Source organism: Gemmatimonadaceae bacterium (genome assembly GCA_036003045.1).
Lineage (GTDB): Bacteria > Gemmatimonadota > Gemmatimonadetes > Gemmatimonadales > Gemmatimonadaceae > JAQBQB01.
Genome location: DASYSS010000104.1, coordinates 57,672 through 173,014, shown reverse-complemented (window position 1 = coordinate 173,014; position 115,343 = coordinate 57,672). Strand labels below are relative to the sequence as shown.

The following is a 115,343-nucleotide window of genomic DNA, read 5'->3' as shown; positions in this document are numbered from 1 at the left end:
AGCGGGCGAGGTCGCTCGCTTTCATGACATTCCCGTGCGCGCGCAGATCGGCGATTATTTTCGCCGCTACTTCTCCTCGATAGAACGCATCCGCCCCGCCTTTCGCGATCTGCTCGAGCGTCCAGGCGAGGTCGGGATTCTTGAGCGTGTCGCCGGCGTGCAGCGGCTCGCCGTCGCGGAAGAACAGCGCCTTGCTGCCGTCGTATTTGAGAAATTGCTCGCGCTCGGTGGCGAGCGTCGTCGCGAGCCCTTCGCTCACGACGTAGCCGTCGCGCGCGGCGCGGATCGCCGGCTGAAGCAGGTCTGCCCACGGAATCTTCTTGCTGCCGAACTTCTGCCAGGCGAGATGCATCGCGGCCACGGTCCCCGGCACGTTCGCCAACACGGGCCCGCCGTCCGGCAACCGCCCATTCGTGAGCAACGACGTGTTGGTGAGGCCCGCGTCCTCGGGCACGCGCGACATGAACTCGATCAGTTGCGGGCGCTCGAGTCCTTGCGTGAACACCAGCATCTGTCCGTATCCGCCCGGGCCGCTCGCGTCAGGCTCGACGACGCCGAGCGCGAACGAGACCGCGACCGCGGCGTCGACGACGTTGCCTCCCTTCGCCAACATCTCGAGACCGGCCGCCGTCGCCACGGGATGCGCACTCGACACCGCGGCGCGTCCGGTGGCTGACTGCTTGTACGGCGGGTGCTCGCGAAGCATGTCGTGGAGCACCGACGCGAGCTCGTCGTCCGTCTTGGCCGCGACGGCGCGCGGACGGTACTTCGTCTTCAGTGATTCCCATTGAGCGCGCCGCGGAGCGGCGTCTGGCTTCGAGTAATACAGCGCGGCCGTGCGATCCCAGAGCTGATCGAACGCATCGGCGTTGTGGATCGCGCGGTCCAACGCCGGCGATCCTTGCTGCTCCGCCAATTGAAGATCCGGCGAGACGGGCGCGGCGATCGTCCACATCCGTCCTCCGACCGACGCGAGCAGGTTTGCGTGGCGATCGCCCGTTCGATCCGGATCGCCGTTGTACCCGACCGGCGCGATTGGCTCCGCCGGTGGGAGATCGACGAGCGTGACCGTCTTTCCGTCCGGATTCCACGCCGACTCGGCGTGCCGAGCGCTCGCGACGTTCACGTAGCGCCCGTCGAGCGGTGACACGTACACGGCGCCGCGCGGGCCGGCCGCCGTCCAGGCGAGCCGGTCGCCGGCAGGCGACCACGTCGGATGTTCGATTCTCGGGTCGGTCAGCACCGTGCTGTCCTGCCCGTTGTCCACCGTGAACACATGAAGCTTTCGCGACGCGGCGCCGATGGAGACGTAAGCGATGCGGGCGCCATCCGGCGACGCGGCAGGCCACTCTTCGATGGCTGAATCTTTCGTGAGGCGGGACTCGGCGCCGCCGGTGGAGCGCACCCAGAGTCGAGCCGCGCCCAGCCGCCCGCGAACGAACACGATGCGACCGTCGCGCAGCACGGTCGGCTCCCCGTCGGGAAGCATCGACGACGTCACGCGCTCCGGCGCGGTCTCGGCGCCCGGTTCGGAGTGCACCGCGACGCGCCAGAGATCGAACTTCCCGGATCGATCGGACGAGAACACGATCGCCGCGCCGTCCGGCGTCCAAGCGGGCTCGCGGTCCCACGCCGGGCCCGACGTCACGCGCGTCCACGCGCCCGACTTCGACACGATCCAGATGTCGCCGTCCACGCTCACGGCGAGACGGCCGTCGCGCGAAAAGGTCGGGTTGCGGGCGCCGGCGGAATCGATGGCGGGCGTCGTGCCCTGCAGCAGAGCGGCGGCGAAGATCAAAAACAACATCGACTGCTCTCCGTTTCACGTTGATGAGGCCCGATGAACCTCCGTACTGCGCCGTGCATCGTCAATGGCCGAGGATGATCGCCGTGCTGTGGCACGGGCGGCACGACGCGTGCGAGTGCAGGACCCTCGATCACCGATCGCCAAAAAATCTCGGACGGAATTTCAGGAGGATAGGATGCCACGAGGCGACAAGAGCTCGTACACGAACAAGCAGAAGCGCCAGGCCTCGCACATCGAGCGCGGCTACGAGGGACGCGGCGTGTCGTCGAAGGAATCCGCGCGTCGCGCGTGGGCGACCGTGAATGCCGAAACCGCCGGCGGCAAGAAGTCGGGCTCGGGCCGCGGCAAGGCCGAGAATCACGAGCCGTCGCGCAAGGGCGGCCGCAGCGCCAGCTCGAACGCGTCGACGACCGAACGCAGCCGCGCCGCCAAGAAGGGTTGGGAAGCGCGCCGTTAGCAATTCAAGCGTCGAGAGCGGGCTCGGACTAGTCCGCTCTCAACGCTTCGTTCGGATCGACGCGAGCCGCGCGTCGCGCCGGTAGCCAGCTCGCGACCGTCGCCACCGCGACGAGAATCGTCACCACGCCGACGAGCACCGGCGGATCCTTCGGCGAAACCTGGAACAGCAGCGGAGCGATCCACCTTCCGGCGACCAGGGCCAGCACCGCTCCGAGGGCGACCCCGGGCAGTACGATGCGAAGCCCCTCGTTGACGATCAAACGGATCACGTCGCGCGGCTGCGCGCCGAGCGCGACACGCACACCCATCTCGTGGGTGCGCTGCGTGACGTTGTACGCGATCACGCTGTAGAGACCGATCGCCGCGAGCACGAGGGCCAGCGCGCCGAACACGGAGAACATCAGCGCGCCGAGCTTCCACGAGCGAATCTGGCTGGCGATGATGGTCGTCATCGGTGTCACGGTCACGTACGAGCCGCCGTCCATGAGCGACTGAAGCGCGCGCCGGACCTCCTCACCCTTGTCAGCCGCGAGTCCGCGCGTACGAACGAAGAGTCCCCCGATGTTCGGGTTGAACTGGTCGGCGGGCATGTAGTAGTGCATCTGCGTTTCCGCCATGCTCTGCCGCCGGACGTCTTCGGCGATTCCGACTACGGTGGTGCAGGGCGCCGTGTCCGCGTTGATGCGCACGCACTTGCCGATCGCGTCTTGGTTCGGCCAGAGCGCTTTCACCATCGACTCGCTCGCGACCATCACGAGCGGCGCGTGCTCGCCGTCGGTCGAGTTGAACGAGCGGCCGCGCAGAATGCGCGTCCCCATCGTCGCGAAGAAATCCTGCGAGCCCGCCTGCAACGTGAAGCTGCCCAGTCGCTGGGTCGAATCGATGCCGGCCACGTAGATGGAAAAGTCCCACGATGAGCGGAAGGGAACGGTGAGCGCCAACGTCGCGTGCTCGACGCCGGGGAGCGATTGCGCCTTGGCGAGCAGTGCGCGGCGCAGCGCGCTGTTCTGCAGCGAGTCGCGCTTCACGCCGCGCGCGTTCATGCCGACGTACAGCAGCCGGTCGGCGTCGTACCCCATGTGCACGTTCTCGACGTTCGAGAGGCTGCGCAGAAAAAGGCCGGCACCGATCAGCAGCATGACGGAGAGCGCCGCTTGCACGATCAACAGCCCAACACGGAGACGTGATCGATGCACGACGCCCTCTCTCGAACCGGCCTTGAGCGCGGAAGCGACGTCTCCCCTGCCGGTTTGAAAGGCGGGCACGAGGCCGGTCAGGATTCCCGCCATGAGTGCAAGGGCGATGGCGAAGAGAAGAAGCCGAGAGTCGGCGAATGCCGAGGGCCCCGAATCGTCCTGCCCAAGCAACAGCCGCCTCATCGCGATACCACCCCACTGCGCGATCGCGATTCCCAAGCCGCCGCCGAGAATCGCCAACAGCAAACTCTCGGTGAGCAGTTGCATCAAGAGTCGTCCGCGGCTGACACCGAGCGCGATGCGCACCGCGATCTCGCGGCGACGTTTGAGCGCGCGGGCGAGCAGAAGATTCGCGACGTTGGCGCAGGCGATGAGTAGCACCATTCCCGCGACGCCGATCAGCCAGCTCGCGACTTTCGCGTCGCTTCGCTCGTTGGGTCCGCGGTCTCGCAACACGGGTCCCACCATCGCGTGCGGCTTGGTGAGCGCGTACGGTTGGTTCTTCGGGTTCGCCTCGGTCTGTTTCCGATAGCTCTGGCGGTACGCGTTCGTGAGATCCGTAGTGGCGGCGGCTTCGGTCACTCCGGGTCTCCGGCGCGCGAAAACCTCGAACCACGTCATGTTGTACGTGCTGTACCACGGATTCTCCGGACCGCCGCGTCCCACCGCGGCGTTCTCGGCGGAGATGGGGATGAACGCGACGACGGGGTCGAGCTCGAATCCATTGAACCCGTCAGGCGCGACGCCGACGATCGTGTACTTCGCCGGACCGATGTCCATCAACGTGCCGAGCGCCTCTTTCCGGCCGCCGAACTCCGTTTGCCAGTACGAGTAGGAAAGCACGGCGACTCGGGTGCCCGCCGGCGGAACATCCTCCTCGGCAGTGAAGAACCTGCCGATCGCCGGCTTGATCGCGAACATCTTCCACAGATCCGAACCGCTTATCGCGACATTCATTTCCAAAGTCGCTTCGCCGGTACCGATCGCCGCCTTGTTCACGTAGTACGGCGTCATCGCATCGAACGACGTCGTGGTTTCGCGCAGGTCGAGATAACGGCGGTAGCCCGTGAAGCTTTGGGACGTTTCGGTCCCCCGGATGGACCGCATGAGATAGATCCGCGATTCGCGCGCGGGCGCGTCCAAGAATGGCGGCGGTCGGAAAAGCAAACGGTCGACGATACCGAACATCGCCGCGTTCGCGCCGATGCCCAGCCCGAGCGTCAAGATCACGGCGACGGCGAACCACGGTTTGAGGCGAAGCCCGCGCAGCGCGTACCGAAGGTCCTGCGCGAACGCGCTCCACCACTCGGCGCGCTGTTCCTGTCCGACGCGCGAGCGGTCGATGGTCGTCAGGCGCTCGCGCGTGCGTTGCACGTCGCCGAAGCGCCGTTGCGTCTCGCGGCGCGCCTCCTCGGGGTTCATTCCGCCTGCCATGAGCTCCCTCATCGTCATGTCGAAGTGAAAGCGCAGCTCGTCGTCGACGGCGCGATCCACCGTCGCGCGTCCGCGCTCGATGTGCAGCAGCCGTCTCAAGCCGGGAAATCGGCGAATCATCGGCGTCAGTCCGTCTTGAGGACTTGGAAGACCGCCGCGGCGTACTCGGTCCACACGGCCGTCTTCGCGCGGAGTTGCCGGCGTCCTTTCGACGTCAGCTGGTAGTACTTCGCCTTGCGGTTGTTGTCCGAAACCCCCCACTCGGCCTCGATCCAGCCGCGTTTTTCCATGCGGTGGAGCGCCGTGTAGAGCGCGCCGTCCTCGATCTGGAGCCGCTGTTGGGTGGTATCCCGGATCCACGACGCGATCGCGTAGCCGTGCCGGGCTCCCCACGTCAGCGTCTTGAGGATCAGCAGGTCGAGCGTGCCTTGGAGCAGCTCGAGGTCGTTGTTGGCCACGGGTCCCCGGGTCGATGGCTTGTCGCTCCCCTGAGTCGTTCAGGGAGCCGTCAGTGGGTAAGACACCGAGGCAGGAAAAACGGTTGGCTCCGGCGGCGGGCCGCCTTCGCGGACAGATTTCCTGACATGCCCGAGCTGCCGGACATCACGGTCTACATCGAGGCGATCCGCGCGCGGGTCGTCGATAAGCCGCTGGAAACGGTCCTCATCCAGACCCCTTTTCTGCTGCGGACCGTCGAGCCGAAGCTCGACGCCTTCATCGGGAAACCGGTGCGCACCGTCGACCGGCTGGGCAAGCGCATCGTGCTCGGGTTCGACGACGAGCTGTTCATCGTCCTTCACCTGATGATCGCCGGCCGCCTTCACTGGATCCCGGCTGGAAAAAAAGGACTGAAGAAGAGCGACCTCGCCGCGTTCGGATTTCCGAACGGATGGCTCACGCTCACCGAGGCGGGCTCGAAGCGACGCGCGTCGCTGTCGCTCGTGCACGGCCGTGACGCGATTGCGACGATCGATCGCGGCGGGCTCGAGGTTCTCGACGCGACGCCAGAACAATTCGCGGCGCGTCTGCGATCCGAGAACCACACCCTCAAGCGGTCGCTCACCGATCCGCGCCTGTTCAGCGGCATCGGCAACGCCTATTCAGACGAGATTCTCCATCGCGCGCGCATGTCGCCAGTCAAGCTCACGAGCCGGCTGACCGACGACGAGGTCGCCGTCCTCTTCGCGGCGACCGTCGCGACGCTCCGCGAATGGACCGACCGTTTGCGGACCGATGCACGCGGCGAGTTTCCCGAAAAGGTGACGGCGTTTCGTCCGGAGATGGCCGTGCACGGCAAATATCGACAGCCGTGCCCCGTCTGCGGCTCACCGGTTCAGCGCATCCGGTACGCCGACAACGAGACCAACTACTGCGCGACCTGCCAAACCGAGGGCAAGCTCCTCGCGGACCGCGCGCTGTCTCGGCTACTCGGGCAAGACTGGCCGAAGAGCCTCGACGAGATGGACGAGCGGCTTCAGGCCTGAGCGAGTCTACGCGGCGAGCGTCAAAACTTCGGCGCCGCGTTCCCTGATCACGATCGTGTGTTCGTGGTGCGCGGCGAGGCAGCCGTTCGCGGTGCGAATCGTCCACCCATCGTCGTTCTCGACCAGCGCGGTCGGACGCTCGCTGATGATGGGCTCGAGAGCGATCACCATTCCTTCCTCCAGCCGGCCGGGGATGAACGGGCTGTAGAAGTTCGGAACGGCCGGCTCTTCGTGCAGCGCGCGACCCACGCCGTGCCCGGTCATGTCGCGCACGACCGAGTGTCCCCAGCGGTTCACTTCGTTCTCGACCGTTCGACCGAGTTCGGCGATGCGCAACCGCGCCGTGGCGCGTAACAGCGCGCGGTCGAACGCCGAACGCGCGCATCGAACCAGACTCAGTCCGCGCGGCGACATCGGTGGAACCAACACGGTGATCGCGGAATCGGCGATCAGCCCATCGAGCTCGGCCGTGACGTCGATCTTCACCACGTCGCCAGCCTGGATGCGTCGTTGGCCCGGCACTCCGTGCACGATCTCGTCGTTCACGCTGATGCAGTTGAAGCCGGGGAAGTCGTACGTCAGCTGGGGCGCCGACCGCGCGCCGTGCTTCCGCAGAAATGCCGCACCGACGTCGTCGAGTTGAGCCGTCGTCATGCCGGGGCGAACCGCGTTCTTCATCTCCAACAGGGCTCGGCCGACCAGCCGACCCACCGCTCGCATCCCCGCGAGGTCACCCTTCGACTCGATCGTCACAACTCCATCACTCCGTCGCAGACGAGCACCGTTTCTCCGCCGACGCGCGCCGCCGTCGTGCGTCCGGCCTTCTTGTCGACCTCGACCTCGAGAATGCTCGGCCGGCCCATCTCGAACCCCTGCTCGACGACCCAGCGCAGCGTGCCGTCGGTTCTGGGATCTCGCGCCGCAAGATACCCGCCGAGTGCGACGCAGGCGCTTCCTGTGGCGGGGTCCTCGGGTACGCCGATGCCCGGAGCGTACATCCGCGCCCGAACGTGATGATCGGGGTGCTCCGGATCCATGGCGAACAGGAATACCATGTTGGTCACGTAGCCGGAAAGCGCGGCTTCCCACCGATCGCCGCGGATTCGAGCCCTACCCACCGCGCTCCGGTCTCGCAGCGGAACGAACAGAAACGGCGTACCGCATGAGACCGACTCGGGAGGCGTGGCGCCGTCGAGGAGGTCCGCCGGGACCAACGACAGCATTTCGGCGAGTGTTTCTCTGGATGGGGGGGGCGGCCCGACCTCGGGCAACTTGGCCGCGGAGAGCTGTGCAAACTCCGGCTGGCCGTTCGTCGCACGTATAGTGACGGGAACGGGGCCTACACCCTCCTCGAAAACGATCCGCGTCTCGGGTCCCTTCAACGGAATAACGCCGGTCGCGGCGAGCACGTGGGCCGTGCCGACGGTGGGATGGCCGGCAAACTGCAACTCGCCGCCCGGGGTGAAGATGCGCACCTTGGCCGTATGGCTCGGGTCGTCGGGCGGGAGCACGAACGTCGTTTCGGAGTAGTTGAACTCCCGGGCGATCTTTTGCAGGAGACCCGGATCGATGTCTCGGGCGTCGGGAAAGACCGCGAGCTGGTTACCGCCAAAGCGGCGTCCGGTGAAGACGTCCGCCGTGAGATATCGGGCGCGCATGTAGGGAAAATGTAGTTGCACGGGCAAAGGAACTGGCGATTGTCCGCGCGTGTCTCAACCTTCTTAGCATCACCCGTTTCGTCCATTGTTCGAATCCCTCTTCCATTTCCTCTTCAAGTACCGGCCGAACGAGTTCGCCAACGGCAATTTGGCCCTTGGCGTTCCGTTCTCCGTGATGCTTTTGTTGCTCGCGGCGGCCGCCATCGGCGTGCCCGCCGTTTTGAGCTACGCCGGCGTCCGGGCCAAAAGCACGCGCCGAGATCGTTGGGTACTGGGTGCGCTGAGAGTATCCGCGTTGGTCGTGCTGCTGGCGTGTCTGATGCGGCCGATGCTTCTGCTCTCGGCGGCCGTCCCGCAGCGCAACTACGTGGGTGTCCTGATCGACGACTCGCGCAGCATGCGCATCGCCGACAAGAACGGGCAACCGAGGAGCACGTGGGCCGAGCACGCGTTCGGCGGCCCGGATAGCACGCTGCTGGCGGCGCTGCGGAAGAAGTTCCAGGTCCGGGTTTTCCGCTTTTCATCGGGAGCTCAACGCGTCGACAGCGCGTCGGCGCTGACGTTCGACGCCGGCGAGACGCATCTCGGCGACGCCGTCGAGCAGGCGCGTCAGGAATTGGACGCGGTGCCGTTGTCCGGACTCGTCGTCGTGAGCGACGGGGCCGACAACTCGCGCGCGCCGATGGGTGACGAGCTTTTGGCGCTGCGCGCGAAGTCGGTTCCGATCTTTACGATCGGGCTCGGCGCCGATCGTTTCGACAAAGACATCGAGATTCAGCGCGTCGAGACCTCTCCATCGGTGCTTCGAGGCGGGACGCTCGTCGCCGACGTCATGGTTCGGCAGCGCGGATACTCCGGACAGAAAGTGCCGCTCGTCGTGGAAGACGGCGGACGCATCGTGTCGCGTGATTCGATCACGCTGCCGTCCGACGGCGACGTCGCGCCTGTGCGCGTCAGCGTCGCGGCGAACGACGCCGGCGCCCGGTCGCTCACGTTCCGAATCCCGACGCAGCCGGGCGAACAGGTCACGCAGAACAACGCGCAGCTGGCGCTCGTCGACGTGCGAAACGACCGCGAGCGCGTGCTCTACTTCGAGGGCACGCCGCGTCCGGAGATGCGATTCATCCGCGCGGCCGTCGAAGCCGACTCGAATCTCCAGATCGTCACGCTGCAGCGGACGGCGGAGAACAAGTTCTACCGGCTGAACGTGGACAGCGCGAACGACCTCGTGAGCGGCTTTCCGAAGACTCGCGCCGAGTTGTTCCGCTATCGCGCGATCATTCTCGGAGACGTCGAAGCCAGCTTCTTCACGCACGATCAGCTCGCGATGCTCGCCGACTTCGTCAACGTACGCGGCGGCGGACTCTTGCTGCTCGGCGGACGCCGCGCGTTCGCCGAGGGTGGATACGCCGGGACGCCGCTCGCCGACGTGATGCCGGTCGTGCTCACGGGGGACGCTGTTCCGGATTCGCTGACCTTCTTCGCCGACCTCAAGGTCGCGCTGACTCCGGCCGGCGAGAGCCACGCGGTGGCGCAGATCGCATCGACTCCGTCGCGTTCGGCGGAGCGCTGGAAGTCGTTGCCCGCGGTGACGACGGTGAATCGCATCCGCGAGGTCAAACCGGGCGCGATCACGTTGGTCACGGGATCGGTCCCGTCCGGCGGACGCGCGGGGGTGCCGGGTGCGCCGGTGCGCAGCTACGACCAACCGGTGCTCGTCTACCAGCGGTACGGCCGAGGATTGTCGGTCGCGTTCCCGATTCAAGACTCGTGGGCGTGGCAGATGGATCCCAACACGTCCGTGGACGACGATACCTATTCGCGATTCTGGCGGCAGATGCTGCGATGGATCACGAGCGATTCGCCGGATCGCGTCGTCGTGTCGCTGCCGACGGACAAGGCGAATCCGCGTTCACCGATTCCGATCCGCGCGACGGTGATGGACAGCATCTTCATCGCGCGCAACGACGCGAAGGTCGTCGCGCACATCACGAGCGACAGCGGCGTGTCGCGCGATCTACCGCTCGACTGGGCGATCGACCGCGACGGCGAGTATCGCGGCACGTTCACGCCGGACCAGGGCGGGATCTACTCGATCCACGTGACGGCGACGCTTCCGAACGGCGTGACGTCGGGCGACACGACGTATCTGCGCGTCGCTGACCTCAACACGGAGTACTTCGACGCCGAGATGCGCGCGCCACTCCTCAAGCGCATCGCGTCGGAGACGGGCGGCCGATTCTACACGCCCGAAACGGCGTCGACGCTCGCCGAGGACGTCGCGATGAGCAAGCGCGGCGTCACCGTCGTAAACCAGATGGATCTGTGGGACATGCCGGCGACGTTCCTGCTGCTCGTGGCGCTCGTCAGCGCGGAGTGGGCGTATCGGAAGACGCGGGGGTTGGCGTGAGAGCGGGGGGGCCGGAACGGCGGTGGACCGGTGGACCGGTGGACCGGTGGACCGGAAAAAGCCGTCTGCATCGAACCATCGCGCTCGCTATCGCCACAGTGGCGTTGCCGCTTGCGGCCGCGTTCGGCCAAACCCATCTCGTAATCGTGAGTGGATTGGGCGGGGAGGCAAAGTACGTGGCCTCGTTCGCCAATCTCTCGCAGTCGCTGGCCGACGCGGCGAACAAGCGGTTCGGGATTCCGCCGGCGGAGATTCAGTGGTTCAGCGAGGACAGCGTTTCCAAGAAGCCGTTTTTCCGCGGGCAGTCGACGAAGACGAACGTCGAGCGGGCGATGTCGCAGCTCGCGGCGCGCGCGGGCGCTGGTGATCAAGTCGTCCTCGTGCTCATCGGCCACGGAAGTGGAGACGGACCCGATTCCAAAATCAGCATTCCCGGTCCCGACCTGAGCGCGTCGGACTTCGCGCAGATGCTCGGCAAGTTCAAGACGCAGAAGGTCGCGTTCATCGACATGACGAGCGCGAGCGGCGACATGCTGCCGGTCGTGTCCGCGCCGAACCGCGTCGTCATCACCGCGACGAAGAGCAGCTTCGAGCGGAACGAGTCGCACTTCGCGCAGTATTTCATCGACGCGCTGAGCAAGGACGTGGCCGACGTCGACAAGGACGGACGCGTCTCGCTGCTCGAGGCGTTTCGCTACGCCGTCGCCGAGACGAAACGGCTCTACGAGACGGACACGCGGCTACAAACCGAGCACGCGCAGCTCGACGACGTCGGCGCGAAGACCGGCGTGACCGACCCCGACGGACGCACCGCGCAGGGGCTGCTGGCGCGCCGATTCTTCCTCGACGGCGGGATCAGCACGACGGCGGCGAACGATCCGCAGCTCGCCTCGCTCTACAAGGACAAGTTCGCGCTCGAGGATCAGATCGATCAGTTGCGAGCCAAGAAGTCCTCGATGACGCCGGATGCCTACGACGACGCGCTCGAGAACCTGCTGGTCCAACTCGCGCGGAAGTCGAAGTCGATCCGCGAAATCGAGGGGAGGAAAGCCGGATGACGCGCTTCACCCTTCGCGGGGCGGTCTCGCTCGCGTTCGCCGCGGCGCTCTGCGCGCCACAGGCAACTCGGGCGCAGACGCCGAAGCCGGTCTTCGGCGGCACGCGAGACGGTCACGACTTGCTGCAGAGCGGCAAGTACCAGGAAGCCATCGCAGCCCTCAAGAAAGTGCCGGCGAGCGACAGCGACTGGGCGGCGTCGCAGCGCGATCTCGTCCGCGCGTACGCCGCCATCGGCAAGTACGACGAAGCGGAAGCGGCGGGGCGGCTCGCGGCGGCGTCTACCAAGGGCGCGATCGTCTGGAACCCGCTCGGCGAAGTGCTGATCACGCGCGGCAAGCGGGCGGCGGCCGAGAGCGCGTTCATCCGCGCCCGCTCGACGCCGGACAGTTTGATGGCCGCGCTCAATCTCGCCGTGCTGCATTACGATCGCGGCGATCGCGACCAGGCGATGAAAGAGTTCGACAAGTTCATCGACGTCTACAACAAGTCGCTCGGCAACGATCTCACCAGCGACGACCTCATGGCCGTCGCGATCGCGTGCGAGTATCTCGGCGAGAACGACCCGCAGCTCTTCCACGACGCGCAGAAGGCCTACGACCGCGCGACGACCGTCGATCCATCGAATGATGCGGCAAAGATCCGCGTGGGCGAACTGTTTCTTCGAAAGTACAACTTCGACGAGGCGCAGAAGGCATTCGAAGACATTCTACAGACGAACCCGAACAACCCGCGCGCGCTGCTCGGCGCCGCTCGCCGGCTTCAAGCGGATGGCCAGGCTGGCGCCGACTCGTTGCTGCGCGCCGCGCTCAACGTGAATCCGGAGTATCCGGACGCGCACGTGCTCCACGCCGAGGTGCTGATAGGACTCGAGGACTACGCGGCGGCGCAGCTCGACATCGACCGCGCGCTCAAGGTGGATCCGGTCAACGAGCGCGGGCTCGCCGTCGCGGCGGCGATCAAGTATCTCAGCCACGACCAAGCCGGCTTCGAGACGCTCAAGCAGCGCGCGCTCGCCGCCGATCCGCACGATTCCGAGTTTTACGCGACGCTCGCCGAGCTGGCCGAAGATGTACGTCTCTACAAACAGGCCGCCGACTTCGCGAAGCAAGGCGTCGCGCTCGACGCGAAGGATTGGCACGCCTGGAGCGCGCTCGGCATGAACCAGCTGCGGCTCGGGCAGATCGACACCGGCCGTGCGAGCCTCGAGACGTCCTTCAAGGGCGACCCGTACAACGTGTGGGTCAAGAACACGCTCGACCTGCTCGACACGTACAAGAACTACGACATCACGACGAGCCCGCACTTCCGCTTCATGGTGGAGAAGGACGAGTCGGCGATTCTGTCCGTCTATCTGCGTGATCTCGCCGAGCAGGCGTACACGACGTTCGAGAGGAAATACGCGTACACGCCTCCGCCGCCGATCCGCATCGAGGTCTATAGAAGCCACGCCGATTTCTCGGTGCGCACGGTGGGTCTCGCCGGGCTCGGCGCGCTGGGCGTGAGCTTCGGGACGACGTTGGCGTTCGACTCGCCGGCGGCGAAGGACGCGGGTCCGTTCAACTGGGGCTCGACCGTGTGGCACGAGCTGGCGCACACGTTCACGCTCGGCAGCACGGACAACCGCATTCCGCGGTGGCTGAGCGAAGGGTTGTCGGTGTACGAGGAGCACCACGCGCGTCCCGGCTGGGGCTTCGGCGTGACGCCGGATTTCCTCGCGGCGTACAAGGCGGGCAAGCTCGTGCCGGTGAGCCGGATGAACGACGGCTTCATGCATCCGGCGTATCCGGAGCAGGTGCAGTTCTCGTATTACCAGGCGTCGCTCGTGTGCGAGCTGATCGCGCGCGACTTCGGCGAGCCGGCGATTCTGAAGATGTTGCAGGCGTACAAGGAGGGTCAGACGACGGATCAGGTATTTCAGAAAGTTCTCAACACCGACCTCAAGTCGTTCGACAAGCGCTTCGACACCTATCTGACCACGCGCTTCGGCGCGGTGCTCGCGTCGCTCACGAAGAAGCCGCCGAAGATCGGGCCCAACACGCCGGTGGACTCGGCGATCGCGCTCGCGGCGAAGTCGCCGAACGATTTCGGCGTGCAGTTGTTCACGGGTGAGGTCCTCGTCACGCACAACGACCTCGACCGGGCCATTCCTTATTTAGAGCGCGCGCGGGACATTTTCCCCGAGTATGGCGGCGAGGACAGTCCCTACGCGGTGCTCGCGATGCTCTATCAGAAGAAGGGTGACCAGCGCAAGGAAGCCGACGCGCTCGCCAAGTGGTCGTCGCTCACCGAGACGAACCTGACCGCGCTCGAGCGGCTCGCGACCTTGCTCGAGCAGCAAGGCGACGCGAAGGGCGCGGCGGAAGCGCTCGACCGCGCGATGTTCGTGAATCCATTCGAGGTCGGCATGCACCAGAAGCTGGCCGAGTTGTCACGGGCGGCGGGAGACAAGCAGCGCACGGTGCGAGAGCGGGCGGCGATTGTCGCGCTCGGACCGGTGGACAAAGCGGACGCGTTGTATCAGTTGGCGCTGGCGCAGCACGAGGCCGGCGACGACGTGCACGCGCGCACGAGCGTGTTGCGCTCGCTGGAGGAAGCGCCGAATTACGAAAAGGCGCAGACGTTGCTGCTCACGCTGTACGATGCCCGGACGAAGCAAGCCGGAGAAAAGCGACCATGAACTCCATCCGAATCGCGGCACTCGTCTGCGCGGTGAGCGCCGTCGCCGTCAGCGCGGGGTCGGCGCAGCGTCGGCCGACACGAGGCGGTGGGGGATTCGGTCAGTACTTCGGCGGTCCCGATGAGATGTACCAGCCGCCGGAATTCGCCGGGAACGTTCCGTACGACGGCCGCTTCACGTTCGCGCGCATTCGATACAAAGGCTTCGACCATTGGGCCGGGCGGGAAGGGCCCGGGTGGTCGCACGACTATCCGGACGCCGAAGAGAACTTCGCGAAGATCCTGCGCGACATCACGAACGTGCATCCGTTCGTGGTGCAGGGCCCGATGGTGGGGAGCGTTCTCGTCGCGGTGGACGACCCGCTGCTCTTCAAGTATCCCGTGAGCTACATGTCGGAGCCGGGCGGTTGGCATCCGTCGGAGAAGGAGGTCGCCGCGTTCCGTTCGTATCTGTTGAAGGGCGGCTTCATGATCTTCGACGATTTCCGTGAAGGGTGGGGCGGCAACTACGACTGGACCAATCTGCGCCAGATCATGGCGGCCGCGATCCCCAGCGCGAAATGGGTGCAGCTCACCGGCAACGAGCAGATCTTTCACTCGTTCTTCGACATCGACATGAAGTCGGCGGTCGTCTGGCCGTCGCGGTCGGCGTACGGCAATCAGCCGCCGACGTACTGGACGGTGTACCAGGACAACGACCCGAAGAAGCGTATGATCGTGCTCGCCAACGTCGACAACGACATCGGCGAGTCGTGGCAGTGGTCCTCGTCGGGCTTTGTACCCATTGCCCAAGCGAACGAGATCTACAAGCTAGGCATCAACTACGTGATCTACGCTTTGACTCACTAGGCAAAACGAAACTGCCTCACCGCAGAGACGCAGAGACGCAGAGACGCAGAGAAACAACGTGGACTGACCAACACAAGATCGATGCAGTCCTCTGCGGACCTCCGCGTTCCCTGCGTCCTCTGCGGTTCAAGGCTGTTGATTTGTTCGTACCGGGAATCACCTCAACCGAGATTTTCTCTTGGCCTCGACGATTACGCCTCAAACGAAGGCACCGGCGCTCGAATCCCACGACGACATCGCGCTCGCGGACCGGCTCAAAGCCGGACATGACCAGATCATCTCCGAGCTGCACAAGTTGATCGTCGGCCAAGAGGACGTGATCGAGCTCGTGCTGCTGTCGCTCTTCACCGGCGGCAACAGTCTGATCGTCGGCGTGCCCGGCCTGGCCAAGACGCTGTTGATCAACACCGTCTCGCAGGTGCTCGACCTCAAGTTTTCGCGCATCCAGTTCACGCCCGACCTGATGCCGAGCGATATCACCGGTACGGACATCATTCAGGACGATCCGGAGACGGGCGGTCGGCGGCTCGTGTTCACGCCGGGACCGATCTTCGCCAACATCGTCCTCGCCGACGAAATCAACCGTACGCCGCCCAAAACCCAGGCGGCGCTGCTCGAGGCGATGCAAGAGCATCGCGTCACGGTGCAAGGCAAGACGTACACGCTCAAGGAGCCGTTCCACGTCTTCGCCACGCAGAACCCGATCGAGCTCGAGGGCACGTATCCATTGCCTGAAGCGCAGCTCGACCGGTTCATGTTCCACATCATCATGGACTATCTGCCGGAAGACGACGAGGTCCGTGTGGCGACGCAGACGACCGCCGTGCAGAACTACCGCTTTCAACACGCTGTCACCGGCGCCGACATCGTCGCCTTCCAGCAGCTCATCCGTCGCGTGCCGATCGCCGAGCCGGTTGCGCGGTACGCGGTGGCCCTCGCGCGCACGAGCCGCCCGGGACCGAACGCGCCCGACTTCATCAAGCAGTGGGTGTCGTACGGCGCCAGCACGCGCGCGCCGCAGCACTTGATTCTTGGCGGCAAGGCACGCGCGCTCATGGATGGCCGCTACAACGTGAGCTTCGACGACATCCGCGCGCTGGCCAAACCGGTGATGCGTCACCGCGTACTGACGAACTTCCACGCGCAATCGGAGCACGTGACGGCAGATCAGATCATCGACAAGCTGCTGCGCGCCGTGCCGCTCCCGAAGTCGGGGATGTAGTCGACCATGGCAACCGCGGTCGCGACCCAGCCCACCAGCTTTCTCGATCCCGCCGTTCTGGCGCGGATCGGGAATCTCGAGCTGCTCGCGAAAGTCGTCGTCGAAGGGTTCATCAACGGCCTCCATCGTTCGCCGCATCTGGGGTCGTCGACAGACTTCGCCGAGCATCGCGCCTACATGCCGGGCGATGACATCCGCCGCATCGATTGGCGCCTCTACGCGCGCACGGACCGGCACTACGTGAAAGAATACGAGGCCGACACGAACACGAATTTCGTGGTGGTGCTCGACGTCTCGCCGTCGATGCGATACGGCGGCGACACGGGACAGGGCGAGTCAGGGCGAGTCTCGAAGCTGACGTACGGATGCTATCTCGCCGCGTGCCTCACATACTTCTCGAGCCTGCAGCGCGATCGCGTGGGCTTCGTCGCGATCGACCGCGACGTCGTGGACTACGTGCCGCCGTCGGCCAAACATCTCCAGCTCGTGCTGCACTCGCTCGAGCGAATCGAGGGCGGGTCGCGCGGCGCGAAGCCCGCGCCGGGCGCGACGCTCCTCCAGCCGCCGCTCAAGAAGCTCTCCGAGTCGCTGCGCCGCCGAAGCGTCGTCGTCCTCATCTCGGATCTGTACGAAGATCCGGACGACGTTCTGCGCGCGCTCACCCATCTACGCGGACGCGGCAACGACGTGATCGTGTTCCACCTGCTCGACCCCCGCGAGATCGATTTCTCGTTCTCCGACGCGAGCAACTTCATCGACATGGAAACGGGGACGAAGATGCCGATCATCCCCGAATACTTGCGCAAGCAGTATCGCGAGCTCGTGCAGCAGCACACCGACGCGCTCTCCAAGCGCATCGGGGAATCGCGCGCCGACTACGCGCTGTTCGACACCTCCAAGCCGCTCGACCGCGCGCTGTTCTCGTACCTGGCCTCGCGGCAGAACTTCAACCGGGTGCGATAGGGACCCCCCCAGGTGAATTTCCTCGCTCCCGCGTTCCTCGCCGGTCTCGCCGCCATCGCCGTTCCGGTGATCATCCATCTGATCCACCGCGAGCGACGAGTCGTCGTCGAGTTTCCGTCGCTGATGTTCCTGCAGCGCATTCCGTATCGCTCGGTGCGGCGGCAGAAGCTCCGGCATCTGTTGCTGCTCATGCTCCGATGCGCGGCGCTCGCGCTCCTCGTCGCCGCGTTCGCCCGGCCGTTCTTCTCGCGCCACGCGGCAGCGATCTCGACGAGCGGCGCGAAAGAGGTCGTCGTTCTCCTCGACCGGTCGGCGAGCATGGCGTACGGCGACCGGTGGTCGCGCGCGCAGGCCGCGGCGCGCAAGACCGTGCGCGCGCTGACCGGCACCGACCGCGCGACGCTCGTCTTGTTCGACGACGACGCCATCGTCGCCAGCGAGCCGATGGCGCCCGCGGACCGTGTCGCGGCCGCGATCGGCGCCGCGAAGCTCGGCGACGAAGCCACGAAATACGCCCCCGCGCTCAAGCTGGCGTCGCAGATCATCTCCGCGTCCACACTCCCGCAGCGCGAGGTGGTCGTCGTCTCGGACTTCCAGAAGAACGCGTGGGCGAACCACAACGAAATCGTCTTTCCCCGCGGTACGACCATCACACCCATAGATGTCGGCGGCGCGACGGCGGCGGATGTCGCGGTCACGCAGCCGGTGACCGACCGCGACAGCAACGGCGTACGCGATCACGTGAGCGTCGCGACGCGTCTCATCAACACGGGCAAGAACGCACGGCCGGTCTCGGCGACGCTCTCCGTCGGCGGACGCACGGTGCAGACGCAGCACGTCAACGTTCCGGCCAGCGGCGCCCTCCAGGTGGCGTTCACGTCGATCCCAGTGCCGAACGCGCCCACCAAAGCCTCGATCGCCATCACGCCGGATTCGCTGACGCTCGACGACGTGAGCAACTTCACGATCGCGCCCGACGCGTCCGTGCCCGTGCTGATCGTCGAGCCAAATTCCCCGCGCCCGAACCAAAGCCTCTACCTGAGCCGAGCGCTGTCGATCGGCGACCGGCCGAGCTTCCGGGTGGACGTGAAGTCGGTTGGTTCGCTCACGCCGCGAGATCTGGACGGCCGCTCGCTCGTCGTGCTCGACGAAGTCGCGCCGCCGTTACCAACCGGGGCGGTCGGCCAACAGTTGAAAGCGATTCTCGACGAGGGCGGCGGAATCGTCTTCGTGCCCGGCCCGGAGCGGAGCGAAACGTGGGCGCAGGCCTGGCGCGCGATGCTGCCCGCGACGATCGGCCCCGTCGTCGATCGGACATCGGACGCCGGCGGCACGCTGTCGTCGATCGACTACGCGAGCCCCGTGTTCGAGCTGTTCAACGCACCGCGCAGCGGCGACTTCACCACCGCCCGCTTTTATAGGTATCGAGCGTTGACGCCGTCCCCCGGGGCGCTGATCTCGGCGCGCTTCGACGATGGATCCCCGGCGCTCGTCGAGCGCGCGGTCGGAAGCGGACGCGTCGTGATCTGGTCGTCGACCATCGACTCGTACTGGACGAATCTTCCGCTCCAGCCGGTCTTCCTCCCGTTCGTGCACCAGTTCGGAAAGCACGTCGGCCGGTACATCGACCCGCGGCCGTCGTTCGTCACCGGGGAAGTGCTCGACCTCTCGAGGCACGGCGAGCTGACGGCGCCATTCCTCGGCGGGCGCACGGCCGATAGCCTCACCGAATTGACGCTCGAGTCGCCGTCCGGAGTTAAACAACGAGTGACCGCGACCGGTCCGAACCACCTCGTCACACTTCACGAGCGTGGGTTTTACGAGTTGCGCGGCCGGGACACACCGGTCGGCAGTGGCCGGCCGATCGCGGTCAACATCGATGCGTCGGAGTCGGACTTGTCGCATCTTGATCCGTTGGACCTCGTCGCCGCGGTGACGTCGGCGAGCGCGCAGCAGCAGGCCGGGAGTGACTTCAACGCCGCGACGCCGCAGGACCAGGAGCGTCGTCAGCGGCTGTGGTGGTATCTCTTGCTCGTCGCGGTGCTGGTGCTGGCCGGCGAGACGGCGGTCTCGAATCGCCTCTCGCGCGCGACGAGCTGACGAAGGAAGTGGGAAAGGGGGAGGGGACCATGGAAAGCGTTCACGGTTCGAGTCGCGAGCAGTCGCAGCTTCTCGGCGTCGTACGCGACGTACGCACGCGCTACCGCCTCAAGCTCGCCCTGCGCGGCGCGGCGATCACGATTGCCGCCGGCTGGGCGCTGATTGCGCTCGGCGGCGTGGTGATGAACGCGTTCCACTATGCCGACGCGGTCGTGATGGCCGTGCGAATCGTCGCCATCGCGTCGATCCTCGGATTGGCCGCGTGGTTCGTCATTCGGCCGCTCCTCCCTAAGCTGCACGACGAGCAGGTCGCGCTCTACCTCGAGGAGAACGAGCGATCGCTCAACGCGAGTGTGATCACCGCCGTCGAGATGCGGAACGGCGCGCGCGCCGCGGCTGTACCGTCGCGGTCGCCCGCGCTGATCGACCGTTTGACGCGCACGGCGCTGGAGCGCGTGCGTCTCGCCGGGGACGGGAAGGCGATCGATGCCGGCGAACTGAAGATGAACGGCGGCATCCTCGCGGCGGTGCTCGGCGCGGCGATGCTGCTCACGATGTTCGGTCCTCCCGCCCTGAGGAACGGCCTCAAGCTGGTCGCTGTTCCCTGGCGCACGGACGTCGCCTCGGCGCTGTTCAGCATTTCAGTCGAGCCGGGGAACGCGACGGTGGCCAAGGGTGGCGACCAGATGATCTCGGCCAACCTGCGCGGCTTCCAGTCCGATCACGTCGAGCTCCTGGTACGCGCGGCCGACTCGACGACGTGGACGCGACTCCCGATGACGGCCGACTCGAGCGGCGTGTTCGCGTTCCGCCTCTTCGACATCGGCTCCAAGACGCAGTACTCGGTCGAGGCGAATGGCATTCGCTCGAACACATACACGCTCGATGTGTCGAACCTGCCGTTCGTCCGGCAGATCGACCTTCAGTACAGATACCCGGCGTACACGCAGTTGCCGCCGAACGACGTCGACAGCACCGGCGACATCGCGGCGCTCAAGGGGACGCTGGTCCGTGTGCGCGTCGCGCCAACCGTGCCGACGAGCGGAGGCCGGCTCATCGTCGAGGGCGGCGACACGCTCAAGCTCGTGCCGACCGAAGACGGGGGGGGCAAGCTGATGGCGATGCTGCGCGTCAACCAGCCCGGCTTCTACAAGGTCGAGCTCCAGGGACCCGACGGGCGCATGGTCACCGGCTCGCTCAACTACACGATCGACGTGCTGCCCGACCGTCCGCCGACGGTGCAGTTCACGAAGCCCGGCCGCGACTCGAAGGTGCTCTCGGTCGACGAGGTCTACACCGAAGTTCGCGCTGAAGACGACTACGGCGTCGCGAAGGTCGATCTGCACTTCTCGGTGAACGGCGGACCCGACCAGACGATGTCGCTGCACGACGGCACGAAGGCGATCAAGGACATATCCGCCGGCTACACGTTCATGCTCGAGGGGCTCAAGCTCGAGCCGGGCGACGTGGTCTCGTATTACGCGCACGCCACGGACAACAACGCGGTGACCGGCGCGCAGGGCGCGTCGACCGACATCTACTTCTTGCAGGTTCGCCCCTATGAGAACGACTACCGCCAGCAGCAGGGCGGCGGTGGTGGCGGCGGCGGTGGCGGGCAACAGAACGACGCGAACCAACTCTCGCAGACGCAGCGCGAGATCATCGCGGCGACGTTCAAGAGCTCGCGCGACAGCGCGCAGACGGACAAGAAAGCGTTCGACGAAAACCTCGCCACGATCCGGCTGTCGCAGCAGCGACTGCGCGAGCAGACCAGCCAGCTGGCGAGCCGGCTCGTCGAGCGCGGCATCGCGCAGGGCGACAGCGCGTGGAACAAGATCGCGCAGATCTTGCCCAAGGCGGCGGCCGAGATGGACACGGCCGAAAAGAATCTGACCAAGGGATCGCCGACGTCCGCGTTGCCACCGGAACAGAAGGCGCTCGCGCAGCTCCAGCGCGCCGAGGCGGTGTTCCGTGAGATCCAGGTCTCTATGGGAGGCGGCGGCGGAGGTGGGGGTGGGGGCGGAAATCGTACCGACGCGCAGGACCTCGCCGACATCTTCGAGTTGCAGAAGGACAAGCTGCGCAACCAGTACGAGACTGTGCAGCGCGGCCAGCAGCAGCAACAACAGCAGACCGACAACCAGGTCGACGAGACGGCGGAGAAGCTGCGCCAACTCGCCGCACGCCAACAGCAGGAGAACGAGCGCGCGCGCGCCAAGGCCGACAGCCTGTCGCGCATGGGGCAGTCGGGTGCGTCCGGCGGTCAGAGCCAGCGCGATCTCGCGCAGCAGACCGAAGATCAGGCCCGCACGCTCGAGCGCCTCGCGCGCGAACAGCAGAATCAATCGCTCGCCGACGCCGCGCGCCGTCTGCAGGACGCCGCTGACGCGATGCGTCGCGCCGCCGCGAACGGCAGCAAGGGATCCGGTGACGCGGCCCAGGCAGACAAGGCCCTGAGCGACGCTCGCCGCCTACTCGACCAGGAACGCAACGGTCGAGGGACGCGCGACCTGAACGACGCGGTCAAACGGGCGCAACAGCTCGCCGATCAAGAAAAGAAAGTGCAGTCCGACGAGCAGAAGCTCACACAGGCACAGTCAGGGGCTGGTGGCTCCGGCTCGCAGCAGACGAAAGACCTGCAGCAGTCGATCGCCGATCAGAAGGCGTCGATGGCGGAGGGCGTGAAGGACCTCAAATCTCAGCTCGACCGTATGTCCAACGACAGCCGCCGCGACCAGAAAGATCTGTCCCGCGTGCTTGGCGGCGCCGCGGACACGCTGCGTGGACGCAAAACCGAAGAGAAGCTCCGCTATTCGAGCGGCGCGGCGCGGACGGCACCGGCCGAGTGGCTCAATTCGACGGAGCCGCAGATCGCGTCGGACATCGCCGATCTCGGTCAGCGAATGCAGCAGGCGCAGACCGCCGCGCAGAACGGCAATGGCCAGCGTCAGCAAGCGCAGGCCGCGGACAAGACGCGTGATCTGGTGCGCGGGCTCGAGTCGATGGACGAGCGCATGCGCCAACGCGCGGAACAGAATGGCGCGACCGGCCAGGGCGCCGATCAAGGCCGTCGTCTACAACAAGGTGGTCAGTCGGGTCAGCAAGGCCAGGGGCAATCGCAACAGGACCAGCGCGGCCAGGGTCAGCAAGGACAGCAGGGGCAGGGCCAGGCCCAGGGCCAGCAAGGCCAGCGTGGTCAGAGCCAAGGGCAACAAGGGCAACAAGGCCAAGGACAGGCGCAAGGTTCACCGGGCCAACAGGGCCAAGGCCAAGCGCAGGGTTCGCAGGGACAGCAGGGCCAGCAAGGCAAGGGGCAACAAGGCCAGCAGGGCCAAGGCCAGCAGGGCCAAGGCCAGGGCCAGGGCCAACAGGGACAGCAAGGGCAGGGTGGAAACGGCCAAGGTCAGAACGGTCGGCAGCAGCAGGCCAACGGCGGTGGGATTCCCGGTGGTCGTCCCGGCTCGCAGCAGCAGAACGGCATGGGCGGCCCGTTGAATCCGAACGGCGTGCCGGGCGGCGGAATTCCGAACGGACGGCTTTCGCCCGACGACGCGCAGCAGTTCAGCCGCGAAGCGCAGCAGCGTCTCGCCGACGCGCAGGCGCTCCGCACCGAGCTGCAGCGGCAAGGGCTGGCCACGAAGCAGCTCGATCAGGCGATCGACAATCTGAAGCAGCTCACCAACACGCGGGCGCTCGAGGATCCGCGCATCTCGTCGGACCTGCGCGCGAAGACCATCGAAGGCTTCAAAGATTTCGAATTCGGCCTTCGTCGGAAGCTCGGTGAATCCGACTCGACACGCGTTCTGCTGGAGCGGTCTGGCGACGTCCCGCCGGCGTACAAACAGAACGTCGAGGAGTACTACCGCTCGATCGGTAAGGGCAAGAAGCCGTAGCGGTTGCCGGTCATCCGGCGTGGTCGTCTTCGTCCGGAGGTGGCGCCTCGCAGCGCCTCCTCCGACGACCGATCCACGCTCCCACGATGGCCTCCGCTTCTTCGCTGCTCAACTGCCCCAACTGCGGCGCCGCCGCCGCGACTGACGCGACCCGCTGCGACTACTGCGGCTCGCGGCTCGCCGTGGTCGCGTGTCCGTCGTGCTTCGGCTCGATGTTCGTCGGCGCGCAGTTCTGTCCGCACTGCGGCACGAAGATCGAGGCGCCGGAGTCGGTCGACGGCAAGACGCTCAAATGCCCCGGCTGTAGCGGCGAGATGCATCCCGTGCGGCTCGGCGCCACGCCGCTCCACCAATGCGACCAGTGCGGCAGCGCGTGGCTCGCGCCGAATGACTTCGCGGCGCTCTGCAGCAATCGCGAGGAGCGCGGCACCGTCATGACCTCGCTCGGCGCCGGCGGTATGGCCGCACAGGCGCCGAACCAAGGCCGGGTGCGCTATGTCCACTGCGCGGTCTGCGACAAGGTCATGAACCGAGTGAATTTCGGAAAGATGTCGGGAATCATCGTCGACGTCTGCAAGAACCACGGGGTGTGGTTCGAGCGCGACGAGCTGCGCGGCGTCTTGCAGTTCGTGGCCAACGGCGGGCTCGATCGCATGCGCGCCACCGAGGCCGAGCGAAAGGCGTCGCAGGCTTCGGCGATCGGCCTCGATCCGAACATCGTTGTCACGAGAACGTTCACATCGACCGTCTCGTTTCCCACCACCGGCGGCTCGAGCGCGCACTCCATCGATCTGGGGTCGGCGACACTGGATTTCATTCTCAAGACTCTCTTCTCGTAACGAGATCTCCCCCTATGACGCTGCGCGAATTCATCTCCGGCGAACTGATCGACGTCATCGAGTGGATCGACGACACCGACGACACGATGGCGTGGCGTTTCTCGCGCCCGAACAACGAGATCAAGAACGGCGCGCAGCTCATCGTGCGGCAGTCGCAGGTCGCGATCCTCGTCGACCAAGGCCACATCGCCGACATGTTCATGCCCGGGCGCCACGAGCTCTCCACGGAAAACGTGCCCGTGTTGTCGCGTCTGCAGGGCTGGAAGTACGGATTTCACAGCCCGTTCAAGGCCGACGTCATCTACCTCAACACGCGCCAGTTCATCGGGCAGAAGTGGGGCACGTCGAATCCCGTGATCGTGCGCGATGCCGAGCTCGGACCGGTGCGCCTCCGCGCGTTCGGCACGTACGCCGTCCGCGTCACCGAGGCGGAGCGGTTCGTCCAAGAGCTCGTCGGGACGAACGCCACCTTCCACGTCGATCAGACCACGGAACAGCTCCGCGATCTCGTCGTCGCGAAGGTGAGCGTCGTGCTCGCGGGCGGCAGCGTGTCAGTCTACGAGCTCTCGTCCAAGTACGGCGAGATCGGCGCGCGCGTGCAGGAGCAAGTGGCGCCACAGTTCCAACAGTACGGCCTGGCGATAACGCAGCTCGTCATCGAGAACGTGTCGCTGCCGCCCGAAGTCGAAGCGACGCTCGATCAAAAGACGCGCATGAACATGCTCGGCGATCTCGACCGATACACGCGTCTCCAGAGCGCCGACGCGATCCGCGACGCGGCCCGCAATCCCAACGGCGCCGCCGGCGCGGGCATGGCGATCGGCGTTGGCGCAGTCGTCGGCCAACAGGTCGCCGCCGCCAACACACGGTCCGTATCGGAGCCGCCGCCGCTTCCCTCCGTTGTTTGGTACTACGCCGTCGGCAACGAGCGCCGCGGTCCGGTCGACGAGGCCGGGCTCAAGGCGTCGGGCGCGATCACGGCAGCGACCCTGGTCTGGAAAACCGGAATGCCAAACTGGGCGGCCGCGAGCAGCGTGCCCGAGCTGGCGAGCGTGCTACCAAAGCCCTAGTCGAGCCACTAGGTCCGGGACCGAAAAAGGGAACAACGGTTCCGCAGACTTGAACAGCGACCACGCAGACGGACAACCAACACCGTTCTCAGTCTGCGGGATTTTCAAAGTCTGCGTCATCTACGTTGAGTTTTTCCGTGTGATTACGATGGCGGCGTGGCCGTTGGTGCGTTGCGTTCGGTCTACGGGTCTCCCGGTCTCCCGGTCTACCGGTCTACCGGTCCACCGGTCCACCGTCATCCGGTTAGTATCTCGACGAGCGTTTGCGTATCGATGTTCCCGCCGGATACGACACACACGATTGTTCGAGAACCTGCGCGTCCTGCGAGAGCCGCGGCAACCGGCACCGCGCCCGCGCCTTCGGCGATGACGCGCGCGCGTTCGGCCATCAAACGAATCGCCGCTTTTGTCTCGGCCAGCGTTGCAACGAGTGCCCCGCTCACCAAGTCCGAGACGATCGGCCACATCTCCTCGAGCACGCCGCGCCCGCCGATGCCGTCCACGAAGCTCGGCGTTCGCTCGACGACGACGGGATGGCCGGCGGTGAGTGCGGCCGTCAGCGGTGTTGAGGTCTCGATTTCACATCCGTACACGCGGGCGTTCGGCTGCAGCGCCCGCACCGCGGTCGCGATTCCCGAGACGAGTCCGCCGCCGCCGAATGGCACGAGCACCGTATCGACGTCGGGTAAATCCTCGACGATCTCGAGACCAATCGTACCGTTGCCCGCCATCACGTCGCGGTCGGCGACAGGATGAATGAATCGCCCCGCCATTCCCGCGCGCCCGTGGTCGCGCAGCGTCTGCCACCAGTCGTCGTAGGGCAGTGGAACGATCGTAGCGCCAAGCCGCTTCACGGCATTCACCTTTGTCGACGGTGCGCTGTCGGGCATCACGACTGTGCACGGAACGCCGAGGTCGCGTGCGCCCCACGCGACGCCTTGCGCCATGTTTCCCGCGCTCGCCGTGTACACGCCGTCGCCGAGAGAGCCGGGCCGCGTCGAGCGAATGGCGTTCGTCGCACCCCGGAGCTTGAACGAGCCGATCGGTTGGAGGTTCTCGAGCTTCAGGTAGATCGTCGCCGGGCCGTCCACTTCGAGGCGAATGAGCGGCGTGCGATGTACGGTCGACGCTATCCGCTTCTGTGCCGCACGGACATCGTCGAGCGTGATCGGCTCAATGTGCCTCAAGCCGTGCCCCGCCGAGCTCCACTTCCACCCCCACCCCCACACGTCGCGCCGCGTTGTACACGTACGACGCGGCCGCGAGATCTTCAATGGCCAGCCCGAGCGATTTGAAGAGCGTGATCTCGCGCTCGTCGCGCCGTCCTTCACCTCGCCCGATCGCCAGCTCGCCGATCTCGGCGACGATGTGGTCGGGCGTGATCGCGCCCTCTTCGAGCGGAACGAGCGTGTCGCCGGGCTCCTTGAGCGCCGACTCGCGCCGGTCGACGTAGAGGCGTGAACGTACGACGCACTGGGTATCGAGCTCACGCGCCGTGCGCTGCGACGCGCCAATGGCGTTGATGTGCGTACCCGGCGTGAGCCACTCACCGAAGAGCACTGGGGCGCGAGCCGACGTCGTCGTGCAAATCACGTCGGCGTCGCGCACCGCGTCGGCGCACGACGCCGAGATGGTCGTCTCGAGGCTGAACTTGGTGCGCGCGACGTCGGCGAGGCGCTCGGCGTTGGAAGGCGTGCGGCTCCAGATACGCAGCGTCTTGATTGGGCGGACGGCGCACATCGACTCGAGATGCGCGTGCGCCTGGACGCCGGCCCCGACGATCGCGAGCGTCGACGCGTTCGGCCGCGCGAGGAGCCAAGTCGCCACCGCGGAAACCGCCGCCGTGCGGATCGTCGTCACGGCCGTCGCATCGAGCAGCGCGGCGAGGCTGCCGTTGTCCGGATCGAACAGCAGCACCGCACCTTGGTGCGAGTCGTACTGCGTGCCGTGATTGCCCGGATACACCGTGATGATCTTCGCGCCCATCGTCTTCGGCGAGCCGATGTAGGCCGGCATGACCGCGAACGCGTCGTTCGTGTCGGGAATCAAAACGACGGTGCGGAGCGGAAGAATCGTCTCACCGCGCGCCAATGCGGAAAGCGTCGACACCATCAAGTCGATGCATTCTCGAATGGGGAGCAGATCAGTGACAGCCTGCTGGTCGAGGATCAACATGGGTCAGAAGAATACGGCCTCAGCGGCAGCGAGGGCACTTGCCTTGCCCATTGATATGGCCGAGGCGGCACGTCAAACGGCCTCGACAACCGGAGGAAGTATGAACGAGAAACGAGACGACCTCAAAAAAGAAGGCTTCAAGGATTCGATCGAGGGCAAAGCCGACAAGCTCAAGGGTCACGTCAAGGACGCGGCCGGCGGCCTGAGCGGCGACAAAGATCTCCAGATCAAGGGCAAGATCGACGAAATGAAGGGCAAGGTGAAGGACGCGCTCGGCCGTGCCGAGCGCAAGGTCGACGAGTCGCGTGACAAGGTCGACGAATCGAGCAATCGTTTCGCCGACAGCGATCCGGATCGCTCGCGCGAGGACGATCTCTAAGATCCCCGCGCGACTTCGCGCAAAGAGCGCCGGCGTTTGCCGGCGCTCTTTTCTTCTCGGGTGGCTATTCCTCGCGCAACGTGGTCAGCGGATCGACGCCTGTCGCCCGCATCGCCGGACCAAATGTCGCAAGCAGCGCCACCACGGCCAGCAACGCGGCTGCACCCGCGAAGACCAGCGGATCTCTCGGGCTCACCGCGTACAGCATCGAAGCGACGAATCTCGACAACACGAACGCCGCGATGAGACCGATCAACGCTCCCACGCCCGCCAGCGCGACTCCCTGCCTCACCACCAATCGGATCACGTCACCCCGCTGCGCGCCGAGCGCGACGCGCACGCCAATCTCTCGGCGGCGTTGCTCGACGCCATACGAGAGCACCGCGAAAACTCCGACGGCGGCGAGGACGACGGCGAGCGAACCGAAGAGCGCCAGCAGCATCGTGTTCGTGCGCCGCGGCGCCACGGTCGTCTCGATGACGTCATTCATCGTGGCCATCGAGTATAGCGGCTCCATCGGATCGGTGGCGTGAACCGCCTCGCGCAGCGCCGCCAGCATCGCCGGCGGCTGGCCGGAGCCCTTCGCCACGATCGATGCGTACGCCTGGGGTTGCTCCGACATCGGCAGATACAGCTGACCGTCCGGCGTCTCGTCGAGTCGGCGGGTGCGTATGTCGCCGACGACTCCGATGACTGTGCGTCGCTCCTCGCCCAACAACAGTTGGCGTCCGACGGCTTCACGATCCGGCCACAACGCGTGCGCCAACGACTGATTGATGACGGCGGCGCGATGCGCGGTGTCCGACAACGCCGGAAGATCTTGCCCGCGCAACGGCACGCCCATCGTTGCGAAGTAGCCCGGCGTCGCCATGAGGTACAGTCCGAGCCCCATCCTCGTCGTGTCTTCCGGGGCGTCCGCCGGCGCGACGCGAAGACCGATGTTTCCCACGCCCTCCATCGGCAACGCGCTTACCGCGGCCGCCGAGGAGATTCCCGGCGTGGCTCGAAGCCGCTCCAGCACGCGGGTGAAGAACACCGCCTTGGCGGCCGGATTGGGATAGCGCGTTTCCGAAAAAACGAGACGCCCCGTCACGACCCGCTCCGGCCGAAAGCCGGAATCCGTGCGAAGCAGCGCGTCGAGACTCTCCAGCATCAATCCAGCGCCGACGAGCAACATCACGGCAAGCGACACTTCAGCCACAACGAGCGCCCCTCCCCCACGCGCGCCGGCCGCCCGACGGCGCGTGCCGCCGCCGCCGGCGCCAGCCGACTTCATCGCCTCACCGAGATCGGTTCGCGACGCGCCGAGCGCGGGCGCGACGCCGAAGACCAAACTGGTCGCCAGCGCGACGAGCATCGTGAACGCCAACACGCGCCCGTCGACGCCGGGCGGCGACACGTCGGCGAGATTCGGCGGCAGCGTCGCCGATAGAATGCGCACGGCGAACCGCGCGGCAACGACGGCGATCGCCGCGCCCGTGGCGGCGAGGAGCAGGCTTTCGACTACGAGCTGTCGAGTGATGCGGAGGCGCGTCGCGCCGAGTACGACACGGATCGCCAACTCCCGCCTGCGGGCCGCCGCGCGCGACAGAAGCAGATTCATGACGTTCGCGCAGGCGATGAGAAGGAGCAGCGCCGCGCTCGCGCCGAGCACGATCAAGCTGGTCTGCCGGTCACCGACGAGCGTCGCTTGCAGCGGACGCACCAACCGCGAGACTGGATCGTCCCCCGGCTTGATGGTGCGATATCGCTTTCTGATGACGTCGGCGTGCTGCGCCGCCTGCGCGACGGTGGCGGCGGGCGCGAGACGGCTGATGAAAACGGACGGCACGAAGTTCCGAAAGGCCGACATGATGTCGAGGCCGAACGGCAGCGCGAGCGGAATCCAGACCTCGGTGCGCCCCGGAAAGCCGAAGTCCGCGGGCATGACGCCGACGATGCGATAGCCCTTACCGTTCAGCTCCAGCGTGCGGTTCACGACGTTCCGCCCGCCGAACTCTCGCTGCCACACGCCGTGCGAGATCACCACGGTCGGCGGTCCGCCCTTGGCGTATTCGTCGGGCGCCGGGGTGCGTCCCACGGCCGCCTGTTTGCCGAGCGTCGCGAAGAATCGCGACGTCACGTACGCGATTTTCACGCGCTCCGGCTCAGCGCCGCCGGCGGTGAGATTGAGGCCGCCGCTCGCGTACGCGGCGACCTCGGCGAACACCGTCGAATCCGCCGTGAAATCGTCCATCGTCGCGAAGGACTTTGGTCGCGTCGCCAAGTCGAGCGGCAGCTCCAGGCCGGCGATCGAGACCAGACGGTCCGCCGACGCAAACGGAAGCGGCTTGAGGAACGCGGTGTCGATCGCGCTGAAGATCGCCGTGTTCGCGCCGATGCCGAGCGCCAACACCAGGATCACGAACGCCGAGAAGCGCGGCTCGGCGCGCAGGCGGCGCAACGCGTAGCGAAGATCCTGTGCGAGATCCTGCAGCATGTGTTGTCTCCTCGATCGGCTCAGCTTGCGGCGGTCGTGCGCGTGCAGCCGGGTGCGCACGTCTTTCACGTCGCCGAACGCCTTGGCCGCCGCTTGCCGCGCGTCCTCGGGCGACAATCCTCGCGACACGAAGAATTCGGTCAGTCGCTCGACGTGATACGACAGTTCGTCGTCGATGTCGCCGTCGACGTCCGGTCCCCAGAATCGGAGATAACGTCGCCAGCGCTCAGACAAGGGACGGCTCCGCGCGCAGCACGAGGGTCACGGCGCGCGAGAGCTGCATCCACGCCGTCGCCTCGGTCGAGAGCTCCGCTCGCCCGGTCCGCGACAGCGCATAAACGCGCACTCGGCGGCCGGTGTCGGACAGCGTCCATTTCGACGTGACGAGCCCGCGGTCCTCGAGCCGACGCAGCGCGGGATACAGCGAGCCTTCCTCGATGGCGAGGGCTTGCTTCGTGACGTCCTCGATCCAGCGGGCAATGCTATAGCCGTGCAGATCCTGGCCAACGAGTGCCTTCAGGATCAGCAGCGTCAGCGTGCCTTGCAGCAGATCACCCTTGTCACGCGCCATCATTCGCTCCAGGCGAGACCGGCCTCAGACGATACACGTCGAGGCATAGACGCGCAATGGGTGTGGGGAGGGTGCCGCCCTCGATGCCTTGACCTTCGACAACACGCGATGCATTCTGTTGTCGAAGGTTGAGGCAACTCCAACCAACCGCTTATGACCGAACGCGCCGACCTCCTGCAGGGCACACTCGACCTGCTCATCCTCAAGAGCCTGCTGTCCGGGCCGCTGCACGGCTGGGGAGTATCCAAGCGGATCCGCGACTGGTCGAAAGACGTCCTCCAGATCAACCAAGGCTCGCTCTATCCGGCGCTCTACCGCCTCGAGGAGCGCGGACTCATCCGCGCCGAGTGGGGCACGTCTGACGAGGGGCGTCGCGCGAAGTTCTACACGCTCACGGCCGCGGGCCGCAAAGAATTCGCGGGTGAGCGCGCCGATTGGCGCCGCTTTGCGCTGGCCATCGAACAGGTCCTCGAGGCGTCATGATTCTCTGGCGAAAGCTCCGGTCGTTCGTCCAGCGCTCCGCGCGCGAGCGTGACATGGATGACGAGATGCGCTTCCACATCGAGATGGAAGCCGCCGAGTTGAGTCGCCGCGGCGTACGCGCCGACGAAGCGCGACGCGTCGCCGCCGCGACGTTCGGCGGCATCGAGCGCCACAAGGACGACGCCCGCGACGCGGTCGGACTCCGCATCTTCGACGACCTCGGCCAAGACCTCCGCTATGCCGTTCGCCAGCTGCGGGCGAGCGCCGGCTTCACCGCGGCGACGATCGTGACCCTCGGCCTCGGCGTGGGCGCGACGACGACGATATTCGCCATCGAGCGCACGGTGACGCAGACAGACGTGTCGGTGGCCAGCCCCGAAGAGTTGGTGCACGTCGCGCAGGGCACCGGTGGCGACTGCAATGCGTGCTGGCGTCTGGCGAAAGGCAACTACATGACCGTGCGTGACGAGTCCAAGACGCTCACGGGAGTCACACTCGTCGCCGATTGGAGCGCCATCCTCCGCGGTCCGGAGCACACGGAAATCATCAACGGGGCGCTCGTCACGCCGGCGATGTTCCACGTGCTCGGTCTGCCCGCGATGCTCGGCCGAACGATCACCCCGGCGGATTCGTCGGCCGACGGTCGCAGAGTCGTCGTGCTTGCCGAAAACCTGTGGCGAAATCGTTTCGGCGGAGACTCTTCGATCATCGGTTCCACGATCGTGCTCGACGCGGTTCCAAGGACGGTCGTCGGCGTCGTCGCCGACCGTTTTGCGTTTCCGCGCGGAACCGTCGTGTGGGCGCCGCGGATTCTCGGACCCGCCGACGCCGGTGATCGGTCGTGGACGAACGACAACGCCATCGCGCGTCTCCGGCCTGGCGTGACGCTCGCGCAGGCGCGAGCCGAGCTGGCGGCGATCGGAGCGCGGCTGGCGGTCGAATATCCGGCGTCGATGAAAAACTGGACGCTCGATGCGATGTCGTTCCGCGATTGGTTGTCGCCGTCGCGCGGCGAGCTCAGAGAGGACCTCCTTCTCTTCGTCGCCGTCGGAATGGTGCTGCTCATCGCGTGCATCAATCTGGCGGGCCTACTGATCGCGCGGCTCACCGTTCGCCAAAGGGAGATCGCCGTGCGCGCCGCCATGGGAGCGAGCGGTGGCCGCATCGCCCGTCAGCTGCTCACCGAGACAGTCCTCGTCACCTTGACCAGCGGGGCCGTAGGTGCGGCGGTGGCCGCGGCGGCGGTGCGCGCCGTGCGCGACTCCATGCCTTCCTTCATCGTTGAGCTCCTTCCCAACTGGCCGTCGATGCGGATGGACGTCCCATCGTTGCTCATCGCACTCGGGACGGGCGCGATCACGGGGCTCGTCATTGGTCTTTGGCCGGCTTGGCGGTTTGGACGCCCCGCTTTGGTGGACGTACTCAAGGACGGCGCCCGAAACGCGACGTCGGCCGGCGGCGCTTCGCGCATGCGACGAGCGCTGGTCGTCGCGGAAGTCGCGTTCGCGATCGTGCTCCTCGCGGCCGCGGGTCTCCTCGCGCGAACGCTTCGCAACTTGCACTCGGTCGAGCCGGGCTTTCGCCGCGATCACGTGCTCACGTTTCGAGTGACCGGACCGCCTCATGCGCCCGGCGACGCATCTCCGCCGGATTCGCTCAAGTTCGAGCGCTTGGCGCGCCTTCTCGCCGCGTTACCGCGGGTCGTACGAGCAGCGCCGGTGTACGGTGCGCCGTACACGCACGCGGCCAGCACGAACGGCTTTGGCATTCGCGGCACCGAGTCGGAACGGCCGGGACACGGCTACAGCGTGCGCATGATTCCCGCCGGCGCCGACTATTTCTCGACGCTCGAGATTCCGATCAAGCGCGGACGCGCCTTCACCGAGGCTGATCGACCGGACGCCCAGCGAGTCGCTGTCATCGACGAGACGGTCGCCCGCCGCTTTTTTGAGCACGCGGACCCGATCGGACAGTACATCAAAATCGATTCGCTCTACTGGCAAATCGTCGGAATCGCGGGCGACACTCGGTACGGCGCGCGGAATCGCACGGTCGCGATGTATCCCGGCGAGGTCTACCGGCCAATCGCGCAGTGGCCCTGGCGACAAGCGCAGTTCGTCATCCGGACCCGCGGAAATCCGCTCGACGTCGCTCCAGCGGCCCAGCGTGTCATTCGCGATTTCGATCGCGACCTCGCCGTCACGCGCGTCGCGACGATGGAGGCAGTGATCGCGGAGGACGTTGCGCCCGACCGGCTGATCTCCGGATTGATGCTCGGATTCGCCGGCGCCGCGGTGCTAATCGCCGCGATCGGCTTGTACGGTGTGATCAGCTACGGTGTCGCCCAACGCGTCCGCGAGTTCGGGATTCGGCGCGCGCTCGGCGCCGAATCGAGCGCGCTGGTGTCGCTCGTGTTGGTGCAGGGCCTTCGCCTAGCAGGCCTTGGAGCACTGCTCGGCGTCGTGGGCGCCGTCGCCGCGACACGCGTCATGCGCTCCATCCTCTACGGTGTTTCGCCCGGCGACCCGCTCACGCTCGGCGGAGTCGTCGTCGCGATGTGCGTGATCGGCCTGGCCGCATCGTACATCCCCGCGCGCCGCGCGAGCCTCGCCGACCCGATGGTCTCGTTGCGCGAGGAGTAGGCGATCCTCCGCGTCTACCGATCCACCGGTCTACCGGTCCACCGGCCGCCTACTTGTCTGCCATGAACGGGTACGTGTAGTCGAGCGGCGGCGAGAAGGTCTCTTTGATCGCCCGCGCGCTCACCCAGCGCACGAGGTTGAGCTTCGACCCTGCCTTGTCGTTGGTGCCAGACGCGCGCGCGCCGCCGAAGGGCTGCTGTCCCACCACCGCGCCCGTCGGCTTGTCGTTCACGTAGAAGTTTCCGGCGGCGTTGCGCAGCGCCATCGACGCTTCACGCACCGCCGCGCGGTCGTTCGCGAACACGGCGCCCGTGAGCGCGTATGGCGACGTACGGTCGATGACTTCGAGCGTCTCGTTCCACTTCGCGTCGTCATAGACGTATGCCGTCACGACCGGGCCGAAGATCTCTTCGCACATCAGCCGGTATTCGGGGGACTTCGCCTGAACCAGGGTGGGCGAGATGAAGTAGCCCTCGGTGCCGTCCGTCTTGCCGCCGGCGATGATCGTCGCGTTGGCGCGCGCGTCTTCGACGTACTCGCTGATCTTCTTGAACGCCTTCTCGTCGATCACCGCGCCGACGAAGTTGCGGAAGTCGGTGATGTCGCCCATCCGCATGTCGTCCATCATCGCGACGACGCGGTCGCGCACGTCCTTCCACATCGAGCGCGGAACGTAGACTCGGCTCGCCGCCGAGCACTTCTGGCCCTGGAACTCGAACGCGCCGCGCGCGATGGCGACGGCGAGCGCCTGCGGGTCGGCCGACGGATGGGCGAGAATGAAATCCTTGCCGCCGGTCTCGCCGACGATGCGCGGATAAGTCGCGTACTGCGACATGTTCGCGCCGATCGTCCGCCACATGCTGTTGAACACGGCGGTGCTGCCCGTGAAGTGCACGCCGGCCAGGTCCCGGTGGCCCAGCAGCGCGTTCGAGATTTCAGCTGCGTCGCCCGGGACGAAGTTGATGACGCCCGGCGGCAACCCGGCGGCCTCGAGGAGACGCATGAGGTAGTACGCGGACAGCATCGCGCTCGACGCCGGCTTCCAGATGACCGTGTTGCCCATGAGCGCCGGAGCCGTGGGGAGGTTGCCGCCGATCGACGTGAAGTTGAACGGCGTCACCGCGTAGACGAACCCCTCGAGCGGACGATAGTCGAGCTGGTTCCACATCGCCGGCGTCGACAGCGGTTGCTCCGTGTAGAGCTCCTGCGCATACGCCGGATTGAAGCGCCAGAAGTCGATCAGCTCACACGCCGAGTCGATCTCCGCCTGGAAAACCGTCTTCGACTGGCCGAGCATCGTCGACGCGTTGGCGGTCTGCCGCCACGTCGTCGCCAGAAGCTCCGCGGCGCGCAGGAACACGGCGGCCCGGTCTTCCCATGCCCAGTTCGCCCACTCGCGGCGGGCGTGACGCGCGGCGTCGATCGCCGCGCGGACGTTCGACGCCGACGCCTTGTGGTAGTCGGCCAGCACGTGGCGGTGATTGTGCGGCATCACCGACGTCGCCGTCTCACCCGTGCGAAACTCCTTCCCGCCGATGATGATCGGGATCTCGATCCGCTCGCTCGCCATTTCGGTGAGCCGGTTCTTGATCGCCGCGCGCTCGGGGGTTCCGGGCGCGTAGGTCTTCACCGGCTCGTTCACTGGAGCGGGAACGCGCCGTGTTCCGTTGAACCCCGCAACGGCTGGGGAGTGCGGATGTACCGTCTCGACGGCCTGCGAGGATTCGGCGGCGGCGCGGACGGCGGGGGTTGGAGCGGCAGTCGTTGACGACATTGTGGCCAGGGAAGGAATGCCAAAAAGTTAGCGCCCTTCTGCGCCTTCCGCGTCGGCGCTAACGTCCCGTCACATGCGCGTCCATCACGTTGTCCGATTCTTCTCCGCTGCCGCGCTCGCCGGCGCGGTCGTGGCGTGCGACCAGGCGCCGATCGAGTGGAAAGACCCCGCCGAGCTGGCGCGGACCGATACACTCGGGCGTCTCACGGTCGATTCGAACGGCCACGCGAGCGTCGTCGCCGCGGCGAGTCCGCCGGCGGCCATCTCCGCGAGCAACGTCGTGGTGTGCCCGGGTTCGGTACGAAGCGTGAGGGGGACAGTGCACGTTTTCGCGGCATGGTGGGGCATGCGAGCCGACAGCGCCGCGACGCTGTTCGTGTCGAGCGCAACACCGACCGGGAATTGGGCGGAGGCAAAGCGTCTTGCCGTGGACACCACCGACATGAGCAAAGCCGGCTGCGACCGTCCGGCTCCCTCGGTGACGACCGTCGGCGACGACGTGTTCGTCGCCTACTCGCTGCACGCCCCGGAGGGCCGGGGCGTGTTCTTCGCGCACACGATGGGAGGCATGGTGCACGAGCCGGTACCGGTCGTCTACGGCGAGCGTGTCGTGACGACGGCGATCGCGGCGCAGGATCAACGCGTCGTCGTCGCGTACGAAGAAGCGAACGGGACGCGGCGCCGGATCAACGTCGCGATCTCGGAGGATCAGGGGCACACGTTCGGCTGGCACGTTCCCGCATCGCGCGACGTGGACATCGGCCGCGATCCGGACGTCGCTCTTGCGGGCGATCACGTGGCCGTCTCATGGATGGCGGCGGGCGGCGCCGATTCCGCGAATTCCCGCGTGGTGCGCGTGGGACGACTCAAATGACGCACCTCTTCGGCGCGCACACGAGCAACAACGGCGGCCTCCACATGGCGATTCGGCGCGCGGGGGCCGGTCGCATGCGGGCGATGCAACTCTTCACGACGCTGCCGATGTACTACGGCGACAAAGCGTCGATCAAGCCCGACCGCGTCGAGCGCGCGAAGGCGGCGTTCACCGAGACGAAGATCGACCCCGCGAACGTGATCGCGCATGCCGCGTACGTCCTGAACACGGCGACGCACGAGGAGGAGAAGTACGCGCGCGCCAAGGCCGGTCTCGCCAAAGAGCTCGAGCGCTCTACCGCGCTCGGCCTTGGCGTAGTGTGCTTCCATCCCGGCGCCGCGCTCGACGACGATCGTGAGGTCGCGGCCGAGCGCGTGGCCGGAGCGATCGTGCACGCGCTGCAAACCGTACCGACGAGCAGGACGCGAGTGCTCGTCGAGAACACCGCCGGCGCCGGTCGCACGTTCGCCAAGACGGCCGCCGAGGTGGCGGCGATCCTTCGCCACGTTCCCAAGGAGCTGCGCGCTCGCACGGGCTACGGTCTCGACACGTGCCACCTGCTCGCGTCTGGCTACGAGATCACGGCGAACGACGGCATGACGCGCGCGCTCGACGAATTCGAGCAGGCCACCGGCGAGCCGCCGGGATTCGTCCACATGAACGACAGCGCCAACCCGCTCGGATCGAACAAGGATCGCCACGCGCTGATCGGCGAAGGCCACGTCGGCGTCGAACCCTTTCGCGCGCTGCTCAAGGACAGGCGTTCGCTGGGAATCCCGCTCGTGCTGGAGACGCCGCAGGAGAACGAGGAGATCGACGGCGAAGACCCTTCGCCGGATCCGTACGACGTCCGCATGCTGGCTCTGCTCGAGTCGTTGGTCGGTTAGGGCCGCCCTGGCGCGTGAGCTTTTGGGCTCCGAGCGGGCGTCTAGGCCGGATTCGCGAGACGAACTCCGTGCGCGAGAGGGAGCCCATCGTTGAACGATGAAACCTCGCCGCAAATGCTTACGTACTTAGCTAAGTATGCAACGGATGCCTGCGGATGAATGACGCGTTCAGAGCGCTGGCCGACCCGACGCGACGGGAGATCTTGAGACTCCTGCGCGACGGACCGCGCACGTCGGGGGAGATCGCCGAGCACTTCACGACGGCGTGGCCGACCGTGTCCCGGCATCTCGCGCAGCTGCGACAGGCCAAGCTGGTGCGCTCAGAGCGTCAGGGCCAGCAGATCGTCTACGAGCTCAATACCACGGTGTTCGACGACCTGGTCGAGCACATTCTCGATTGGGTGAAGCCGCCGCGCGGCAAGCCCGGAGGCAGGCGCAATGCGTAAGTGGTACCCGGTCCTTCTCGTCGCGATCGCAACAATCGCGTCGATCGTCGTCTATCCAAGATTGCCCGACCGCGTGCCAACCCACTTCGACATTCGGGGCAATCCAAACGCCTACGGACCGCGCTGGGTCCCAACCGTGATCGTTCCGGTGATGATCCTCGCGCTCTGGGGCCTCCTGCGCGGACTGCCGAAAATCGATCCGCGCCGCGCCAATTACGCGAAGATGCAGGACACCTACGATCTCGTCGTGAATCTGATCCTCACGATGGTCACCACGCTCCATCTTCTCCTCCTCGCGGGGACGATGGGCAGCCGCGTTCCATTCATTCGGCTCATGCCGGCGGTCGTTGGCGTGTTCTTCGTCGCCATCGGCAATCTCTTGCCAAGGGCCAAGCCGAATTGGTGGTTCGGCATTCGAACGCCGTGGACGCTGAGCAACGATCGCGTTTGGGAGCGCACGCACCGTGTGGGCGGCTATGTGATGACGTTGATCGGCGTGTTGGCGATCGTCTCGTCGTTCTTCGCCGCCGAAGTCGCGTTCGTCACGTTCATCGTCGTCGCCGGAGCGATGTCGCTCGGCTTGATTGCCTACTCTTACTTCGTGTGGAAACACGAGACCGCCAAATGAGACTTCGATCCTGTCATCCGGCGACCATGCTGCCGTTGGCGCTTGCCGCCGCGGCGCATCTCCTCCCGGCGCAGCAGCCTGGCCCGGAGCGCGCGTCGTTCTATCTCCTTCTCCGCGGCGACACGATCTTCGAGGAGCGCGACAGCCGAACGCCGACGGAGCTGTCCGGCGAATTTCGCGACCGGCTGCGCAACGTTCGCGTCAGCTACGACGCGACGCTCAACAGCTCCGCGCTCGTCACGCATCTGGATTTGCGAACCTTTCGCTCGTCGCAGGGGACCGGCGATCCGGCGACTTTCACGATCGACGGCGACAGCGTGGTCGCCAAGATCGGAAACGCGGCGCCGGCAAAGATCCCGAGCATTTCCGGCGCCCTCGCCATCGTGAACCCCGCGGTCGGCTTCATCGAGCAAATCGTGATGCGCGCCCGCGCGATCGGCGGCGATCCGGCCTCGGTGATGATCTTCGTCATCGGCGCGCCCCAGCCGCTGGCCGGCACCGTGACCCGCGTGGGCGCGGATTCCGTGCGTGTGGCGTACGCCGGCGTCACGATGGATCTCGCCGTGTCGCCGACCGGCCGCGTGCTCGGCGGCGTGATTCCCGCCCAGGGCATTCGCATCGCGCGAGGAGCGGCCCTCGGCGCGATCAGCGCGGCGCCGGCGACGAACTACTCGGCGCCTCCCAATGCGCCGTACGTCGCGGAGGACGTCGTCGTCACGACGTCGACCGAGCTGCATCTCGCGGGGACGCTCACGATTCCGAAGGTTCGTCCGAGCGGGAAGGTGCCGGCGGTCATCACGATCACGGGCTCGGGGCCCGAGGACCGTGACGAGCAGTCCGGGGCGATTCCCGGATATCGCCCATTCCGGGAGCTTGCCGACACGCTCGGCCGCCGGGGCATCGCCGTGCTTCGTCTCGACGATCGAGGCGTCGGTGCGTCGGACGCGGGACCGGCCTCCGTGACGAGCGCCGATTTCGCCAACGACATTCGCACGGGGATCGCGTACCTCCGCAGCCGCCCTGAAATCGACGGCAGCCGCATCGGCATCGTGGGACACAGCGAAGGCGGGATCATCGCTCCCATGATCGCCGTCGGTGACCCGAAGCTTCGAGGGCTCGTGCTGATGGCGGGGTCGGCATCCAAGGGGCGCGAGATCGTCATGGATCAGAACCGCTACGTCATCGACAGCGTGGCGCACCTGCGCGGCCCCACTCGGGATTCGGCGCTCGCCAAGGCGGGGCGCTCGGTCGATTCGCTGGGCGCGCAGGGCGGATGGTTGGGCTTTTTCCTCGCCTACGATCCCACGACGGCGGCGCGTCAGGTCAAGACGCCGGTGCTGATTCTCCAGGGCGAAACCGACCGGCAAGTGCCGCCCGCGCAGGCGCGGTTGCTCGCCGACGCGTTTCGCGCGGGAGGGAACCGTGACGTCACCGTGCGCATGTTCCCGGCGACGAATCACCTGTTTCTCGCCGACTCCAGCGGTGCGTTCGCCGACGCGAGCGGCGCTCTGCGCTACACCAAACTGCCTTCGCTGCACGTGCGGCCAGAGGTGCTCGGAGCGATCGCCGACTGGTTGAACGATCGTCTCAAGTGACTGTTTCCCTCTGAAAAATTCGGATTCTCAGAGGGAAAACGACGCAATTCCCTATTGCGTCCTGCGCCGAGGATTATACTTTTCGCCCTCGAAGGCGGGCGATTTTCATAGGAGAATCGCCCGTTCTCACGAGGAAGATCCTCGCCCATTCCATCTACCGGGAGTGAGAATGGCTGCAAAGAAGAAGGCGAAGAAGGCCGCCAAGAAAGCCGCGAAGAGACCGGCCAAGCGCGCCGCGAAGAAGCCGGCCGCGAAGAAGCGCAAACCGAACGCCGCGTTCATGAAGCCCGTGCAGCCGGATGCGACGCTCACGGCGGTCGTTGGCGGCACCGCGATGCCCCGCACCGAAGTGACCAAGAAGCTCTGGGGCTACATCCGCAAGAACGGCCTCCAGGACTCGAAGAACCGTCGAATGATCAACGCCGACGCGAACCTCAAGGCGGTGTTTGGCGGTAAGGGCCAAGTCTCGATGTTCGAGATGACCAAGCTCGTCAGCAAACACCTGAAGTAGCCTTTCGCACGTTTCAGCCAGGGGGACGAACTCGCTCCGCGAGCTCGTCCCCCTGCTGCTTTTCCGTCACGGGAAACGACAACGACGCGCGCGGCGTACGGAGCACTAGATTCGTGAAGCCGCCACCATCGCTCGTCGCCTCATGGCAAAAAAGTCATCTTCTCCCGCTTCGAATTCCTCGTCCCGAAAGCCCGCTCAACCCGGGAAATCCAAGAACGTCGTCGCCCAGGCGCGCGGCGCGAGCGGCAAACCGTCGCGTCCCGTAGGCCAGGTGCTGTGGGAGAATCTCAAGTCGATTCTCGGCGCGGTCGTGATCTACCTGGTCATCAGAACGCTGTTCGTCGAGGCGTTCCGCATCCCGTCGGGGAGCATGATTCCGACGCTGCTCGTGGGCGATTGGCTCTTCGTGAACAAGCTCGCCTACGGTCCGACCATCCCGTTCACGAACTCGCATCTGCCGGGCTACACGAGCCCGAACCACGGCGACGTCGTCGTCTTCGTCTCGCCGTACCAGTCGGACAACGCCCCCGATTTCACGCCCACGCTCGTGAAACGGCTCATCGGCATGCCGGGCGACACGCTCCTCATGCGCGACGGTGTGTTGAGCCTGAACGGCGTTCCACAGCGGCAATCGTTCGGCTCCTCGAATTACGTCGGCGACAACAGCCAGGTGGCTGGGCCGTTGCCGGACGGACGGGGAGGTTTCGACTGGCAGCATAGCATCGAAGCAAAAGGCTCGCGCTTCGGGCCGCCGCCCGAGAAGCCCACGCTCGGCAACTGGGGCCCGCTCGTCATTCCCGCCGATCACTATTTCATGATGGGCGACAACCGGTATTGCTCGAAGGACAGCCGGTTCTGGGGCGTGGTGCCGAGAGCGAACATTCGCGGGCGGCCGCTGTTCGTGTACTACTCGTACGTGCCGGGCCCGGGCGATCCCGACCCCAACTGCGCGGGGCAGATCAGCGATCGCCCGATGCCGTTCATCACCGACATCCGCTGGTCTCGCATAGGGCACTGGGTGAAATGACCCTGTCCGAGGCGGCGGTTCGCGGCGCAGATTAGCCCCATGACGGGCATCTCGCGCCGGCGATTCCTCGCCTCGCTCGCGGCGGCGATTCCGCTGAACGTCGTGGTGCGGCGCGCGCACGCCGCGGCCGTTCGACACCTCGAGTCCGACCCGGCCACGCTCGGCGCGCTGGGCGAAGCGATTCTTCCGTCGCAGCTCGGCCGCGCCGGAATCACACGCGCCGTCGCCGTGTTCCGCGACTGGGGCACGTACTATCGAGAGAACGCGGAGCTGCTGCACGGCTATGGCACTTCGCGTCTCCGCACGACCGGCCCCACACCCGTGACCCGCTGGACGTCGCAGCTCGACGCCCTCGACGCCACGTCGCAATCGAAGCACGGACGACCCTTCAAGGCGGTGACGGTCGCACAACGCGTGGACCTCGTACGCGACGCGGTCAAGGACGAACGCCTCGATCGCATCCCGAACGTCGCCGAGGCGAAGCACGTCGCGGTCGCGCTGCTCGCGCATTTCTACGGGAGCTCGGACGCGGCGGATCTGTGCTACGAGGCGCGCATCGGACGCGAGACCTGCCGTCCGCTGGCGCTCGAGTCCCGCAAGCCGCTGCCCTTGGCCGGGAGTGCCAAGCGATGAGACGCCGCGTCGTCGAGAGCGACGTGTGCATCATCGGCTCGGGAATCAGCGCCGCGATGATCGCGGATCGGCTGGCGCGGACGACGACCGCTCGCGTCGTGGTCGTCGAGGCGGGGGACAACACCGTTCCGCTCGGGCAGCGGGCCGCGGCACGCGACCGATTCATTCGCTACGGCGAGAATCCGTGGGGCCGCGATCACCTCGAGGGGTACGAGATCGAGGGGCCGCTCCAGTCTCGCTCGATGCAGGTCGGCGGGCTGGCGATGCACTGGGGAGCGGTGACGCCGCGTTTCTCCCCCGAGGATTTCAAGCAGAAAACCCTCTACGACGTGGGCACCGATTGGCCGATCGACTACGACGAGCTCGATCCGTTTTACCAGGAGGCCGAAGAGGTCATGGGGGTCGCGGGCGAACAGGGACCGCCGGAACTGGACCCGCGCAAGAAGCCGTTTCCGTTGCCTCCGATTCCGCTGACGTACAACCTCGAGCTCTTGAAGGACTGGGCGGCCAAGTCCGCGATCCCGACCTGGAGTCAGCCGTCGGCCAAGAACTCGGTGGCGTATCGCGGCCGGCCGCAGTGCTGTCGCAACGACACCTGCTCGCCGATCTGTCCGATTGGCGCGAAGTACTCGCCTGATTTCACGTGGAACGCGCTCCTCGCCTCGAAGCGAGTCGAGCTCATGCCGCGGACGTTGGTGCGCAAGCTCGTGCTCGCGGATGGGGGAAAAACGATCTCGCACGCCGTGGCGTCGAGCTTCGACCGACCCGACACGCCGGTCGAATTTCGCGCGAAGATTTTCGTCGTCGCCGCGGGCTACGTGTGGTCGTCGCATCTGCTGCTGCTCTCGGCGCAGAGTGGCGCGTCGGACGGTCTCGCCAACAAATCAGGACTCGTCGGCAAATATCTGTCGGGACACCGCAACGTCGGCGGGTACGTCGACCTGCCGCTGCGGCTCTATCCCGGCATGAACGAGCAGCACAGCCTCGTGACGAAACAGTTCATGCGGCCCCGCCCCGGAGCGCGATTCATTCGCCACGACCTCCGAATCTGGGAATCCTCCGTCGGCAAGACGGCGAGGCTCGTCGACGACTCCGGCGCACTGATGCTCGGCGACGCGATTCTCGACGACTGGCGAAAGCGGACCCAGACCGGTACGGCGCGCGTCCGGGCCTACTACGAGGTGATCCCCGACCGGTCGAGCGAGCTCACTCTCGACACGGGCAAGAAGAATCAGTGGGGCGATCCGTTGCCCAAGCTCTCGTTCCAGGACGCGCCGGAGTCCGTGGCCGAGCGCGGCGCGACGGAGGAATCGATCCGTACGCTGTTCAACGAGATGGCGCGAGCCGGGAAGGGCACAGTGCTTCGCACCAGCGTCGACAACTTCCAGGATCACCCCGCGGGCGGCTGTCGCATGGGCACGGATGGGTCGGCGAGCGTCGTCGACTCGTGGGGACGAACGCACGATCACGAGAACCTGTTCGTAGTCGGCGCGCCGACGGCGGTCAGCGGCGGTTGCGCCAACGCGACGCTTACATTTTGCGCCCTCGCGCTGCGCTCGGCGCGCGAGCTCGAACGCGATCTGCCGAAGCGCTGAATCTTGTTGCAGAATTAGAGGGTTCTTCCCAACCCGTCGTCGTCATGCGATTTGCCGCGCGACTTGCCGCACCGCTGTCACTGGCCTCAGTTCTCGCCGCGATCTCCGCGCCGTTGTCCGCTGCGTGCGCGCAGATGGTCGAATGGCCTGTGTTCGGCGGCGATCTTGCTTCGACCAAGTTCTCGAAGCTCACCGACATCGACCGCGGCAACGTTGCGCGTCTGACGAAAGTGTGGGAGTGGGCGACGGGTGAAACGCCGAAGCCCGAGCTCCACACGCGCCCGGGAAATTTTCAGGCCACACCGCTGATGCTGGGCGACACGCTCTTTCTGAGCACGTCGTACAACCGCGTCGTCGCGCTCGATGCGTCGACGGGAAAGGAATTCTGGGAATACGATCCCAAGTCGTACGCCGCCGGCCAGCCGTCGAACGGCACCGGGTTCGTGCATCGCGGCGTGGCGACGTGGACCGACGGCAAGCAGCGCCGGATCTTCATCAACAGCCGCTGGAACCTGATCGCGATCGACGCGGCCACAGGGCAGCCGATTCGCACGTTCGGAGACACCGGCGTCGTCGATCTCACGGCGCGGCTCGAGCGAAACGGCAAGAAGGTCAACAAGCTCCACTACACGGAGACGTCGCCTCCGGTCGTGTGGCGGGATCTCGTCATCGTCGGCAACGGAGTCGCGGACCGCTTGATCTACCCGAACGATCCTCCGGGCGACGTACAGGCATTCGACGTTCGCTCCGGGAAGCGCGCATGGAGCTGGAGCCCGGTTCCACGCGACACGCGCGACACCGCCGCCAGGACCTGGGCGAACGAGTCATGGAAAACGACCGGCCACGCGAACGTGTGGGCTCCGTTCACCGTCGACGACGGGCGTGGGCTCATCTATCTCCCTGTGAGCACGCCGAGCAACGACTGGTACGGCGGAGCACGCCTGGGCAACAATCTCTACGCGGAATCCGTCGTTTGTCTCGAGGCGAAATCCGGAAAGCTCAAGTGGGCGTTCCAAACCGTGCACCACGGACTTTGGGACTACGATCTTCCCGCGGCCCCGGTGCTCGCGTCGGTCAACGTGAACGGAAGGGCGCGCGACGTCGTCGCCGTGCCGGCGAAGACCGGTTTTCTGTTCGTGTTCGACCGCGTCTCGGGCGAGCCGATCTGGCCGATAGAAGAACGGTCGGTGCCCCCGAGCGACGTGCCCGGTGACAGGGCATCTCAGTCGCAGCCGTTTCCGACGAAGCCGAAGGCGTTCGCGAAACAGGGATTCGGCTACGGCGACCTGATCGACTTCACGCCGGAGATCAAGGCGCGCGCCCTCGAGGAGACGAAAGATCTTCGCTTCGGTCCGATCTTCACGCCGCCGTCGATGGCCGGCACGATCGTCATGCCCGGCGCGATCGGCGGCGCCGGATGGGGCGGCGGCGCGCTGGACCCCGTGTCGGGCACGATCTACGTCAAAGCGAGCAATTCACCGGCGATGTACAAGATCGTCCAGCCCGCGCACTCAGACACGGTAGACGCCGACTATTCCGCCGACCTGTCAGCGTCGAACCTGCGTGTCACGATGCCACCCCGCGACAGCGGACAGCGTTTGCCGCCGCTGCCGATCAATCGCCCGCCGTACGGCACGTTGACGGCGATCGACCTGAACACCGGCGACACGAAATGGACGGTACCGCTCGGTGACACACCCGCCATTCGCAATCATCCATTGCTCAAAGATCTCAAATTGCCTCCGCTCGGCGTGTCCGGGTCACCGGGGCCGATGGTGACGGCATCGGGGCTGATCTTCGCGACAGGCGGTGGATCAACGCTCTACGCGATCGATTCGCGCGACGGGTCGACCCTATGGTCGGCGGATCTCGGACAGAATGGATACGCGGTGCCGATGACCTATCGCACAAAGGCCGGCAAACAGTTCGTCGTGATCGCCACCGGCGCGGCCAGCGGGGCGAAGCTCCAGGCCTTCGCGCTTCCGTAAAACATGACCTCCACTCTATTGCGCTGCGATCGCTGTCTTCGGATCGACGCGTGAGGCGCGGAGGGCGGGGACGTAGCTCGAGAGTCCCGCGACCGCGAGCAGCAAGAGCGCCGCGCCGCCGAGTGCGAGCGGGTCGAGCGGGCTGACGTCGAAGAGCAGCGATTGCATCACGCGAGTGAGCGCGATCGCGCCGAGCAAGCCGGTGCCTACCCCGACCAGCGCCAGCCGCGCGGCCTGCCCAACGACGAGGCCGAGCACGTTCGACGGTGTCGCGCCGACTGCCAAGCGAATTCCAATTTCCCGCGTGCGCTGCAGGACGGCGTACGCCATCAGGCCGTAGATCCCGACCGCCGCGAGCGCGAGCGCCAACGCGGCAAATCCCACGAGGAGCATGGTGTTGAAGCGGCGGCCGACGACCGAGAGCGCCACGACGTCGTTCATCGTCCTAAGCTTGACGACGGGAATCTCGGGGTCGGCGTCGTGCACCGCGCGGCGGACCGGGTCGAACAACGCCGACGGATCGCGTTCCGCGCGAACAACGTACGTGAGCTCGCGCAGCGAGGAGGCGACGAACGCCGTGTCCTGCTGCAGCGCGGGGTAATAGACGGCCGGCTCGGCCGCGGCATCGAGAGCAACCTCGTTCACGTTCTCGGCGACGCCGACGACAGTCGCCCACGGATCGGTCGATTGTGGCGATCCCCATTTCAGGCGGCGCCCAACGGGATTGACGCCGGCAAAGAATTGCCGGGCGAATGCTTCGTTGATGATCGCGACGCGCGGCGATTCGCGGGTCTCTCTTCCCGTGAACGCCGCGCCGGCGCGCATTCGCAAGCCCAGCGCGTCGATGTAGCCGGGATACACCAGCGTCATGAGCACGACGGGCGTCTTCTCGATTGGCACACCTTCGGGCGTCGCGGTGGCGCGCCAGGTTTCGGCCATCGGGGCGCTCGTCGCGGCCGACGCGGCGTGCACGCCGGGTAGGCGCCGCAGCCGGGCCGCCATATCACGCTCGAACGCTTCGACGTCGGTGGAGGTGCGGTATCGGTAGTCGGGAACGCCGAGCCTGAACGACAACAAATGCGCCGGCTCGAACCCGGGATCGACGTTCCGGGTATTCACGAAACTCTCGACCATCAGCACGGCGCCGGCGGCGACAACCACGGCCAGCGCGATCTGTGTCGCGACGAGCAACCGCCGACCGCGCTGGCGTGCCCCGCCGATCGTCCCGCCGCCGCCGCCGCGACCGTCCTCACGCAACATGGCGTCGAGCAGTTCGTCGCCGGCGTGGAGCGAAGGAAAGAGCGAGACGGCGAATGCCGTGAGCGCGGCGATCGACCCGGTGAACAAGAGGACGCGTCCGTCGACCGCCACGGCGTATCCCTGTAGCATCTCCTCCGGCGCCGCATTCGCCAGAACGCGCACGCCCCAGATGGCGAGCACGACGCCGAGCGCCGACCCGATCGCGACGATCAGAAAGCTCTCGGCGGCGAATTCGCGCAGCACGCGTCCTCGGGACGCGCCGAGCGCGCGCCGCAGCGCCAACTCGTGCTGTCGCGCGGCGGCCCGGGCGATGAGAAGACTCGAGACGTTGATGCAGGCGATGAGCAGCACGAAACCGACGGCGGCCAACAGCACGACGAGCGAGCGTCGCACGCCGCTGATCGCCCGGTCGCGCAGCGGAAACAGATCGGTCAGCGTCACTTGCTTCGCGCCGTACGCCCCGGGATGAAGCGTCGGCAGCCGGCGCGCGATTTCGGCCGCGGCCGCCTTGGCTCCCTCGAGCGCCACGCCCGGAGCGAGTCGCGCGACGAGCACCGTGTTGTAGACGTTCGCCCGCGTCTTCTCGACCGCCGGCGTGATGCGGTAGGGGACGAACAGATCAGCGACGCCGCTGCTTATTCCCGGGAGCGGGAAGGCGAATCCCGGCGGCATGATGCCGATGACGCGATACGACTCGCCGCCGATCGCCATCGAGCGGTCTACCACCGAAGAGTCGGCGCCAAATCGCCGCTGCCACAACGCGTGGCTCAGCACGACCACGTTCGGCGCGGAGATCGCGTCTTCGTCGGGTAAGAAGGTTCGTCCTCGGGCCGCGCGAACTCCGAGCACGTCGAATATCGATGCCGAAACCTGGGCGCCGAGCACCCGCTCAGGCCCGGCGTCGCCGGTGAGCACGAAGGAACCGTCGTCGACGATCGCGGAATTCGCGAAGACGCGGCCGTTCAGCGTCTTGTAGTCGAGATACTCGGGAGCCGAGATGGTTCCGTAGTTCTTCGCCGCGAACGCCGGCAACTGCTCGCCGAGTATGACCAGGCGCGACGCATCGGCGAACGGCAGCGGGCGAAAGAGAACCGCGTCGACGACGCTGAAGATCGATGTGTTCGCACCGATTCCGAGAGCGAAGCAGAGCACCGCCGCGATGGTGACCGACGGCGATCGGCGCAGCCGGCGCGCGGCGTGGCGAACGTCGCTCCCGACCGCGTGCATGCGGTCGGCGAAGCCGCGCTCTCGCGCCCATTGTGCGTCGATGGCGACAGTGTGCTCGCGCACTTGCGCCACACTCCCGAAACGTGCCTCCGCCTCGGCGCGGGCCCGGCCGGGATCCATGCCGGCACCGATGTATTCGTCGACGCGGGCCTGGAGGTGAAACGAGAGCTCGTCGTCCACGTCGCGAACCGGGTCGGCGCCCCAGAAACGGAGATACCGCCGCCACGCCGGCGCTTTTCGGCGCTTCATGGCTTCGCCCAGCTGGGTTGGTCGGCTGATGTGAGCACGCTGGTCACAGCGCCGGCGAAGGTGGACCACGTCGAGGTCGCGGCGCGGAGCTGTTGGCGTCCGCGCGGCGTCAGCTCGTAGTACTTGGCGCGACGGTTGTTCTCGGAAAGCCCCCACTCGGCGCTGATCCAACCGCGGCGCTCGAGTCGGTGGAGGGCGGGGTAAAGGGATCCCTCTTCCACGCGCAGCACGTCGCCCGTCACCTGCTGAATCCACCGGGCGATCGAGTATCCGTGCGTCGAGCCCCAGCTCAGCGTCTTGAGAATGAGAAGGTCGAGGGTTCCTTGAAACAGCTCGATCGACTGGTCAGGCATGGCTTCCCCTAGAGCGTCTTTGGGGACGATAGCGGCGGTCCCATAGAGCGTCAATGGGAGACGCCCCGGAACCCGGTGAAGGGGCGCTCCCGGTATCAAGAGGTTGCCACCCTGTGAGCGGTTCGTTTGTCTAAAGGGCAGCCCCCCACCATGTCGCAATTCTTTCCGCGCAAGACCACCGAGATTCGCATCCGAGAGCCCCGGGCTTTTCGCCGGCTCTCGTATTCGCTCGTCCAGATGGCGATCGTCACCGGCATCATCGTGCGGACGTATCGCGTCGTAGTCCTGACGCACGGCCCCGACAACTGGCTCTACTTCGGCGCGACCTTCGCCATCGGGGCGATCTTCTTCCTCGGCATGGTCACGGCGCACCTGGCGAATTTCCCGCTCCACCAGTACGTGTGGCGCGCGCCGGCCTTCGCCGGCATCGAGGTCGCCGCCGAAATGGTCACCAGCGCGCTCCTCATCTCGCTGGGGCATGAAGCCAACGGCACCCAGCGCGCGCATTGGGACGACTGGATCGGTATGAGCTTGAACGCGCTGCTCATCCGGGGAATCGCGATCCTCATCTGGGCGGCGATTCTGGCCGGCTCGGTACAGCTCGTGCGGCGCACGGTCCTGCACGAAGACGAAGACACCAAGGGCGCCGCCGCGCCGTAGTCCGCGCGGCGATTATTTCAGCCGCGTCTCGCGCTCGCCGGCGTTACGGACGCTTCGCCCAATGCGGCGCCGACGTCCAGGTGGCGATGTCGAAGAGGCTCGCGGGAAGATCCACGTTCACCTTCCAGTCGCGGTATTCCTCCTTCTGTCGAGGCACTCCGCTCTGCAGCATGGTGATCTTGGACGCGAGCCACGTGCTCTCGATCGGCACGTAGCCGTCGAGGTGAATGTCGAACATCGGCAGGTTCGGCGACGCCGGGATGATCGCGCGTACGGCGACGTTGCGCTCGGCGTCGATCCAGATCTGCGGCGACGTGGTGTCCGCTGTCGACGACACGCCGATGATCCAAACGCGGCGGCCGTCGTAGCGCCCTTCGATCACGCGAGACATGTCGGTCTTCGTCGACGAGAGTTCGCGAATGGTCTGCTCGACGGGATTGAAGTAGACGCCCTCGATGAGCGGCAGAAACTCGTTTCCGTCGGCGGTCGCCGCGCCCAGCTTCCCGCCTCGCATGCGCCAGCTCGAGTCGGCGGTGTAGAGAACGCCGTTGCCGGCCGATGGGTCGCCGAAGTCGATACGCAGCTCAGTGCGTCCATTCGCGGGCTGTCGCAGACTCTCGTACCAAGTGGTGACCGTGTCGGTCCCGTTGGGACGTCGCTGGGTCGTCGTCTGCACGAAGGTGAGCGTGTGATACCACTTTCCGGCGTACGCGTCGTGCATGCGCTGAAAAACTTCGGCGCCGGACTTGGGGACGGATTGAGCGCCGACGGCGGCGAAGGCGGACAGGCAAATGGCGAAGCTGGATCGAATCACCGAGACCCCCGGTCGCGTGCGGTTGGCCGTCAGGTCGGAAATCCCAAATTCTTCCCTCTCAAACTTGGATCCGGCCATCGTGCCGTTACGACCTTTCCGCGCGTGTAGAACTTCACGCCTTCCATGCCGTGCACGTGCGCGTCGCCGAAGAGAGACGCCTTCCAGCCGCCGAACGAGTAGTACGCCATCGGCACCGGAATCGGCACGTTGATCCCGACCATCCCGACCTGAACCTCGTTCTGAAACCGGCGCGCCGCGCCGCCGTCGTTCGTGAAGATCGCGACGCCGTTCGCGTACGGATTCGAGTTCACCAGACCGATGGCCTCCTCGTACGACGAGGCGCGAACCACCGAAAGGACTGGACCGAAGATCTCATCGCGGTAGATCGTCATGTCCGGCTTCACGTGGTCGAACAGACACGGGCCGAGATAGAAGCCGCGTTCGTCGTTCACGGTCGCGCGGCCGTCGGCCACCAACGACGCGCCCGCGGCCACACCCTCGTCGACGTAGGCGCGCACGCGCTCGAGATGCTGTTTCGTCACCAGCGGTCCCATGTCGTTCTTGGGGTCGAGACCGTCGCCGACTCTGATCGCACGCATGCGTTGCGCGACGAGTGGTACGAGCCGTTCGGCTGCATCGCCCACGGCGACTGTCACGGAAATCGCCATGCATCGCTCGCCCGCTGATCCGAACGCCGCGTTCACGGCCGAATCCGCGGCGAGCTCCATGTCCGCGTCTGGCAGCACGATCATGTGATTCTTCGCGCCGCCGAGCGCTTGCACCCGCTTCCCATGCCCGGTGGCCGTCTCATAGATGCGGCGGGCGATCGGCGTCGACCCCACGAAGCTCACCGCGGCGATGCCGGGATGCTCGAGGATCCGCTCGACGGCGGCCTGGTCGCCGTTCACGACGCTGAACACACCGGCCGGAAGACCCGCTTCGCGCCACAGCTCGGCCATCATCATCGACGCCGACGGATCCTTCTCCGACGGCTTGAGGATGAACGAATTCCCCGCCGCGATCGCGACCGGGTACATCCACATCGGCACCATCACCGGGAAGTTGAACGGCGTGATACCGGCCACGACGCCGAGCGGTTGGCGAATCGAGTAGCTGTCGACATTCGTCGACACGTTCTCGGAGAATTCGCCTTTGCTGAGATGCGGAATGCCGCACGCGAACTCCACGACCTCGAGCCCGCGCTGCACTTCGCCGCGCGCATCGGCCAACACCTTGCCGTGCTCGCGGACGATGCAGCGCGTAAGCTCATCGGCATGCCGCTCGACCAACTCGCGAAACTTGAAGAGCACCGTGGCGCGCTTGCCGAGGCCGGCCCGGCCCCAGGCGACGGCCGCGCGCGCGGCGGCTTCCACGGCGCGATCGACGTCGGCAGCGCTCGCAAATCGGACGCGCGCGGCGGGAGTGCCAAGCGCGGGGTTGTAGACCAGACCAAAACGGTCCGAGCTGCCGGGAGTAGCGGCGCCGTCGATCCAGTGGTCGATGATGGGAAGCGTGGCTTCTTGAGAGGCGCTCCCTGTCGCGTCGTGCTTCATCGCGGTGGCGGTCATTCTGCTGCCCTCGTGGGTGTCACGAGGCTAGAACTTAATGCGAACTCCGCTCATGATCGTCCGGCCCGGGATGATCGTGATGTTGTCGGGCTCGCCGCTCTGGTAGTTCAGCAGATTGTCCCCGGTCACTTCGACGGAGAAGTCGCGCCGGAAGTCGTGGGAGATGCTGGCGCGCAAATGGAGTCCGCCGGTATATCGCCGCCAGAAGTTGCGGAGCTCCGGCCCCACCATCTGGTGGACCGACTCCGTTCCCGAGAGCCACGTTTGCGCGAGCGCGACTTCGTCGTAGTTGATCCAGTTGAACGCCCGCGTTCCGCCGAGCGAGGCCGTCCACGCGTCGCCGGTCCACGTCGCGCCGAAGCCTGCGGTAATTGCCGGGACTTGCAGCATCCGGTCACCCGTCTCCAAGTCGCCTGTATAGCCTGGCGCCAGCTTGCGGACTCGGCTGTCGACCGCGGCGAACGATGCGTTCATCGTGACGCGAGACAGTGTGCTCGTCGCGCCGAGCTCCCAGCCGGAGTTCGAGATCTCTCCGACGTTCTGCGCGATGTACTGCATTCGCCGGCCGGTCAGCGCGCTATCCGACGCGAACGGCACCTGCTGGATGAGTCCCGACGCGCGCTGGTCGAACCGCGTCAGCTGCACGGTGAGCGCCTGATGCAACATGAGATCGACACCGACTTCGGTGCCCGACTGTACTTCCGGACCGAGGGCCGCCTGCTCCGCGGTCTGCGGTTGCCACATCTGCCAGCGCTGCATCGTGCTCGGCGGACGGATGCCGCGCCCGTACGCGGCGCGCAGCTTCATGGTGAACGGACCGACATCGTTCACGTCCGCGATCCCGAACATCGGCAGCGTGACGAAACGGTCGCCGGGAGCGAGACGGCTGTCTTCCTCGAGTCGTACACCGCTCGTGAAGAAGAGCGTGTTGTTGATGGCCGCGTTTGCCTGCGCCGTAACGCCGGTGCTGTTCTGCCAAGTGACGAGCGGCGTAAGCACGTCTTGGCGACTGTCCTGTCCACCCGGGCCACCTGAGCTGCCTGGTCCGCGATTGCCGTACACGAACGCCGACGACGTCAGCGTGGACGCGCGGAGCGTCGCATGCTCGGCCGACAGCGTGAGCGAGCCGCGCGTCGGGTCGTCGGCGCGGAAGCGGAAAACGCGGCTCGCGCGAAGCGTGGCGCGGTCGGCGCCGCCCTGCGCCGCGCGCAACGCGGAATCGACGATGCTCGGCACGGGCGTGTAGTTCGTCTGCACGTTCGAGAGACGATATCCATCTACGCCGACGACAAACGAGTCGACCCATGCTTGGCCCGGCATGTGGAGCGCCGTCGCGCCGATCGTGTATTCCGTGACCGTCTGCGGAGAGCCGTTGCGCGTCGTGGTCGCCGGCGGGCCGCCCGGCGACGAGGACATCGGCGTCTGGACGAGCGGGCTCGAAGGAACGCCGGCTTGCTCGAAGAAGAGCCGCGCGGTCGTCGTGATGCTGCCGGTGTTGCCGACGATCCGTCCCCCGCCCGACGCCATGAGATCGCGGCTGTAACCGTTCGGCACGAACGAGCCCATCGTCGAACCGCTCACATTCAAGTCCATCGATCGCGTGCTCGTGCCCGTGACCAAGGACAGCGCGTGATCCTGCGCCATGACGCCGCGCGCGTACGAGCTCTGAGACGTGCCGACGGTCGAGCGTATCGCCGCGTGCGCGCCGTCGCCGTCTCCGCCGTCGTGGCGCGTCACGATGTTCACCACGCCGCTGATTGCGTCGGCGCCGTAGAGGGCGGCGCCCTGCGGGCCGCGAATCACTTCGATGTGATCGATCGCGCCGGGCGCGAACCGACTCAACAACAGCGGGTTCGCCACCTCGATGCCGTCGATGTAGATCTTCGGATAACTCAGTCCGAACGAGCTCGCGCCGCGGATGCTCGCGTACGAGCTCAGCATGTTCGACGGCGATTGCGCCCACGACCAAACGCCGGGCACGTAGGAGTCGAGCGCGTCGGAAATCGTGTTGGTGTTGTCGCGCGCGAGCGTGCGCCCGTTGAGAACGTCGAGACCGACCGCCAGCTCTTTCGCCGGCGTGCCTCCTCCGGCGGTCCCCGTCACGACGACGCGATCGAGGACGCCGAGCGTTGGCGCCATTCCGGGTCCGTCGGCACGCGCTGGACGCATGCGCGGTGAAAGCACCACTTGGTCGGCGCCGACCACCACCGCGGCGACGTTGGTTCCGCTGAGGAGATCAGCGAGAACCCGACCGGCCGGCGAGGCGTCGGCGGAGACGCACACCGCTCGGTCGAGCGGAACCTGCTCGGCGCTGTAGGAAAGGCGAATTCTCGCCGCCGTCGCCACGCGATCGAGCGCGTCGCGCAAAGAGAGATTTGCGCCGCGCACGGTGATCGCGCGGTCCAGCGGCGGCGACCACTCCGCGTTGCCTGAGCTCGCGGAATCGGCGGTCTGCGCGGAACACACGTGCGGCTGGGCCGCCAATGCACGCGAAAGCGCGAGCGCCATTGCGGCGCTCGCGCCAACGCTGCAGAACCGCCGGAGGGTCGATCTCACCGGGTCGGTGGCGCACTCCGGCCGGTCACGACGACCGCCGAGTCGCCCTGCCGTTCGATTTTTACTCCCAGCGAAAGCTCGACCACGTGAAGCACCTGATCGACGGGTTGATTCGTGAAGAACTGCGCCGTGACGTGTTGCGACAACAACGAGGGGTCGCTGACGTGCAGGCGTATGCCGTACCATCGATGGATTTCTGCCGCTACCCGAGACAACTGAGCGTCGCGGAAGACGAGCTTGCCCGTCGTCCAGGCTACGTCGTCGTCGGGTGAGGGCGCGCGCTCCGTGCTGGTACGCCCGGCGTCGTCGATTGATCCACGTTCCCCGGCAGCAAGAAGGACGCCCGTGCCGGATGAAGAATCCACAGCGCGAAGCCGCACGCTTCCGCTTACAACCGTCACGACGGTCGCGTTGGCGTCGTCGCTCTCGACCATGAACGTCGTGCCGACGTCCTGGATGACGGCCGTTCCGACGCGGACCGCGAACGGGCTGGCCGCGTTGTGCTGGACGTCGAAGAACGCGTCGCCGTGCAGCTCGACGGAACGCGATCCGTTGCCGAAATCCGGTGGTACCGTCAGGCGGCTGTCCGGCCCGAGCACGACCCGTGAGCCGTCGGACAGGGTGATCGAATCCCGCTTGCCGACCGTCGTCGTAAAGGACTGGGAGGCGACCGTCGTCACCGATCCGCTCGGCGAGGTGCCCCGCCGCGAGATGACGAGGAACGCGACGACCGCCGCGGCCGCGAGCAGCGCCGCCGATCCCAGAGGTTGCCAGCGACGCTTGGCCCGGGGCGCGCTCAGCGAGAGAGGGGCTCGCGCGGGCTCTCCCATTCGCGAGTGGACCCTGGCCAGCGCGGCCTCGACGTCGATCCCAGCCGCGTCGCTGGGGGTTGCCGATGTGACTTCCGTGAGTCGCTCCAGCAACGCACGCTCGGCGGGGTTCGCGTCCAGCCATTTGCTGACCTGCGACATTTCGTCCGCCGAGCCTTCACCCGCAACGAAGCGGCCGAGCGTGTCCCAATCCGGGACCGAGTCGGGCGCAGGCGGGCCGGACGGCCGGGGGAGGGAGGCGTCGTCGGTCATGCCCTTTCGACACGTCGGAGAACGTATACCCTTATGCGAATCATGACCCCTGATGGCCCTCCGCCTGATCGGGGATTATACGGAACCCGCGCGCCCGGGGACAACCGTCGCATCGCTGGAATCGCCCTGGAGAGCTCGGACCCCGTATCGGCATGGATGATCGCGAATTACTAGACCGCCTGAAGGACGGCGACCAAGCGGCCTTCGACGCGATCTTTCGAACGCACTACGCGGCCCTCGTGATCCTGGCGCAGAGCCTTCTGCACGACCGAAGCGCCAGCGAGGACGTCGTCCAGGAAGTGATGCTGGAGCTGTGGCGCCGTCGAACGACGGTGACCATCCAGGAGTCGCTGCGCGCGTATCTCGTTCGTTCGACCCGCAATCGCGCGCTGAATCAGATCAGGCACGCGAACGTCCAAAAGCGCGCCGAACCACACCTCATTGGCGAAGAAAGCATCGCCGCCGCCGGTGCGTCTGGGCTCGTCGCCGGCGAATTGCGCGACGCGATCACCGCCGCCGTCGCCGAGCTGCCGCCGGCGTGTCGCGAAGTGTTTCGCCTGAGTCGAGAACAAGGACTCCGCTATGCCGAGATCGCGAAGACGCTCGGCATTTCCATCAAGACCGTCGAATCGCAGATGGGAAAAGCGCTGAAACATCTGCGCACGCGCCTGGCGGCGTGGTTGCCCGAGACGACCGCGATCTAACGTCGGCTTTCGGCGGTTCGGGTCCGAATTTCGTTTTTTTAGTTAACGCCGCGCCGGTCCCGACGACAAACTCAGGGTGGCGGACGACCTCCGTGTCTGCCTTTGGACTCGAACAGGACCTGAGACATGAAAAAAATTGTCACACTCACCTGCGCCGCCGCGTGCGCGGCTCTCGTCGCGGCGTGTAACGAATCGAGCGCGCCAAACGGAAGCACAGCGCTGCTGGACGCGTCGTCGGCGTTCACGACGGTACCTTCCGGTTTCTCCGACTTGAGCAGCAGCTTCGCGGCGTCGGAAGGCGACGGACCGTTCCAGCCTTCCTTCGACGGAAGAGGGCCCGGTGGCCCAGGCGGCCGCTGGATGTTCGGGCACGGACCGGGGTTCGGCATCGGCTTCATGGGCGGCCTCGGTGGTCCGTTCCTCGGCCTCGGCTTAGCGGACTTCTTCCGTGACGGTTCGTGCGCGTTCTCCAGCAGCACGGGCGTCGTGACCTGCGGAAATCAGACGCGCAACGGGCTGACCATTACTCATACGTTCAAGTACACGGACGCCGGCGGGAACCCGCAATCGAAGATCGACACGACGACGAACACGATCGTCAGCACGGTGTCGGTCACGGGCAAAGTGACGCGCCGCGACAGCGTGACGAGCGACATCAACGAGTCGAGCAGCCAGACCGTCACAGGTCTCGCGAAAGGAAGCACTCAACGGAAGGTCGACGGCGTGTCGGCCGGCTCCGAGAACACGTCCGGTACGTCGTCTATGGGTGCGTTCACCGCGCAGCGCACCGCGGGTGACACGATCACCGGCCTCGTGATTCCCGTTGGTTCAGCGGCTTTGGGTCATCCGCCGTATCCAGGTGCGGGAACGATCATTCGCTCGATGAAAGTCACCGTGACGGTCACCGGCCAATCGCCGGCGACGTCGACACGGCGTGAAGTCATCACGTACGATGGCTCCGCGACGGCGAAGGTCGTGATCACGGAAGACGGCAACACGCAGAATTGCACGCTGCCGCTGCCGTTCGGCCGTTTGAGTTGTCAGTAATTCTTTACGCGGGGAGACACCAACGCAGGTGTCATAGCAGGTGTACTGATCATCGCTGGACAATCTGCAGTACGCTTTCGTTGAGGTTGCGTTGACTCGGGTGGGGGTCGGCCTGATCTCCGAAAGCACAATCAGCGGGGTGGCGCCGGGTATTCGACGGCTTCCATCCCGCTGATCTTTTTGGGGTGGGCCGTTGGACCGGTAGACCGCGAAAAAAAACGCCGAGCGAAATCACACCTGGCAGCAATCGGGCGCGCGAGCGATTGTTTGCGCCGTGAGCGAGCCCAACCGGCCCACGCAGTCTCTCATCCGGATGCTCGGCCTGACCTTCGGTCTGGCCGTGACCGTCGGAAACACGATCGGCGCAGGAATCCTGCGCACGCCGGGCGAGATCGCGGGCTATCTGCCCAATTCATTCGCGTTCGTCGGCATTTGGGTGATCGGCGGACTGTACGCGCTGCTCGGCGCGAACGCGCTCGCCGAGCTCGGAACGATGATGCCGCGCAGCGGAGGGCAGTACGTCTTCGCGCACGACATCTTCGGTGACTATGTCGGTTTCGTCGTCGGCTGGATGGACTGGATCTCGACATGCGCGTCGACCGCGGCGATCGCCACGGTGATCGGCGAGTCGGCGGTGCGTCTCGCCGGCGCGTCCTCCGGCGTCGCGGCTGTCGCCATGCTGGTGGTCGCGGCGTTCACGTTCCTGCTGTTCGGCGGAACGAAACGCGGCGATCGCGTGCAGCAACTCACGAGCCTATTGAAGTCGGGCGTCCTCATCGGGCTCGTGATCGCGTGTTTCGCGTTCGGCGGACGCACTGTTCCGCCGAGCACCGCCGCAGCGACGACGGGAGCGGGGGGCGCGATCGGCTTCGCCGGTTTTCTTCTCGCCGCGCAGTCGGTGATCTACGCGTACGACGGATGGAACGGTCCGATCTATTTCTCGGAAGAGCTCCACGATCCGGCGCGACAAATTCCGCGAGGCATGTTTTACGGGCTGGCCGGCGTCGCGACGATCTATCTGCTCATCAACCTCGCGTTCCTCCATGCCGTTCCGCTCTCGGCGCTGGCGGGTTCGAAGCTCGCGGCCGGAACGGTGGCGAACGCGATCTTCGGCGCGGCGGGTGAACGGATCGTACAGGTGCTCGTCGTGCTCTCGCTGCCGAGCGCGGTCAACGCCTGCACACTGATGGCGTCGCGCACCCTGTTCTCGATGAGCCGTGACGGCGTCGGCATTCCCGTCGCCGCGAGAGTTAGTCCCCGAGGCACGCCAATCGTTTCGTTGGGCGCGACGGGGCTGGTGACGCTCGCGTTTCTCGCGACCGGGACGTTCGAGACCATGATCGCCATCGCGGCGTTCTTCTTCGTCGCCAACTACGCGACGTCGTTTCTCGGCCTCATTCGCCTGCGGCTTCGCGAACCGAACCGCGCGAGACCGTACCGTACGTTCGGTTACCCGTGGACGACGGTTCTCGTGCTGCTCGGTTCGCTGGCATTCCTGATCAGCGCCGTCGTCGCCGACCGCCGCAACAGCCTGTTTGCGCTGGGGATTCTCGTGGTGAGCTATCCCGTTTTCCGACTCACCCGCCCCCGCGCCGCCACCCTTGTTACCGCCGAGTAGCTTTCCGTGGATACGTCGAAGCACCTGAGTCAGGAGCGACCCATGATCAAGCGAGACAAAGAGCTCATCGTCGTCGGCGACCGTGTCCTCGTGCGCGTCGAGGAAGGCGAGGAGCGGACGACCGTCGGCTTGTACCTGCCACCGACCGCGATCGACAATCAGGCGGTGCAGGGTGGGAAGATCGTAGCGACTGGCCCCGGTCTACCGATGCCGAGCCCCGATTCGTTCTCCGACGAGCCGTGGCAGGCGCCCGGCGAGCGTGCGACGCGGTTCGTGCCGATGCAGGCCCGCACCGGCGACTACGCGCTCTTTTTCCGCAAAGCGGCGGTCGAGATCACCTTCGAGGGCGAGCGATATCTGGTTGTCCCCCAAGCGGCGATCCTCGCGCTCGTCCGCGACGAGTGACCACGCCGGTCGCTCGGCTGTCCATCCCGTGAATTCAACTCAGTGACTTCTATGCGGCTTCCTCAACAGATGTACGACGAGCGGCTCGTGACGCCGATGCGGCAAGAGCTCACCCGGCTGGGCGTGAAGGAACTGCGCACGGTCGACGAAGTAGACCGCGAGCTTCAGGACGCCAGCGGCACGACATTGGTGGTCGTGAACTCCGTGTGCGGCTGCTCCGCGCGTATGGCGCGTCCCGCCGTCGCGATCGCGCTCGAGAATCCGATCAAACCGGAAAAGCTCACCACCGTGTTCGCCGGCCAAGACGCCGACGCCACGCACCGCGCCCGCGAATACTTCACCGGCTACCCACCCTCGTCCCCGCAGATCGCGCTGTTCAAGGACGGCGATCTCGTGTTCATGCTCGAGCGCTGGCAGATCGAAGGCCGCCCCGCAGAAGAGATCGCGCACGATCTCGTGAACGCGTTCAATCGATATTGCGCCGCGTAGATCAACAGCAGGGCAACTGCTCACCGCTGAGTCGCAGAGAACGCAGAGGGACGCAGAGGAAAAGCGGCATGATCGCGCGACGAGCCGGGGCTTGGTGAAAGCCGCTCGGGGTACCCGTCGTGAAGACTACGTCTCCACGGCACGCATAGCTCCTCGAGCGGCAGTCCCCAAAAATCCGGCGCGTTGGGCGCCGGCTCGAACTTGGCCTGTCCTCTGCGAAACTCTGCGTCCTCCGCGTCTCTGCGGTAGGTAGTTCAGCAGAGCACCCCGATAGAGGGGCCGCCGTCGCTAAGGCTTTCCGGACCCTGGTTCGAGATTTCTAATCCAGATGTTCCGGAACCGGACGGGATTCCCGTGATCCTGAAGGCCTAGGGGCAGCGCGTCGGGATGCGCGTGGTAGGGCGGGCGGTGTTGATGGGCCGTGGGGCCGGTGAGGCTCACGTTGTCCTGCGCGAGGAGACCGTTGAAGAACACGGTCACGCGCGCCGCGCTCACGAGACGGCCTTGGGCGTCGAAGTGCGGGCGATGCCAGATGATGTCGTACGACTGCCAGTCTCCGGGCGGACGGCTCGCGTTCACGAGCGGCGGATACTGACCGTACACGGCCCCTGCCTGTCCGTCGGCGTAGGTGATGTTGTTGTACGAGTCGAGCACCTGGACCTCGTACGTGCCCATCAAAAAGACGCCGCTGTTGCCGCGCTCCTGGCCTTCGCCTTTTGCGGGCGTCGGGGCGCGCCACTCGATGTGGAGTTGGCAGTCGCCGAATGCATCGCGCGTTTCGATTCCGCCCGTGCCAGCGGCGACCTCCATCGCGCCGTCGACGATTTTCCATTTGGCCGGGCCGTGCGTGCTGTCCGACGACCGCCACTTGGCGAGCGACTTTCCGTCGAAGAGAACGATCGCGTCCGACGGAGGCGGGGCCGACTCGAAGGCCCCCGGCTTGACGACCGGGGGCCTCGGGCGGTCCATCGAGTGTTGCGGCCACTGCTGCGACACCTGCGCGCCGGCGGACATGGATGCAATCAGCAACAGCGCGACAGCGGCCCGCGTCATCGTTTTACGACTTGTGACTCAGCGAGTAGACGTACGCGGCGACGGCTTTGACTTGATCGTCGGTGAGCGGCGTTTGTCCGCCGCCCCTGGGCCGCATCTGAAGCGTGTGCGTCTTGTCCTTGATCGAGTCGGCCGGTACGCCGCTCATGATGACGTTCACGAAGTCCTGGTACGTGCCCGAGCCCTTGATGTGCAGGAACGTGGGCCCCAGGAGACTCGGTCCGTTCTGGCGGCCCTTTGCGTCGGCGCCGTGGCAGCGCTGGCAGGTCGCCGCGTGGTAAATCGAGTCACCGAGGGTGATCAACGCCGGGGTGACCGCGGCTGACGCGGAGGCCGCGGGGGCCGCGGCCATCGTCGTGGGACGCGAGGCCGGAGACGCCGCGGCGGGGGCCGGAGCGGAAGACGTCGCACCGCCGCCGCCGGACGAACAGGCGGCAATCGCTGTCACAGCGACGACGAACGACGCCGATCGAAGGAAAAGGCTGTGATTCATGGCTCAATCAGGGAGAAGGGAGTCATCGAAACGCCACCACGGCATCAACGTACGACCCCGCGCGAGCGCTGTCCACGAACGAACTCCAGCGCCGCCCGGATCGTTTTTCGCCCGATTTCCCTGCGAAAGCCGCGCCTCCGCCGCCCGAACCGCGACCCTCGTCAGTGCGGCGTGATCACACGCTCGGGGACACGCCGGCTCCCGGAGCGCTCCGCCAGCGTGAGCGCGGTGAAACGCTGGGCTTCCGAGATCCGCTCCACCTCGATCGCGATGGCGTCCACCGCTTGAACGAGGTGCGTGACGTCCTCACGCACGGCGTCGGGGTTCTCCTGTGCGAGCCGCATGCGGAGCACGCGCTCCCGCGATCGCAGCCAGAGCACGCCGAGCACCAGCGTCGACGTCGACAAGACGCCGGTGGCAACGAGCAGAAAGTTGATAAGATCGTTGTCGTTGAACATGGAATCGTCCGAGTCCGTGGTGGCGCGCCGATGGTCCGCTCGGAACCACTACGCAGCGCGCCCGCCGCGGGTTGCGGCGGGCCCACTCACAGTCAGACCGGGCCGGCGGGAATCACACCCACACTCGGCGCCGTTGGCCCTCACGGTCCCGGCTTTCGGCCCATGGGATGATCGTGCGGCGGCGCCGTGCTCCTGTACCCTCGAGCTCGACCCGGACGGCGCGCGGCTAACGCCCATACGCGCCGGTCATCGGACTTCTGAATTGTTAAACGAAGGCTCGGCCAGGCAGCGGACGCGTGCCGGGTAGGGGAGTCGCGTGTCCAGCTACCCGAGCGTCATGCCTGGTCGGCCGTTCGTTGCATTGTTCCCATCAAGACGTTCCTCCTGTTGAGCCGAACCCAATCCCTCAAAACGAAACCGCCCCGCCGTGCGCGCTGCGCAGGCGGGGCGGAGGTGCTTGCCCGAGTCGGATCGGAGTGCTCTATCGCGCAAGGACTCCGGTCCAACCGCCTGCATGAGATGTGATTCGCTGCGAGTCGACGGTGTAAGCCACGTCTTCGACTCGCGGCAACCGACCGGTGTTCGCCGGCGAGCGCCAATCGCTGGCGAGCGCGGCAAAGCCGGATGGGCGCGTGACGGCGACGTCACGAATCGCGGGTTGATTCATCGAAGACCGTGGGTGATTGAGGTTGGGAAAACAAAAAGTCGCGCCGCCGATGTTCAGAGCGATGCTTTTGCATCGATCAGGCCGCTCGCCATGCCGGAGCATGTGAACGACGAACCACCATCGGGACGCGACTCCCTCAAGCCATTCTAATATGCGAATGCCGGAGCTGTCAAGCGTTCGCCGGCACGCTATGCGGAGCCCGGCTCGTCGCAGACGATTCCTGTGACAGGGATCACGTCGAACTGACCCGACGCACCGTTCGCGCGCCAGGCCTGCCGGATCGCCGTCAACTGCCTGGTCGAGTCGACAGTAGCGCTCTGGCTGGTGACCACGATCGCGACGACGCGCGGGTCCAGCTTGCCGTCCGCGCTGCACGACGACATCACGAGGCGCTCGTCCCGCGCCAGGGGCGGAACTCTGAGCTCGGCCCTCACGATGCGCGTCGGACGTCCGCGCTGCGACACCGCGACGATGGAGTCGAGCCAGACCATCTGGCCGCGCGGCGTCCGCACGAGATCGAGATCGAAGCCGACCGTATTCGATCCCGGCGTGACAGGAATCAACGACCCCGAGACGAACGTGAACTTCGCCGGCAGCGAGTCGTAGCGAATCCCGACGTAGTTCTTCGCCGAGCTGAACTCGGCCGGGGTCACGACCGTGCCTGCGGCACTCGCGCCCGAATCACTCTTGCTCGCCTCGCCGGCCGAGCAGGCCGCGACCGCGACGACCAGCAACACAGCGTATCTCATCGCAACGGTTCTCCCCGCACGCCGCCCTCCGCTCACGTTTCCGCCTGCCTTGGTCAGCTTCTCGTCTTCGCGTAGAGATGCTGATCCATGATGCGTCCGTCCTTGACCGCGCTGCGCCGCATCGTGCCTTCACGTTGATATCCCGCTTTTTCGAGCGCTCGGCAAGACGCGACGTTCGTCGTGAACGGCACCGCGAACACGCGCTCGAGGCGCCGCCGCGTGAATGCGTAGTCGGTCACGAGCCGGATCGCGGACGTCGCCACGCCGCGCCCCCAGACCGATTCGCCGATCCAGTAGCCGATTTCCGCACCGATGCGCTCAACGTCGGCGCCGGGATGCAGGCTGATGCCGCCCACCGCTTCGCCATCGACTTCGATGGCGAAGCTCGGCTCGTCGCTGCCGCTCAGCAATCGAGCGATGTATTCCGCCGCATGCGCTTCCTTGTACGGATGCGGAAAGCGATCGCGCAAGTTCTCCCAAATACGCCGGTTGTTCCCGTGGCGCGCCAGGCTCGGAGCATCCTCGGGCCGATACGTACGCACCACGCACTCGCGCGATCGCAGATCGATCATGAGGTCAACCGTGACCGCCCGGAGGATCGGCCGTGCAGCACCCGAAAGCGCAACCGAACCAGGCTGGGGGGCCGAGATCGCCCTGCATCATGGCGGCGGCTCGCCGCGAAAACGACGCCGGGCGAAGGTTGTCTGCTTGCTCGCAGGTCTTGAAGTCGGCGTGCGGGCCGCGTTGGAAGGCGTGCTTCGGGCACTCACGCAGCGTTCCAGACGAGATCATGTGATGCGTGCGCGAGCCCGCCGTCGTCGTGAGCTCCTCGAAGCGCCACGTCGCACTCGCGCTGTTCGGCACTGGCAGGATGATGAGATAACTCTCATATTGCGTCCCGGGCCGCGTGTTGTACATCGAATCCGCGAATTGGCCGACGTTGATGGCCCGCATCGCGAGCACGCCGTTGGGCGGCAGGGTGGCCGCGCTCAACGAATCGTCGCCGACGATTCCATCGACTTGGATGCGAGTGGAATCCCGCGGGTTCGGACCGCGGCAGCCCGCTCGACCGCGACAACGCCGGCCGTGCGTTCCGCCGCCTCCATACTGGAGTTGACGCGTGAGCGCATAGAACTCGTCGCCCGTGTACTGGTCGATCGGCTTCGTGAGCGTGCCCGGCGGCGGAGCCGGCGCAGCGGCGGCCGCTGTAGCACCGGGTGGTGCCGCCGCGGTCGATTCGCCCTTGGCTTTCTCGCTTCCTTTGCCGCACGCGACGGCGAGTGCGACGACACATCCGGCTGCCAACGATTGCGCGACGGTCCTGCCGAGTTGCAGCGTCACTCTGGCTCCTTGCGTGGAAGTTCTACGCTCCGTCGTCGACGCAGCGACGGCGGCCCGCGGCGGACTGCGAGTGCGGTGGGCGGACGCCGTCCGCCGCGTCCGCTAATACGAATTATCGTAAGGGAGATGCGAGCGAGCGCAAGCGCTCGACGATCGGAGCCAGTGACGCGTCGGCATGGCGCCAGACGATGAGTGCCTGTCGCGCCCGGAGCCGTTGCTCCGCCGTGTCGTGGGTCGCCCGGGCCAATTCAGCGCGCAGGAGAAACGCTCGGCCAATCGCCGCCGACTGTGCCTCCTCTCGCACGGCGAACTGCGATAACGTCGGCAATGCGCGGAGCACACGATCGAGTTGTCGAATCGCGCTGGCCGTATCACCGATCGCCGCCCGCACGTTGGCCTCTTGCAGCACGTAGTCGAGCGCGATCTCACCGGGCAGGGATACCCGTCGCACAGTCTCAATCGAATCCAGGATCGCAGCCGCGCGACGCCGGTCGCCCCGCACGGCGGCTCGCTGCGCGAGGTCGAGCGGCAATTCCGCATGCAGCCCATCGAACGCACGAGCGCCGAAACACGGATAGGCGAGCGACATGGATCGCGTGATCAACTCGCGCCGGAATTGGGGGCGCCTTATCGGCTCACTATAGCTCTCGAGCAACGTGTCGAGCTGCCGCCGAAGACCCAAGAGCGAATCATCACAAACGCCCGCGGCTGCGCGCGCGAACAGGCGGCTCGACAGTGAGGTCAGCGGCGGGGCGATTCCTCGAACTGCGTTTGAGGAGCTGAATGTGACGGCCCGAAGCTCGGCCTCCCGCGCGATACGCCCTGTGAGCGCGGCGAGTCCAACGAGCCGGGATGCCTGCTCGCGCGTCGGGTTCGTCGCGACAGCCGCCAGTAGGGAGTCGGCGAGATCGAGCGCCGCGTCGAGCTCGCCGCGCTTGATGTGAACCCGCACGTGGGCGGAGCCGAGACGCAGCCGATCGTCGGGCGTTCGCGCCAGCGACCTCGCGCGGCGCAAGGCGCCATCGGCTCCCTCATCGTCGCTGGCCAGTTCACCGCGCGCTTCCAACCCGGCGGCCAGGGCCTCGAAGGATTCCGGATTGTTCGGGAACGACACCGTCCAGCGGCGCGCCGCCGCCACCAGTGTGTCCCGATTGCGGCGGAGTGCCTCGGGGAGCGAGGGGGATAGAACCGCGGATTTTCCCGCGACGATCTCATCGAACGGATACGGAACGAAGGCAACCGAGTCGCCGTCGGCCGACGGATGCGCGCCGTAGAATTGGCGCGTTCCGTCCGCCGCGCGTCCGAGGCGAATCTGAGCCGGCGTGATTGGCAGAAGACTTGAAAGCATCCCGTACCTGAGCGCACGGTTCGTGGCAGGTGCCAGGGTCGCTGCTCTCACGTAAGCGTTCGCGGCCGCCGCCCAGCTCGTCCGAAAGCGCAAACCCGATGGGCTCTTCGCGTCCCGCACGACGGCAGAGTCGAGCGCCTGACAGTCGCCGAGGCCGTACCAGGCAAGCGCGTCGAGCGAGTCGGCGGCCCGCAAACGATCGAAGCTCGCGCAGGCGTTTTGAAACGCCCCCCTGCCAAGCGCGATCAATCCTTCCGCATAGAGCGAATCGCGACCATGGAGGCTCGCGACCTGCTTGCCCAAGTTCGCGGCGGCGAGCGCGAAGGCTTCCGTCCCAACTTGGCGGCCGAGCTCCAGATCTTGAACCGTCTTCATTTCGGCGAGGGCAGCCGCGCGCGCGTTCGCCGCGGCTCGACTTTTCGCGACCGCTGTTCGAATGGGCGGCGCGGCGAGAGCGGAAACCGTCAGCGCCAATGCCACCGCGCCCGCCCAGATGAACGGACGGCGCATGCCGCGCGCCCCCTTCCGCGCCAAGCGGCGCCGCGCCGCCGAGCGGCCGGTCGAAATCTCGAGCCGCGCCTCCTCGATCGCCGACGCCAGCTCATGAGCACTTTGGAAACGCTCGTCGCGCTTCATCGCGAGCGCGTGCGTCAACAACGTGTCCACCAGCGCCGGAACGTCGGCGCGATACTCCCGCACCGGGGCCGGCGGTTCGGTGAGCCGCTTTTGCAGCAGCTCGCGCGGCGTCTTGCCCGAGAACGCGTGCCGCCCGGCGAGCATCTCGTACAGCACGCACGCCAACGAATACACGTCGCTGCGGCCGTCGAATTCACCGTCGCTCAACTGCTCTGGGCTCATGTACGCCGGCGTGCCGACCACCATGCCGTGCGCGGTCACGCGGACGTCGATCTCTTCCATCGCGCGGGCGAGCCCGAAATCGGCGAGGCACGCATGCTCGTGGTAGAAGAGAATGTTCTCCGGCTTGATGTCGCGGTGGACGATGCCGCGGTCGTGCGCGAACGCGATCGCCACGGCCACCTCGTGCGCGTAGCGCAGCGCTTCGTCGACCGGCAGACGCGGTTCCTTGTCGAGCCGCTGGCGCAGCGACCCGCCGTCGACGAACGGCATCACGAAGTACAGCCGCCCGGCCGCGATTCCCGAGTCGTACGTCGGCAGGATGTGCGGGTGCTGCATGCCCGCCGACACTTCGATCTCGCGCAGGAAACGCTCGCCGGCGACCGCGCTCACGTCGGGATTGAGTGCCTTGACGGCGACGGCGCGGTGGTGCCTCAGGTCGCGCGCGTAGTAGACGATCGCCGATGCGCCCCGCCCGGCCTCGCGAATGATCTCGTATCGGTCGCGCAGCGCCTCGACAAGATCCGGCGGCCCGTCAGGGGGGGGGCTTTTTGGAGCGTTCGAATCGGTGGGCGACGCGGACACGAGCGAGGGCCAGGGTTGACCCAGAAGCTTGCGTCGACCTCATCCTGTTGTCCAGCGAACCCGGCCGCCAAGCCGGGCGATTTTTCAGCGCTGGCGCGTGGCCGCGCGGTCGATCGCCGCCTGGCGCTTCATCGCGATTCTCCAATCCACCGACGGCGCCACGTCCTCATCCGTCAGCTCGAGGCTGAGCCGCGCCCGTTCGACCACCGGCGCGCCGAGATCCGCGGCCAACGAGAGCCCGAACTCGAGCTCCGCTCGGCGGCAAATGCGCTCCTCGCGGGCCGGGTCCTTCGATTCGGGGCGGACGCCCATGCCGTGCACGCGCGCGTGAATCCCTTCGTGGAGTATCGAAGCAGCGACCGGCGCCGGCGAAATGTCTCGCCGCGCAAGAAACGTCAGCTCCGTCATGCACTCGCGGGTGTGCGGAAAGAAAGCGCCGCGGCACGGATAGCGAATCACGAGAAAGCGCGAGAGATCCCGCCGCATGTGCGCGAGCCGCCAGGGCTGCGTTTGTTCGATCAGCGCGAGCGCTTCGTCGAGCCGCTCGAGAACAGCGCCGGTCTCGATGTCCTGGCGCGTGTTGTCGACGAACACGGCGAACCCGCGAATGCGACGCGTCTCGCCGCCGCCGGCTGTCGCCGGGGCGCCGATGCCCCCCAGAGTTTGTCGCAACCGTCGGAGAAAGTTCATCTGGAAACTGGAACGCGAAATCCGCGCCGTGTCCAGCCCGGGGAATCCCTCAGGCGAACTTCACGAAGCGCAGGGCGACGGAGTCAATGCAATATCGGAGCCCGGTCGGCTTGGGCCCGTCATCGAAGAGATCTCCGAGGTGGGCGTCACAACGTCGACACGTTACGTCACTTTCCGTGTAACCGTGGCTCGGCGCGCCGTGACGCACGTTTTGCTCGGCGATCGGCTGCCAGAAACTCGGCCAACCGGTGCCCGAATCAAACTTGACCGCCGACGCGAACAGCGCGGTGCCGCAGCACACGCACCTGAACATCCCGCGATCGTGGAGGTCCCAGTACGGGCCGGTGAATGCCCGTTCGGTGCCGTGCTGACGCGTGATCTGGTACGAGATCGGAGTCAGCTGGCTCCGCCATTCGGCGTCGGACTTCACGACCTTGGGCACCCGGAGCGTCCCCTGGCGAACGCCGGCGTCGTTGAAGTCCACGATCTCGACCTCTTCGAGCGGCGGGCGGCGCAGCGCGGCCAACACGGGAAACGCGGCGAACGCCGCCCTGAAGAAGTCGCGGCGCGTGGAGTTCGATGCCATGTCTTTTCCCCCCTTTCGCTGACCTGAATCGAGTCAGTCGTATCCGACGTGTTTCGCGGCGGAGTCGGCGGCGGCGAGCATCGCCGTCGCGTTCACGAAACGGTCCGACGGGTGCAGCGCGATCGAGCGGCGCAGCACGCCGATCACTTCGTCAGGAAGCTTCGGCGGCAGCGGCGTGAGGTCGATCGGAAGCAGCGGCGCGTGCTTCTTCATCGCGTCGCGGAGACCGTTCGGAAACGGCGGTCGGCCAGACAGCATCTCGTACAGCACGCAGCCGAGCGAGAAGAGATCGGAGCGCGCGTCTTCGACGACTCGCGCGGTGAGCCGCTCCGGGCTCGTGTATTCGGGCGTGCCCATGATGTACCTGGGCTTCTCGTGGCCGAGATCGGCCTGATTGAAGCTCGGCGCCCGCGCGATTCCAAAGTCGAGAAGCCAGACACCCGTCGGCGACAACATCAGGTTGTCCGGCTTCACGTCGCGGTGGATGATGCCGTTCTCGTGCACGTGCGCGAGCGCGTCCGCCACGTCGCGCGTGAAGAGCAACGCGTCACGCACGGAGATGTGATCCTTGCGCTTGAGACGCGATCGGAGGGATTCCCCGTCGACAAACGGCATCGTGTAGTACAGCGATCCGCTCACGTCGCCGGCCGACAGGACGGCCGGAATTCGCGGATGGTTGAGCTTTTGAAGGACCTGCATCTCGAGCAGGAACCGCTCCTCGAGCTCGAGACGTTCCGGGCCCGACGCGCCGCTGAGGCGGTCGACCATCACCTTGATGGCGATGCGCTCGCGGGTGTCCGGCCGTCGAGCCGAGTAGATCCGCGACATCCCCCCCTTGGCGACCTCGCCTTCGATAGCGAAGCCGTTCCCCAGGCGAAGCTCCAGGGAAGCGACCAGACTGAGGATTGAGGCGGGAGAGGACATTTCGAGGCTGACGAATCTGTATGTAACTAGGACGATTTACTATAGCGCACTGCTACCGTCGACCCCAGGATCGAACGGCCAAGGAATTGGCATGATTCGTCCTTGAGCGCTACGTAGTTGTGGAACGGTCTTGCGGTCTGCATCGCTGTTGTGTATACAATACCGCCGCACCCACCCGTGCTGGGGTTCTGCCCCATGAAGACGTTCGTCGTGCTGTGCGCCGCGGCCATGAGCGCCATCGTCGCATCGACTAACGCGACCGCGCAAGCGGTGTCCCACTCGTCTGCCTCGGCCATACCCAGGACCCTGCCCGTCCGCGGCGTGGCCTATGACAGCATCCGGCGACAGCCTCTCCGAGACGCCTTTGTCAGTATTCTCGGCACCGGGGCCGGCGCGCGAAACACCACCACCGATTCTGACGGGCGTTTCTACTTCGACAGCATTCCGCCCGGCGACTACACGTTCGCCATTCAGCACGCCGTGCTCGATTCGCTCGGCCTTTCCGGGGTTTCGCGTAAGGCGACCGTCGGGAACGAGGATGAGGAGGTCCGCTTGGGCGTCCCCTCCTTCGCGACGCTGTGGCGGATCGAGTGCCGCGGCCTCCGGGTGCCCAAGGACAGCGGCTTCGTGTTCGGCACGGTGCGCGACGCGACGACCATGCGCCCGCTCGCTCACGCAAAGGTGGAGGTCACGTGGGTCGAGTTGAGGGCCAAGTCGGGCCACGTCGTAGGTCGGCGCTGGACGGCCGAGGGATTCGCGGATGACTCGGGCAACTACAGCGTCTGCGACATCCCCATTTGGGAAGCGATGTCCATTCGAGCCTCGGGCACGAGCGCCAAGGACTCTACATCGAGCGGTGAAATCGAGCTGGCGCCGAGGGCGGGGCGGATCGAGCGCCGCGACCTGCTGGTGGGACCGACCGACTCCGTGGCGTCGCACGTCGGCACCGTCAGTGGAATCGTGACCAACGTGAATGGTGAACCGTTCGGCGCCGCGCGCGTTTCGATGCCGGGACTCCGCGAAGTCAGGAGCGACGCGGACGGCCGCTTCGTGCTCCACGACGTTCCGATCGGCACACAGCAGATCGAAGTGCTCTCGGTCGGCGTATCGCCCGTCTCGCAGACCATCGACGTCATGCCGCACGACACGACGCGCGTCGCCCTGCAGTTCGGGCGGCCGATCGTTCTCAAGGGGATGCGAACGACGGCGACGCCCGGTGTGCATGTGATGGCGCAGGAGTTCGACGCGCGGCGAAAGGGCGGGGCCGGCTACATGCTCGACTCCACGTCGATCGCGCACTATCCCGATTTCATCAACGTGTTCAACGACGTGCCGGGCATCCGGATGGTGCGGCGCCTCGGTCAGGTGGCGCTCACCACCACGAACGACAAGGGCGTGGCCTGTTCGCCGACGTTGCTCATGGACGGAATCGAAACATCGGGCAACGCACTGTCGGACCTCCAGTCCCACGAGGTCGCCGCGGTCGAGGTGTACGCGCGGCCGCTGATGGTTCCCGCCGAGTTGATTCCGCCCGGCCGGCCGAACGAATGCGGAATGGTCGTCGTCTGGACGAAGTACACCTTCCGCAATCGATAGCCGTCAGCCGAACGTGCGCTCGTCCGCCGTCGGTCCGTAGATCGACGGAACCGGGACGTTCAGCAGCCGCAGATAGACGGTGAGCTGCCCGCGATGGTGCACGAGGTGGTTGATGTGCGTTCGCACCACCACGCCGCGCGGCTCGGTCGTGAGCACGCGATCGCCCATCTTGAGCGACCACGGCTCGTCGAAGGCTTGATCGCTGACCTTCGCGAGCTCGGCGCGCGCTTCACCGACGTTCTTGTCGAACTGCGCGACCAGGCTGTCCGTCGGTTGAAAGGAGTAGCCGCTCCCGCTTTTGAGATCCAGGTCGGGGTTGCGGATCGTCAGCGTGATCCAGCCCGGCATGCCGGCCACGAGCTGCGCGAGATGGCCGAGCGCGAACGACTTCTCGTGCGGCTTCCACGTGCCTTGGTCGGTGGGGACTCGCTCCAGCACCCGCCTGGTGGTCGCCATCTCCCGATCGAACTCGGCCAGCATTGATGTTCCGATGCTCATTAGAGGCTCCTGAATGCCGAAAACCGCCGGACTCCGAATTTGCCGAACGTCGAAAATTGCCGGAACGCCGAGTCTGCGGAATACCGAGACCCCGAAATCGCCGAACCTCGACTCCGCCGAAGGCCGAGAGTGCCGAACTCCGAACGTACCATCGGCCGAAACTGGGGCGAAGACCTCCCGCGGCGACACACATTGTCCAACCAACGGGACACCGCCCAGGACCGACGGCAGAGCTACGACGATGCAAGTATCAGTGGATCAATGAGTTGGCGAAGAACGGGAACCTTGGAACCCGACGTGCACTCTCGCCGGGGCGACAGAACCCTTTCCGGAGTCGCCCGTGCCTCGAGCCATCCCCTTCCGGCTGCCGCAGCTTCTCCTCGCCGGCATCGCCGCACCCGTCGTCGCGGCCTCTGCCCAACGATCCGATCTTGCCGTCACGCCCTTCGTGTCTTTTCTGCCGTCCACCGGGAGCAGCCCTCTGGCCGGGCTCGCGCTGACGCTCGGCGGGAATGGCGGCCTGGCCTTCCGGGCCAGCGGCAACTTGGCCCTTCAGGCCGCGAACAATTCAACGGCCGTCTCTACCGAGACGCGCCCGTGGGGCGCCGACGCCGACGCGATGTTTCTCTTCGGCCGGAATGACGGATCTTCGCGCTCGATCACGCCGTTCGTGTTCGCCGGCGTCGGTGTGGAGGGCGTTCAGAACGTGGCGAGCACGAAGACGCGCAACGACTGGAGCTACGGACTCGGCGCCAACGTGCCGCTGGCGCACGCGATCGATCTGTTCGGCGAAGCGCGGTGGCGGATGACCGAGTTCGTCCTACCGACTGCCTACGAGGCTCCCGCCCGCACCAACGAGCTTCGGTTCGGGCTCTCGTTCCAGGTGGGCACGGGGAACAGCGACAGCGGCCCGCCGCGTGGTCGTCGGCGCTAGCGGTACTTGCAGGGTGAAGTGAGGGTGCTCATGATCCGGCGTCCAATCCCCCGAGATCATGAGCACCCTCACTCGCATTCTAAGGCCTCGCGCGGCGGTTTCCGTCGCGACTATTTCGACTCTTCTCGCCCTGGCCGCTGCGCCGATTCAAGCACAGCGCGGGGCGGCCGGCAGTGAAGGCGCGCCGCCTGACACCCTGAACGATCCGGTCCGCCTCATGGTGGCCCGCCTCGATCTCGAGAAGTACAAGGCGACCATCAAGGGCCTCACGCAGTTCGGCGATCGGCGACAGGGAACTGAGCGCAACCGCAAGGCGGTCGACTGGATCGAGGCGCAGCTCAAGAGCTATGGCTGCACACCGACCGAGCGCATCACCTACACGTACGTCACGCCTCCTCCGCGCGCGCGCGGCGGTGCCGGCGGCGACAGCGCCGGCGGCCGCGGTCGGGGCCGTGGCAACGCCGCGCAAGGCGGCGGCCGCATTCGCGGCTACCGGATCCAAACAGGCGTCAATACGGATTCGCTAAAGCAGCCTGACCCGCGCATTCGCGCGCTCGACACCGAGCCCGCCAAGGACGGCGAGCGCCAAGAAGTGTTCTGCACGAAGGTCGGCTCGACGCATCCGGAGGAGATGTACATCGTCGGCGGCCACATGGACGGCCACGGCTGGAACGAAGCGGCGAACGACGACGGCTCGGGCACCGCGCTGGTCATGGAGGTCGCGCGCGTCTTCAGCAGCCCCGACGTGAAGACGGATCGCTCGATCCGATTCATCCTCTGGAACAACGAAGAGACGGGCACGAACGGAGCGCGCGCCTACATCGCGCAGCGCGATTCGCTTCAGGGCAGGGAGAATCCGCCCGGCTCGGGGAAATACCCCGAGCCCAAATGGCTGGGCATGATCCAGCACGACATGATGATGTTCGACCACGGCATGCCGCGCCCCGACGGCACGATGAGTCCCGACCAGCGTCCCGAGGCCGACGTCAACATCGAATTCCAAGTCACGTCCAAGCACGCCGAAGGCGCGCAGAAGCTCGCGTGGTTCTTCCAAACGGCGAACGAGAAATACGCGACGGATTATCCCGCGCGCGTCGGGCAGCACATGACGAACACCGATTCGGGACCGTTCCAGGATCTCGTGCCGTCGATTTCTCTGCGCGAGAACGAGCGCGGCGAACAGATCGGCGCCGGGTGGGACCCGCAGTGGCACCAGCCGACGGATTTGTACTCGACGTACAACGACAAGGATTTCAGGTTGGGGCTGAATGCGGCGCAGACGACGCTTGCCGCGGTGGCCCTATTGACCGGGGCGAAGTTGGTCAAGTAAACGGCGCGGCGGCCATTCCGCGGCTGTCTCTCCGAGCGGTCCACATTCTTGTGGGACATCGGACGTCTGATAGCGGACGTCCGATGTCAGCCCAGCCCTCGCCATGCCGGTCGGCTCTTATCGAAAGGTTTAAGCCCCGGCCCAAGCGGGGCACGAACCGGCGAGCTGGTCTGAGGTCCGATGTCGGATATCAGACGTCCGATTTCTAGCGCGCGCCGAGCTTTGACCGGCCACCAGAAACCAGACTGGCCGACAATCGCGGTTGGCTGTCACTCCGCTCTGAGCGACTCCGTGGGATCGATTCTCGTCGCTCTCATCGCCGGGACAAAAGCCGTCGCGGTCGCGACTCCTAGCACCGCGATGGCCACGAGTGCGAACATCGGCGCGTTGTAGACGTCGAGCATGGCGATCTCCGACACCAGCAGCACGCCGCCCCTGGTGAGATAGAGACCGCCCGCGGCGCCGGCCAGCGCTACGACCACGGACTCTCGCAGCACCGCGTGCAGGATGTCGCGCGTCGTCGCGCCGAGCGCCACACGGACGCCGAGCTCGCGCCGCCGCTCCGCGACAGCGTGCGCGACGACGCCGTACACGCCGAACGCGGCGAGCGCGATCGCCAACAGCGCGAACGCCACGAACAATTCGGACAAGAAGCGCGCGCCCTGCAGTCCGGTCGTGATTCCGAGGAAGTCCACCATCGTCATGACCTGCGACACATTGGCGTCGGGGAACGAGCCGATTTGTTCACGAAGAACCGTCGGCAACCGCTCCGGATGATTCGCGGCGCGCGCTCTGAACGTCATCAACACGCGCGAGGCGGTCGCCGTGTCGTTCGGGCCGGGCAAGTAGAACACGCGCCCGAGCCGTGCGCCGGTCTGCGAATCCTCGGTCGGCGTCTCGAACCCCTTCTGCTCGCCGATGATGCCGACGACCGGAACGTACGGCCGGTTCGACTTCTTGTAGCCGAGCTTGAGCAGCGCTCCGATCGGGTTGTTGTTGGGCCAGAGCTTTCGGGCGGTCGCCTGATCGATGATCAGACCTCCGCGATCGCGTTCGCCCTCGATGAAATCGCGACCGCGCACGACCGGCCAGCCCATCGTGCGCACGTACGACGGTGACACGGCTGTCACGCCGAAGAGCGGCGCGGGAAACTCGCGGACCCCGCCGGCGTCCGCGACGGTGACGGCGCTGCCCTCGGGCATTCCCAGCGGTGCGGCGGTCGCCGCGCCGGTCACGCCGGGAATCGCCGAGATGCGCGCGGCCATCGTCTGCAGGAGCTCGGAGTACCGCACGGCGCTGCCCGGCGGGACCTGCACGGTGAGACTACCCGTCGACAGCATGCGGGGATCGTACCCAACCGAGGTGCGGCCTTTGTAGAACATCCAGGTGTGCACCGTCGCGGTGGCGATGCAGCACAGCGCGAGCGACAGCGCGATCTCCACGCCGACCAGCAACGCGTAGCGCCGCCGATTCCGCTTCGTCGCTCCGGTGCCGGCGCCCGACTTGAGCAGCTCGTTCGGATCCGTGCGCGAGATGCTGATCGCGGGCGCGAGACCGACCGCGAACAAACAGAAGAGCAGCGCGACGATCGCGAATACCAACACGCGCCAACTCATCTGCGGCTCGACGATGTACTTGCCCACGGTCGGGGGGATCGACGCGTGGAGCGACCTCGCGCCCCAATAGGTGAGCACGAGCCCCAGCGCGAGCCCGGCGACGCCGAGAATGATGCTCTCGCCCATCAAGTGCGTGATGATCCGGCTGCGCGACGCGCCCAATGCCGATCGAAGCGCGAGCTCGCGCCGGCGTCCGATGCCGCGAGCCAGCTGAATGTTCGCCAGGTTGGCGCACGCCACGAGCAGGATCGCCGCGACGGCATAGATGAGACCCCGATGCATCGGGCGAAGCTGGAACTCGGGGTCGGCCGCCTGGTGGAAGCGGAGCACGTCGTCTTTCGGATTCTCGCCCGCCGCGATCGCGATGCGCGCGGACACCGTCGACAGCTCGCGCTCGGCGTCGGCACGAGTCGCGCCGGGACGAAGGCGGATGAGTCGTTGAAACAACCCGCCGCGCAGCTTGCGCGGGGCGACCTGCCAAGCGACCGCCAGCTCGCCGGGGAGCCGTGTGAAGTCCGACACGACGCCGACGACGACGCGTGGCTGGTGGTTGATCGTGATCGTGGCGCCGATCGGCGAATCGCCGTTTGGGAACAGCTGCGACGCGACCGTTTGGCCGATGACGATCGCCGATGGATCCGGCGTCTCGTCGGAGGAGATGAACGTGCGACCGGCGAGGGGGCGCGCGCCGAGCACGTCGAAATAGTTCCAGGCAACACCCTGCACGACGCCTTCGGAGAAGTGACCGTCGTGCTGGATCTGCTGCGCGAAGATCGCGAGCTCGGCACGAGTCACCGACTCGTACGTGTGCAGCCCGCTCGACAACACCGTGTCGCGAGTCGGGGCGTCCACGTGCCACTTGTAGTCGCCGTAGAAGCGGATCCAGTAGAGCTGCGCCGGATCGCGCACGTCGATGCGCGGACGGAGGAGCGCGTCGAGCATGCCGTACATAGTCGTGTTGAGCGCGATGCCGAGGGCGAGCGACAGAACGACGACCGAGACGAAGGCAGGCTGACGGCGGAGACTGCGCGCGGCGGAGCGGAGAGAGTCGAGGGGCATGACCGAACGACGAGCCCGGGCGCGCACAGTCACGTGAGGGCAAAGAGCCACTAGGCGATCGAACTCAGAGTGGCCGAGGACCCAGGCTGATGCCGAAGTAAAAAAGAACGGCGCCGTCATCACGACGGCGCCGTCCGAAAGAGCTTTCTAGAAACTGCATCATCCTCCGAAGAATCCGCCTCGTCCTCCGCCCGCCCGTCCCGGTCTCACCTGGCGAATCGCCTGATTGTCGAGGAACAGCGCGATGAACGGCGGGAGCTTTCGGACCTGCTCGGGCGTCAACAAATTCTTGGCCGCTGGTCCGTAGATCGCCATCTGATCGAGCGACCTGTTCTCCGCCGTGCGCACGCGATCGTAGGCGGCGTCGAGATCGTACTTCTCCTCGAGCCCGGCGAGGTACGCCGCGACGGGCGTCCAGATCGAGTCGATCACCTTGCCGTACGCCTTGTTCAGGATCGCGATGCTGTCGGCGGTCTCGTTGCTCAGGCCCAGCGAGTCCTGCTGGCGGAGCATCTGCTCGAACGGGTTCGGGTAGGTGCGCTCGTACTGAATCTTGATCTGATCGGCGCTGAGCTTGTTGCCGCGGCCGCCGCGGCCCGAGCGCAGGCGAAGGAACAGGTCTTGGCGTTCACGCTCCGGCCCGACGTCGAGACGCACGTCGAGGGTGAGCTGCGTCGGCGCGAGGAGCGTGGTGGTGGCCTGCCGATTCGCGCCAAAGCGCGGGTTCACCGTGTACTGGTACTGCTGCGACGCCGGGTCGAAGCCCTTGGCCAGCAAGAGCGTCGGGTCGGCGAACGACGGCGCACCCCAGCCATGCAGGTTGTTCGAGCCGTGGACGAGCGCGTCGAGACCCGTAAGCGGGTTGGCGATGCCGAGCGAGATCGTGGCGCGGTCCGGAACGACCCTCATGGCCTGCGAGATGAGCGAGACGCGCAGGCTGAGCGTCGTGTACCATGGAGCCTGGCAGCTGTTCCGACCGGCGATCGTGCCAAGCTGGCTCTGGAGGCACGACTTCACCGAGCTGGGTGCGTTCGCGAGCAGGTTGCGCATTCCGGCCGCCAGAGCCGAGTCGCCGGTGACCCTGGATGGATCGTAGATGAACGCTCGATCGTTGTTGTAGCCGTCGCCGTTGATGTCGCCCGCCACCATCGGCGTAAAAGGATTCCCCGACTGGACCCGGCCGAGCGCGACGACGCTCACGGCCTGATGGAACGTGTACCCGATGTTGTAGGTGATCTGGTGGCGAGCGTCCTGGTTGCCGCGCGCCCACTGGATCAGGTACGGATCGCTCGCTGTACTGCCGCCGCCAAACCCGCGCTGCTCGTCGAGGACTTTCTGCCAGACGTACGTCACGCCCCACTGGAACGCCGAGTTGAATGCCACCGGCGAGATGCCGACCTGGAGCTGTGTCGTATGCGAATGAAGGTCGGATACATAGTTCGTGACGTTCGCGAACTCCGACGAGACGCGTGAGCCCGTCTCGATCGTCTGGCCCGTCGACGGGAAAATCAGCGACGGATCGACGTAGATCGGCCGGCCCTCGTTCGAGAGCGTGAACACCGGCTTGCGGTTGAAGTTCAGGTCGACCTGGCTCTGCTGGTTCAGGTTCAACGAGTACGTTGCGCCGCTCGTGAGCCGGAACATGTTGTTCAGAATCGGCGCGTTCCAGTTCAAGTTCGCGCGCCAGCTTCGCTGCGGGATGTAATCCTTGGAGAAGAGCACGACGTTCGGTACCGTGCTCGTGAACGACGAGATGTCGCCCGCGCACGTCGTCGGGATCATCCCCGTGTTCTGGAGATACTGCTGCCAGTCGGGCGACGGAACGGCACTCCCGATGCAGCTCAACTGCTGCGCCGCCGACGGGAGTCCCGTCTGATCGACGGCCGCGGCGATGAGCGGGGAGCTCGGCAGGTTCTGGAACTGTCCGAAGCCGCCGCTGATCTGTCCGCGCGATCCGCGCTGGGCGCCTTGGAAGCCGCCGATCTGCGGATTCGTTCCGTACGTCCAGCTGAAGCCCAGGCGCGGGCTGACGTAGATGCCGCGCGGCACGGCGTCGTTTCGAAGCTGATAAACGGAGTCGATCGCCGGGTTGAACTGCGGATTGCCCTGGAAGTGAGAAGCGTCGACGCGCAGACCGTACGTCAGTTGGAATCGCGGAGTCGCGCGCCACGCGTCGCCCAGCCAGCCGGACGCGCCGATGTCGTCGCCAAAGCGCTGGTTCACCTGGAGTCGACGGCTGAAGCTCGCCGGCACGCCGTCCTCGAAATCCTGGATGGAGTTGTACGTGTACGTTCCGAAGCGGTTCGTCGTGTTGTCCTGCGAGTAGCGGTTGTAGCGGAAGTCGAGGCCGAACTTGTAGCGGTGCTTGTTGTCGAGGCTGATCCAGGAAATCTCGTTCTGCAGCTCGGTGTTCAGTGTGTGCGAGTTTCGCGGGAGGCCGGTGTTCCCGCCGAACTGAAGGTTCGAGGTGCCGGCATTGCCATCGGGGAAGATCGAGTTGACGCGGACCGTTGCCGACGGGAGCTCGATGTAGGGGCTTCCCTGCGTCACGCTCTCCTGAATCGAGCCGCTCGTGTTGTCGAGGAAGTTGTCCTTGAAGTACGCGGAGTGCCGGGCCTGGAGCGTGCCACCGTACGAGCGGTTGTCGCCGCCGTGGTCCGGCACCGCCGTATTCGAGAGGCTGGCGCCGTCCTGACCCTGCCAGCGGCCATTCACGGTGACGTTATAGAAGTGGCCGCCGCTCGGCGCGAAATCGAAGCTCGACAGGAACGAGCCATTCTGCGTGAGCTTGGAACTCGGGATCGCGTTGTTCGTGAGCGGAATCTGCGCCTGGTTCAGCAGTGAGATGAGGCGCTGGACCGAGTCGGGCGAGACGCCGACGGTTTCGAGTGCCAGGGGGTCCCCGGTCAGGTTCAGCAAATCCTGCAGATTGCTGGACCGGCGGCCCGCCTGCCACGACAGCGCATAGAACGCTTTGTCGAGAACGAAGGGCCCCGCGGCGCTCCCGCTGAGCTGCAAGTTCGTAAAGGGTTGGCCGAGCGCACGGCCGATGGCGTTCGAGTACTGAAGGTCCGGCGCGTCGACGGTCTGGTGCAGCGACCGGGTGATGTAGTTGGTGCCGCTGTTCGTGCGCAGCGAGATCTGTGCGCCGGAGAATCCGCCACGCGACGGATCGAAGCTCGACGTCGTCACCCGCTGCTGCGTCGTGGCGTCGCGCGGCAGGTCCGTGCCGGCGAAGTTCAGTCCGTTGAGCGTGATGTTGTTCTGGTCGGCGCCCAGTCCGAGCACCGAGAATCCGCTCGCGGCGCCGTCGGCGCCGGGAATCAACGTGACGCCGGGAAGCGTCGCCGCCATCGCCGAGAGATCCCCGAGGATGTCGATCGGCACGTTGTTCGTGTTGACGGCCTGGTCGCGGCCGCCGACGTCGAGCGAGTTGCCGTTGCGGTCGGGACGCTCGCGCCCCGCGGTCACGCGCACCGCGTCGAGCGACACCGCCGTCTTGTTCACCGTCGCGTCGGCGATGAGAATATCCTCATCGACCTCGCGCTTCACCTCGAATCGCGTCGGCGCGAAGCCGATCGCGATGTACGCCATCATGTAATCGCCGCCGCCGCCGTTGAAGATGATCGAGAAGCGGCCGTCCTTGTTGGTCTTCGCGGTGCGCGACGTCTGGTTGACGAGCGACGTCGCGGTGACGGTGACGTTTTCGACCGGCTTCTTGTCGGGCCCGATGACGCGGCCGCGAATGATGTCCGCGTCGCCCTGCGCGTGGAGGCGCGACGGAGCGAACGCGCCCAGCAGCAGAACGAGCAACAGTGATATCGATCGGCGAGGTGACACGGCGGCCTCGAAGGTGTTCGCAAATTGAATGGACACCTTCTCTACGCGCGGAGGCTACGCGGGGTTGGGAAGTCGCGTAGTCCGAGGGAGCGCATAGATCCGCGTTTAGATGTCTTAACGCGAACGTGCGCGATCGCGGCGCGATGCTGGACGCGTCACGGATTGCGTCCGATGTGTTTCAGCTTCAGGCTGATCGATCCGAACGAGAGACCGGTCTTGAGCTGCAGCACCGTACGCGCCGAATCGTCGGCGAGCCAGAGCTCGGCGTGGCCGTCCTTCGAGAAGATGCCTTTCGTCTTGATCTCGGGCCGCAGCATGATCGCGGGAAAACGGCCGGCGGGTACGTCCACCGTGTCGCGGCGGACGACGTGCACGACGACCGGGTTGCTTTCCGGTTTGAAGTAGCGGCTGAGCACGTAACACTGTCCCGGCTCGAGCGGCAGCGTGCGGACGAGATAGACGAGCGACATGTCGTCGAGTGGATCGGCGACCGACGGATGGACCTCGCCGTCCTTCGTTCGAAACGTCTTGTCTTCCGGGAAAATGTGCGTGTCGCGGTCAGCGTGATATCCGGGGTCGTGCACGCGCTGCACGAAGCGCATGGAATTGAACGTGACCGAATCGAACCACGTGATGGTGGTGTCATGGACGTGCGCGCCCGGAATACCGCCGTCCATGATGAACATCGCCTTCCACGTGGAGTGGCCGCGCACGGTGTCGCGGCCGGCGAGCCGCATCTCGCCGCTGCCGACGCGCAGCTTTCCATAGTAGGCGGAGTACTGCAGCTGTTCGTCGGAGGAGTAGCCGGGGCGCGGATCGGCGGCCGCGGCGATCTCGACACGGCGTTCGCCGGGAGCGCAGCGCAGGCTGTCCTCGGCCGCGCGAATCACGCGCGAATCGGTCCGCGAAAAGGCCAGGAATGCGGCAGACAAGAGCGACAACAACATCGATACGGGGCGTTGGAGAAAAGCGGGTGGGGTTCGCCGCCGATGGGGTCCCTCGTTCCAGGGACGACCGAGCCATCCGGACGTCCCGTCGTGGCGAGCCGCGACCCAGGAAACGTAACACGCCGGCCGGGCGGACACTCCTATTGACAATCTAGAGGTCCGGCCGCATCGTGTTCCTATTGGCAATCTAGAGGAATGATGACCGCGCGCAAGACCGACCTCCTGCAGGGCACGCTCGACCTGATCGTCCTTCGTCTGCTTCGCGCCGGCCCGGCGAACGGCTGGGACATGACCCAGTCGATCCAGGTCGTGTCGAAAGGGGTGCTGGACGTGAACTACGGCTCGCTCTATCCCGCGTTGCGCCGCCTCGAGGGCAAGGGGCTCATCAAAGGGCGATGGGGCACGTCGGAGAACAACCGCCGCGCGCGCTTCTACGAGCTCACGCCCAACGGGCTCAAACAGCTCGACACCGAGCGGCGCGAGTGGGAGCGCTTTCAGCAGGCGCTCGGCTTGATCCTGCGCACCGGCTGACGACCATGCTCACGTCGTTTCTCATCCGTCTTCGCGCGCTGCTCGATCGACGCGGCGCCGACGCAGAGCTCGATGACGAGCTGCGCTACCATCTCGAGCGCGAGACGGAGCGCAACGTGGCCAACGGCATGTCGCCGCCCGACGCGCACGACGCGGCGCGCGCTCGGCAATCTGACCGTGCACGCCGAAGCGGCGCGCGACACGATGCGCTGGCGGTGGCTCGACGAGCTGACGCAGGACGTGAGCCACGGGCTTAGGACCCTCCGCCGGGCGCCGACGTTCGTCGTCGGCGTCGTGGCGACGATCGGACGGTGCTGAGCTACGACACATGGCAATCGTCATTCGGCGGCGACACGGCGATCGTCGGCAGGGCGGTTCTCGTGGATCGCACGCTGATGACGATCGTCGGGGTCGCGCGGCCGGGGTTCAGCGGACTCGGATCCGTGCCGGTGCAGTTCTGGGCCCCGCTCACCATGAAGCCGCTCGGAGATTCGACGCCGATCACCGTCACGGGCCACGTTCGACCCCTGCTCAGCCCGGACCAAGCGTTGTCGAGGCTTCGTGCATGGATCATCAACACGACGCCGTCAGGGCGGCGTGACTTGCTCGACCGATTTCTGCAGCTCATTCCGAAGGGAACGTCGGTGCCGCTCGACCGCGAGGCCATCGCGGTGTTCATGCCGGTTGCCGTCGCCCTTCTCCTCGTCATGCTCACGGCGTGCGCGAACGTCGCGAACATGATGCTGGCGCGCGGGATGGCCCGTCAGCGCGAGATGGGCATCCGGCTGGCGCTTGGCGCCGGACGCGGACGCGTGGTGAAGCAATTGCTCACCGAGGCGCTGCTCCTCGCGGTGCCGTGCGCGGCGCTTGCGTACGCGGTTTCGAGAGTGACGGTGCGAGCCGGCGTGCATGCGTTTTTCGCGACGATGCCCGATACGATCGCCGGCCTCGTTCACCTGCCGGCGCTGGAGCCGGACGGCCGCGTGCTCGGCTTCATGCTCGCGGCGGCGTTCGTGTCCGCAATCGGCTTTGGTCTGATGCCGGCGATTCAATCGACCCGTCCGAGCGTCGTGCGCGCGTCGCGCGGAGACTTCGATACGCCGTTTCGGAGATCAACGCTGCGGGCGCTGCTCCTGTTCGGACAAATCGCCGTGAGCGTATTGCTGCTCGTCTGCACCGGCGTCCTGTTGCGAGCGGCGATGGTCCACGGGCAGTTGGATGTCGGGTTTCGCACGAGAAACATCGTGCAAATGTCGATGAGTGACAGCGTTCCGCGGCAAGTGATCGAGCGCATTGTCGCGGATCACACCGTGCTCGCTGTGGCGAGCGCTGAACGGCCTCCGCTCGACGGTGGCCTGGACAAGGTGGAGATCAAGGCAGGCGACTCGACGGCGATTCGATTCGACTTCAATCTCGTCTCGCCGGAATATTTTGCGGTGCTCGAGCTCCCCATCGTCCGCGGGCGCGGCTTCTCGGCGGACGAAGGGCGAGACAACAGTTCGGTCGCCGTCGTCTCCCAAGCCGCGGCGGCACGCGTGTGGCCGGGCGTCGATCCAATCGGCAAAGACGTCGTGATGGCGGCGACCGGCGATTCGCGAAAGCGACTCACGCCGTACCATCGGGCGTCGGTCGTCGGCGTGGCGAGAAACGCGACGCCCGGGTGGGTGGGTCGAAGCCCCGAGACCCCCGTCGTCTACTATCCGCAGCCGGTCGACGCGAGGAACTCGTTTCTCCTCGTGCGCGTGACGGGCGACGCACTCGTCGCGCGCGCGACGCTGAGCCGCGCCGTGGCGGCCATCGACTCGAGCGCGATCGGCGACGTGCACACGCTCGAGCAGGCGATGGACGTGCAGGTCTATCCGTACCAAGTGTCGTACGCGATCGCCTGGTTCATCGGCGCGGTCGCGCTGCTCCTGACGATCGCGGGCGTGTACGGCGTGCTTTCCGATCTCGTCGCGCAACGCATGCGCGAGATGGGCGTGCGGATGCCGCTGGGTGCGTCGGGTCGCTCGCTGATCGGCTTGGTGCTCGGGAACGCTACGCGTCTCGCGGTCGTCGGCACGGCGGTCGGCGGGCTCGCGGCGCTCGGCGTGTCGAAGCTCTTCGCGGCGTCGTTCATGTGGATCAACGTCTACGACCCGTTCGGCTACGCGATCGGCATCGGCGTCGTCCTGGCGTCGACGATCGCGGCGGCGTTCGTGCCCGCGCGCCGCGCGGCGACGGTCAACCCGGTCGAGGCGCTTCGAGCTGATTCCTGACCCTTTGGGGCCGCAGAGCTGCAACACACCTGCAACAGCTCACCGCAGAGACGCAGAGGGCCGCAGAGGGCTCGGCGCCTGAAAGACTTCGGAAGGAGCCGCTCGGCCCATTTCCATCAGAGGCAGGATCGAGGCCGAGCGGCAGTAACCGAAAGATCCCGCCTATTGCACGCGGGCGCCCGACGCCCATCGAAAATCTCTGCGGGCCTCTGCGTGCTCCGCGTCTCTGCGGTGAGCAGTTTGTCGTTCTTGTCGTCGCGGTTGCAGTTGCCGCTGCAATTGCAGCTGGAGCGAAACTCAGAGCTTTCGCACAACGTCCTTGCCGGCGACGGTCAGGAAATCTTCGCCGGGGTTGATGTACTCGTCCTTCTCGGCGCCGTACTGACGCTCGTACAGTTGGCGGTAGCGACCGCCGAGCGCGAGGAGTTGGCGGTGGGAGCCGCGTTCGACGATCTCGCCGTTCTCGAGGACGAGGATCTGGTCGGCGCTCTCGATCGTCGAGAGGCGGTGCGCGATGACGAAGGTCGTGCGTCCGTGACGCAGCGAGCGGAGACCATCGCGGATCATCGCCTCGCTCTCGCTGTCCAGGCTCGACGTGGCTTCGTCGAGAATGAGGATTCTCGGATCGGCGAGGATCGCGCGCGCGATGGCGACGCGCTGGCGTTGGCCGCCCGACAGCTTCACGCCGCGCTCGCCGACGATCGTATCGTACCCTTTCTCGAAGCGGTCGACGAATTCGTCGCAGTGCGCGATGTGGGCGGCGGTGCGGACCTCCTCGTCGGTCGCGCCCGGCTTGCTGAACGCGATGTTCTCGCGGACGGTGCCGTCGAACAGGAAGTTGTCCTGCATCACGACGCCGACGTGCGAGCGGAAGTCGCGCAGCTTGACGTTCGCGATGTCCTTGCCGTCGACGAGCACGCGGCCGCTCTTGGGATGGTTGAACGCCATCACCAATCCGATCAGCGTGCTCTTTCCGGATCCGCTCGAGCCGACGAGCGCCGTCGTGGAACCGGCTTCCGCGCTGAACGACACGTGCTTGAGGACCGGCGTGTCGGGCACGTACTCGAACGAGACGTCCTGGAACTCGACGTCTCCGTTGACGTCGTTCACGGTCTCCTTGTCGGCGTCAGCCTGGTCTTCGGTCGTCATCGCCCGGATCTCGGCGATCCGATCCAGGCCGGCGAAGGCCTCGCTCACCTGCGTGCCGATGGATGCCATCTGCACGAGCGGCGCGGCGAGGAGTCCGATGAAGAAGACGTACATGAACATGTCGCCGAGTGTCATCGATCCATTCAACACCGACGGACCGCCGATCACGATGAGCAGGACGCCGATCAGTCCCGTGAGGACTGCCGTGCCGGCGCCGACGGCCGACGTGCCGGTGATCGTCTTGGCGACGTTGCGAAACAGCTTGTGCACGCCGCGCGCGAAGACGAGACGCTCGCGCGGCTCGGCGACGTAGACCTTCACGAGGCGCACGCCGCCGATCGTCTCCGTGAGACGGCCCGTGACTTCGGCGTTGATCGCGCCGCGCTCGCGAAAGAGCGGGCGCAGGCGGCTGAACGCCGTCGTCATCATCAGGCCAAAAATGCCGAGCAGCACGAGCGTGGCGCCGGTGAGCTTCCAGTTCACATAGAAAAGCACGCCGAGCGACAAGACCGCGGTCAGCATGCTGCCGACGAGCTGGATGAGGCCGGTTCCCACCAGATTCCGCACGCCCTCGGCGTCTGTCATCACGCGCGAGATCAGGACGCCCGTCTTGGTCGAATCGAAGTACGAGACGGGCAAACGAAGCACGTGCGCCTGCACGCGCTTGCGCATCTCGGTGATCGCCCGTTGCGCCGCGATGCTCACGACCTGGGACAGGGCGAACGAGGTACCGCCTTGGATGACCGTCATGACGACGGCGAAGGCGGCAAGCGGCATCAGCAGGTCGGTTCGGTGCTTGGTGATGACGTCGTCGACCAGGAACTTCGACGTGAGCGGCAACACTAGTCCGGCGACGCGATTTATGAGCATCAGGCCGAAACCGATCGCGAGCGACGTTTTGTGCTCGGCAACCAGCTCTTTCGCCTCTTTCCATGCGCGGGTCTTGTCGTACTTAGCCATGCCTATCAATATAGCCGCGTGACGGTTACGGCTTTGCGGGGGTCTGGACTTGTTATGAAAACGTTGATGGCAGTCGCATGCGCCGTGTCGTTGGCCGGCGCCGTGGTGCCGGTGGCTCGGGCGCAGAGCCCAGCGACGGATACGACGGGAAAGAAGCCCACCAACTACGCGTACCGGTATCGCTTCCTCGGCGTCTACGACGCGACGACCGGCGACCCGGTCGAAGGCGCCGAAGTCATCGACGTGCTGAACGGCAACAAGGCGCTCACCACGAAGACCGGAACGGTGAGCCTGATGTTCCTGCCCGAAGGCGGGAGCATGGTGCGGGTGCGCAAGGTCGGATTCGAGATGCAGACGCTAACGGTCGCGATCTCGCCGGCTGATACCGTGCCGATCACCGTCGTGCTGACGCATGCAACCGCGACGACGCTCGATCCGGTCGTGGTGAAGGATTCGACGCCCCATTACCTGGGCTCCGGGTTGAACACCTTTGTGGAGCACCAGCGACAGGGCTTCGGCCACTTCGTGACCGAAGACCAGTTTCGAAAGGATGACGGAAAGCCCCTCGGCAACATCCTGATTTCGCGGATGCCCGGGTTGATGTTCACCCACGGGCCGCACGGAGAGACGTACATCGTCTCGTCGCGAAAGCCGTGCGCGGGCAACGCGTTGGTGGGTTGCCGTCAGCCCAATTGCTACGTGACCGTGATTCAGGACGGCGTGCGGATCTTCGATCTCACGATGAGAGGGCAGCAGGTTCCCGACTTCGCCAAAATGGACGGATTGAACATCGCCGGGGCCGAGTTCTACGATGGCGCGGCGGCGATGCCGCCGGAGTACAACTCGACGTCGCAGGGTTGCGGCGTACTCGTGCTCTGGACGCGCGAACGCTGAGTTAGCTCAATCGCTCGTGTGAGCGCATAGCTTCAGGATGCGCTCGAATTCGATCTGTCGGGTCGCGGCGGTGTGCGGCGCCATGTACGCGAATGCCGCGGCTGGGCAAAGTCCGCCGCCGGTGATGCGCGAATTCCGCGGCGTCTGGGTGGCGACGGTCGCCAACATGGATTGGCCGTCGAAACCGGGCCTCTCCACGTGGGACCAGCAGCGAGAGCTGCTCACGATTCTCGACCGCGCCGTCGATCTCGGACTGAACGCGATCGTCTTTCACGTGCGGCCTGGGGGCGACGCGTTCTACTCGTCGCCCTACGAGCCCTGGTCGCAATACATCACGGGGCGACAGGGACGCGCGCCCGAACCGCCGTGGGACCCGCTGGCGTTCGCCGTGGACGCGGCGCACAAACGCGGACTCGAGCTGCACGCGTGGTTCAACCCGTATCGCGCGGCGTACGTTCGCGACACGGCGATCGCCAGCACGCACATCGCGCGCGCGCGGCCCGGTCTGGTGAAACCGTATGCTCGCTTTTTGTGGATGGACCCGGGAAGCGCCGAGGTTCGACGCAGAACGATTCGCACGATCGTCGACGTCGTGAAGCGCTACGACGTCGATGGCGTTCACATCGACGACTATTTCTATCCGTATCCGGAGACCGAGACCCCGGGGGGACACGCGATTGATTTTCCGGACGCCGATACCTACGCCGCGTACAAGAAGGCCGGCGGAGCATTGGCGAAGGACGACTGGCGTCGCGCGAACGTCGATTCGATGGTCGCCGCGCTCTACCGCGGCGTGCACGCGGTGAAGCCGTGGGTCAAAGTCGGCATCAGCCCGTTCGGGATCTGGCGTCCTGGCAATCCGCCGCAGATCCGCGGTCTCGACGCATACGCGACGATCTACGCCAACTCCAGGCTGTGGCTCGAGAAGGGATGGGCGGACTACTTCGCGCCGCAGCTGTATTGGCAGATCCGCCCGCCGGAGCAGAGCTTCCCGGTGCTGCTCGACTGGTGGCTGTCACAAAACTCTAAACACCGGCACATTTGGCCGGGACTTGCCGACTACCGGGTCGGCGAGGCGGGAGCCGGCGGGTCGCGATTCACCGCGCAGGAGATCGTCGATCAGATCGATACGATCCGTGCGCGAGACAACGCCCAGGCGGGCCACATCCACTTCAACATGACGGCGCTGATCAAGGACCCGGACAGCCTCGCCGAGAGAGTGTCGGCGCGGTACGCGGAGCCGGCCCTCGTGCCGGCGTCGCCCTGGCTCGGCGCGAAGCCGCCGGCACGCCCGACCGCCACGGTCGCGAAAGACCCGGAAACCGGCGACTTGCTGTTGCGCATGACCTCCGGTGGTGGGGGGGGCGGGGGTGGAGGCGATCAACGCGTGTGGCTCTGGACCGTGCGGTCGCTGGCCAAAGAAACGATCTGGACGACAGAGGTGCTGCCGGGGTGGCTCAAAACGCATCGACTGCCCGACGTGGCGACGACGCGCGTGATTCTCACGGCGGTCAGCCGCACGGGCGTCGAGAGCGCCGAGGTCGCTGTGGACGTGGGAGTAAAACCGGCCACGGCGAAGCCCAAGGCGAAAACCGGGCGAGGCGGGCGTTCGGGGAGTTGAGACGGTCGGTGCGGCGCGTAGATTCGTCGCGCCGGATGAATTGTCGTTGGATCGCCAACAGCCGTCATGAGGGTCGCATGAGACGTCTCCCCGCAGCCGCCGCTCTCTTCGCATTTGCCGCCGCGCCGCTCGCCGCGCGGCCTTTGACCGCCCAAGACACTTCCGCCGTTCGCCAAATGGGACGCGGCGGCAACCGGCCGGCGCGCGATCCGCACCGTGCGGGCCCCGCTTCGGCGTGGCGCGGCGCCGTCGACTCGGTGCGTGAGCGGGAGTTGTACGTGAGCAAGGATCCGAAGGACCTGCGCGGATGCGCGCCGCAGATTTGCGAGCGCGACCTCGCCAACAAACGGCGCACGGACAGCGTCTACGCGGCGAAGGCCCCGGGCAACTACGAATTTCAGAAGATCAAATACAGAAGCCGCGCCGACGGCCTCGAGATCCCGGCGTATCTCTTCTCGCCGATCAACCACGGCACCACGAAGCACGTCGCGCTCGTGTGGGTGCACGGCGGCGTCCATGGCGACTGGGACACGGCGCTCTATCCGTTCATCGTCGAAGCGGTGAAGCGCGGCTACGTCATCCTCACCCCCGACTATCGGGGCAGCACCGGCTACGGCGACGAGTGGATGAAGAAGATCGATTACGGCGGCAAGGAGGTCGACGACGTGCTCTCGTCAGTCGACTATCTCGCGACGCTGCCGTACGTCGACGCGCAGCACCTGGGCATCATGGGCTGGAGTCACGGCGGCTTCATCACGTCGCACATCCTTTTCCGCGACGACAATCCGTTCAAGGCGGGCGCGGCGATCGTGCCGGTCACCAATCTCGTCTTCCGCCTGATGGATCACGGTCCCGGCTACGCGCGCGACTACGCGGCGGAGACGGGAATCCAGGGGCTGCCGTGGGAGCAGAGCTGCGGCCCGACGCACGACCACGACTGCATCGACGAATACCTCAAGCGCTCGCCGGTCTTCCACGCCGAGAACCTCAAGGTTCCGATGCTCGTGCACGTGGCGACCAACGACTGCGACGTCTTCTTCCGCGAAGACCAGCAGATGGTCTACACACTGCGCGCGCTCAAGCCGGATCTCGCGGAGACGAAGATCTACGTGAATCCGCCCGAGGGCCCGCACGGCTGCGGACACACGTTCAGCCGCCGTGTGAACGAGCAAACACTCGAGCGCGAAGATTCGCCCGAGCAGATCGACTCGTGGAACAAGACTTGGGCGTTCTTCGCCAAGCACCTCGGCGCCAAGTAGCGCTTTCCTGAAGTAGTTCGTGAGACCCAGTCTCAGCGAACGGCCTTGCCGCCCATTGAGCCCGCGCGATCGTCAACGACGAAGTGCGAGCGGGCCGGCATCTGGACCGCCGGCAGTGACTTCGCATCCATGATCGTGCCGGGCTGGATGATGCCTTCGCGCTCGAGCAGGTAGGCCGTGACGGCGTAGTACTGGTCGTTGGTCAGCGAGCGGGGCGCGCCAAAGGGCATGGCGCGGCGGACGTAGTCGAACACCGTCGTGGCGTACGGCCAGTAATTGCCGATCGTCCGCGTCATCGTCGGGTCGTTCGCGAAGTTGAAAGAGCCGCGCGGACCGCCGATGATCTGGGGAGCCAGCGGCGGGTGGCCTTCGCCGTCGTTGCCGTGGCAGGTCGCGCAATTCATCAGGTAGACCGACTTGCCTTGTTCCGGCGTCCCCGAGCCGGCCGGGAGGCCGGCGCCGTCGGGGCCGACCTCCACGTCGACGGCCGCGACCTGGGCGGCCGTCGCGGCCGCGCCGAGTCCGAGGTTGGCGGGCAGACCGGCGCCGACGGAGGCGTCGCGCGTTTGCGGCGCGCACGCAGCGACGAGGACGCACAGCCCGGACAACACAATGGCGCCGTTCACGTGTTCGCCTCGAACGTCACGGAGCCGTCGCGCGCGACGCGCCAGCCGCGGATGCAATTGAAGTGGTACTCGGTCGCCGGACCGCGCGCGGCGCGTAGCTCGGCCATCGTCGGCTGCACGTACCCCGTCTCGTCGGTCGCTCGGCTCATTAGAAAACTATTATCACCGGCCCAGCGCCACGGAAGCTCGAATCGCACGTGCGCTTTCGGCATGGCGGGCGTGCGGAGCCCTGCCTCTTGCCAGCTGGCGCCGCCATCGGTGCTCACGTCCACCCGTGTGATCCGTCCCCGGCCGCTCCAGGCCAGTCCGCGGATCGCACGCCAGCCGGGGGCGGCGATGCGATCGGGATACGCCGGGCTCGTGATGATCGACTTCGCGTCCATCTCGAAGCTGAACTGGCGCGCTTTGCCGCCGAGTATCGGGTCGGTGTATTTGGAGGTTTCCCAGCGAGTCATGAACGGCTCGGTGCCAAGCTTGATGCGGCGAAGCCATTTGACGTTGGTGTTGCCCTCGAAACCGGGGAGCAGCAAGCGAATCGGAAATCCTTGCTCCGGCCGCAGCGGCTCGCCGTTCTGCGCCCAGGCAATGAGCGCGTCGTCGTGCGCCTTGGCGATCGGGATGCTGCGGGCGAGCAGACACGAGTCGCCGCCCTCGGCGAGAAACCACTTCGCGCCGGATTTGACGCCTGTCTCTCGAAGCAGCAACGACAGCGGGACACCGGTCCACTCGCTCTGGCTCGTCATCCCGTCGACCTGCTGCGGCGTCATGTCCGGACGGGGGGCGCGGTACGCGGTGCGTCCGTTCCCCGAGCACTCGATGAAGTGAATCTGCGTGACGGCGGGGAAGCGCTTGACGTCGTCGACGCTGAAAGTCATCGGCCGATCGACCAGCCCGTGGATGAGCAACGTGTGACCCGCGGGATCAATCGTGGGAACGCCGGAATGGATGCGCGCGAAATGGAGATCGGCGGGAGTGATCGTGCCTGCCAGATCCTGGAGCGGGGCGAGCGTCGTGCCTGAGACGTCGCCGACGGGCGCGCGCTTGGGCTCGACGAACGGCGATCGCGTGCCGACGGCCGTCGTCGGCGCGCCGGGCGCCTTGGTCGGATCGCCGACGGCCGGGAGCGCGGGCGCGCTCGGCGCTTGCCGCGCGTCGGCCGTCTCGGGGAGGGGGAGCTTGGCCAGGAGCGCGCCACCGGTCGCGGCAGCCGTCCCGGCGATCATCGACCGCCGGCTGATCGGTCGTTGGGGGTGGCTCATCTCACTCCCTGCATGACTACTTGTGAATGACGGACGGCGGATTTCCGACGATCGTGTTCGCCGGATTCGCGCGCGGGAGAACCTTGGGCGGGTGGAAGGCCTTGTGTCCTTTCGTGTCGTACGGCACGTCCGACGGAGCGCCGCCGGTCGGCCAATCGAGGTCTTTGCCCGGTTGGTCCGGACGAGGCATCGACACGACGTAGGCCGCGATGTCGTACGCCTGCTGGTCGGTGAGCGATCCCGGCTTGTCGAACGGCATGTTGTGCCGAATGAACGATGCCGCGCGCTCGACTCGGGCCATCGACGCGGCGATGCTGAACGACTTGGGTCCCCAGAGCGATGGCGCCGGCCCGATCCCCGCGCCGTCGTTGCCGTGGCATCGCGCGCAGTTCTCGGTGAAGAGCTTGTGCCCGGTGGCCGGGTCACCGAACAGCTTTGGCATCGTGGCGAAACCCTCGCCGCGCACGTGTTCTCCCGTCGGGACGCCCTTCGATATGTAGGCGAGGTACGCGACGATGTCCTGCATCTCGCGGCTGTCCGGCGGCAGCTTCGATCCGGAGAGACTCCGCGTGAAACAGTAGTTGACGCGATCCTCGATCGGGACGACGGCGCCGGCGCGGTCGAGGAACTTGGGGAAGCGCGCCATGACGCCCATCAGCGGGGCGGCGTTTGGGCGCCGGCCTTCATCCAGATGACAACTGGTGCAGACGAGATTTCCGCCGGCGAAGTTGGGCAGGCTGTCGTGCGTGTGCGTGAGGAGCGCCAATCCGCGGTAGATCGACACCTCGAGCGGATCGTCGGGCGTGCTGTCGACGACCGGTGGCTGCCACGTCTCGGCGTTGTACGGCCGCGCCGTCGTGCGTTGCGCAGTGGCGGTGGTGGTATCCGTACGACCGACTTCCTGGAGCGTGCAGCCGACGAGGGCCGCGAAGGTGATCGCCGTGCCGGCCGTCGCGACGCGACGTCGAGCGATGCTCCGGCCAGCGTGCATTCGAGATTCCACTAGGCAACTGTGTTGAGCGCGTCGCGCACCGTGTCGACGATCTGTTCGATTTGATCGTGCTCGACGATGAGCGGCGGCGACAGCGCGATCGTGTCCGCGGTCGAGCGAACCAGGACGCCCGCCTCGAAGCATTTGAGGAAGATCTCGAACCCGCGCGCGCCGGGCGCGCCCGGGCGCGGCTCGAGCTCGATGCCGCCCACCACACCGATGTTTCGAACGTCGATCACGTGCGGTGCTCCGCGCAGCGAATGCACCGCGTCGGCCATGACGGGTTCGAGCGACGCGGCGCGCTCGAAGAGTCCGTCCGTCTTATAGAGATCGAGCGTCGCGAGACCGGCGGCAGCGGCGAGCGGATGGCCGGAGTACGTGTACCCGTGAAAGAGCTCGATTCCCGCTGGAGCGCCGTCGACGACGGTTTCATAGATGCCGCGTCGCATGCACACGGCGCCCATCGGCACGGTGGCGTTGGTGATGCCTTTCGCCAGCGTCATCATGTCCGGCGTCACACCAAATCTCGTCGCGCCGAACGCCGAGCCGGTTCTTCCGAAGCCGGTGATGACCTCGTCGAAGATGAGAAGGATGCCGTGGCGGTCGCAGATCTCGCGCAGCCGCTCGAGGTAACCGACCGGCGGAACGAGTACGCCCGTCGATCCCGCCACCGGTTCTACGATCACCGCGGCGATGGTGTGCGCGCCGCGCTTGCTCACGATCTCCTCGAGCGCGTCGGCGAGCTGCGCGCCGTGCCGAGGCTGGCCCTTCGAGAACGCGTTGGCCGCGGGGTCGTGCGTGTGCGGGAGGTGATCGACCGCGCCGGGCAGCTGGGCGGCGAACTGCCGGCGATTCGACTCGATGCCGCCGACGGCGACTCCGCCAAACCCGACGCCGTGGTAACCGCGGGCGCGTCCGACGAAGCGTACGCGCTCGGGCTCACCCTTGGCCTGCCAATAGGCGAGGGCGATCTTGAGCGCCGTATCCACGGCCTCGGAGCCGGAGTTGCCGAAGAAGACGTGATCGAGATCGCCGGGAAGCATGCCCGCGAGCTGTTGCGCGAGCTCGAACGCCAGCGGATGTCCCATCTGGAAGGGCGGCGCGTAGTCCATCACGCCCGCTTGTTCGCGGATCGCCGACGTGATCGATTCCCGGCAATGCCCGGCGTTCACGCACCAAAGCCCGGCGGTGCCGTCGAGAATCTGGCGACCGTCGGCCGCGGTGTAGTACATACCGCTGGCGGCGACGAGCAGCCGAGGAGCGCGTTTGAAGGCGCGGTTGGCGGTGAAGGGGAGCCAGAGCTCGTCGAGGCTTGGGGGGGCGGAGACTAAGGTCGACATAAGGCAAAGGGAGGAGGGACGAATTCCGAGACTGCCGAACTCCGAGACTGCCAAGGTCCGAAACGGCCGAACTCCGAGACTGCCAAGGTCCGAAACTGCCCAACTCCGAAACGGCCGAACTCCAAAACTGCCGAACTCCGAGGAATCGGACTGCGAAGAGGGCGTTAGAGAGCGTCCGCCATCAATATGAGGGTGTAAGAATGGAACGGGGAGGATGGAATGGCGAATGAGCGGGGCGATATCGAGGAAGTCGAGGAACGCCTGAAGGAGATCCAGAAGGAGAAGCGGGGACAGATTCGGTGGACGGCGTCGAGGCACACGGCCGAGCTCGCGCTGGTGGCCGTCGTCGGCGAGCCGAAATCGAAGACGCCGTCGTCCAAGGGGCGTAGACGAAAACGAAAAAAACGGCTCCTCTGAGGGCATCTCAGAGCAGCCGTTTCTTTGAGGCCAGGCGACGAGCGTCAGATCCGGCGGAGCTTCCAGGTTCCGCGGTTGAACGCCCACCTGCCGGCCAATGCGTACGTCGAGAACGCGATCGCCATCGCGACGAAGACGCCGAACGGGCCGAGCTTGAACACGATGGCCAGCACGAACGCGAGCGGGATCTCCCAACACCAGAACACGGCCAGGTTCAGCAGCGTCGGCGTCCGCGTGTCGCCCGCACCGTTGAACGACTGTCCGAACACCATCCCCCATCCGTACAGCGGGTACCCGAACGCCACGACGCGCAACAGGTTTGTCGCGTTGGACGCGACCTCCGGGTCCGACGTGAACACGTGCGCGATGAGCGGAGCGCCGAGACCCAAAACGACTCCGACGGCCGTCAGCACGAACATGTTGTACTTGCCCGCGATCTTCACCGCCTGCTCGGCGCGCTCCGGCTTTCGAGCACCGAGCGCCTGGCCGACCATCGTCGCCGCCGCATTCGCGACGCCCGACGCCGGCAAGATCGTGAACATGATGACGCGAATGCCGATCGTGTATCCGGCGAGCGTGTCGCTGCCGAAGCTCGACAGAATTCGCACGAGCGCGATCCAACTCCCCATGCCGATCAGGAACTGAAGCGCCGCCGACCAGGCGAGCTGCAGCAACTTTCCGATCAGCGCGGGTTCGATCTTGAGATGGCGAACGTGGATGTCGATACGCGATCCCGGCTTGAGAAGCCGCGACAGCGCGAACAACGCGCCCGTTCCCCGGCCGATGTTGGTCGCGATCGCCGCACCGGTCACGCCAAGCCGCGGGAACGGCCCGAGTCCGAAGATGAGACACGGTCCGAGCACGATGTTGATCGCGTTCGCCAGCCACAGCACGCGCATGGCGATCGCCGCGTCTCCCGCGCCACGGAAGATCGCGTTGATCAGGAACAGCATGACGATCGTGACGTTGCCGCCGAGCATGACGCGGGCGTAGCCCGTGCCTTGCGCGACGACGTCGGGTGACGCGCCCATCACACGCAACGCTTGCGGTGCGAGCGCGCCGCCGATGACGCCGAGGATCGCGGCCAGCGCCAGGCCGAGCAGAATGCCCTGCGTGGCCGCGCGCGCCGCGCCCTCTCGGTCGCGTTCGCCGGTGCGGCGCGCAACGGTCGCCGACGTCGCGATCGCCAATCCCATGGCGAGCGCGAACACGAGCGTGACCCACGACTCGGTGAGACCGACCGTGGCAACCGCGCTCGCGCCGAGCTTGGAGACGAAGAACACGTCGCAGACGGCGAACACGCTCTCCATGATCATCTCCAGCACCATCGGAATGGCGAGGATCAGGATCGCGTGCGCGACGGTGCCTTCGGTGAAGTCGCGATGCGTGCCGCGCAGCGCTTCGCGTATGGCCGCCCCGAGCGAGAGTGGGGGCGGCGGCGCGTGCGCGGCATCGGCCGCCCCTGCGTCGCCCGGCACCACGATGGCGCTCTCGGCGGAATTGGACATTGAGGTACTCAAGTGAACTCCTATTCGTTGATTCGTGTGGCGCGGCGGCAGGCGCAAGTTGATTGAAATCGAAAGGGCGGCACCGAATCGCGGCGCCGCCCTCGTGATTACCCGAGCCGTTATCGCGCGATCAGTGACTGTGAGCGGTGCCGATGCCGAAGCCCGTCGGGACGCCTCTCGAGGCGGCCAGGCCGGCGGCGGTCATCGGGTTGATGTGCGTGCTCATCGAATCACCAAACGGATGGAGTTCAGTTGCGGAGGGCGCAGTCTAAGAGGGGCATCCTAATATCGCAACTCGGGTGGACGGGTGGACGGGTGGACCGGTGGACCGGTGGACCGGTCTAACGGTCTACCACGTTCCCGTTCACGTCGAGGTGCACGATCGGCGCGATGTTGGTCGCGGCGAGCGGAGCTTCGATTTTTGTGCGGTCGCCGACGATGACGATCGCGAGGTGGTCGGGGTCGATATACGTCTTGGCGACCCGAACAACGTCGTCGGCGGTGACGGCGTTCACGGCACGCGCGAACTGTTGGTAGTAGTCCTGCGGCAGCCCCTGCACGTACAGCTGGCCAATGCTGGCGTTGATGCCGTTGACGGACGCGAAATTCTCGGGCAGACTCTGCACGAGGCTCGCCTTCGCCTGTTTGAGCTCGTCGTCGGTCGGCGGGCGCGGACCCCGGATGTCGCGCAGCTCTTTCATGAACTCGATGAGCGCGCTGTCCGATTTCGCCGTAACGATGTCGCCGCCCGCGCGGAAGGCGCCGGGCCCCTTGCCGAACGCGAAGTTCGAGAAGACGCCGTAACTGTAGCCCTTCACTTCGCGGATGTTGTGGTTGAGCCGCGACTGGAAGAGGACGCCGAGCATCTCGTTCATCACGCGAATCGCGTAGTAGTCGGGCGTGTCGCGAGCGGGACCCGGAGCTCCGATGGCGAACGTCGACTGCGCGGCGCCGGGCTTGTCGACGAGATAGATCGTCGTCGGCTTGGATGCGGGCACCGCCGGATACGTGAACTTTGGCATCGAGCCGCCGCTCGCCCAACCGGCGAGCTCACGATCGACCGCCGCTTTCGCGGCCGCGGGCGTGATGTCACCGACGACGGTGATGATCGCGCGCCCCGGCTGGAAGTACGACTTGTAGAACGACGCGACGTCGTCGCGCGTGATCGAGGCGAGCGTCTCCGGCGTGAGGGAGACGCCGTACGGGTGATCGGTCGTGTACAGCACTTTCGGAAAGACGACCCCCGCGATGCCGGTCGTGCGGTCGCGGTTCTGAAGCAGTTGCACGTTGAGGCGTCCCTTGAGACGGTCGAGCGCCTCCTGCGGGAAGCTCGGGTTCTCGAGCACGTCAGCCAGGATCGCGAGCGTCTTCTCGAACTTGTCGGCCGTCGAGGTAAATCCGACACGCCCCGATTCCGAGCCGACCCCGGCGCCGATTCCCGTGCCCAGCAACTGGAGATCGTTGGAGATCTGGTCGCCGGTGCGATGCGTCGTGCCCTCGGTGAGCATCTGTCCGACGATCGAGCCGAGCCCGGTCTTGCCCGCCGGCTCGTACTGCGCCGCACCGCCGACGAAATTGATCGAGAAGGAGACGAGCGGCAGGTCGTGCTTTTCCGACACCACCAACTCGGCGCCGTCGGCCAGGGTCGCCTTCGTCCACGACGGAACGCGCAGATCGGCGGCTTTGGCCGCGGTCGGAATCTTGGTGCGATCGAGCGTCGACTTGGACGTGTTTCCCGACTGCACGGCTTTCTGCTGCGCGGAAATCGGGGCCACGAGCGTCAACGACGCGAGCGCGGCGACGACCGGATGGAAGATGCGCGTCATGGCTTGATCCCCGTGGTGATTTCGGTGAGCGGATCGGTGACGACCGTGCTCTTGTCGGCGTGCGAGGCGAGATCGGTCTTGCCCATCGGCACGTTGCTCAACACGACGCGTTTGTCGCCGAGGTATTTCGCAGCGACGCGCTTGACGTCGGCCGCGGTCACCGCCTGAAGACGCGGGTACTGGACGCGGAAGGTGTAGCTCGGGTCGTTATAAAAAGTCTGATCCTCCGCCAGCTCGAATGCCTTGCCGAGATTCGACTGGAGCCCGTTGAGGAACTGGAATTCCTGGCCGGCCTTGGCGCGCTCCAGCTCTTCGGCGGTCGGTCCCTCGTTCTTGACGCGCGCGAGAATCGAGTCGACTTGCGTCTCGAGCTCGGTGAGTGTGTGTCCCGGCCTCGGCGTCGCGATGACGCTGAATTCTCCGGCGCCCTCGAATCCGGTCTGGAACGCGTTCACGTTGGCGGCCGACTGCGCGTCGTAGACGAGCGGCTTCGTGAGGCGGGCGGTGCGCGACCCGGCGAGCACGCTGGCGAGAATGCGCAAGGCCGGCGCGTCGGTGCTGGCTTGGTCCGCCGACGGCCAACGGATGGTGAGCCGCGGAATCTGCACCCGGTCCTCGAAGGTCAGCCGCTTCTCGCCCGCGAGCGTGGGCGGTCCGAACTTGGGGCGCACGATGGGCTGTCCGCGCGGAATGTCGTTGAAGTATTTCTCGACCCACGCCTTGGCTTGCGTGCGGTCGATGTCGCCGACGATCGCGAGCGTCGCGTTGTTCGGCGCGTAGTAGAGGCGGAAGAAGCGCTTGACATCCTCCACCGAGGCGCCGGAAAGATCGCTCATCGCGCCGATGACCGGCCACGAATGCGGATGGCCGTTCGGGTACATCGCGAGGCTGATCACTTCGCCGTCGCGCGCGTACGGCTGGTTGTCGTTGCTCTGTCGGCGTTCGTTCTTCACGATGTCGCGCTGCGCCTTGAACTTCGTCTCGTCGAGCGAGTCGAGGAGGAAGCCCATGCGATCCGACTCGAGCCAGAGCGTGGTCTCGAGGTAATTCGACGGATCGGTCTCCCAGTACCGCGTCCAGTCATAATACGTCTGGCCGTTGTTGCTCCCCCCCACGCCTTCGGTGAAACGATCGTGCGTACCGTAGGGGACGTGGCCCGAGCCGGTGAACATCACGTGCTCGAACATGTGCGCGAAGCCGGTGTGCCCCGCCATCTCGTTCTTCGATCCGACGTGGTACACCACTTCGACGGCGACCGTCGGCGTGGTGTGGTCCTCGGAGAGAACCACGGTGAGCCCATTCTTGAGCGTGTACTTCTCGAACGGGATGTTGATCGCCGCTTTCCCCGCCTGCTTCACGGACGGGGAAGGGGAGCCTTGCGCGGCGATCGCGGCCGCGGGCACGAGCGACGCGGCCAGGAGACCGGGACGAAAACGGAACATGGACGCCAACCTGTGGGTGGAGGAGGTCGAGCCTCGATGAGACCCCGCGCCGGGAGAGATCGAGGCGGCCACCGAAGTATGAAGTCGGGGATTGAAAACGCCAACGCGCGAGTGACCAGCCGGCTCGCGGGATGCTCATAGATTCCTTACATGCGTTTGCGACGGCTCGAGCTCTGGTGGCGTCGTCTCTGGATCAAGGGATTGGTGCGCCTGATGCGGCGCGCACCGGAGTCGCCCCGTTGGAAAGAGCGTCCCCATCGCGTGCTCTTTCTCCGACACGATCGCGCCGGCGACATGGTGCTCTCGACGGGCGTCCTGCGCGCCATCGCGCGCTCCCATCCGACGATCACGCTCGATGTGCTCGCTTCGCCGTTGAACGCGCCGATCATCGAAGGTGCCGACTACGTCGCCACCACCATCACTTTCGACAAGCGGGCGCTCGGATCCTATATCCCGATTGCCCGCCGACTGCGCCGCGCGAAGTACGATGCGGTCGTCGACTGCATGGTGACGGCGCCATCCGTGACGACGCTGCTCCTGGTGTTGGCGAGCGGAGCACGCCACCGAATCGGAATCTCGGGGCGCGGAAACGACGACGCGTTCACGCTCACCGTCTCGCCCGATCCGCGCCCCGACGGCCACATGGTCGATCGCCTCTCGGCGCTAGTGCAAGCATTCGGCGTCGATCCCGCCACCATGGACCGGCGTCCGTCGCTCGACCTTTCAGAGATGGAAATCGCGCGCGCCGTCTCGATGTGGGCGGCGCCCGAAGGCGCCGCTCGGGTACTCGTGAACATCTCGGCGGGCAGCGCCGAGCGCACGTGGCCCGACGAGCGATACGTCGAGGTGATGCGACACATTCACGAACGGCATCCGGGAGCCGTGTTGCGCGTGGTCAGCGCACCGTCGGAGACGGAGCGCGCGACGCGAGTCGCCAACGCCGCCGACGCGCGCGTGGTGTCCACGCCGACGATTCGCGCCGCGTTCGCGCTGGTCGCGACCGCCGATTTGGTGATTACGCCGGACACGAGCATCGCGCACGCCGCGTCGGCGCTTCGGGTTCCGGCTGTTGCGATGTACTCGAACGAAAAGAGCGAGCGCTGGGGACTCTACGACAACCCGGGCCGGATGGTAATCCATCCCGCGTCGTCGCTCGAGGGCTTGGCGGTCGATCGCGTCATAAACGCGGTCGACGCCGTCTGGGAAGCGACGCTCAGCCGCCGCGGTTGACGAGCGACGAGACGACGGACTCGACGGCGCTCGCGTCCGGAACGCTGCCCTGCGCGAGACGAGGCGAACCGCCGCCGCGTCCGCCGACCGCGGCGAGCTTTTCCTTGAGTATGCGGCCGGCGTCGACGCCCGAGTCTTCGGACGACGCGAGCAGCACCGACGCGGGACTCATCAACGCGCCGACGACCACGACGCGCGGCAGCGCGAACGCCGCCTGAGCGAACGCGCGCAGGTCGTCGATCGACGTCGCGTCGCGCACGACGATCGTGCGCACACCGTCGGCGCCCGGCGTGGTCGCGTCGTATCGCTCGCGCACGCGATAGCCGCTCAGCTCGCGGTCCATCTTCTTCCGCGCGTTCTCCGCGTCGCGAAGCCGCTCGCTCTGCGTGGCGACGACGGCAGGCGAGTCGTCGAGCGACGCCGATAGCGACGACGCGATGGCCGACAGCGCATCGAGGTCGCGCCGCGCCCGTCTGAGCGCCCGTCGTCCACACACAAATTCGACGCGCGTGGCTTTTCGGATCTTTTCGGACGAGCGGACGAGCACCGTTCCGATTTCGGCGGTCGACCGCACGTGCGTTCCTCCGCACGCGCTCCGGTCCACGCCTTCGATCGACACGACGCGGAGCATGCCGGTGCGCTCCGATGCCTTGCGCAGTCCCTGCGCCGTCGCCGCCTCCTCGAACGTCACGGCCACCGGTCTCGCCTCACCGACCAATTCGTTCGCGCGAGTTTCGGCCGCGACCAACTGCTCGCGCGTGAGCGACTCGATCTCGAGATCGAGCGTGGACGACTCCGGACCAAAATGGACGCTCACGGTCTTGGCGCCGAAGAGATCCTCGAACACGGCCGACAGCAGGTGCTGGCCGGTGTGCTGTTGCATGTGGTCGTACCGCCGGACCCAATCGATGCGACCGACGAGTCTGGGCTCCGACGCGCCGATCGGCGCCGACAGGACGTGGGCGACCCGATCGGCTTCGTCCACGACGTCCACGACGGCGACGCCGCCGAGCGTTCCGATGTCGTGGGGCTGGCCGCCGGACGTCGGGTAGAACGCGGTCTCGTCGAGGTAAACGCGGATCCCGTCATCGCTGCGCTCGACGACGGCCGCCGTGAATTCGGCACGGTACGCGTCGGTGTAGTAGTGGCGGACGGTCATGGTCGGCTCGCCGTCTGCTCGGCCGGCGCGCCGCTCGCCGACCCGGCGCCGAAGCGAGGCCAGTGTTGTCTCGGCACGGCTCGAATTCCGATCGCCAGAAACCCCCACGCTACCAGCGCGACCGCCGAGAGCTCGAGGAGAAGGTCGCGGCTCGCGATGATGGCGGCGCTCCGCTTTCCCTCGACTTCGAGCGCGACTTGGAGAATGTTGAGGGCCTGGCGCTCGTCGAGCGGTTTTTCACCGCGGGCGACCTGATCGATGAACTCTTTTCGCGCGGTGAGGGTATCGCTGGAGCGGGCGAGAACATGGAGCTCGACCGCGGTGTACAGCATCCCGGCGACGACGAACGCCAGCACGATGGCGGGCGCGATGAGGAGAAGCTTCTTGTCGAGGCGCACTCATATAATTAAGCACGAGGCGCCTCGATCGGGTGCGGGGACGACGGCTTCGCCGCCGTCTTCGCTATGGGTTGCCGAACGGCGCGACGACGATCGTCGCGATGGCAAGATTGAGCGGATCAGAAACGAAATGGACGGTGATCGTGGCGGTGCCCGGAAGGAACGTCGTCACGAGACCGGTTTGCGAAACGGTGGCGATCGTCGGATTCCGGGACTCCCATATGAGCGCCGAAGAGAAATTGCCGGCGTTCGTGGAGAGTTGGATCAGGCTTCCGGCGTCGACTTGCACGAACGACGGCGAAATGAATAGCGACCTTGTAGTTCCGAAGGTCGTGTCGACGACGACAACGGGTCCGACGAGCCCAATTTGGTTTCGTGGTGCTGTGTCGCAGGCGACGCCGGCGAGGGCCGCGCTCGCCGCGATGCTGAATAGGAGGCGCCTCATGGCAAGACCAGGGTCAGTTTCCGTGCCGATGACCGCCCCGGTGGCGGGCCGTGCAGACGCGGCGCACACAACGCTAAGAAATGTGAACAGTCGTGCCGGCCAGCGCCGCGCGAGACAGTTTGTGCCCATGGCTACACAAACTGATTTCGCCATGCCGAAGGCGGCGGTCACTCCGGACGCCGACCTCGTTCTCGTCATCGATGACGAGCCGCAAATTCGGCGCGCCGTGCGCGACGCGCTGCGCGACGTGACGGCGAAGGTCGATGAGGCCGCGAACGGCGCCGACGGCGTGAGCGCCGCGACGTCGGGGCGTCCCGATCTCGTCGTACTCGATCTCGGCCTGCCCGACATGGCGGGGGTCGAAGTGTGCCGCGAGATCCGCCGCCGGTCGGCGGTGCCGATCATCGTGTTGTCGGCGCGACACTCAGAACACGAGAAGGTGGATTTGCTGAACGCCGGCGCCGACGACTACGTGACGAAGCCGTTCAGCGTGCTCGAGCTGGCGGCCCGCGCCAAAGCGCAGATCCGCCGCGCGAAGACGTTCGCCGCGGGGGCGAACACGGCGCCGGTCGTCATCGGGTCGCTCGTCATCGACACGATCAACCGCCGGGTCTCGCGCGACGACGTCGCCATCCACCTGACGCCGATCGAATGGCAGATTCTCGCGACCCTGCTCAGCGCGGCCGGGCGCACGCTGACGCATCAGCAGATCTTCGACGCGGTGTGGGACCGTGAATTCGGCAGTCCGCAGCAGTATCTTCGCGTCCACATCACGAACCTGCGGCGAAAAATCGAAGCTGATCCCGCGACTCCGCAAATCATCATTACCGAGCCCGGCGTGGGCTACCGGGTAGAGCAACCGCGCTGACCGTGTCCGGTAACGCGCAACGCCAGGCCCTGCGATGGGGTCTGGCGTCCGTCGTGACCGCGGTGGTGACCGCGATGATGGTTCACTACCGCGGCGATTTCGACCAGGTACACGTCGTCCTCATGTACCTGCTGATCGTGCTGTTCGCCAGCGCCAGCTCCGGCCGCGCTCTCGGCATCACGCTCGCGTGCGTCGGATTCGTTCTGATCGACTATTACTTCCAGCCGCCGTATGGCCAGGTCGCGGTCGGAAAGCCGCTCGACTGGCTCGCGCTCATCGCGTTCCTCGTGACGTCGATCGTCTCCACCAACCTGCTGGCGCGCGCGCGCGCCGAGGCCGAGGAGGCGCGGCGTCGTACGGTCGAGGTGGAATCGCTGTCGCGGCTCGGATCGGAGACCCTGAGCGCCGGCCGGGCGGAGGACGCTCCAACCCGGATCGCCGAGATCATCCGAACGGCGATGGGAATGTCGGAGTGCTCGATCACCGCGACGACCGACGAGACGACGCCGCTCTGGACGACGACGCCCGATGGACTCGTCCGGGAAGTCGTGATTCCGCTGCGCGTGCAAGAGCGCGTCGTCGGCGCGCTGCGTCTCGCCAACGCCACGCCGGTCGCGCTCGACGCCGCGCAGAAACGATTTCTCGACGCCATCGCCTACTACGCCGCGCTCGCGCTCGACCGCGTTCGGTTGGTGGCCGAGGCTGAGCGTGCGGAAGCGTTGCGCGAGGCGGACCGGCTGAAGGACATCGTGCTGGCGTCCGTGTCGCACGATCTGCGCACACCGCTGACGACGATCAAGGCGCTCGCGCAGAGCGAGGCGCTGCAGGGGAGCGAGAACGCGGCCGCCATCGAGGAGCAAGCGGACCGCCTCACGCGCCTCGTGAGCGACCTGCTCGACCTGTCGCGGCTCAAGAGCGGCGGCTTCTCGGCGACTCCGGAGCTCAACACGGCGGAGGACCTGATCGGTGCGGCCGTGCGTCAGACGCGCGGGCTCTTCGACGGACGCCCGGTGCGTGCCGTGATCGATCTCGACAGCCCGGCGCTGGTTGGGTTTTTCGATTTCGCGCAATCGCTGCGCGTGCTCGGAAACTTTCTCGAGAACGCCGCGCGATATTCGCCGTCGACCGAGTCCGTCGAGCTGTCGGCGCGGCGCGACGGCGAGGAGCTCGTGTTCTCGGTGTCCGACCGAGGGCCGGGCGTGCCGGAGGCCGACCGCGTGAGAATCTTCGAGGCTTTCTATCGGGCGGCGGGTTCGGCGCCGGACGCGGCGGCGCGTGCCGGTCTCGGACTCTCGATCGCGCGGACGTTGGCGCACATCCAGGGCGGCTCGGTGCACTATTCTCCGCGTCCCGGTGGAGGAGCGGTGTTCGAGCTTCGGCTTCCGGCGAGCGAGTTGCGCGCCGACGCCCTCGAAACGATCGAGCAGTCGGCTTGAGACTCTGCTCGACCCCATGAAATTGGGGTCGGCACGCCTGCTGGCCCCATCCCGCGCACGTTCCTAGCTTAAGGCGCCCGCGCTTCCGCCCGCTGCGGCCGCGTTGTGGTCCGCAGACGCTTCTGAACACCCTCGCCGCCGCTGAATGGAGCTTCGCGAACAACTCCAGAACCTGCTGGGCGGATCCTACCAGATCGAGCGCGAGCTGGGCGGCGGCGGCATGTCGCGGGTCTTCGCGGCGACCGAAACCGCGTTCGGCCGTAGGGTCGTCATCAAGGTCCTCCCCGCTGAGTTGGGAGCGGGCGTCAACGTCGAGCGGTTCAAGCGCGAGATACAAGTCGCGGCGAACCTGCAGCATCCGCACATCGTGCCGGTGCTCACCGCCGGCGAGATGGGCGACGTGCCGTTCTACACCATGCCGTTCATCGACGGCGAATCGTTGCGCGCGCGTCTGTCGGCTGGGCCGATGCCGATCGACGAGTGTGTGTCGCTCCTCCGCGACGTCGCGCGCGCGCTGGCGTACGCGCACGAGCACCAGGTCGTCCACCGCGACATCAAACCGGACAACGTCCTGATCACGGGCGGGTCGGCGACGGTAACCGATTTCGGAATCGCGAAAGCGATTTCGGCCGCCCGTGCGCCGGACACGCTCGGCGGAACGAGCGCGCTGACGCAAATGGGCACGTCGATCGGCACGCCGGCGTACATGGCCCCCGAACAGGCCGCGGCGGATCCGAGCACGGACCACCGCGCCGACATCTACTCGTTCGGGTGCATGGCGTACGAGATGTTGACGGGTCGTCCGCCGTTCACCGGACTGTCGCCGCACAAACTGTTGGCGGCACACATGGGAACGCGGCCGCAGCCGGTCTCGGAGCTGCGCCCGGACACGCCGGCCGCGCTCGCCGAGATCGTGATGCAGTGTCTCGAGAAGGATCCCGACGCGCGTCCGCAGAAAGCGTCGGACATCGCGCGCGTGCTCGACGCCGTTTCCACCGGCTCGACCGGATCTCTCGCGACGACGAGCCGGCCGGCGAGCTTCCGTCGCGGGGCGATCATGTACGCGATCGCGTTCGCCGCGGCCGCGCTCTTGGCGAAGGCGGCGGAAGTCGCGTTCGGCGTTCCCGACTGGGCGCTGACGACGACGATCGGAATCATGACGTTTGGGATTCCGCTCTACCTCGTCACAGCGTACGTGCAGCGCGTGTCGCGACGAACGGCGGCGCCCACTCCGCGCAAGCCGGCGGGCACGCCTGCGCCGACGACGCTCTCGACGATGGCGTTGCGAGCCAGCCCGGTCCTCTCCTGGCAGCACGTGCGCGGATTCATGGTGAGCGCGCTCGGCAGCTTCGCGCTGCTCGTCGTCGTTCTCATGGTACTGCGGCCTCTCGGACTCGGCCCGCTCAAATCGCTGATGGCGAGCGGGCAGTTGCACGACCGCGACCGGATTCTCGTCGGCGACTTCACGTCGACCGGAAGCGACACGACGCTCGGCAGCGTGGTCGCCGAGGCGGTGCGCGCGGACTTGGGACAGTCGCCCGTGATCTCCGTCGTGAGCGCGCAGGCGGTCGCCGCCGATTTGCAGTTGATGCAACAAGCGCCGAACACCCGCGTCGACACCGCCGTGGCGCGTATCATCGCGCGACGCGAGGGAGCGAAGGCCATCGTCACCGGCGACGTCCATTCGCTGGCGAACGGCGGGTTCGTGGTCACGATGCGGCTCGTCGGCGCCGACTCCGGCGAAAGCCTGTCGTCGTTGAGCGGTAGCGCGAATGGCGCGAAGGATCTCATCCCGACGATCGGCGGGCTGACACGCTCGCTGCGGCGCCAGATGGGTGAATCGCTCAAGCACGTCCAGGCCTCGGCCGGGCTCGCGCAGGTCACGACGGCTTCGATCCCGGCGCTCGAGAAGTACACGGAGGCCCAGAAGGCGGCGACGGCCGGCGACGCGAGCCTCGCGATCGATTTATTCAAGCAGGCGATCACGATCGACTCCGGGTTCGCGTCGGCGTATCGCGGTCTTGCGATACAACTGTCCAATCGCGGCCGCGATCGCGAAGGCCAAATCGCCGCGATCGAAAGGGCCTATCGCGACACGGCCCGCCTGCCGGAGGTCGAACGCTGGCTCGCGGTGGCGGCGTACTGGTCGCAAGGGCCTCATCCAAACTCGGCCAAAGCGGCCGACGCGTACAAGTCGCTGCTCGCGATCCGGCCGACACAATCGGCCGCGCTCAACAACCTCGCGCTGCTGTACGCGAATCAGCGGAAGTTCGATTCAGCCGCGGCGTTGCTGCGCCGCTCGCTCGCATCCAACGCGACGGCGACGAGCTACAACAATCTGATCGTGAACGAGGCGGAGCTCGGCCAGTGGGCGCAAGTGGATTCGACGTGGGCCGCCGAACTGAAGTTCTCGAACAACAACCCGCGCATCGCGGTGAACAAGGGGACGCAATTCTACGCTCGCGGGCAATTCGACAGCGCGATGACGTTCGTCGATTCGGTCGCCAGGGCGAATCGCGGCGACGAGGTGTTGGAAGCCACGAGAAGCGGCATTGGCTGGATCGTCGCCGTGACGCGCGGCCAACTCACCGAAGGGCTCAGACTGGATGGCTTGAACGCCGACTTCAACCGGACACACGGCGTGCCCACCGCGCCGCTCCGATCGGCGCTCGACTCCGCCGTCGTGACGGCGTGGTTCCTCGGTGACAAAGGAAAGGCGCTCAAACTCATTCAAGCCGGCCTGCAACGTGTTCCACTCGACGGCATTCCGCTGCTCGATCGGCCATACGCGACCCTCGCCGAGGCGTACTCCGTCGCCGGCAGGCCCGACCTCGCGAGATCGATGCTGAGCGACTTCGATAAAGTCTCATCGGCCCTCACCGAGGAGGCGGCGTCGCGAACTCGGCATTCGATCCAAAGCTGGATCGCCATCGCCGAGCAACGCTATTTGGACGCGGCGCACGAGGCGCAAGCGGCGGACGTCGGCACTTGCACCATCTGCATGCTTCCCCAGATCGGCTACGCATATGATTTGGCGCAGAAACCGGATTCCGCGATCGCGGCGCTCACGCGCTACGTGAACTCGACGTCGATTCTTCAGCGAATCGGGACCGACCCGTTCTTCCTCGCCGGCTCGTACAAGCGATTGGGTGAGCTGTGGGAAGCGAAAGGCGACCGCGCGAAGGCGGCGCACTATTACGGCAAGTTCCTGGACCTGTGGAAGAACGCCGACGCGGCGCTTCAGCCGCAGGTCGCGGACGCGCGCAAACGGTTGGCGCGATTGAGCGACGTCGAAGCGCGCTAAAAAACGTTCGTGACATTCACGCGCCCTCGAACGGCCCCCGAACGGAGCCGTCTTTGTGGAATCTTAACCAACAGGGCCGCAGCGCCATTCGTAGTTTCAGTGCGCGCCGCAGATTGCCCCCCAAACGTCATTCGGCGGCGTGCGTAGAAGGCGACAGGAGTTCTGGTGCTCGCGTGCTGAACGGGTGGGTGGGAAATTCACGCGCGACGCCAGGCTCCTGTTCGTCGTTTCTGGAGGTCCGTTTTTTTCGCGGGGCCGGGGCTACGCTGTCGGGGAAGGCAAATTCAACGCAGAAGCCGCAGATCTCGAGAACGATCCCGCAGATAACAACAAAGCCTCTTGTTGTTTATCTGCGGGATTGTTGTTCCCATCTGCGGCATCTGCGTTGAGTCTTGCTCGAACGCGATCGTGGCCGAACGTGCACGATCAAGCCGGCGTTGGGCCTACGCGCCTTCGATCGCGTGCGGAGCCGGGCTCGTGCGCGCGGCGGACGTGTTTCCAAGGAGCACGATCAGGATCGCGAACGCCAAATACGCGACGGCCCAATGGTAGGGCAGCGTCGATCCGATGCGCCACGGCAGGTAGACTCCGCCCGAGGGCGTGATCGAGTGGATGAACCCGAAAAACGACAAGACGGAGCACACGGCGAACGTCGTCGCCGCGGCGGTGATGCGCCGGTCGATGAGGAACGCGAGCGCGCCGCCCCAGAGCATCGCCGTGAGAATGAATCCGTGGGCCAGCATCACCATCACGGCGACCGTCGAAATGAAGTCCGGGTTGGTCAGACCTGTGGCCTTCATCGTTCCCGCGGGATCGATCGCCGCCGACATCAACGCGCCGTTGTAGGTCTGCGACAAGAAGATCTGCACGAGTTGCGCGACCGACGGTAGAACCGCGAGCGTGACCGCCGCCGCGTGACGTCTGGGCGTCGCGACGTAACTCTGCTCGGTGATGTCGAGCGCGACGAACACGAGGATCGGCGCCAGCGCGGGCTTGGGCAACGCGTCGGCCATGAACGCGATGTAGCCGAAGATGCCTCCCAACCCGATGAACAGCCCCGTGGCGAGCGTGTATCCGGCTCGTCCGCCCATCGCCTTGTACGCCGGATGCCCGATGTACGGCGTCGACTGGCTCACGCCGCCGCACACGCCGGCGACGAGCGTCGCGACCGCCTCGGTGAGCAGGATGTCGCGCGTGTTGTAGTCGTCGCCGGCGATGCGCGCGCTCTCCGTCACGTTGATGCCGCCGATCACCGTGAGGATCGCGAACGGAAGAGCGAGCGGCAGATAGTCGCGCACCGCGATCGGCATTCCTTTCAAGAACCCTAACGAGGGGAGCGGGGCACCCATCGGAAAGCTCGCGGTCGGCGTCGCGACCGGGTGCACGAGCAGGCCCGCGGCGCCGAGACCGTAGTAGATCGCGACGCCGACGACGACGCTCGCCAGCACCTGCGGCGCGCGCATCGGCAGGCGGAGCTTCGCCACCAGCGCGTAGAGGATGATGCCGAGCGCCATCATGCCGACGATCGGCTCGCCGTAGATCTCGCCGAGCTGCAACGTACCGAGGAGCGCGATGCCCACGCCGCCGATGGAGCCGAGGAGTCCGGCTTCGGGGATCGCGCGCCGCACCCGGTCGCCGACGAACGACATCACGAACTTGAAGACGCCCATCAACACCATGCACGCCATGCCGACCTGCCACGCGACGATCGCCGCGTCACCGGCGGACATCTTCGCCTTCGCGACGAGAAACGCCGGGCCGAGCACGGTGAGCGCCATGCCGATCGTCGACGGCGCATCGAGGCCGAGCGGCATCGCGGTCACGTCGTCGCGGCCGGTGCGCTGCGCGAGCCGAATCGCCATCACCGTGTACACGACGTCGCCGAACAGCACACCGAGCGCGGTGCCCGGGAACATGCGTGTGTAGACGAGCGTCGCCGGGAAGCCGAAGCCGGCGACGAGAATGCCCGCGAGCACGGCGAGGTTGACGACGTTGTCGAGCATCAACCCGAAGAACGCGTTGATGTCTCCCGTCGTCGCCCACGCGTAGCGCGAGCGAGCCGCGGTGTCCACGGTGGCCGTCGTCATCGGCGACGAAGATAGGATGGCGGCCCCTTCCGGGCCACCGTAGGTTCAACCCCCCGGACTGACCCTTCTCGCTTCGAACGAGGGAACGATGATTCGTCTTCGTGGAGCATTTGGAGCGACGCTCGTCGTGATCGGCGCCGGCCGTCTCGGCGCCCAGGCCGGGGTCGGGGGCGGGGGGCCGCCGCGGCAAACCGAGTCCGACGAGTACACGCGTTACGAGCTGCTCGAACCCGGCTCGGCGAAGTTCCGGATCATCTACGAAGTCACGGCGACGACCGCGGGCGCGACGTACTTCTTCAATCCGATTCGAAAGGGCAGCGTCGCGACCAACGAGAGCGTGAGCGACCGCGCGACCGGGAAGCCACTGCAATTCGACGTCGTCGGCGCGACGCTGGCGCGCGAGGGCGGCGTGCGAAGTCAGGACACGACGCAGACGTACATCCGCGTCAAGCTCACGCGCCCGGTACCGGCCGACGGCGGTGAGGCGCGCGTCTTGATCGACAAGACGTACGAGGACGCGTCGAGCTATTTCCTGCGCGGCGACACGATCGTGTTCAGCCGACCGCTCGGGATCAAACGAAACGCGGTGGTGCTACCAAAGGGATACGAGCTCGTGTCCTGCAATTTCCCATCGCAGGTGTTGCAGGAAACGGACGGACGCATCGGCATCACTTTCTGGAACAACACGCCGTCCGAAGCGCCGCTGATGATGCGCGCCGTACGGGTCGGCGCGAAAGAGTCGAGCGCGACGGCGTCGAGCGTGGCTTCACGTTTGGGAGATCGCGCTCACCAGAACCGCGAGATCGTCTACTTCCTTCAGCAGCCGGAGACCCACGCCTTCGACTTGTATCACGACTACACGGAATCGCGGCCCGGAACTAGCACGTACATCAATGAAGTGAGGGCCGGAAGCACGGTGTCGAGCCCGCGGGCGATGAATCTCGACACGGGCGAGCCGCTCAAGTTCGAGATTCTCAAGGGCGAGGCCATCTCGCGCGCGAAGCTCGCCGTGAGCAACGTCACGCCGGATCTCGAGGTCGTGGTGTTTCATTTTGCGGCGGTGAGCCCGGGCCAATCGATCCGGATTCGCATGTTCGAGACGTACACGGACACCGCTCGTTACAAGCTCGTCGGTGACGAGCTCGTCTGGGATCGCAGTTTCGGTCGGCCGTCGAACGCGGTGGTGCTGCCGGCAGGGTGGGTTCTTACGAACAGTGGAATTCCCGCGACGGTCACCACGCAGCCGGACGGCCGCGTCCGCCTCGACTTCATCAATCCGCGGCCGGACGAAATCGCCACGCTCATAACCGCGAGGCGGCGGCGGTAGATCTGGAACTCCTCGGCCGACGTAGCCGTTTAGGGAGTTTCATGGCGAGGTAGAACGGAATTTGGGGGCTCGTATCGTATGACGATCGTCGATGTTCGCGCCGCGGCGCCGCCGCTTCTCGACCGATTGACGCAAGCGCGCGCGCAGACCGAATCGCTCTGCGCTCCGCTGGAGGTCGAGGACTACGTCGTGAGCAGCATGACCGACGTCAGTCCGACGAAGTGGCACCTGGCGCATACCAGTTGGTTCTTCGAGACGTTCGTGCTCGCGCCGTTCGACTCGTCGTACGTCACGCCCAACCCGAAGTACGCGTTCCTGTTCAACTCGTACTACGTCCAGGCGGGCGAACGACACTGCCGCGCGCAGCGCGGTCTCGTCACGCGCCCGACGGTCGCCGAGGTGTACGCGTACCGCGCGCACGTGGACGCGGCGCTGCGCGCGCTGGTCGAGCGGATTGGCGACGATCCGAATCATCCCGCGATGCCGGTGATCGAGCTTGGCGTGCACCACGAGCAACAGCATCAGGAGCTGATGCTCACGGACATCAAACACGTGTTCTGGATGAATCCCATGCGCCCGGTCTACACGACGAGGCGGCCGGCCAGCCACAACGGCGGCGCGGCGGACTGGGTTTCCGTCGAGGCTGGAGTCCACCGGATCGGACACGACGCCGACAGCTTCTCGTTCGACAACGAGATGCCGGCGCACCGCGTGTACGTCGACGAATTCAATCTCGCCGACCGGCTGGTGACCAACGGCGACTGGCTCGCGTTCATGAACGACCGCGGCTACCATCGCCCGGAGCTGTGGTTGTCGAACGGCTGGGCCACCGTGCGCGCACAGAATTGGGAGGCGCCGCTCTACTGGGAGCGCACGCCCGATGGCTGGACGGAGTTCACGCTCGCCGGCGTGAATCCCGTCGACGCCGGCACCCCCGTCTGCCACGTGAGCTACTACGAGGCCGATGCGTTCGCGCGGTGGGCGGGCGCGCGTCTGCCCACCGAAGCCGAGTGGGAGATCGCCGCGCGAGAGCAGCCGGTGCAAGGCGCGTTCGTGGATGCGCGAAACTTCCATCCCTCGCATGCCGGACCGTCGCGCCCCCGCCCCGGATCGCTGCGCCAGTTGTACGGCGACGTGTGGCAGTGGACGCAGAGCGCGTACACGGCGTACCCGGGCTATGCGCCGTCCGCCGGCGCGCTGGGCGAGTACAACGGCAAATGGATGTGCGACCAGTGGGTGCTGCGCGGCGCGTCGTGCGCGACGCCGCGGTCGCACGCGCGCGTCACGTACCGCAACTTTTTTCCGTCCGACGCGCGCTGGCAGTTCATGGGCATCAGGCTGGCGAAGAACGCATGAGCGCATCGATGCATCCGCAGCGGGCGTCGCGCGCCGCGCACACCGAGCGGGGGGAGATCCTCGCCGACGTTCTGCATGGCCTCGGCGGAACGCAGAAGACTCTGCCGCCGAAGCTCTTCTACGACGACGTCGGTGCGCGGCTGTTCGAGCGCATCTGCACGCTCGACGAGTACTACCTCACGCGCAGCGAATTCTCGATCCTTCGAGAGCGCGCGGGCGAGATCGCCGAGTTCATCGGCGCGAACGTGGCGCTGATCGAGTATGGCAGCGGCGCCGCGACGAAGGTCCGTTTCCTTCTCGACGCGCTGCGTGCTCCCGCGGCGTACGTGCCGATCGACATTTCGCGCGAGCAGCTCGCGCGGGTCGCGGCGGAGCTCGAGGCGGACTATCCGACGCTGGCCGTGAGACCCATCTGCGGCGACTACACGCGCCTCCTTCCACTGCCGAATCTGCCGGCGCACTCGCGGCGCGCCGCTTTCTTCCCCGGCTCGACGATCGGAAACTTCCACCCGGCCGAAGCGGCTGCGTTTCTCACGCGCATTCGTCGCACGGTGGGAGCCGGCGGAGCACTCGTGCTGGGCGTCGACCGTCGGAAGGACGCCGCGGTGCTGCACGCCGCGTACGACGATCCGCAAGGCGTGACCGCGGCGTTCAACCGCAACATGCTGCGCCGCATCAACCGCGAGCTCGGCGCCGACTTCGATCTGTCGAGCTTCAGGCACGTCGCATTCTTCAACGACGACGCGAGCCGGATCGAGATGCACCTCGAGAGCACACGCGACCAATCGGTGCGCGTCGCCGGCAACACGTTCGACTTCGTGCGCGGCGAGACGATCTGGACGGAGTCGTCGTACAAGTACGACGAGGACCAGCTGGCGACGGTCGCCAGCGCGGCGGGGTTCCGCGTCGACCGTCTCTGGACCGACGCCAACGAGCTGTTCTGGGTCGGCGCGCTGACCGCGGCATCGTGAGCGACGACGCGCCGTCGGGCGGCGGGGAGACCAGCCGCAACTGGGTCGACGTCGGCTCGACGGCCGATCTGTCCGAGCGCTCACTCACCGGCGTAACGGTCAACAATCTCAAGGTCGCGATCACCCACGTCGCCGGCGCGTTCGGCGCGCTCTCCGGCGTCTGCAATCACGCGGGCGGTCCACTCGCCGAGGGGCGGATCGACGGCGAGTACGTCACCTGCCCGTGGCACAATTGGAAGTACCACTTCAAGACGGGACTCGGCGAGCCGGGGTTCGAGATCGACGCCGTCCCGTCGTACGACGTGAAGGTCGAGAACGGGCGCGTGATGGTGTCGCAAACGCCGGTCACGAAGCGGACGCGCGGGTCACATCCGCCGCATCCGGTGGCGCGACGCATCCAGCGCGCGCCGGGACGCGTGCGCGTGCTCGGCATCTCGACGACGAACATGGACGTGCAGAATCCGCGCTACTCGACGTCCGATGACCTCCTGGCCGAAGCGATGCACCACGCCGCGACGGAGCTCGACGTCGACACGCAGACGATTCACCTGGCCGGTCTGCGCTTTCGGCCGTGCGAGGGCTACTACTCGAAGAGCGCTCACGCCTGCACGTGGCCCTGCTCGATCACGCAGATGGACCCGCAGGACCAGATGGAGGTCGTTTACGAGGCGATCGTCCACTGGGCCGACGCGATCGTCGTCGCGACGCCCATCCGCTGGGGCAACGCGAGCTCGCTCTACTACCGCATGGTCGAGCGGATGAACTGCGTGCAGAACCAAGTCACGATCGCGAACCGCGTGCTGCTGAGAAACAAGGTGGCGTCGTTCATCATCACGGGCGGCCAGGACAACGTGCAAGCCGTGGCCGGCCAGATGCTCGGCTTCTTCGCCGAAGTCGGCTGTCATTTCTCGCAGTTTCCGTACATCGCGCACTCACGCGGCTGGTCGGCCGAGGACATGGAGAACAACACGCGCGCGGTGATGATGAGTCCCGAGCTGCGCGAAGGTGCTCGCAGTCTCGTCGCGCGCGCGGTTGACATGGCGCAGCTGCTCCTGGATCACGAAGAGGCGCCGCACACGACGGCTCGCGGAGGCCGGAAGGCGCACGCGATGGTGAAAGCCGAGCTTGGAGTCGATCAAGGCGAGCCGGCGGTGGTGGAGCACTAAGCGTCGACACTCGCCCAGGCGAGTCCGGAAACAGCGACCGCAACAGCAAGGAAAAACGATCCCGCAGATTTTGTTGTCTTGTCTTACAGCGGTCGAAGACGCGCTAAG

Annotated in this window: 93 protein-coding genes (2 of these 93 cut by a window edge); 49 read left to right on the top strand and 44 right to left on the bottom strand. The window is 66.2% G+C overall.

Going from position 1 to position 115,343, the window contains the following annotated elements; translation table 11 throughout:
- A protein-coding gene (locus VGQ44_23295; GenBank protein ID HEV8449768.1) for a gamma-glutamyltransferase crosses the window boundary here: on the bottom strand, window positions 1-1,807 show its 5' portion. It extends 1,070 nt beyond the left edge of the window; only the first 1,807 of its 2,877 coding nucleotides appear in the window; it begins with the start codon at window positions 1,805-1,807; its stop codon lies off the left edge, out of view.
- 175 nt (window positions 1,808-1,982) lie between these two features.
- On the opposite strand from VGQ44_23295, the gene VGQ44_23290 reads away from it, so the two are divergent.
- Window positions 1,983-2,264: a hypothetical protein gene (locus VGQ44_23290; GenBank protein HEV8449767.1), complete on the top strand. Its 282-nt coding sequence runs from the start codon at window positions 1,983-1,985 to the stop codon at window positions 2,262-2,264.
- A gap of 28 nt (window positions 2,265-2,292) precedes the next feature.
- Here VGQ44_23290 and VGQ44_23285 read toward each other — a convergent pair whose 3' ends face one another.
- On the bottom strand, window positions 2,293-5,016 hold the full coding sequence (locus VGQ44_23285) for an ABC transporter permease (GenBank protein HEV8449766.1): 2,724 nt from the start codon (window positions 5,014-5,016) through the stop codon (window positions 2,293-2,295).
- A gap of 5 nt (window positions 5,017-5,021) precedes the next feature.
- Entirely contained in the window at window positions 5,022-5,354 is a 333-nt protein-coding gene (locus VGQ44_23280) for a PadR family transcriptional regulator (protein ID HEV8449765.1), read from the bottom strand.
- A 126-nt stretch (window positions 5,355-5,480) separates the two neighbouring features.
- Between VGQ44_23280 and VGQ44_23275 the strand changes: the two genes are divergently transcribed.
- Entirely contained in the window at window positions 5,481-6,380 is a 900-nt protein-coding gene (locus VGQ44_23275; GenBank protein HEV8449764.1) for a DNA-formamidopyrimidine glycosylase family protein, read from the top strand.
- Window positions 6,381-6,386: 6 nt separating this feature from the next.
- Here VGQ44_23275 and map read toward each other — a convergent pair whose 3' ends face one another.
- A complete protein-coding gene (map, locus tag VGQ44_23270) occupies window positions 6,387-7,133 on the bottom strand; it encodes a type I methionyl aminopeptidase (protein HEV8449763.1) in 747 nt (248 codons plus the stop codon).
- The gene (locus VGQ44_23265) at window positions 7,130-8,038 is read right to left on the bottom strand and encodes a PhzF family phenazine biosynthesis protein (GenBank protein HEV8449762.1); all 909 of its coding nucleotides are present in this window, start codon (window positions 8,036-8,038) and stop codon (window positions 7,130-7,132) included. Before VGQ44_23265 ends, map begins: the two co-directional genes overlap by 4 nt.
- A gap of 85 nt (window positions 8,039-8,123) precedes the next feature.
- Between VGQ44_23265 and VGQ44_23260 the strand changes: the two genes are divergently transcribed.
- The 10 genes from VGQ44_23260 to VGQ44_23215 all read left to right on the top strand — a co-directional run bounded on the left by VGQ44_23260 (window position 8,124) and on the right by VGQ44_23215 (window position 25,119).
- Entirely contained in the window at window positions 8,124-10,448 is a 2,325-nt protein-coding gene (locus tag VGQ44_23260; protein HEV8449761.1) for a hypothetical protein, read from the top strand.
- Between the two features lie 176 nt (window positions 10,449-10,624).
- On the top strand, window positions 10,625-11,506 hold the full coding sequence (locus VGQ44_23255; GenBank protein HEV8449760.1) for a hypothetical protein: 882 nt from the start codon (window positions 10,625-10,627) through the stop codon (window positions 11,504-11,506).
- Complete coding sequence (locus VGQ44_23250) at window positions 11,503-14,184, top strand: tetratricopeptide repeat protein (protein HEV8449759.1); 2,682 nt, start codon at window positions 11,503-11,505, stop codon at window positions 14,182-14,184. Before VGQ44_23255 ends, VGQ44_23250 begins: the two co-directional genes overlap by 4 nt.
- Complete coding sequence (locus tag VGQ44_23245) at window positions 14,181-15,032, top strand: DUF4159 domain-containing protein (GenBank protein HEV8449758.1); 852 nt, start codon at window positions 14,181-14,183, stop codon at window positions 15,030-15,032. Before VGQ44_23250 ends, VGQ44_23245 begins: the two co-directional genes overlap by 4 nt.
- A gap of 178 nt (window positions 15,033-15,210) precedes the next feature.
- Window positions 15,211-16,254: a MoxR family ATPase gene (locus tag VGQ44_23240; protein ID HEV8449757.1), complete on the top strand. Its 1,044-nt coding sequence runs from the start codon at window positions 15,211-15,213 to the stop codon at window positions 16,252-16,254.
- A 6-nt stretch (window positions 16,255-16,260) separates the two neighbouring features.
- Window positions 16,261-17,217, top strand: coding sequence for a DUF58 domain-containing protein (locus VGQ44_23235; protein ID HEV8449756.1), 957 nt, complete (start codon window positions 16,261-16,263; stop codon window positions 17,215-17,217).
- A gap of 12 nt (window positions 17,218-17,229) precedes the next feature.
- Window positions 17,230-19,317: a BatA domain-containing protein gene (locus tag VGQ44_23230; protein ID HEV8449755.1), complete on the top strand. Its 2,088-nt coding sequence runs from the start codon at window positions 17,230-17,232 to the stop codon at window positions 19,315-19,317.
- 29 nt (window positions 19,318-19,346) lie between these two features.
- Window positions 19,347-23,210 (top strand): DUF4175 family protein, encoded by a 3,864-nt coding sequence (locus VGQ44_23225; protein HEV8449754.1) that lies wholly within the window; start codon window positions 19,347-19,349, stop codon window positions 23,208-23,210.
- A gap of 86 nt (window positions 23,211-23,296) precedes the next feature.
- On the top strand, window positions 23,297-24,049 hold the full coding sequence (locus VGQ44_23220) for a zf-TFIIB domain-containing protein (protein ID HEV8449753.1): 753 nt from the start codon (window positions 23,297-23,299) through the stop codon (window positions 24,047-24,049).
- Between the two features lie 14 nt (window positions 24,050-24,063).
- Window positions 24,064-25,119 carry an SPFH domain-containing protein gene (locus VGQ44_23215; GenBank protein HEV8449752.1) on the top strand — a complete coding sequence of 352 codons (1,056 nt, stop codon included), beginning with the start codon at window positions 24,064-24,066 and terminating at the stop codon, window positions 25,117-25,119.
- A gap of 236 nt (window positions 25,120-25,355) precedes the next feature.
- Here the strand turns inward: VGQ44_23215 and VGQ44_23210 are convergent, their stop codons facing one another.
- Both VGQ44_23210 and VGQ44_23205 read right to left on the bottom strand, forming a co-directional pair.
- The gene (locus VGQ44_23210; GenBank protein ID HEV8449751.1) at window positions 25,356-26,306 is read right to left on the bottom strand and encodes a threonine/serine dehydratase; all 951 of its coding nucleotides are present in this window, start codon (window positions 26,304-26,306) and stop codon (window positions 25,356-25,358) included.
- On the bottom strand, window positions 26,293-27,294 hold the full coding sequence (locus VGQ44_23205; protein HEV8449750.1) for an ornithine cyclodeaminase family protein: 1,002 nt from the start codon (window positions 27,292-27,294) through the stop codon (window positions 26,293-26,295). The genes VGQ44_23210 and VGQ44_23205 overlap by 14 nt, the downstream gene beginning before the upstream one ends.
- A gap of 100 nt (window positions 27,295-27,394) precedes the next feature.
- Between VGQ44_23205 and VGQ44_23200 the strand changes: the two genes are divergently transcribed.
- The gene (locus VGQ44_23200) at window positions 27,395-27,673 is read left to right on the top strand and encodes a CsbD family protein (protein HEV8449749.1); all 279 of its coding nucleotides are present in this window, start codon (window positions 27,395-27,397) and stop codon (window positions 27,671-27,673) included.
- A 64-nt stretch (window positions 27,674-27,737) separates the two neighbouring features.
- Here the strand turns inward: VGQ44_23200 and VGQ44_23195 are convergent, their stop codons facing one another.
- Both VGQ44_23195 and VGQ44_23190 read right to left on the bottom strand, forming a co-directional pair.
- Entirely contained in the window at window positions 27,738-30,386 is a 2,649-nt protein-coding gene (locus VGQ44_23195; protein HEV8449748.1) for an ABC transporter permease, read from the bottom strand.
- Window positions 30,379-30,723 (bottom strand): PadR family transcriptional regulator, encoded by a 345-nt coding sequence (locus VGQ44_23190; protein ID HEV8449747.1) that lies wholly within the window; start codon window positions 30,721-30,723, stop codon window positions 30,379-30,381. The genes VGQ44_23195 and VGQ44_23190 overlap by 8 nt, the downstream gene beginning before the upstream one ends.
- A gap of 153 nt (window positions 30,724-30,876) precedes the next feature.
- Here VGQ44_23190 and VGQ44_23185 point away from each other — a divergent pair, with 153 nt between their 5' ends.
- Window positions 30,877-31,206: a PadR family transcriptional regulator gene (locus VGQ44_23185; GenBank protein HEV8449746.1), complete on the top strand. Its 330-nt coding sequence runs from the start codon at window positions 30,877-30,879 to the stop codon at window positions 31,204-31,206.
- Entirely contained in the window at window positions 31,203-33,848 is a 2,646-nt protein-coding gene (locus VGQ44_23180; protein HEV8449745.1) for an ABC transporter permease, read from the top strand. Before VGQ44_23185 ends, VGQ44_23180 begins: the two co-directional genes overlap by 4 nt.
- A gap of 49 nt (window positions 33,849-33,897) precedes the next feature.
- Here the strand turns inward: VGQ44_23180 and pruA are convergent, their stop codons facing one another.
- The gene (gene pruA / locus VGQ44_23175) at window positions 33,898-35,622 is read right to left on the bottom strand and encodes an L-glutamate gamma-semialdehyde dehydrogenase (protein HEV8449744.1); all 1,725 of its coding nucleotides are present in this window, start codon (window positions 35,620-35,622) and stop codon (window positions 33,898-33,900) included.
- Window positions 35,623-35,695: 73 nt separating this feature from the next.
- Here pruA and VGQ44_23170 point away from each other — a divergent pair, with 73 nt between their 5' ends.
- The 10 genes from VGQ44_23170 (at window position 35,696) to VGQ44_23125 (ending at window position 45,806) form a co-directional block, all read left to right on the top strand.
- Entirely contained in the window at window positions 35,696-36,496 is an 801-nt protein-coding gene (locus VGQ44_23170) for a hypothetical protein (GenBank protein ID HEV8449743.1), read from the top strand.
- A complete protein-coding gene (locus VGQ44_23165) occupies window positions 36,493-37,383 on the top strand; it encodes a deoxyribonuclease IV (protein HEV8449742.1) in 891 nt (296 codons plus the stop codon). Before VGQ44_23170 ends, VGQ44_23165 begins: the two co-directional genes overlap by 4 nt.
- A 155-nt stretch (window positions 37,384-37,538) precedes the next feature.
- Window positions 37,539-37,829, top strand: a complete 291-nt coding sequence (locus VGQ44_23160) for an autorepressor SdpR family transcription factor (GenBank protein HEV8449741.1) — start codon at window positions 37,539-37,541, stop codon at window positions 37,827-37,829.
- Window positions 37,822-38,457 (top strand): SdpI family protein, encoded by a 636-nt coding sequence (locus VGQ44_23155; GenBank protein ID HEV8449740.1) that lies wholly within the window; start codon window positions 37,822-37,824, stop codon window positions 38,455-38,457. Before VGQ44_23160 ends, VGQ44_23155 begins: the two co-directional genes overlap by 8 nt.
- The gene (locus VGQ44_23150; GenBank protein HEV8449739.1) at window positions 38,454-40,052 is read left to right on the top strand and encodes an alpha/beta fold hydrolase; all 1,599 of its coding nucleotides are present in this window, start codon (window positions 38,454-38,456) and stop codon (window positions 40,050-40,052) included. Before VGQ44_23155 ends, VGQ44_23150 begins: the two co-directional genes overlap by 4 nt.
- Before the next feature lie 169 nt (window positions 40,053-40,221).
- Window positions 40,222-40,563, top strand: coding sequence for an SWIB/MDM2 domain-containing protein (locus VGQ44_23145; GenBank protein ID HEV8449738.1), 342 nt, complete (start codon window positions 40,222-40,224; stop codon window positions 40,561-40,563).
- Window positions 40,564-40,705: 142 nt separating this feature from the next.
- Window positions 40,706-41,590, top strand: a complete 885-nt coding sequence (lepB, locus tag VGQ44_23140) for a signal peptidase I (protein HEV8449737.1) — start codon at window positions 40,706-40,708, stop codon at window positions 41,588-41,590.
- A 39-nt stretch (window positions 41,591-41,629) separates the two neighbouring features.
- Window positions 41,630-42,223 carry a gluconate 2-dehydrogenase subunit 3 family protein gene (locus VGQ44_23135; GenBank protein HEV8449736.1) on the top strand — a complete coding sequence of 198 codons (594 nt, stop codon included), beginning with the start codon at window positions 41,630-41,632 and terminating at the stop codon, window positions 42,221-42,223.
- Entirely contained in the window at window positions 42,220-43,818 is a 1,599-nt protein-coding gene (locus VGQ44_23130; GenBank protein ID HEV8449735.1) for a GMC family oxidoreductase, read from the top strand. The genes VGQ44_23135 and VGQ44_23130 overlap by 4 nt, the downstream gene beginning before the upstream one ends.
- Before the next feature lie 44 nt (window positions 43,819-43,862).
- Window positions 43,863-45,806, top strand: a complete 1,944-nt coding sequence (locus VGQ44_23125) for a PQQ-binding-like beta-propeller repeat protein (protein HEV8449734.1) — start codon at window positions 43,863-43,865, stop codon at window positions 45,804-45,806.
- A gap of 15 nt (window positions 45,807-45,821) precedes the next feature.
- Here the strand turns inward: VGQ44_23125 and VGQ44_23120 are convergent, their stop codons facing one another.
- On the bottom strand, window positions 45,822-48,542 hold the full coding sequence (locus tag VGQ44_23120; GenBank protein HEV8449733.1) for an ABC transporter permease: 2,721 nt from the start codon (window positions 48,540-48,542) through the stop codon (window positions 45,822-45,824).
- Window positions 48,539-48,895: a PadR family transcriptional regulator gene (locus VGQ44_23115; GenBank protein HEV8449732.1), complete on the bottom strand. Its 357-nt coding sequence runs from the start codon at window positions 48,893-48,895 to the stop codon at window positions 48,539-48,541. Before VGQ44_23115 ends, VGQ44_23120 begins: the two co-directional genes overlap by 4 nt.
- A gap of 150 nt (window positions 48,896-49,045) precedes the next feature.
- Between VGQ44_23115 and VGQ44_23110 the strand changes: the two genes are divergently transcribed.
- Complete coding sequence (locus VGQ44_23110; GenBank protein HEV8449731.1) at window positions 49,046-49,555, top strand: hypothetical protein; 510 nt, start codon at window positions 49,046-49,048, stop codon at window positions 49,553-49,555.
- Window positions 49,556-49,598: 43 nt separating this feature from the next.
- On the opposite strand, the gene VGQ44_23105 is transcribed toward VGQ44_23110, so the two are convergent.
- From VGQ44_23105 to VGQ44_23090, 4 genes are read right to left on the bottom strand one after another with little or no spacing between them, the layout of a single operon-like run.
- Complete coding sequence (locus VGQ44_23105; protein ID HEV8449730.1) at window positions 49,599-50,369, bottom strand: hypothetical protein; 771 nt, start codon at window positions 50,367-50,369, stop codon at window positions 49,599-49,601.
- A gap of 29 nt (window positions 50,370-50,398) precedes the next feature.
- Entirely contained in the window at window positions 50,399-51,937 is a 1,539-nt protein-coding gene (locus VGQ44_23100; protein ID HEV8449729.1) for a CoA-acylating methylmalonate-semialdehyde dehydrogenase, read from the bottom strand.
- A gap of 27 nt (window positions 51,938-51,964) precedes the next feature.
- Window positions 51,965-54,445, bottom strand: a complete 2,481-nt coding sequence (locus tag VGQ44_23095) for a TonB-dependent receptor plug domain-containing protein (GenBank protein HEV8449728.1) — start codon at window positions 54,443-54,445, stop codon at window positions 51,965-51,967.
- A gap of 44 nt (window positions 54,446-54,489) precedes the next feature.
- Window positions 54,490-55,575 (bottom strand): FecR domain-containing protein, encoded by a 1,086-nt coding sequence (locus VGQ44_23090; protein HEV8449727.1) that lies wholly within the window; start codon window positions 55,573-55,575, stop codon window positions 54,490-54,492.
- Between the two features lie 152 nt (window positions 55,576-55,727).
- Between VGQ44_23090 and VGQ44_23085 the strand changes: the two genes are divergently transcribed.
- The 5 genes from VGQ44_23085 (at window position 55,728) to VGQ44_23065 (ending at window position 59,838) form a co-directional block, all read left to right on the top strand.
- Window positions 55,728-56,279: an RNA polymerase sigma-70 factor gene (locus VGQ44_23085; GenBank protein ID HEV8449726.1), complete on the top strand. Its 552-nt coding sequence runs from the start codon at window positions 55,728-55,730 to the stop codon at window positions 56,277-56,279.
- A gap of 126 nt (window positions 56,280-56,405) precedes the next feature.
- Window positions 56,406-57,326: a hypothetical protein gene (locus VGQ44_23080; protein ID HEV8449725.1), complete on the top strand. Its 921-nt coding sequence runs from the start codon at window positions 56,406-56,408 to the stop codon at window positions 57,324-57,326.
- A 274-nt stretch (window positions 57,327-57,600) separates the two neighbouring features.
- Window positions 57,601-58,944 carry an APC family permease gene (locus VGQ44_23075; GenBank protein HEV8449724.1) on the top strand — a complete coding sequence of 448 codons (1,344 nt, stop codon included), beginning with the start codon at window positions 57,601-57,603 and terminating at the stop codon, window positions 58,942-58,944.
- Window positions 58,945-58,986: 42 nt separating this feature from the next.
- Window positions 58,987-59,349: a co-chaperone GroES family protein gene (locus VGQ44_23070; GenBank protein ID HEV8449723.1), complete on the top strand. Its 363-nt coding sequence runs from the start codon at window positions 58,987-58,989 to the stop codon at window positions 59,347-59,349.
- Window positions 59,350-59,400: 51 nt separating this feature from the next.
- Complete coding sequence (locus VGQ44_23065; protein HEV8449722.1) at window positions 59,401-59,838, top strand: BrxA/BrxB family bacilliredoxin; 438 nt, start codon at window positions 59,401-59,403, stop codon at window positions 59,836-59,838.
- Between the two features lie 288 nt (window positions 59,839-60,126).
- On the opposite strand, the gene VGQ44_23060 is transcribed toward VGQ44_23065, so the two are convergent.
- The 11 genes from VGQ44_23060 to VGQ44_23010 all read right to left on the bottom strand — a co-directional run bounded on the left by VGQ44_23060 (window position 60,127) and on the right by VGQ44_23010 (window position 69,587).
- Window positions 60,127-60,891, bottom strand: a complete 765-nt coding sequence (locus VGQ44_23060) for a DUF1080 domain-containing protein (GenBank protein HEV8449721.1) — start codon at window positions 60,889-60,891, stop codon at window positions 60,127-60,129.
- 4 nt (window positions 60,892-60,895) lie between these two features.
- The gene (locus tag VGQ44_23055; protein HEV8449720.1) at window positions 60,896-61,384 is read right to left on the bottom strand and encodes a cytochrome c; all 489 of its coding nucleotides are present in this window, start codon (window positions 61,382-61,384) and stop codon (window positions 60,896-60,898) included.
- A 161-nt stretch (window positions 61,385-61,545) separates the two neighbouring features.
- Window positions 61,546-61,842 (bottom strand): hypothetical protein, encoded by a 297-nt coding sequence (locus VGQ44_23050; protein HEV8449719.1) that lies wholly within the window; start codon window positions 61,840-61,842, stop codon window positions 61,546-61,548.
- Between the two features lie 481 nt (window positions 61,843-62,323).
- Complete coding sequence (locus VGQ44_23045) at window positions 62,324-62,509, bottom strand: hypothetical protein (protein ID HEV8449718.1); 186 nt, start codon at window positions 62,507-62,509, stop codon at window positions 62,324-62,326.
- Window positions 62,510-62,697: 188 nt separating this feature from the next.
- Window positions 62,698-63,258, bottom strand: coding sequence for a hypothetical protein (locus VGQ44_23040; protein ID HEV8449717.1), 561 nt, complete (start codon window positions 63,256-63,258; stop codon window positions 62,698-62,700).
- A gap of 53 nt (window positions 63,259-63,311) precedes the next feature.
- Window positions 63,312-63,830 (bottom strand): GNAT family N-acetyltransferase, encoded by a 519-nt coding sequence (locus tag VGQ44_23035; protein HEV8449716.1) that lies wholly within the window; start codon window positions 63,828-63,830, stop codon window positions 63,312-63,314.
- Between the two features lie 4 nt (window positions 63,831-63,834).
- Window positions 63,835-64,599, bottom strand: a complete 765-nt coding sequence (locus VGQ44_23030) for a hypothetical protein (protein ID HEV8449715.1) — start codon at window positions 64,597-64,599, stop codon at window positions 63,835-63,837.
- 112 nt (window positions 64,600-64,711) lie between these two features.
- Window positions 64,712-67,387, bottom strand: a complete 2,676-nt coding sequence (locus VGQ44_23025) for a protein kinase (protein ID HEV8449714.1) — start codon at window positions 67,385-67,387, stop codon at window positions 64,712-64,714.
- A gap of 84 nt (window positions 67,388-67,471) precedes the next feature.
- The gene (locus VGQ44_23020) at window positions 67,472-68,077 is read right to left on the bottom strand and encodes a hypothetical protein (protein ID HEV8449713.1); all 606 of its coding nucleotides are present in this window, start codon (window positions 68,075-68,077) and stop codon (window positions 67,472-67,474) included.
- A 49-nt stretch (window positions 68,078-68,126) separates the two neighbouring features.
- Window positions 68,127-68,663: a peptide-methionine (R)-S-oxide reductase MsrB gene (gene msrB / locus VGQ44_23015; protein ID HEV8449712.1), complete on the bottom strand. Its 537-nt coding sequence runs from the start codon at window positions 68,661-68,663 to the stop codon at window positions 68,127-68,129.
- Between the two features lie 33 nt (window positions 68,664-68,696).
- On the bottom strand, window positions 68,697-69,587 hold the full coding sequence (locus VGQ44_23010; GenBank protein HEV8449711.1) for a serine/threonine-protein kinase: 891 nt from the start codon (window positions 69,585-69,587) through the stop codon (window positions 68,697-68,699).
- Window positions 69,588-69,782: 195 nt separating this feature from the next.
- On the opposite strand from VGQ44_23010, the gene VGQ44_23005 reads away from it, so the two are divergent.
- Window positions 69,783-71,183 (top strand): carboxypeptidase regulatory-like domain-containing protein, encoded by a 1,401-nt coding sequence (locus tag VGQ44_23005; GenBank protein HEV8449710.1) that lies wholly within the window; start codon window positions 69,783-69,785, stop codon window positions 71,181-71,183.
- A gap of 3 nt (window positions 71,184-71,186) precedes the next feature.
- On the opposite strand, the gene VGQ44_23000 is transcribed toward VGQ44_23005, so the two are convergent.
- The gene (locus tag VGQ44_23000) at window positions 71,187-71,681 is read right to left on the bottom strand and encodes a DinB family protein (GenBank protein HEV8449709.1); all 495 of its coding nucleotides are present in this window, start codon (window positions 71,679-71,681) and stop codon (window positions 71,187-71,189) included.
- Between the two features lie 340 nt (window positions 71,682-72,021).
- Here VGQ44_23000 and VGQ44_22995 point away from each other — a divergent pair, with 340 nt between their 5' ends.
- Window positions 72,022-72,615: a hypothetical protein gene (locus VGQ44_22995; protein ID HEV8449708.1), complete on the top strand. Its 594-nt coding sequence runs from the start codon at window positions 72,022-72,024 to the stop codon at window positions 72,613-72,615.
- A 58-nt stretch (window positions 72,616-72,673) separates the two neighbouring features.
- Window positions 72,674-73,945 carry a M28 family peptidase gene (locus tag VGQ44_22990; protein ID HEV8449707.1) on the top strand — a complete coding sequence of 424 codons (1,272 nt, stop codon included), beginning with the start codon at window positions 72,674-72,676 and terminating at the stop codon, window positions 73,943-73,945.
- Window positions 73,946-74,214: 269 nt separating this feature from the next.
- Here the strand turns inward: VGQ44_22990 and VGQ44_22985 are convergent, their stop codons facing one another.
- The 3 genes from VGQ44_22985 to VGQ44_22975 all read right to left on the bottom strand — a co-directional run bounded on the left by VGQ44_22985 (window position 74,215) and on the right by VGQ44_22975 (window position 81,407).
- The gene (locus VGQ44_22985) at window positions 74,215-76,620 is read right to left on the bottom strand and encodes an ABC transporter permease (protein ID HEV8449706.1); all 2,406 of its coding nucleotides are present in this window, start codon (window positions 76,618-76,620) and stop codon (window positions 74,215-74,217) included.
- A gap of 159 nt (window positions 76,621-76,779) precedes the next feature.
- On the bottom strand, window positions 76,780-80,460 hold the full coding sequence (locus VGQ44_22980; protein HEV8449705.1) for a TonB-dependent receptor: 3,681 nt from the start codon (window positions 80,458-80,460) through the stop codon (window positions 76,780-76,782).
- 155 nt (window positions 80,461-80,615) lie between these two features.
- Window positions 80,616-81,407: a DUF3108 domain-containing protein gene (locus tag VGQ44_22975; protein ID HEV8449704.1), complete on the bottom strand. Its 792-nt coding sequence runs from the start codon at window positions 81,405-81,407 to the stop codon at window positions 80,616-80,618.
- Between the two features lie 198 nt (window positions 81,408-81,605).
- Between VGQ44_22975 and VGQ44_22970 the strand changes: the two genes are divergently transcribed.
- The 3 genes from VGQ44_22970 to VGQ44_22960 all read left to right on the top strand — a co-directional run bounded on the left by VGQ44_22970 (window position 81,606) and on the right by VGQ44_22960 (window position 84,196).
- The gene (locus VGQ44_22970; protein ID HEV8449703.1) at window positions 81,606-81,938 is read left to right on the top strand and encodes a PadR family transcriptional regulator; all 333 of its coding nucleotides are present in this window, start codon (window positions 81,606-81,608) and stop codon (window positions 81,936-81,938) included.
- Window positions 81,939-82,010: 72 nt separating this feature from the next.
- Window positions 82,011-82,256: a hypothetical protein gene (locus VGQ44_22965; GenBank protein HEV8449702.1), complete on the top strand. Its 246-nt coding sequence runs from the start codon at window positions 82,011-82,013 to the stop codon at window positions 82,254-82,256.
- Complete coding sequence (locus tag VGQ44_22960) at window positions 82,250-84,196, top strand: FtsX-like permease family protein (GenBank protein HEV8449701.1); 1,947 nt, start codon at window positions 82,250-82,252, stop codon at window positions 84,194-84,196. The genes VGQ44_22965 and VGQ44_22960 overlap by 7 nt, the downstream gene beginning before the upstream one ends.
- Window positions 84,197-84,493: 297 nt before the next feature.
- On the opposite strand, the gene VGQ44_22955 is transcribed toward VGQ44_22960, so the two are convergent.
- The gene (locus VGQ44_22955) at window positions 84,494-86,305 is read right to left on the bottom strand and encodes an ABC transporter ATP-binding protein (protein HEV8449700.1); all 1,812 of its coding nucleotides are present in this window, start codon (window positions 86,303-86,305) and stop codon (window positions 84,494-84,496) included.
- A 66-nt stretch (window positions 86,306-86,371) separates the two neighbouring features.
- On the opposite strand from VGQ44_22955, the gene VGQ44_22950 reads away from it, so the two are divergent.
- From VGQ44_22950 to VGQ44_22940, 3 genes are all read left to right on the top strand, one after another.
- Window positions 86,372-87,199 (top strand): hypothetical protein, encoded by an 828-nt coding sequence (locus tag VGQ44_22950; protein HEV8449699.1) that lies wholly within the window; start codon window positions 86,372-86,374, stop codon window positions 87,197-87,199.
- A gap of 37 nt (window positions 87,200-87,236) precedes the next feature.
- Window positions 87,237-88,820 (top strand): family 10 glycosylhydrolase, encoded by a 1,584-nt coding sequence (locus VGQ44_22945; protein ID HEV8449698.1) that lies wholly within the window; start codon window positions 87,237-87,239, stop codon window positions 88,818-88,820.
- A gap of 77 nt (window positions 88,821-88,897) precedes the next feature.
- Window positions 88,898-90,079, top strand: a complete 1,182-nt coding sequence (locus VGQ44_22940; GenBank protein HEV8449697.1) for an alpha/beta fold hydrolase — start codon at window positions 88,898-88,900, stop codon at window positions 90,077-90,079.
- Window positions 90,080-90,111: 32 nt separating this feature from the next.
- Here the strand turns inward: VGQ44_22940 and VGQ44_22935 are convergent, their stop codons facing one another.
- Genes VGQ44_22935 through VGQ44_22920 form a run of 4 tightly spaced genes read right to left on the bottom strand, consistent with a single transcriptional unit; the run spans window position 90,112 to window position 94,295 of the window.
- Entirely contained in the window at window positions 90,112-90,705 is a 594-nt protein-coding gene (locus tag VGQ44_22935; protein HEV8449696.1) for a cytochrome c, read from the bottom strand.
- Window positions 90,702-91,964 carry a sulfite dehydrogenase gene (gene soxC, locus VGQ44_22930; protein HEV8449695.1) on the bottom strand — a complete coding sequence of 421 codons (1,263 nt, stop codon included), beginning with the start codon at window positions 91,962-91,964 and terminating at the stop codon, window positions 90,702-90,704. Before soxC ends, VGQ44_22935 begins: the two co-directional genes overlap by 4 nt.
- A gap of 16 nt (window positions 91,965-91,980) precedes the next feature.
- Entirely contained in the window at window positions 91,981-92,955 is a 975-nt protein-coding gene (locus tag VGQ44_22925) for a c-type cytochrome (protein HEV8449694.1), read from the bottom strand.
- Window positions 92,956-92,966: 11 nt separating this feature from the next.
- A complete protein-coding gene (locus tag VGQ44_22920) occupies window positions 92,967-94,295 on the bottom strand; it encodes an aspartate aminotransferase family protein (protein ID HEV8449693.1) in 1,329 nt (442 codons plus the stop codon).
- Between the two features lie 219 nt (window positions 94,296-94,514).
- Between VGQ44_22920 and VGQ44_22915 the strand changes: the two genes are divergently transcribed.
- Window positions 94,515-94,712 carry a hypothetical protein gene (locus tag VGQ44_22915; protein HEV8449692.1) on the top strand — a complete coding sequence of 66 codons (198 nt, stop codon included), beginning with the start codon at window positions 94,515-94,517 and terminating at the stop codon, window positions 94,710-94,712.
- A 44-nt stretch (window positions 94,713-94,756) separates the two neighbouring features.
- Here the strand turns inward: VGQ44_22915 and VGQ44_22910 are convergent, their stop codons facing one another.
- The 3 genes from VGQ44_22910 to VGQ44_22900 all read right to left on the bottom strand — a co-directional run bounded on the left by VGQ44_22910 (window position 94,757) and on the right by VGQ44_22900 (window position 99,488).
- Window positions 94,757-96,220, bottom strand: a complete 1,464-nt coding sequence (locus VGQ44_22910; GenBank protein ID HEV8449691.1) for an MATE family efflux transporter — start codon at window positions 96,218-96,220, stop codon at window positions 94,757-94,759.
- A gap of 341 nt (window positions 96,221-96,561) precedes the next feature.
- On the bottom strand, window positions 96,562-98,046 hold the full coding sequence (locus tag VGQ44_22905) for a pitrilysin family protein (GenBank protein HEV8449690.1): 1,485 nt from the start codon (window positions 98,044-98,046) through the stop codon (window positions 96,562-96,564).
- Window positions 98,043-99,488 (bottom strand): pitrilysin family protein, encoded by a 1,446-nt coding sequence (locus tag VGQ44_22900; protein HEV8449689.1) that lies wholly within the window; start codon window positions 99,486-99,488, stop codon window positions 98,043-98,045. The genes VGQ44_22905 and VGQ44_22900 overlap by 4 nt, the downstream gene beginning before the upstream one ends.
- 150 nt (window positions 99,489-99,638) lie before the next feature.
- Between VGQ44_22900 and VGQ44_22895 the strand changes: the two genes are divergently transcribed.
- The gene (locus tag VGQ44_22895) at window positions 99,639-100,718 is read left to right on the top strand and encodes a glycosyltransferase family 9 protein (protein ID HEV8449688.1); all 1,080 of its coding nucleotides are present in this window, start codon (window positions 99,639-99,641) and stop codon (window positions 100,716-100,718) included.
- Here the strand turns inward: VGQ44_22895 and VGQ44_22890 are convergent.
- The 3 genes from VGQ44_22890 to VGQ44_22880 all read right to left on the bottom strand — a co-directional run bounded on the left by VGQ44_22890 (window position 100,702) and on the right by VGQ44_22880 (window position 102,720).
- The gene (locus tag VGQ44_22890; GenBank protein HEV8449687.1) at window positions 100,702-101,877 is read right to left on the bottom strand and encodes a DHHA1 domain-containing protein; all 1,176 of its coding nucleotides are present in this window, start codon (window positions 101,875-101,877) and stop codon (window positions 100,702-100,704) included. The two genes, VGQ44_22895 and VGQ44_22890, sit on opposite strands and share 17 nt — an antisense overlap.
- Entirely contained in the window at window positions 101,874-102,275 is a 402-nt protein-coding gene (locus VGQ44_22885) for a hypothetical protein (GenBank protein HEV8449686.1), read from the bottom strand. The genes VGQ44_22890 and VGQ44_22885 overlap by 4 nt, the downstream gene beginning before the upstream one ends.
- A gap of 64 nt (window positions 102,276-102,339) precedes the next feature.
- On the bottom strand, window positions 102,340-102,720 hold the full coding sequence (locus VGQ44_22880) for an Ig-like domain-containing protein (protein ID HEV8449685.1): 381 nt from the start codon (window positions 102,718-102,720) through the stop codon (window positions 102,340-102,342).
- 127 nt (window positions 102,721-102,847) lie between these two features.
- Between VGQ44_22880 and VGQ44_22875 the strand changes: the two genes are divergently transcribed.
- From VGQ44_22875 to VGQ44_22865, 3 genes are all read left to right on the top strand, one after another.
- Window positions 102,848-103,588, top strand: a complete 741-nt coding sequence (locus tag VGQ44_22875) for a response regulator transcription factor (GenBank protein ID HEV8449684.1) — start codon at window positions 102,848-102,850, stop codon at window positions 103,586-103,588.
- Window positions 103,589-103,590: 2 nt separating this feature from the next.
- Window positions 103,591-105,024, top strand: coding sequence for an ATP-binding protein (locus VGQ44_22870; protein ID HEV8449683.1), 1,434 nt, complete (start codon window positions 103,591-103,593; stop codon window positions 105,022-105,024).
- Between the two features lie 145 nt (window positions 105,025-105,169).
- Window positions 105,170-108,328: a protein kinase gene (locus VGQ44_22865; GenBank protein HEV8449682.1), complete on the top strand. Its 3,159-nt coding sequence runs from the start codon at window positions 105,170-105,172 to the stop codon at window positions 108,326-108,328.
- Between the two features lie 443 nt (window positions 108,329-108,771).
- Here the strand turns inward: VGQ44_22865 and VGQ44_22860 are convergent, their stop codons facing one another.
- Complete coding sequence (locus VGQ44_22860; protein HEV8449681.1) at window positions 108,772-110,415, bottom strand: hypothetical protein; 1,644 nt, start codon at window positions 110,413-110,415, stop codon at window positions 108,772-108,774.
- Between the two features lie 88 nt (window positions 110,416-110,503).
- Here VGQ44_22860 and VGQ44_22855 point away from each other — a divergent pair, with 88 nt between their 5' ends.
- From VGQ44_22855 to VGQ44_22840, 4 genes are all read left to right on the top strand, one after another.
- Window positions 110,504-111,742 (top strand): hypothetical protein, encoded by a 1,239-nt coding sequence (locus tag VGQ44_22855; protein HEV8449680.1) that lies wholly within the window; start codon window positions 110,504-110,506, stop codon window positions 111,740-111,742.
- A gap of 78 nt (window positions 111,743-111,820) precedes the next feature.
- Window positions 111,821-113,098, top strand: a complete 1,278-nt coding sequence (gene egtB / locus VGQ44_22850; GenBank protein HEV8449679.1) for an ergothioneine biosynthesis protein EgtB — start codon at window positions 111,821-111,823, stop codon at window positions 113,096-113,098.
- Window positions 113,095-114,069 carry an L-histidine N(alpha)-methyltransferase gene (egtD, locus tag VGQ44_22845; protein HEV8449678.1) on the top strand — a complete coding sequence of 325 codons (975 nt, stop codon included), beginning with the start codon at window positions 113,095-113,097 and terminating at the stop codon, window positions 114,067-114,069. Before egtB ends, egtD begins: the two co-directional genes overlap by 4 nt.
- Window positions 114,066-115,235, top strand: coding sequence for a Rieske 2Fe-2S domain-containing protein (locus tag VGQ44_22840; GenBank protein ID HEV8449677.1), 1,170 nt, complete (start codon window positions 114,066-114,068; stop codon window positions 115,233-115,235). The genes egtD and VGQ44_22840 overlap by 4 nt, the downstream gene beginning before the upstream one ends.
- Window positions 115,236-115,338: 103 nt before the next feature.
- Here VGQ44_22840 and VGQ44_22835 read toward each other — a convergent pair whose 3' ends face one another.
- Window positions 115,339-115,343, bottom strand: partial view of a hypothetical protein gene (locus VGQ44_22835; protein HEV8449676.1) — the final stretch only. The gene runs 820 nt beyond the window's last position; the window shows 5 of its 825 coding nt (coding positions 821-825); its start codon lies beyond the right edge, outside the window; it ends in the stop codon at window positions 115,339-115,341.

Bases quoted from the DNA above. Each gene is read 5' to 3' on its own strand.
- VGQ44_23290 (HEV8449767.1), top strand. From the start codon at position 1,983: ATGCCACGAGGCGACAAGAGCTCGTACACGAACAAGCAGAAGCGCCAG.
- VGQ44_23285 (HEV8449766.1), bottom strand. From the start codon at position 5,016: ATGATTCGCCGATTTCCCGGCTTGAGACGGCTGCTGCACATCGAGCGC.
- VGQ44_23275 (HEV8449764.1), top strand. From the start codon at position 5,481: ATGCCCGAGCTGCCGGACATCACGGTCTACATCGAGGCGATCCGCGCG.
- VGQ44_23265 (HEV8449762.1), bottom strand. From the start codon at position 8,038: ATGCGCGCCCGATATCTCACGGCGGACGTCTTCACCGGACGCCGCTTT.
- VGQ44_23250 (HEV8449759.1), top strand. From the start codon at position 11,503: ATGACGCGCTTCACCCTTCGCGGGGCGGTCTCGCTCGCGTTCGCCGCG.
- VGQ44_23245 (HEV8449758.1), top strand. From the start codon at position 14,181: ATGAACTCCATCCGAATCGCGGCACTCGTCTGCGCGGTGAGCGCCGTC.
- VGQ44_23235 (HEV8449756.1), top strand. From the start codon at position 16,261: ATGGCAACCGCGGTCGCGACCCAGCCCACCAGCTTTCTCGATCCCGCC.
- VGQ44_23225 (HEV8449754.1), top strand. From the start codon at position 19,347: ATGGAAAGCGTTCACGGTTCGAGTCGCGAGCAGTCGCAGCTTCTCGGC.
- VGQ44_23220 (HEV8449753.1), top strand. From the start codon at position 23,297: ATGGCCTCCGCTTCTTCGCTGCTCAACTGCCCCAACTGCGGCGCCGCC.
- VGQ44_23215 (HEV8449752.1), top strand. From the start codon at position 24,064: ATGACGCTGCGCGAATTCATCTCCGGCGAACTGATCGACGTCATCGAG.
- VGQ44_23205 (HEV8449750.1), bottom strand. From the start codon at position 27,294: ATGTTGATCCTCGACCAGCAGGCTGTCACTGATCTGCTCCCCATTCGA.
- VGQ44_23200 (HEV8449749.1), top strand. From the start codon at position 27,395: ATGAACGAGAAACGAGACGACCTCAAAAAAGAAGGCTTCAAGGATTCG.
- VGQ44_23190 (HEV8449747.1), bottom strand. From the start codon at position 30,723: ATGGCGCGTGACAAGGGTGATCTGCTGCAAGGCACGCTGACGCTGCTG.
- VGQ44_23185 (HEV8449746.1), top strand. From the start codon at position 30,877: ATGACCGAACGCGCCGACCTCCTGCAGGGCACACTCGACCTGCTCATC.
- VGQ44_23180 (HEV8449745.1), top strand. From the start codon at position 31,203: ATGATTCTCTGGCGAAAGCTCCGGTCGTTCGTCCAGCGCTCCGCGCGC.
- pruA (HEV8449744.1), bottom strand. From the start codon at position 35,622: ATGTCGTCAACGACTGCCGCTCCAACCCCCGCCGTCCGCGCCGCCGCC.
- VGQ44_23170 (HEV8449743.1), top strand. From the start codon at position 35,696: ATGCGCGTCCATCACGTTGTCCGATTCTTCTCCGCTGCCGCGCTCGCC.
- VGQ44_23165 (HEV8449742.1), top strand. From the start codon at position 36,493: ATGACGCACCTCTTCGGCGCGCACACGAGCAACAACGGCGGCCTCCAC.
- VGQ44_23160 (HEV8449741.1), top strand. From the start codon at position 37,539: ATGAATGACGCGTTCAGAGCGCTGGCCGACCCGACGCGACGGGAGATC.
- VGQ44_23155 (HEV8449740.1), top strand. From the start codon at position 37,822: ATGCGTAAGTGGTACCCGGTCCTTCTCGTCGCGATCGCAACAATCGCG.
- VGQ44_23150 (HEV8449739.1), top strand. From the start codon at position 38,454: ATGAGACTTCGATCCTGTCATCCGGCGACCATGCTGCCGTTGGCGCTT.
- VGQ44_23145 (HEV8449738.1), top strand. From the start codon at position 40,222: ATGGCTGCAAAGAAGAAGGCGAAGAAGGCCGCCAAGAAAGCCGCGAAG.
- lepB (HEV8449737.1), top strand. From the start codon at position 40,706: ATGGCAAAAAAGTCATCTTCTCCCGCTTCGAATTCCTCGTCCCGAAAG.
- VGQ44_23135 (HEV8449736.1), top strand. From the start codon at position 41,630: ATGACGGGCATCTCGCGCCGGCGATTCCTCGCCTCGCTCGCGGCGGCG.
- VGQ44_23130 (HEV8449735.1), top strand. From the start codon at position 42,220: ATGAGACGCCGCGTCGTCGAGAGCGACGTGTGCATCATCGGCTCGGGA.
- VGQ44_23125 (HEV8449734.1), top strand. From the start codon at position 43,863: ATGCGATTTGCCGCGCGACTTGCCGCACCGCTGTCACTGGCCTCAGTT.
- VGQ44_23120 (HEV8449733.1), bottom strand. From the start codon at position 48,542: ATGAAGCGCCGAAAAGCGCCGGCGTGGCGGCGGTATCTCCGTTTCTGG.
- VGQ44_23115 (HEV8449732.1), bottom strand. From the start codon at position 48,895: ATGCCTGACCAGTCGATCGAGCTGTTTCAAGGAACCCTCGACCTTCTC.
- VGQ44_23110 (HEV8449731.1), top strand. From the start codon at position 49,046: ATGTCGCAATTCTTTCCGCGCAAGACCACCGAGATTCGCATCCGAGAG.
- VGQ44_23100 (HEV8449729.1), bottom strand. From the start codon at position 51,937: ATGACCGCCACCGCGATGAAGCACGACGCGACAGGGAGCGCCTCTCAA.
- VGQ44_23095 (HEV8449728.1), bottom strand. From the start codon at position 54,445: ATGGCGCTCGCGCTTTCGCGTGCATTGGCGGCCCAGCCGCACGTGTGT.
- VGQ44_23090 (HEV8449727.1), bottom strand. From the start codon at position 55,575: ATGACCGACGACGCCTCCCTCCCCCGGCCGTCCGGCCCGCCTGCGCCC.
- VGQ44_23085 (HEV8449726.1), top strand. From the start codon at position 55,728: ATGGATGATCGCGAATTACTAGACCGCCTGAAGGACGGCGACCAAGCG.
- VGQ44_23080 (HEV8449725.1), top strand. From the start codon at position 56,406: ATGAAAAAAATTGTCACACTCACCTGCGCCGCCGCGTGCGCGGCTCTC.
- VGQ44_23070 (HEV8449723.1), top strand. From the start codon at position 58,987: ATGATCAAGCGAGACAAAGAGCTCATCGTCGTCGGCGACCGTGTCCTC.
- VGQ44_23065 (HEV8449722.1), top strand. From the start codon at position 59,401: ATGCGGCTTCCTCAACAGATGTACGACGAGCGGCTCGTGACGCCGATG.
- VGQ44_23060 (HEV8449721.1), bottom strand. From the start codon at position 60,891: ATGACGCGGGCCGCTGTCGCGCTGTTGCTGATTGCATCCATGTCCGCC.
- VGQ44_23055 (HEV8449720.1), bottom strand. From the start codon at position 61,384: ATGAATCACAGCCTTTTCCTTCGATCGGCGTCGTTCGTCGTCGCTGTG.
- VGQ44_23050 (HEV8449719.1), bottom strand. From the start codon at position 61,842: ATGTTCAACGACAACGATCTTATCAACTTTCTGCTCGTTGCCACCGGC.
- VGQ44_23045 (HEV8449718.1), bottom strand. From the start codon at position 62,509: ATGAATCAACCCGCGATTCGTGACGTCGCCGTCACGCGCCCATCCGGC.
- VGQ44_23040 (HEV8449717.1), bottom strand. From the start codon at position 63,258: ATGAGATACGCTGTGTTGCTGGTCGTCGCGGTCGCGGCCTGCTCGGCC.
- VGQ44_23035 (HEV8449716.1), bottom strand. From the start codon at position 63,830: ATGATCGATCTGCGATCGCGCGAGTGCGTGGTGCGTACGTATCGGCCC.
- VGQ44_23020 (HEV8449713.1), bottom strand. From the start codon at position 68,077: ATGAACTTTCTCCGACGGTTGCGACAAACTCTGGGGGGCATCGGCGCC.
- msrB (HEV8449712.1), bottom strand. From the start codon at position 68,663: ATGGCATCGAACTCCACGCGCCGCGACTTCTTCAGGGCGGCGTTCGCC.
- VGQ44_23010 (HEV8449711.1), bottom strand. From the start codon at position 69,587: ATGTCCTCTCCCGCCTCAATCCTCAGTCTGGTCGCTTCCCTGGAGCTT.
- VGQ44_23005 (HEV8449710.1), top strand. From the start codon at position 69,783: ATGAAGACGTTCGTCGTGCTGTGCGCCGCGGCCATGAGCGCCATCGTC.
- VGQ44_23000 (HEV8449709.1), bottom strand. From the start codon at position 71,681: ATGAGCATCGGAACATCAATGCTGGCCGAGTTCGATCGGGAGATGGCG.
- VGQ44_22990 (HEV8449707.1), top strand. From the start codon at position 72,674: ATGAGCACCCTCACTCGCATTCTAAGGCCTCGCGCGGCGGTTTCCGTC.
- VGQ44_22985 (HEV8449706.1), bottom strand. From the start codon at position 76,620: ATGCCCCTCGACTCTCTCCGCTCCGCCGCGCGCAGTCTCCGCCGTCAG.
- VGQ44_22975 (HEV8449704.1), bottom strand. From the start codon at position 81,407: ATGTTGTTGTCGCTCTTGTCTGCCGCATTCCTGGCCTTTTCGCGGACC.
- VGQ44_22970 (HEV8449703.1), top strand. From the start codon at position 81,606: ATGACCGCGCGCAAGACCGACCTCCTGCAGGGCACGCTCGACCTGATC.
- VGQ44_22965 (HEV8449702.1), top strand. From the start codon at position 82,011: ATGACGAGCTGCGCTACCATCTCGAGCGCGAGACGGAGCGCAACGTGG.
- VGQ44_22955 (HEV8449700.1), bottom strand. From the start codon at position 86,305: ATGGCTAAGTACGACAAGACCCGCGCATGGAAAGAGGCGAAAGAGCTG.
- VGQ44_22950 (HEV8449699.1), top strand. From the start codon at position 86,372: ATGGCAGTCGCATGCGCCGTGTCGTTGGCCGGCGCCGTGGTGCCGGTG.
- VGQ44_22945 (HEV8449698.1), top strand. From the start codon at position 87,237: ATGCGCTCGAATTCGATCTGTCGGGTCGCGGCGGTGTGCGGCGCCATG.
- VGQ44_22940 (HEV8449697.1), top strand. From the start codon at position 88,898: ATGAGACGTCTCCCCGCAGCCGCCGCTCTCTTCGCATTTGCCGCCGCG.
- soxC (HEV8449695.1), bottom strand. From the start codon at position 91,964: ATGAGCCACCCCCAACGACCGATCAGCCGGCGGTCGATGATCGCCGGG.
- VGQ44_22925 (HEV8449694.1), bottom strand. From the start codon at position 92,955: ATGCACGCTGGCCGGAGCATCGCTCGACGTCGCGTCGCGACGGCCGGC.
- VGQ44_22920 (HEV8449693.1), bottom strand. From the start codon at position 94,295: ATGTCGACCTTAGTCTCCGCCCCCCCAAGCCTCGACGAGCTCTGGCTC.
- VGQ44_22915 (HEV8449692.1), top strand. From the start codon at position 94,515: ATGGCGAATGAGCGGGGCGATATCGAGGAAGTCGAGGAACGCCTGAAG.
- VGQ44_22910 (HEV8449691.1), bottom strand. From the start codon at position 96,220: ATGTCCAATTCCGCCGAGAGCGCCATCGTGGTGCCGGGCGACGCAGGG.
- VGQ44_22905 (HEV8449690.1), bottom strand. From the start codon at position 98,046: ATGACGCGCATCTTCCATCCGGTCGTCGCCGCGCTCGCGTCGTTGACG.
- VGQ44_22900 (HEV8449689.1), bottom strand. From the start codon at position 99,488: ATGTTCCGTTTTCGTCCCGGTCTCCTGGCCGCGTCGCTCGTGCCCGCG.
- VGQ44_22895 (HEV8449688.1), top strand. From the start codon at position 99,639: ATGCGTTTGCGACGGCTCGAGCTCTGGTGGCGTCGTCTCTGGATCAAG.
- VGQ44_22890 (HEV8449687.1), bottom strand. From the start codon at position 101,877: ATGACCGTCCGCCACTACTACACCGACGCGTACCGTGCCGAATTCACG.
- VGQ44_22880 (HEV8449685.1), bottom strand. From the start codon at position 102,720: ATGAGGCGCCTCCTATTCAGCATCGCGGCGAGCGCGGCCCTCGCCGGC.
- VGQ44_22875 (HEV8449684.1), top strand. From the start codon at position 102,848: ATGGCTACACAAACTGATTTCGCCATGCCGAAGGCGGCGGTCACTCCG.
- VGQ44_22865 (HEV8449682.1), top strand. From the start codon at position 105,170: ATGGAGCTTCGCGAACAACTCCAGAACCTGCTGGGCGGATCCTACCAG.
- VGQ44_22860 (HEV8449681.1), bottom strand. From the start codon at position 110,415: ATGACGACGGCCACCGTGGACACCGCGGCTCGCTCGCGCTACGCGTGG.
- VGQ44_22855 (HEV8449680.1), top strand. From the start codon at position 110,504: ATGATTCGTCTTCGTGGAGCATTTGGAGCGACGCTCGTCGTGATCGGC.
- egtB (HEV8449679.1), top strand. From the start codon at position 111,821: ATGACGATCGTCGATGTTCGCGCCGCGGCGCCGCCGCTTCTCGACCGA.
- egtD (HEV8449678.1), top strand. From the start codon at position 113,095: ATGAGCGCATCGATGCATCCGCAGCGGGCGTCGCGCGCCGCGCACACC.